General features: G+C 61.1%; 102 protein-coding genes and 1 riboswitch (2 of these 103 cut by a window edge). Of the genes, 45 read left to right on the top strand and 57 right to left on the bottom strand.

What is annotated here, in order from left to right; translation table 11 throughout:
• From purU to BFQ03_RS06330, 7 genes are all read right to left on the bottom strand, one after another.
• Positions 1–138, bottom strand: the start of a protein-coding gene (gene purU / locus BFQ03_RS06300) for a formyltetrahydrofolate deformylase (RefSeq protein ID WP_029296961.1). 720 nt of this gene lie to the left of the window's left edge; only the first 138 of its 858 coding nucleotides appear in the window; it begins with the start codon at positions 136–138; its stop codon lies beyond the left edge, outside the window.
• A 142-nt stretch (positions 139–280) separates the two neighbouring features.
• Positions 281–913: a sarcosine oxidase subunit gamma gene (gene soxG, locus BFQ03_RS06305; protein ID WP_065942700.1), complete on the bottom strand. Its 633-nt coding sequence runs from the start codon at positions 911–913 to the stop codon at positions 281–283.
• Positions 914–1036: 123 nt separating this feature from the next.
• Positions 1037–4054 carry a sarcosine oxidase subunit alpha gene (locus BFQ03_RS06310; protein ID WP_065942701.1) on the bottom strand — a complete coding sequence of 1006 codons (3018 nt, stop codon included), beginning with the start codon at positions 4052–4054 and terminating at the stop codon, positions 1037–1039.
• Positions 4051–4353 (bottom strand): sarcosine oxidase subunit delta, encoded by a 303-nt coding sequence (locus BFQ03_RS06315; RefSeq protein WP_010207083.1) that lies wholly within the window; start codon positions 4351–4353, stop codon positions 4051–4053. Before BFQ03_RS06315 ends, BFQ03_RS06310 begins: the two co-directional genes overlap by 4 nt.
• A 15-nt stretch (positions 4354–4368) precedes the next feature.
• A complete protein-coding gene (locus tag BFQ03_RS06320; RefSeq protein ID WP_032858636.1) occupies positions 4369–5619 on the bottom strand; it encodes a sarcosine oxidase subunit beta in 1251 nt (416 codons plus the stop codon).
• A gap of 22 nt (positions 5620–5641) precedes the next feature.
• A complete protein-coding gene (locus BFQ03_RS06325) occupies positions 5642–6895 on the bottom strand; it encodes a serine hydroxymethyltransferase (protein ID WP_029296971.1) in 1254 nt (417 codons plus the stop codon).
• Positions 6896–7154: 259 nt separating this feature from the next.
• Positions 7155–7883 carry a TraX family protein gene (locus BFQ03_RS06330; RefSeq protein ID WP_032858638.1) on the bottom strand — a complete coding sequence of 243 codons (729 nt, stop codon included), beginning with the start codon at positions 7881–7883 and terminating at the stop codon, positions 7155–7157.
• Between the two features lie 90 nt (positions 7884–7973).
• Here BFQ03_RS06330 and BFQ03_RS06335 point away from each other — a divergent pair, with 90 nt between their 5' ends.
• Entirely contained in the window at positions 7974–9014 is a 1041-nt protein-coding gene (locus BFQ03_RS06335) for a threonine aldolase family protein (RefSeq protein WP_032858640.1), read from the top strand.
• A 56-nt stretch (positions 9015–9070) separates the two neighbouring features.
• Here BFQ03_RS06335 and BFQ03_RS06340 read toward each other — a convergent pair whose 3' ends face one another.
• Positions 9071–10885, bottom strand: coding sequence for a flavin monoamine oxidase family protein (locus tag BFQ03_RS06340; RefSeq protein WP_065942702.1), 1815 nt, complete (start codon positions 10883–10885; stop codon positions 9071–9073).
• A gap of 264 nt (positions 10886–11149) precedes the next feature.
• On the opposite strand from BFQ03_RS06340, the gene BFQ03_RS06345 reads away from it, so the two are divergent.
• From BFQ03_RS06345 to BFQ03_RS06355, 3 genes are all read left to right on the top strand, one after another.
• Positions 11150–12595: a purine-cytosine permease family protein gene (locus tag BFQ03_RS06345; RefSeq protein ID WP_065942703.1), complete on the top strand. Its 1446-nt coding sequence runs from the start codon at positions 11150–11152 to the stop codon at positions 12593–12595.
• Complete coding sequence (locus tag BFQ03_RS06350; RefSeq protein ID WP_065942704.1) at positions 12592–13407, top strand: nitrilase-related carbon-nitrogen hydrolase; 816 nt, start codon at positions 12592–12594, stop codon at positions 13405–13407. The genes BFQ03_RS06345 and BFQ03_RS06350 overlap by 4 nt, the downstream gene beginning before the upstream one ends.
• Positions 13408–13593: 186 nt before the next feature.
• Complete coding sequence (locus BFQ03_RS06355; protein WP_032858644.1) at positions 13594–13794, top strand: hypothetical protein; 201 nt, start codon at positions 13594–13596, stop codon at positions 13792–13794.
• A 50-nt stretch (positions 13795–13844) separates the two neighbouring features.
• On the opposite strand, the gene gbcB is transcribed toward BFQ03_RS06355, so the two are convergent.
• Positions 13845–14945, bottom strand: a complete 1101-nt coding sequence (gbcB, locus tag BFQ03_RS06360) for a glycine-betaine demethylase subunit GbcB (RefSeq protein WP_065942705.1) — start codon at positions 14943–14945, stop codon at positions 13845–13847.
• A gap of 281 nt (positions 14946–15226) precedes the next feature.
• On the opposite strand from gbcB, the gene gbcA reads away from it, so the two are divergent.
• Positions 15227–16522: a glycine-betaine demethylase subunit GbcA gene (gene gbcA / locus BFQ03_RS06365; protein ID WP_065942706.1), complete on the top strand. Its 1296-nt coding sequence runs from the start codon at positions 15227–15229 to the stop codon at positions 16520–16522.
• 893 nt (positions 16523–17415) lie between these two features.
• Here gbcA and BFQ03_RS06370 read toward each other — a convergent pair.
• The 9 genes from BFQ03_RS06370 to BFQ03_RS06410 all read right to left on the bottom strand — a co-directional run bounded on the left by BFQ03_RS06370 (position 17416) and on the right by BFQ03_RS06410 (position 27450).
• Positions 17416–17781: a hypothetical protein gene (locus BFQ03_RS06370; RefSeq protein ID WP_032858650.1), complete on the bottom strand. Its 366-nt coding sequence runs from the start codon at positions 17779–17781 to the stop codon at positions 17416–17418.
• Positions 17778–18758, bottom strand: a complete 981-nt coding sequence (locus tag BFQ03_RS06375) for a hypothetical protein (RefSeq protein WP_065942707.1) — start codon at positions 18756–18758, stop codon at positions 17778–17780. The genes BFQ03_RS06370 and BFQ03_RS06375 overlap by 4 nt, the downstream gene beginning before the upstream one ends.
• 269 nt (positions 18759–19027) lie before the next feature.
• On the bottom strand, positions 19028–19594 hold the full coding sequence (locus BFQ03_RS06380) for a GNAT family N-acetyltransferase (RefSeq protein WP_065942708.1): 567 nt from the start codon (positions 19592–19594) through the stop codon (positions 19028–19030).
• A 97-nt stretch (positions 19595–19691) separates the two neighbouring features.
• Entirely contained in the window at positions 19692–20462 is a 771-nt protein-coding gene (locus BFQ03_RS06385; RefSeq protein ID WP_032858654.1) for an electron transfer flavoprotein subunit beta, read from the bottom strand.
• 15 nt (positions 20463–20477) lie between these two features.
• A complete protein-coding gene (locus BFQ03_RS06390; RefSeq protein ID WP_065942709.1) occupies positions 20478–21698 on the bottom strand; it encodes an electron transfer flavoprotein subunit alpha in 1221 nt (406 codons plus the stop codon).
• Positions 21698–23641, bottom strand: coding sequence for a dimethylglycine demethylation protein DgcB (gene dgcB, locus BFQ03_RS06395; RefSeq protein WP_065942710.1), 1944 nt, complete (start codon positions 23639–23641; stop codon positions 21698–21700). The genes BFQ03_RS06390 and dgcB overlap by 1 nt, the downstream gene beginning before the upstream one ends.
• 155 nt (positions 23642–23796) lie before the next feature.
• Positions 23797–25857, bottom strand: a complete 2061-nt coding sequence (gene dgcA / locus BFQ03_RS06400) for a dimethylglycine demethylation protein DgcA (RefSeq protein ID WP_032858658.1) — start codon at positions 25855–25857, stop codon at positions 23797–23799.
• 15 nt (positions 25858–25872) lie between these two features.
• Positions 25873–26403, bottom strand: a complete 531-nt coding sequence (locus tag BFQ03_RS06405; protein ID WP_065942711.1) for a DUF5943 domain-containing protein — start codon at positions 26401–26403, stop codon at positions 25873–25875.
• Between the two features lie 69 nt (positions 26404–26472).
• A complete protein-coding gene (locus BFQ03_RS06410; RefSeq protein ID WP_032858660.1) occupies positions 26473–27450 on the bottom strand; it encodes a dipeptidase in 978 nt (325 codons plus the stop codon).
• A 220-nt stretch (positions 27451–27670) separates the two neighbouring features.
• Between BFQ03_RS06410 and BFQ03_RS06415 the strand changes: the two genes are divergently transcribed.
• Together BFQ03_RS06415 and BFQ03_RS06420 are read left to right on the top strand one after the other, a co-directional pair.
• The gene (locus BFQ03_RS06415; RefSeq protein WP_032858661.1) at positions 27671–28072 is read left to right on the top strand and encodes a lysozyme inhibitor LprI family protein; all 402 of its coding nucleotides are present in this window, start codon (positions 27671–27673) and stop codon (positions 28070–28072) included.
• 42 nt (positions 28073–28114) lie between these two features.
• On the top strand, positions 28115–28522 hold the full coding sequence (locus tag BFQ03_RS06420) for a DUF3010 family protein (protein WP_032858663.1): 408 nt from the start codon (positions 28115–28117) through the stop codon (positions 28520–28522).
• Positions 28523–28670: 148 nt separating this feature from the next.
• Here the strand turns inward: BFQ03_RS06420 and BFQ03_RS06425 are convergent, their stop codons facing one another.
• Positions 28671–29615, bottom strand: coding sequence for a GlxA family transcriptional regulator (locus tag BFQ03_RS06425; protein WP_032858664.1), 945 nt, complete (start codon positions 29613–29615; stop codon positions 28671–28673).
• A 194-nt stretch (positions 29616–29809) separates the two neighbouring features.
• On the opposite strand from BFQ03_RS06425, the gene choX reads away from it, so the two are divergent.
• The 5 genes from choX to BFQ03_RS06450 all read left to right on the top strand — a co-directional run bounded on the left by choX (position 29810) and on the right by BFQ03_RS06450 (position 33975).
• On the top strand, positions 29810–30748 hold the full coding sequence (gene choX, locus BFQ03_RS06430) for a choline ABC transporter substrate-binding protein (protein ID WP_065942712.1): 939 nt from the start codon (positions 29810–29812) through the stop codon (positions 30746–30748).
• A gap of 73 nt (positions 30749–30821) precedes the next feature.
• Positions 30822–31709: a 3-dehydrocarnitine:acetyl-CoA trimethylamine transferase CdhC gene (locus tag BFQ03_RS06435; protein WP_065942713.1), complete on the top strand. Its 888-nt coding sequence runs from the start codon at positions 30822–30824 to the stop codon at positions 31707–31709.
• 75 nt (positions 31710–31784) lie between these two features.
• Entirely contained in the window at positions 31785–32750 is a 966-nt protein-coding gene (locus tag BFQ03_RS06440) for an L-carnitine dehydrogenase (RefSeq protein WP_032858670.1), read from the top strand.
• 117 nt (positions 32751–32867) lie between these two features.
• Entirely contained in the window at positions 32868–33341 is a 474-nt protein-coding gene (locus tag BFQ03_RS06445) for a thioesterase family protein (RefSeq protein ID WP_065942714.1), read from the top strand.
• Positions 33342–33711: 370 nt separating this feature from the next.
• Positions 33712–33975: a hypothetical protein gene (locus BFQ03_RS06450; protein WP_029300669.1), complete on the top strand. Its 264-nt coding sequence runs from the start codon at positions 33712–33714 to the stop codon at positions 33973–33975.
• A 96-nt stretch (positions 33976–34071) separates the two neighbouring features.
• Here BFQ03_RS06450 and BFQ03_RS06455 read toward each other — a convergent pair whose 3' ends face one another.
• The gene (locus tag BFQ03_RS06455; protein ID WP_032858674.1) at positions 34072–35175 is read right to left on the bottom strand and encodes a choline metabolism transcriptional regulator GbdR; all 1104 of its coding nucleotides are present in this window, start codon (positions 35173–35175) and stop codon (positions 34072–34074) included.
• A 506-nt stretch (positions 35176–35681) separates the two neighbouring features.
• Positions 35682–37058 carry an L-serine ammonia-lyase gene (locus BFQ03_RS06460; protein ID WP_032858676.1) on the bottom strand — a complete coding sequence of 459 codons (1377 nt, stop codon included), beginning with the start codon at positions 37056–37058 and terminating at the stop codon, positions 35682–35684.
• A 416-nt stretch (positions 37059–37474) separates the two neighbouring features.
• Here BFQ03_RS06460 and BFQ03_RS06465 point away from each other — a divergent pair, with 416 nt between their 5' ends.
• The 3 genes from BFQ03_RS06465 to choV all read left to right on the top strand — a co-directional run bounded on the left by BFQ03_RS06465 (position 37475) and on the right by choV (position 40510).
• Positions 37475–38422 (top strand): choline ABC transporter substrate-binding protein, encoded by a 948-nt coding sequence (locus tag BFQ03_RS06465; RefSeq protein WP_032858678.1) that lies wholly within the window; start codon positions 37475–37477, stop codon positions 38420–38422.
• Between the two features lie 67 nt (positions 38423–38489).
• Entirely contained in the window at positions 38490–39335 is an 846-nt protein-coding gene (gene choW, locus BFQ03_RS06470) for a choline ABC transporter permease subunit (protein ID WP_032858679.1), read from the top strand.
• Positions 39332–40510, top strand: coding sequence for a choline ABC transporter ATP-binding protein (gene choV, locus BFQ03_RS06475; protein ID WP_032858680.1), 1179 nt, complete (start codon positions 39332–39334; stop codon positions 40508–40510). Before choW ends, choV begins: the two co-directional genes overlap by 4 nt.
• A gap of 96 nt (positions 40511–40606) precedes the next feature.
• On the opposite strand, the gene BFQ03_RS06480 is transcribed toward choV, so the two are convergent.
• Entirely contained in the window at positions 40607–42544 is a 1938-nt protein-coding gene (locus BFQ03_RS06480; RefSeq protein WP_239695223.1) for a BCCT family transporter, read from the bottom strand.
• A 378-nt stretch (positions 42545–42922) separates the two neighbouring features.
• On the opposite strand from BFQ03_RS06480, the gene betI reads away from it, so the two are divergent.
• The 11 genes from betI to yccS all read left to right on the top strand — a co-directional run bounded on the left by betI (position 42923) and on the right by yccS (position 58479).
• Positions 42923–43516, top strand: coding sequence for a transcriptional regulator BetI (betI, locus tag BFQ03_RS06485; protein ID WP_032858683.1), 594 nt, complete (start codon positions 42923–42925; stop codon positions 43514–43516).
• Positions 43517–43609: 93 nt separating this feature from the next.
• The gene (betB, locus tag BFQ03_RS06490; RefSeq protein WP_032858685.1) at positions 43610–45082 is read left to right on the top strand and encodes a betaine-aldehyde dehydrogenase; all 1473 of its coding nucleotides are present in this window, start codon (positions 43610–43612) and stop codon (positions 45080–45082) included.
• 154 nt (positions 45083–45236) lie between these two features.
• Complete coding sequence (gene betA / locus BFQ03_RS06495) at positions 45237–46934, top strand: choline dehydrogenase (protein ID WP_032858687.1); 1698 nt, start codon at positions 45237–45239, stop codon at positions 46932–46934.
• A gap of 218 nt (positions 46935–47152) precedes the next feature.
• Entirely contained in the window at positions 47153–47848 is a 696-nt protein-coding gene (locus BFQ03_RS06500) for an RraA family protein (protein WP_032858688.1), read from the top strand.
• Between the two features lie 146 nt (positions 47849–47994).
• Entirely contained in the window at positions 47995–49437 is a 1443-nt protein-coding gene (locus BFQ03_RS06505; RefSeq protein WP_065942716.1) for a TldD/PmbA family protein, read from the top strand.
• On the top strand, positions 49437–50753 hold the full coding sequence (locus BFQ03_RS06510; RefSeq protein ID WP_065942717.1) for a TldD/PmbA family protein: 1317 nt from the start codon (positions 49437–49439) through the stop codon (positions 50751–50753). Before BFQ03_RS06505 ends, BFQ03_RS06510 begins: the two co-directional genes overlap by 1 nt.
• Before the next feature lie 259 nt (positions 50754–51012).
• Positions 51013–51903, top strand: a complete 891-nt coding sequence (locus tag BFQ03_RS06515) for an alpha/beta fold hydrolase (RefSeq protein ID WP_065942718.1) — start codon at positions 51013–51015, stop codon at positions 51901–51903.
• Positions 51904–51938: 35 nt separating this feature from the next.
• A complete protein-coding gene (mdtD, locus tag BFQ03_RS06520; RefSeq protein ID WP_065942719.1) occupies positions 51939–53366 on the top strand; it encodes a multidrug transporter subunit MdtD in 1428 nt (475 codons plus the stop codon).
• Between the two features lie 131 nt (positions 53367–53497).
• Positions 53498–54835, top strand: a complete 1338-nt coding sequence (gene dbpA, locus BFQ03_RS06525) for an ATP-dependent RNA helicase DbpA (protein WP_229689197.1) — start codon at positions 53498–53500, stop codon at positions 54833–54835.
• 160 nt (positions 54836–54995) lie between these two features.
• Positions 54996–56174 (top strand): BaiN/RdsA family NAD(P)/FAD-dependent oxidoreductase, encoded by a 1179-nt coding sequence (locus BFQ03_RS06530; protein WP_065942720.1) that lies wholly within the window; start codon positions 54996–54998, stop codon positions 56172–56174.
• 121 nt (positions 56175–56295) lie between these two features.
• Positions 56296–58479 carry a YccS family putative transporter gene (gene yccS, locus BFQ03_RS06535; RefSeq protein ID WP_065942721.1) on the top strand — a complete coding sequence of 728 codons (2184 nt, stop codon included), beginning with the start codon at positions 56296–56298 and terminating at the stop codon, positions 58477–58479.
• 87 nt (positions 58480–58566) lie between these two features.
• Here yccS and BFQ03_RS06540 read toward each other — a convergent pair whose 3' ends face one another.
• Positions 58567–59304, bottom strand: coding sequence for a substrate-binding periplasmic protein (locus BFQ03_RS06540; RefSeq protein ID WP_032858703.1), 738 nt, complete (start codon positions 59302–59304; stop codon positions 58567–58569).
• Between the two features lie 256 nt (positions 59305–59560).
• Here BFQ03_RS06540 and BFQ03_RS06550 point away from each other — a divergent pair, with 256 nt between their 5' ends.
• Entirely contained in the window at positions 59561–60013 is a 453-nt protein-coding gene (locus tag BFQ03_RS06550; protein WP_065942722.1) for a GNAT family N-acetyltransferase, read from the top strand.
• Between the two features lie 51 nt (positions 60014–60064).
• Here the strand turns inward: BFQ03_RS06550 and BFQ03_RS06555 are convergent, their stop codons facing one another.
• Genes BFQ03_RS06555 through BFQ03_RS06565 form a run of 3 tightly spaced genes read right to left on the bottom strand, consistent with a single transcriptional unit; the run spans position 60065 to position 63042 of the window.
• Positions 60065–60361 carry a winged helix-turn-helix domain-containing protein gene (locus BFQ03_RS06555; protein ID WP_032858709.1) on the bottom strand — a complete coding sequence of 99 codons (297 nt, stop codon included), beginning with the start codon at positions 60359–60361 and terminating at the stop codon, positions 60065–60067.
• A 17-nt stretch (positions 60362–60378) separates the two neighbouring features.
• Positions 60379–60879, bottom strand: coding sequence for a M48 metallopeptidase family protein (locus BFQ03_RS06560; protein ID WP_032858710.1), 501 nt, complete (start codon positions 60877–60879; stop codon positions 60379–60381).
• 42 nt (positions 60880–60921) lie between these two features.
• Positions 60922–63042, bottom strand: a complete 2121-nt coding sequence (locus BFQ03_RS06565) for a putative bifunctional diguanylate cyclase/phosphodiesterase (RefSeq protein WP_065942723.1) — start codon at positions 63040–63042, stop codon at positions 60922–60924.
• Between the two features lie 319 nt (positions 63043–63361).
• Here BFQ03_RS06565 and BFQ03_RS06570 point away from each other — a divergent pair, with 319 nt between their 5' ends.
• Together BFQ03_RS06570 and alr are read left to right on the top strand one after the other, a co-directional pair.
• Entirely contained in the window at positions 63362–64027 is a 666-nt protein-coding gene (locus BFQ03_RS06570) for a polysaccharide lyase family 7 protein (RefSeq protein WP_032858712.1), read from the top strand.
• A gap of 130 nt (positions 64028–64157) precedes the next feature.
• Complete coding sequence (alr, locus tag BFQ03_RS06575; protein ID WP_065942724.1) at positions 64158–65387, top strand: alanine racemase; 1230 nt, start codon at positions 64158–64160, stop codon at positions 65385–65387.
• Between the two features lie 181 nt (positions 65388–65568).
• Here the strand turns inward: alr and fba are convergent, their stop codons facing one another.
• The 6 genes from fba to tkt all read right to left on the bottom strand — a co-directional run bounded on the left by fba (position 65569) and on the right by tkt (position 71922).
• Entirely contained in the window at positions 65569–66633 is a 1065-nt protein-coding gene (gene fba / locus BFQ03_RS06580) for a class II fructose-bisphosphate aldolase (RefSeq protein ID WP_029297347.1), read from the bottom strand.
• Between the two features lie 265 nt (positions 66634–66898).
• Positions 66899–67234 (bottom strand): MliC family protein, encoded by a 336-nt coding sequence (locus tag BFQ03_RS06585; RefSeq protein WP_032858715.1) that lies wholly within the window; start codon positions 67232–67234, stop codon positions 66899–66901.
• 60 nt (positions 67235–67294) lie between these two features.
• A complete protein-coding gene (locus BFQ03_RS06590) occupies positions 67295–67516 on the bottom strand; it encodes a hypothetical protein (protein ID WP_032858717.1) in 222 nt (73 codons plus the stop codon).
• A 29-nt stretch (positions 67517–67545) separates the two neighbouring features.
• Positions 67546–68709, bottom strand: a complete 1164-nt coding sequence (locus BFQ03_RS06595) for a phosphoglycerate kinase (RefSeq protein ID WP_029297354.1) — start codon at positions 68707–68709, stop codon at positions 67546–67548.
• 17 nt (positions 68710–68726) lie between these two features.
• Entirely contained in the window at positions 68727–69782 is a 1056-nt protein-coding gene (epd, locus tag BFQ03_RS06600; protein ID WP_032858718.1) for an erythrose-4-phosphate dehydrogenase, read from the bottom strand.
• A 142-nt stretch (positions 69783–69924) separates the two neighbouring features.
• On the bottom strand, positions 69925–71922 hold the full coding sequence (tkt, locus tag BFQ03_RS06605) for a transketolase (protein ID WP_065942725.1): 1998 nt from the start codon (positions 71920–71922) through the stop codon (positions 69925–69927).
• 258 nt (positions 71923–72180) lie between these two features.
• Between tkt and BFQ03_RS06610 the strand changes: the two genes are divergently transcribed.
• The 5 genes from BFQ03_RS06610 to BFQ03_RS06630 all read left to right on the top strand — a co-directional run bounded on the left by BFQ03_RS06610 (position 72181) and on the right by BFQ03_RS06630 (position 77208).
• The gene (locus BFQ03_RS06610) at positions 72181–73176 is read left to right on the top strand and encodes an ArsR/SmtB family transcription factor (protein WP_032858722.1); all 996 of its coding nucleotides are present in this window, start codon (positions 72181–72183) and stop codon (positions 73174–73176) included.
• Positions 73177–73195: 19 nt separating this feature from the next.
• Positions 73196–74386, top strand: coding sequence for a methionine adenosyltransferase (gene metK / locus BFQ03_RS06615; RefSeq protein WP_029297363.1), 1191 nt, complete (start codon positions 73196–73198; stop codon positions 74384–74386).
• A 220-nt stretch (positions 74387–74606) separates the two neighbouring features.
• Positions 74607–74954, top strand: coding sequence for a DUF1090 family protein (locus BFQ03_RS06620; RefSeq protein ID WP_032858724.1), 348 nt, complete (start codon positions 74607–74609; stop codon positions 74952–74954).
• Positions 74955–75048: 94 nt separating this feature from the next.
• Complete coding sequence (ligB, locus tag BFQ03_RS06625) at positions 75049–76731, top strand: NAD-dependent DNA ligase LigB (protein WP_065942726.1); 1683 nt, start codon at positions 75049–75051, stop codon at positions 76729–76731.
• An 81-nt stretch (positions 76732–76812) separates the two neighbouring features.
• Positions 76813–77208, top strand: coding sequence for a DUF1090 domain-containing protein (locus BFQ03_RS06630; RefSeq protein ID WP_032858726.1), 396 nt, complete (start codon positions 76813–76815; stop codon positions 77206–77208).
• Positions 77209–77238: 30 nt separating this feature from the next.
• On the opposite strand, the gene BFQ03_RS06635 is transcribed toward BFQ03_RS06630, so the two are convergent.
• A complete protein-coding gene (locus tag BFQ03_RS06635; protein ID WP_065942727.1) occupies positions 77239–77688 on the bottom strand; it encodes a c-type cytochrome in 450 nt (149 codons plus the stop codon).
• A 127-nt stretch (positions 77689–77815) separates the two neighbouring features.
• Here BFQ03_RS06635 and BFQ03_RS06640 point away from each other — a divergent pair, with 127 nt between their 5' ends.
• Positions 77816–79003, top strand: a complete 1188-nt coding sequence (locus BFQ03_RS06640) for a murein transglycosylase A (RefSeq protein ID WP_032858730.1) — start codon at positions 77816–77818, stop codon at positions 79001–79003.
• A gap of 54 nt (positions 79004–79057) precedes the next feature.
• Here the strand turns inward: BFQ03_RS06640 and BFQ03_RS06645 are convergent, their stop codons facing one another.
• The 4 genes from BFQ03_RS06645 to BFQ03_RS06660 form a co-directional block, all read right to left on the bottom strand.
• On the bottom strand, positions 79058–79444 hold the full coding sequence (locus BFQ03_RS06645; RefSeq protein WP_032858731.1) for an MAPEG family protein: 387 nt from the start codon (positions 79442–79444) through the stop codon (positions 79058–79060).
• A gap of 31 nt (positions 79445–79475) precedes the next feature.
• On the bottom strand, positions 79476–80309 hold the full coding sequence (locus BFQ03_RS06650) for an EamA family transporter (RefSeq protein WP_029297377.1): 834 nt from the start codon (positions 80307–80309) through the stop codon (positions 79476–79478).
• Positions 80310–80392: 83 nt separating this feature from the next.
• The gene (locus BFQ03_RS06655) at positions 80393–81280 is read right to left on the bottom strand and encodes a formate/nitrite transporter family protein (RefSeq protein ID WP_032858734.1); all 888 of its coding nucleotides are present in this window, start codon (positions 81278–81280) and stop codon (positions 80393–80395) included.
• A gap of 85 nt (positions 81281–81365) precedes the next feature.
• Entirely contained in the window at positions 81366–81764 is a 399-nt protein-coding gene (locus BFQ03_RS06660; protein ID WP_029297383.1) for an acyl-CoA thioesterase, read from the bottom strand.
• Between the two features lie 198 nt (positions 81765–81962).
• A riboswitch (S-adenosyl-L-homocysteine riboswitch) is annotated at positions 81963–82070 on the top strand.
• A 21-nt stretch (positions 82071–82091) separates the two neighbouring features.
• Here BFQ03_RS06660 and ahcY point away from each other — a divergent pair.
• The 4 genes from ahcY (at position 82092) to BFQ03_RS06680 (ending at position 87559) form a co-directional block, all read left to right on the top strand.
• On the top strand, positions 82092–83501 hold the full coding sequence (ahcY, locus tag BFQ03_RS06665) for an adenosylhomocysteinase (protein ID WP_032858735.1): 1410 nt from the start codon (positions 82092–82094) through the stop codon (positions 83499–83501).
• A gap of 178 nt (positions 83502–83679) precedes the next feature.
• On the top strand, positions 83680–84525 hold the full coding sequence (gene metF, locus BFQ03_RS06670; protein WP_032858737.1) for a methylenetetrahydrofolate reductase [NAD(P)H]: 846 nt from the start codon (positions 83680–83682) through the stop codon (positions 84523–84525).
• Positions 84526–84652: 127 nt separating this feature from the next.
• Positions 84653–85456, top strand: a complete 804-nt coding sequence (locus BFQ03_RS06675; protein ID WP_032858739.1) for a substrate-binding periplasmic protein — start codon at positions 84653–84655, stop codon at positions 85454–85456.
• Positions 85457–85678: 222 nt separating this feature from the next.
• Positions 85679–87559: an RNA helicase RhlE2 gene (locus BFQ03_RS06680; protein WP_032858740.1), complete on the top strand. Its 1881-nt coding sequence runs from the start codon at positions 85679–85681 to the stop codon at positions 87557–87559.
• Between the two features lie 174 nt (positions 87560–87733).
• Here the strand turns inward: BFQ03_RS06680 and BFQ03_RS06685 are convergent, their stop codons facing one another.
• Both BFQ03_RS06685 and BFQ03_RS06690 read right to left on the bottom strand, forming a co-directional pair.
• The gene (locus BFQ03_RS06685; RefSeq protein ID WP_065942728.1) at positions 87734–88333 is read right to left on the bottom strand and encodes a YceI family protein; all 600 of its coding nucleotides are present in this window, start codon (positions 88331–88333) and stop codon (positions 87734–87736) included.
• Between the two features lie 32 nt (positions 88334–88365).
• Positions 88366–88917: a cytochrome b gene (locus BFQ03_RS06690; RefSeq protein ID WP_032858744.1), complete on the bottom strand. Its 552-nt coding sequence runs from the start codon at positions 88915–88917 to the stop codon at positions 88366–88368.
• A gap of 274 nt (positions 88918–89191) precedes the next feature.
• On the opposite strand from BFQ03_RS06690, the gene BFQ03_RS06695 reads away from it, so the two are divergent.
• Positions 89192–90598: an adenosylmethionine--8-amino-7-oxononanoate transaminase gene (locus BFQ03_RS06695; RefSeq protein ID WP_032858746.1), complete on the top strand. Its 1407-nt coding sequence runs from the start codon at positions 89192–89194 to the stop codon at positions 90596–90598.
• Between the two features lie 164 nt (positions 90599–90762).
• A complete protein-coding gene (locus BFQ03_RS06700) occupies positions 90763–91482 on the top strand; it encodes a 16S rRNA (uracil(1498)-N(3))-methyltransferase (protein ID WP_032858748.1) in 720 nt (239 codons plus the stop codon).
• A 129-nt stretch (positions 91483–91611) separates the two neighbouring features.
• On the opposite strand, the gene BFQ03_RS06705 is transcribed toward BFQ03_RS06700, so the two are convergent.
• Genes BFQ03_RS06705 through BFQ03_RS06715 form a run of 3 tightly spaced genes read right to left on the bottom strand, consistent with a single transcriptional unit; the run spans position 91612 to position 94143 of the window.
• On the bottom strand, positions 91612–92514 hold the full coding sequence (locus BFQ03_RS06705; RefSeq protein ID WP_032858750.1) for a transporter substrate-binding domain-containing protein: 903 nt from the start codon (positions 92512–92514) through the stop codon (positions 91612–91614).
• A gap of 24 nt (positions 92515–92538) precedes the next feature.
• Positions 92539–92892: a RidA family protein gene (locus BFQ03_RS06710; protein WP_032858752.1), complete on the bottom strand. Its 354-nt coding sequence runs from the start codon at positions 92890–92892 to the stop codon at positions 92539–92541.
• A 9-nt stretch (positions 92893–92901) separates the two neighbouring features.
• Positions 92902–94143: a D-amino acid dehydrogenase gene (locus tag BFQ03_RS06715; RefSeq protein WP_065942729.1), complete on the bottom strand. Its 1242-nt coding sequence runs from the start codon at positions 94141–94143 to the stop codon at positions 92902–92904.
• 106 nt (positions 94144–94249) lie between these two features.
• Here BFQ03_RS06715 and BFQ03_RS06720 point away from each other — a divergent pair, with 106 nt between their 5' ends.
• A complete protein-coding gene (locus tag BFQ03_RS06720; protein WP_032858756.1) occupies positions 94250–95152 on the top strand; it encodes a LysR family transcriptional regulator in 903 nt (300 codons plus the stop codon).
• A gap of 59 nt (positions 95153–95211) precedes the next feature.
• Here the strand turns inward: BFQ03_RS06720 and BFQ03_RS06725 are convergent, their stop codons facing one another.
• Positions 95212–95829: a PAQR family membrane homeostasis protein TrhA gene (locus tag BFQ03_RS06725; RefSeq protein ID WP_065942730.1), complete on the bottom strand. Its 618-nt coding sequence runs from the start codon at positions 95827–95829 to the stop codon at positions 95212–95214.
• Positions 95830–95961: 132 nt separating this feature from the next.
• Between BFQ03_RS06725 and BFQ03_RS06730 the strand changes: the two genes are divergently transcribed.
• Entirely contained in the window at positions 95962–96882 is a 921-nt protein-coding gene (locus BFQ03_RS06730) for a LysR family transcriptional regulator (protein ID WP_065942731.1), read from the top strand.
• 112 nt (positions 96883–96994) lie between these two features.
• Here BFQ03_RS06730 and madM read toward each other — a convergent pair whose 3' ends face one another.
• The 11 genes from madM to BFQ03_RS06785 form a co-directional block, all read right to left on the bottom strand.
• The gene (gene madM / locus BFQ03_RS06735; RefSeq protein ID WP_065942732.1) at positions 96995–97759 is read right to left on the bottom strand and encodes a malonate transporter subunit MadM; all 765 of its coding nucleotides are present in this window, start codon (positions 97757–97759) and stop codon (positions 96995–96997) included.
• 5 nt (positions 97760–97764) lie between these two features.
• The gene (madL, locus tag BFQ03_RS06740) at positions 97765–98157 is read right to left on the bottom strand and encodes a malonate transporter subunit MadL (protein WP_032858764.1); all 393 of its coding nucleotides are present in this window, start codon (positions 98155–98157) and stop codon (positions 97765–97767) included.
• Between the two features lie 66 nt (positions 98158–98223).
• Positions 98224–99129, bottom strand: coding sequence for a malonate decarboxylase subunit epsilon (gene mdcH / locus BFQ03_RS06745; RefSeq protein WP_065942733.1), 906 nt, complete (start codon positions 99127–99129; stop codon positions 98224–98226).
• Positions 99126–99722 (bottom strand): malonate decarboxylase holo-ACP synthase, encoded by a 597-nt coding sequence (locus BFQ03_RS06750; RefSeq protein ID WP_065942734.1) that lies wholly within the window; start codon positions 99720–99722, stop codon positions 99126–99128. Before BFQ03_RS06750 ends, mdcH begins: the two co-directional genes overlap by 4 nt.
• A complete protein-coding gene (gene mdcE, locus BFQ03_RS06755; RefSeq protein WP_032858769.1) occupies positions 99716–100495 on the bottom strand; it encodes a biotin-independent malonate decarboxylase subunit gamma in 780 nt (259 codons plus the stop codon). Before mdcE ends, BFQ03_RS06750 begins: the two co-directional genes overlap by 7 nt.
• Entirely contained in the window at positions 100492–101334 is an 843-nt protein-coding gene (locus tag BFQ03_RS06760; protein WP_065942735.1) for a biotin-independent malonate decarboxylase subunit beta, read from the bottom strand. Before BFQ03_RS06760 ends, mdcE begins: the two co-directional genes overlap by 4 nt.
• Positions 101327–101626, bottom strand: a complete 300-nt coding sequence (locus BFQ03_RS06765) for a malonate decarboxylase subunit delta (protein ID WP_065942736.1) — start codon at positions 101624–101626, stop codon at positions 101327–101329. The genes BFQ03_RS06760 and BFQ03_RS06765 overlap by 8 nt, the downstream gene beginning before the upstream one ends.
• Complete coding sequence (locus BFQ03_RS06770) at positions 101626–102483, bottom strand: triphosphoribosyl-dephospho-CoA synthase (protein ID WP_032858773.1); 858 nt, start codon at positions 102481–102483, stop codon at positions 101626–101628. Before BFQ03_RS06770 ends, BFQ03_RS06765 begins: the two co-directional genes overlap by 1 nt.
• On the bottom strand, positions 102484–104154 hold the full coding sequence (mdcA, locus tag BFQ03_RS06775; protein ID WP_065942737.1) for a malonate decarboxylase subunit alpha: 1671 nt from the start codon (positions 104152–104154) through the stop codon (positions 102484–102486). It lies immediately after the preceding gene.
• Positions 104155–104357: 203 nt separating this feature from the next.
• On the bottom strand, positions 104358–104999 hold the full coding sequence (locus tag BFQ03_RS06780; protein ID WP_139115652.1) for a hypothetical protein: 642 nt from the start codon (positions 104997–104999) through the stop codon (positions 104358–104360).
• A gap of 196 nt (positions 105000–105195) precedes the next feature.
• A complete protein-coding gene (locus tag BFQ03_RS06785) occupies positions 105196–105447 on the bottom strand; it encodes a DUF6124 family protein (RefSeq protein WP_065942763.1) in 252 nt (83 codons plus the stop codon).
• Between the two features lie 485 nt (positions 105448–105932).
• Here BFQ03_RS06785 and BFQ03_RS28885 point away from each other — a divergent pair, with 485 nt between their 5' ends.
• A complete protein-coding gene (locus BFQ03_RS28885; protein ID WP_083204802.1) occupies positions 105933–106211 on the top strand; it encodes a type II toxin-antitoxin system RelE/ParE family toxin in 279 nt (92 codons plus the stop codon).
• Between the two features lie 14 nt (positions 106212–106225).
• Positions 106226–106513 (top strand): HigA family addiction module antitoxin, encoded by a 288-nt coding sequence (locus BFQ03_RS06795; RefSeq protein ID WP_065942740.1) that lies wholly within the window; start codon positions 106226–106228, stop codon positions 106511–106513.
• A 33-nt stretch (positions 106514–106546) separates the two neighbouring features.
• Here the strand turns inward: BFQ03_RS06795 and BFQ03_RS06800 are convergent, their stop codons facing one another.
• From BFQ03_RS06800 to BFQ03_RS06810, 3 genes are all read right to left on the bottom strand, one after another.
• Positions 106547–107002, bottom strand: a complete 456-nt coding sequence (locus tag BFQ03_RS06800) for a chemotaxis protein CheW (RefSeq protein ID WP_032858780.1) — start codon at positions 107000–107002, stop codon at positions 106547–106549.
• Positions 106995–112850: an Hpt domain-containing protein gene (locus BFQ03_RS06805; protein WP_065942741.1), complete on the bottom strand. Its 5856-nt coding sequence runs from the start codon at positions 112848–112850 to the stop codon at positions 106995–106997. The genes BFQ03_RS06800 and BFQ03_RS06805 overlap by 8 nt, the downstream gene beginning before the upstream one ends.
• A gap of 158 nt (positions 112851–113008) precedes the next feature.
• Positions 113009–115049: the 3' portion of a methyl-accepting chemotaxis protein gene (locus tag BFQ03_RS06810; protein WP_065942742.1), read on the bottom strand. 11 nt of this gene lie beyond the right edge of the window; the window shows 2041 of its 2052 coding nt (coding positions 12–2052); the start codon falls outside the window, past its right edge — the gene reads right to left on this strand; it ends in the stop codon at positions 113009–113011.

Below are 115049 nucleotides of genomic sequence, written 5' to 3' on the forward strand. Positions count from 1 at the left end.
CGAGAGGCGGTCATCGAACGAATGGTGCTCGGTGACGTAGCAGCCTTGCTCGAACAGATAGCGGGTGACCGCGTCCACCGTGCCGAGCACGCTGGGGCAATCGGCGGTCAAAATCCATGTATCAGGTGCGCGGCTCATTACAGTTAACTCCTCATACAGCGATGCGGCTTACTGTAGGAGCGAGCTTGCTCGCGAAAAATCCAAGGGCGCCGCGTTCATTCAGGATGCGTGCGTTATCGTTGACGTTTTTCGCGAGCAAGCTCGCTCCTACAGGGTCATATCAGGCTTGGACGTTCAGGCCATATTCGGCCGCCGCATCCTGCAACCACAACCACCAGTAATCCGAGAAGCTGCGACGGATCAGCAGTTCCCAGGTGTCTTCGCCAGTATGACGAATCACCAGTTGCGACTTGGCGAACACCGTGCCCACGGCCTTGCCCACCGGGAAGTTGTCGGGATGCACGTCGTAGCTGGTGGATTTCATCAGCACATCGCGCACGTTCGGGCCGCTGAGCTCGAGGATCTGCTGGCCGCCACTGACGTTGACGACCTGGATATGCAACTCACCCAGGGCCGTGCGCAGGCTTTGCTCGGCGGTGAATTCTTCGCCGCTTGGCACGATCAACAGCCACTCATCCGGGCCGAGCCATTGCAGGCTGGTTTCACCCTTGACGATCACCGTCAGGGCGCCGGGCAACTCGATGCCCAAGGCCTTGTGTACGCCGGCGGCAAACGCGGCGTCATGGCCATCGCCACGGATGGTCAGGTGACCGAGCAGTTTCTTTTCACGCACGGTCACGCCGGCGTTCTTGCGACCCTTGCCCACCTGGCTGGCGAGGTCGGCATGGTGCAGCGACGACTCGGCCTTGGCCCTGGTGGTGGGGCGTTGTTGGTAAACATTGGCTGCGGTCATAAAGCACCTTTCTTGAATTCTGTGGTGGATCTACTGGCGCCTTCGCGAGCAAGCCCGCTCCCACATTTGGAATGCATTCCCCTGTGGGAGCGCGTTTGCTCGCGAAGGCCGCGACTCGGTCTGTCAGATGTTCTGCCGCTCGCCTTTAGGGTCGAAAAACACCGAAGACACAATCTCGGCCTCGATCACGCTGCCATCGGCCTGGGGCGAGAACACCCGCTCACCCATACGCTTCAAGCCGCCCTTGACCACCGCCATCGCAAATGAATAGCCGAGGGAGTTGTGGGCATAACTTGAGGTGACGTGACCGACCATCTTCATCGGGATCGTCTGCTTGGGATCGAACACCAACTGCGCGCCTTCCGGCAGCCACACCTTCGGATCAATCGGCTTCAAGCCCACCAGTTGCTTGCGCTCTTCGCGCACGCAGTCTTCACGGTTCATCCCACGCCAGCCGATCCACGAGAACGGTTTGGTACGGCCTACGCACCAGCCCATGTTCAGGTCGTCCGGGGTCATCGAGCCGTCGGTATCTTGCCCTACGATGATGAAGCCCTTCTCGGCCCGCAGCACGTGCATGGTCTCGGTGCCATACGGGGTCAGGTTGTACTGTTTGCCGGCCTCGACGATCTGCTCCAGCACGCCCATGGCGTAGTCGGCCTGCACGTTGACTTCATACGACAGCTCGCCGGTGAACGAGATGCGGAACACCCGCGCCGGCACACCGCCGACCAAGCCTTCTTTCCAGGTCATGAACGGGAAACCGTCCTTGTCCAGGTCGATATCAGTGACTTCGGCCAGCAGCTTGCGGCTGTTGGGACCGGACAGGGTCATGGTCGCCCAGTGGTCGGTGACCGAAGTGAAGTACACCTTGAGGTCCGGCCATTCGGTCTGCTGGTAGATTTCCAGCCACTGCAACACACGCGCCGCGCCGCCAGTGGTGGTGGTCATCAGGAAGTGGTTGTCAGCAAGGCAGGCGGTCACGCCGTCGTCGAAGACCATGCCGTCTTCCTTGCACATCAGGCCGTAGCGTGCCTTGCCCACGTCGAGCTTGGTCCAGGCGTTGCTGTAGATACGGTTGAGAAACTCGCGGGCATCCGGGCCCTGGATGTCGATCTTGCCGAGGGTGGACGCATCCAGCAGGCCCACGCTGTCGCGCACGGCCAGGCATTCGCGTTTGACCGCGGCATGCAGGTCTTCACCGTTGCGCGGGAAATACCAAGGGCGTTTCCACTGGCCGACATCTTCAAACTCGGCGCCGTTCTTCACGTGCCAGGCTTGCAGCGCGGTGTAGCGCACCGGCTCGAAGATATGCCCACAGTGCCGGCCCGCGACCGCGCCGAAGGTGACCGGCGTGTAGTTGGGACGGAACATGGTGGTGCCCATCTGCGGGATGGTCACGTTCAGCGAACGGGCGGCAATCGCCAGGCCGTTGACGTTGCCCAGCTTGCCCTGGTCGGTGCCGAAGCCCAGTGCGGTGTAACGCTTGACGTGTTCCACCGACTCGAAGCCTTCGCGGGTGGCCAGTTCGATGGCGGCGGCGGTGACGTCGTTCTGCAGGTCGACAAATTGCTTCGGCGCCCGTGCAGTGGCTTTCTCGTGGGGCACCTGGAACAGCGCCAGGGTTGGCTCTTCCAGACGCGTCAGGGCTTTTGGCAAGGTGCCTTCCACCGGGGCAAACCCGGCTTCGCTGGCCGCGCGTACGCCGCCTTCAAAACCATCGGCCAGGGAGTCACCCAGGCCGTAGACACCGTTGATGCCCCCCACGCACACACGTTTTTGCGGCGCTTCGCCGGGGACGAAACCGAGGATATCTTCACGCCAGGTCGGCTTGCCGCCCAGGTGCGAAGCCAGGTGCACCACCGGGCTGTAGCCGCCTGAACTGGCCACCAGGTCACAGTCCAGCCACTCGCCGGGGCTGGTGACTTTATGGGCTTTCACATCAATGGCCGCCACGCGGGCAGCGGTCACATGCTTGCTGCCACGGGTCTCGATCACCGCACTGCCGGTGAGGATGCGAATGCCTTTGGCGCGAGCCTCTTCAACCAGCGCGCCGCGTGGGTTGTGACGCGCATCGGCCACGGCGACCACTGAGAGGCCCGCATCGAACCAGTCCAGCGCAACACGGTAAGCGTGGTCGTTGTTGGTCGACAGCAGCAACTTCTTGCCCGGTGCGACGCCATAACGACGCACATAGGTGGAGACCGCGCCAGCCAGCATATTGCCCGGCACATCGTTGTTGCCGTACACCAGCGGCCGCTCGCAAGCACCGGTCGCCAGCACCACGCGCTTGGCGCGAACACGGTGCATGCGCTGGCGCACCTGGCCAATCGGCGCACGATCGCCGAGGTGGTCGGTAAGGCGCTCATGAATGGTCAGGAAATTATGGTCGTGGTAGCCGTTGACGGTGGCGCGCGGCAACAGCAGCACACCCGGCAGCGCTTGCAGCTCGGCGATCACACTGGCGACCCACTCCACCGCTGGCTTGCCGTCCAGGCTTTCACGGGAGTCGAGCAAGGTGCCGCCGAACTCTTCCTGTTCATCGGCGATAATCACCCGTGCGCCGCTGCGCGCAGCGGCCAATGCCGCAGCCAGACCCGCAGGGCCAGCACCGACGATCAGCACATCGCAGTGATGGTTCATGTTGTCGTAGGTGTCCGGATCGTTCTCGGTCGGCGAGCGACCCAGGCCTGCGGCCTTGCGGATGTACTTCTCGTAGGTCATCCAGAACGATTGCGGGTACATGAAGGTTTTGTAGTAGAAGCCCGGCGGCATCAGCTTGCCGCCGACCTTGCCGAGGATGCCCATCATGTCGTTGTTCACGCTCGGCCAGCCGTTGGTGCTGGTAGCGACCAAACCTTGATACAGCGCCTGTTGCGTGGCGCGTACGTTGGGAATCTGCGTGGCTTCGGTGGCACCAATCTGCAGCACCGCGTTCGGCTCTTCGGCGCCGGCGGCAAAGATGCCGCGCGGGCGCGAGTACTTGAAGCTGCGGCCGATGATGTCAACACCGTTGGCCAGCAGGGCTGCGGCCAGGGTATCGCCTTCAAAGCCCTTGTAGCTCTGGCCGTTGAAGGTGAAGGTCAGGGCTTTATTACGGTCGATCCGGCCACCGTTGGACAGGCGATTGATCTGGCTCATACCTTCTCTCCAGAGGCCTTGGCGGTGAATTGCGGCTTCTCGCCGATCTTGTAGGTTTCAAGAATTTCGTAGGTCAGAGTGTCGCGGGTGGCGTTGAAGTACTGACGGCAACCGGCGGCATGGATCCACAGTTCGTGATGCAGCCCACGGGGGTTATCGCGAAAGAACATGTAGTCGCCCCACTCTTCATCGGTGCAGGCATTGGGGTCCAGCGGGCGCGGGATATGCGCTTGGCCGGAGGCGTGGAATTCCTCTTCGGAGCGCAGTTCGCCACAGTGAGGACAGAAGATATGCAACATAGGGAATTTCTCCTGTTAGTGGGCGACGGCCGCAGCGCCGTGTTCGTCGATCAGCGCACCGTTGTGGAAACGGTCGATGGAGAAAGGTGCCGCCAACGGGTGCATTTCACCCTTGGCCAGGCTCGCGGCAAATACGTTGCCTGAGCCGGGGGTGGCCTTGAAGCCACCAGTGCCCCAACCGCAGTTGAAAAACATGTTCGGGACCGGGGTCTTGGAGATGATCGGGCACGCGTCCGGCGTGGTGTCGACGATGCCGCCCCACTGGCGGTTCATGCGCACCCGCGACAGCACCGGGAACATCTCGACGATGGCCTGGATGGTGTGTTCGATCACCGGGTACGAACCACGCTGGCCGTAGCCGTTGTAGCCGTCGATACCGGCGCCGATCACCAGGTCGCCCTTGTCGGACTGGCTGATATAACCGTGTACGGCGTTGGACATGATCACGCTGTCGATAATCGGCTTGATCGGCTCCGACACCAACGCTTGCAGCGGGTGGGATTCGATCGGCAGGCGAAAACCGGCGAGCGAAGCCATATGCCCGGAGTTACCGGCCGTGACCACACCGACGCGCTTGGCACCGATAAAGCCTTTGTTGGTTTCCACGCCGATGCACACGCCGTTTTCCTTACGGAAACCGATGACTTCGGTCTGCTGGATCAGGTCCACGCCCAAGGCGTCGGCGGCGCGGGCAAAACCCCAGGCCACGGCATCGTGACGGGCCACGCCGCCGCGCCGTTGCACGGTGGCGCCGAGTACCGGATATCGAGTGTTTTTTGAGCAGTCGAGGTAAGGGATTTCGTCCTCGACCTGCTTGGCGTTGAGCAGCTCACCGTCCACACCGTTGAGGCGGTTGGCACTGACACGACGCTCGGAATCACGGATGTCCTGCAAGGTGTGGCACAGGTTGTAGACGCCGCGCTGGGAGAACATCACGTTGTAGTTCAAGTCCTGGGACAGGCCTTCCCACAACTTCATCGCATGTTCATAAAGGTGGGCCGACTCGTCCCACAGGTAGTTGGACCGCACGATGGTGGTGTTGCGCGCGGTGTTACCGCCGCCCAGCCAGCCTTTCTCGACCACGGCCACATTGGTGATGCCGTGTTCCTTGGCCAAGTAGTAGGCCGTCGCCAGACCATGCCCGCCGCCGCCGACGATGACCACGTCGTAGACCTTTTTCGGGGTCGGCGTGCGCCACATCTTCTGCCAGTTTTCGTGATGGCTGAGGGAGTGCTTGAAGAGGCCGAAGCCCGAGTAGCGTTGCATAGTCATTACTCCAAAACCGCGCTCAGCGATAAACCGGGAAATCAGCGCACAGGGCAGACACGTGCTTGGCCACGTTGGCCTCGACATCGGCATCGCCGAGGTTGTCGAGGATGTCGCAGATCCAGCCGGCCAACTCGACGCACTGCGCCACTTTGAAACCGCGCGTGGTCACCGCCGGGGTACCGATACGCAGGCCCGAGGTCACGAACGGCGACTGCGGGTCGTTGGGCACCGCGTTCTTGTTGACGGTGATGTGGGCGCGACCGAGGGCTGCGTCTGCGTCCTTGCCGGTGAGGCCCTGGCGGATCAGGCTGACCAGGAACAGGTGGTTATCGGTGCCGCCGGACACCACATCGTAGCCACGCTTGATAAACACGCTGGCCATGGCCTGGGCGTTGTCGATCACCTGCTGTTGATAAGCCTTGAAGCCTGGCTCCATCGCCTCCTTGAAGCACACAGCCTTGCCCGCGATCACGTGCATCAGCGGGCCGCCCTGTGCGCCCGGGAACACGGCGGAGTTGAGTTTTTTCTCAATCTCTTCGTTGGATTTGGCCAGGATCAAACCGCCACGTGGACCGCGCAAGGTTTTGTGCGTGGTGGTGGTAACCACATCAGCGTAAGGCAGCGGGTTCGGGTACAGGCCGGCGGCAACCAAGCCTGCGACGTGAGCCATGTCGACGAACAGCAGCGCACCCACTTTGTCTGCGATCTGGCGGAAGCGCGGGAAATCCAGGGTCTTGGAGTAGGCAGAAAAACCGGCCACGACCATTTTTGGCTTGTGCTCGACGGCCAGGCGCTCGACTTCGTCGTAGTCGATCAGCCCGGTGTCGGTGTTGATGCCGTACTGCACCGCGTTGTACAGCTTGCCCGAGGACGACACCTTGGCGCCGTGGGTCAGGTGACCGCCGTGGGCCAGGCTCATGCCGAGGATGGTGTCGCCGGCATTGATCAGCGCCAGGTACACCGCGCTGTTGGCGGACGAGCCGGAGTGCGGTTGCACGTTGGCATAATCGGCGCCGAACAGCTGCTTGGCGCGCTCGATGGCCAGGGCCTCGACTTTATCCACATGCTCGCAGCCACCGTAGTAGCGCTTGCCTGGATAGCCTTCGGCGTATTTGTTGGTCAGGCCGCTGCCCTGGGCCTGCATTACGCGCTTGCTGGTGTAGTTCTCCGACGCGATCAGCTCGATATGATCTTCCTGACGCTGCTCCTCGGCATTCATGGCCGCCAGCAGTGCGTCGTCATATCCCTGGATCTGGTCTTGTTTGCTGAACATCGCGTCTCTCCCAGCCTTTCGTATTGTTGAGGCCCGTGCAGGGCCCTTTGATGCGATGGTAGGGCCGGCGCAAACAGACCAAATGCCTGCGCACGCCACGCAAAGGTGCGTTTACGACATGGCCTGGGCAAATGCTAACTGGAGGCCGACAAACTGTAGGAGCGAGCTTGCTCGCGAAAAACCTGAGGGCGCTGCGTTCAATCTGGCCGACCGCGTTATCGTTGACGTTTTTCGCGAGCAAGCTCGTTCCTACAGGGGGTTAGGCGATGATCTGACGGAGGAGTAATAGCAGGAGAAAATGCAAGGGATAGAGGATGTAGGCCCAGCGGCGCATGGCCGCAGGCGAGGCATTTTTGGCATGTCGCAACAAGACCAATCCGGCCAATGGCGCAATCAGGCACATCGCCAATCCCGACAGCGCCACACCGTTGCCGCTATCCAACAAAACCTGCCACTGATTGGCAGCCACACACACCAACCCCGGCACCACGCTGAAATACCAGGGGCGACTGAACACCAGCAGCATCGCCAACGGCAGCAATACACCAAAAAAACCGAACATCAGGCTCGACGAAAATACCGCCGCCAATAACAAGGCGATCAGCGCCAATCCACGATCAAAAAGCGCCTTCTGCAGCCATCCCCGGGCAACCAGCAAACCCAGTGCCAGGGTTGGCAGCACATTCAATGTATCGGCATCCTCGATAAACATCCGATACGGCACCTCGCTGATCGCACTGAACAGCAGCAACCAACCCAGGTAACGCCATTGAAAGGTCGCAGGTCCATCCTTGACCCGGTGCAGGTTCGCCGCAATCGCCAGGCAAAACCACGGGAACGCCAGGCGCCCCGGTACGTAAAGGCCATCGAGGTTCAAGCCGACATAACGCAAGTGATCGAGCACCATGCACAGCAGGGCCAGCCATTTGAGCAGATCGAGGGCGCCATCGCGCACGCGTCCTACAGGAATCGTTTCAGTACCGTGCATAATTCCCCAGAGACTTTGCATTAACAGTGCGTGCGCCCGCCGGATATTCTTGGTTAAAGTGCGCACCAACATCGACCACAGGAACGGGCCATGACCGACAAGAGCCAACAATTCGCCAGCGACAACTATTCCGGTATCTGCCCGGAAGCCTGGGCCGCCATGGAACTCGCCAACCAGGGCCATCAACGCGCCTATGGCGACGATGAATGGACCCACCGTGCCGCCGACGGTTTCCGCAAACTGTTTGAAACCGACTGCGAAGTGTTCTTCGCCTTCAACGGCACCGCCGCCAACTCACTGGCCCTGTCGTCCTTGTGCCAGAGCTACCATAGCGTGATTTGCTCGGAAACCGCCCACGTCGAGACCGACGAATGTGGCGCACCGGAGTTTTTCTCCAACGGCTCCAAGCTGCTCACCGCCCGCACCGAGAATGGCAAGCTGACCCCGGAGTCGATCCGCGAGATCGCGCTCAAGCGCCAGGATATCCACTACCCCAAGCCCCGCGTCGTGACCCTGACCCAGGCCACCGAAGTGGGCAGCGTGTACACCCCGGATGAAATCCGCGCCATCAGCGCCACCTGCAAGGAACTGGGGCTGAACCTGCACATGGACGGCGCACGCTTTTCCAACGCCTGCGCCTTCCTCGGCTGCTCACCCGCGGACCTGACCTGGAAAGCCGGCGTGGACGTGTTGTGCTTTGGCGGCACCAAGAACGGCATGGCGGTGGGCGAAGCCATCCTGTTCTTCAACCATAAGCTGGCCGAAGACTTCGACTACCGCTGCAAACAGGCCGGTCAACTGGCGTCGAAGATGCGATTCCTTTCCGCGCCGTGGGTCGGCCTGCTGGAAAACGATGCCTGGCTCAAGCATGCGCGTCACGCCAACCACTGCGCGCAGTTGCTCAGCAGCCTGGTGGCGGACATTCCCGGTGTGGAGTTGATGTTCCCGGTGCAGGCCAACGGCGTGTTCCTGCAACTGTCAGAGCCGGCCATTGCCGCGCTGACAGCCAAGGGCTGGCGCTTCTACACCTTTATCGGCAAGGGCGGCGCGCGCTTCATGTGTGCGTGGGATACCGAGGAAGAGCGCGTACGTGAACTCGCGGCGGATATTCGCGAAGTGATGGGCGCCTGATCTCAGACTTGTCGGCGATGGCGCCCTCAAGACCGCCACCGCCGGCAAGCCGATTTCTACAACTGGAGGGGTTGCAAGGCATCCCACTGGTCAATAGGCCCGGGATTGTTTTCGAACGCCCCACCGCCAAATGTCACCGCCAGTTTGTTCACCGCATTCAAGGCTGTGGTCACAGCGCCCTCGGCCCAGCCACCGGTCCAGGAGATGTCATCTCCCGACAGAATGAAACCGTCCGGCTCGCCCTCCTTCACACCGCTCATGAACTGGGAAAACAGCAGTCGCTGATACTCATACTGCCCCGGCAGGTTCATCTTGAAGGCACACAGGTAAAACGGCTCGTCTTCCCAGTTGATCTCGACAAAGGGGTCAACCATGCCGAACTCGGCGGCCAGGTTCAGTTGCGTGTTGGCGTACACGGTATCCAGCAAGGTTGTGCACAACTGGACATGGGACGGCAACGGCGCGCTACGGTCTCCCAGAAACTTCAGACTGTCATCGTTCCAGGTATATGAAAGAAACATCCCGCTGCCCTTGTTCACCCCGTTACCTGGGCCGTAGTCCAACAGGTATGTGCCACGGGTCAGGCGATCCGACAAGGTCACGCTCATCTTGTAGCGACCACCCTCGAGATCACTCCAAAACGGCCGGCGGGTGGTGGCGAAGATTTTCGCCGACTGCATGTAGTGGGTATACATGACCGCCTCCCAGGTAGCCTGGGGCAGCAAATTGTTCATTGAGGTAAAACGTTCCTTGCCATCCATATAGCGGAACTTGTCGAGTATCCGCACGTGTGGCGTATAGACCACACTTTTAAAGTTGCGCAGGGTGTCGCTGTCCAACTTGTTGTCATGCAGGTACACATCGAACGTGCCATTTTTCAGGCGAATGATCTGCCGGACCTCCTGGTTGAGAGGATCGGCGATTTCCCGACGCGTCAGACTCTCCACAGTCGTGTCCGCCGGCCAATGGACCAGAGCGTCGCCGAACGAAGCCGGCGTGCCGCTCCATAAGCGCTGGGGCAGTTCGCTGGAGCCGTCGTACATCAAGGTATGGTTGGTATCCAGGCCGGTATAAAGCACCCGCAGCACTTCCAGGAAACAGTTTGGATAGTCCGTGTTCCAGCCGCCAGTGCCGAAGCCGATCTGGCCAAACAGGTCGATGTCTTCACGGCTCCACTTGGCCTGTTCGACCATGGCGGCATAGAAACTGAGGCCATCCCATCCCGCCCTCAGGATCGTGTTCCAGATGGCCTTGATTTCGTCCTGATTCACCTGCCCCTCACTCATCGCAGCTTCCATGTCAGCGAAACGGATCGGGTCCTGCGCCAGAAAATCGTCGAAGAACATGTCCTCGATTCTTCTGTATTTATCCGGGAGATTATCGCGCTCGTAATAAGTCTGCTCATTCTTATAGTCGACAACGGTACTGGGCGCAGCAGGTGAACCAGGGTTGGGAAAGTCCGCCGAATTGGTGCTCATCCCAACCTTATCAAAGTAGTGCATCAACGCCTTGCCGGATTTGGGAAAGCGCATGGCTCCCAACTCACAAATCACCCGGTTCTGGGGGTCGTTGCGATCACCTACCACGTGGGAGTAGAGCCGCCCACCGATACGGCCAGAGGCCTCTACCACAATCGGATGCAGGCCCATGCGCATGGCCTCATAGGCAGCAACCAACCCGGATACGCCGGCACCGACAATCAGCACCTGGGCCCCCAGTTGCTCCTCGGGGACGCGACCCAGAGGCTGCTTAAGCATGGCCGCCCGCAATAAATACCAGGCGTAATGAAAAGGGAAATCAGGAATCAGCGCCGTAACGTTGTTGTTCAGCAGCCGTTGGGCACCTTGGGAACGGGAGGGAATTGCAGACATGATTGCTTCCTTGCAGGTTGGTTGGGTGATTGTCCACCCTCTACTACAAGGCTAAAGGTGACTGCGACGGGACTGAGGATCAGCCTAGAAGATCTTCTAGGCTGCAGTTATATCGCTTTGCAATAAGACTGCGGGGCTCCATCGCCATTAACGAAAACCCATTACTTACGAAAAGTCTGAAGTGATTATTTATAGATCACGATTCAATTGGCTCATCAGTTATCCGATGCTGCGGCACTCACTATAAAAACAAGCCGTGAATCTATGACCACCCTATCTGACAAGACGGCTCCTCCCGTCACACCCGGCCTGAAAATCGAGACCCGTTCCATTGACTATGTGCCGCGCAACGAACGGCACGGCAAAGTCTGGCACCAAGGTCCCTTTTGGTTCACCGGCAATTTCGTCCTCACCACCATGGTCACCGGGTTCACCGGTGCTGCGCTGGGCTTGGGCCTGGTCTATGCAATCCTGGCGATTGTCATCGGCGTGGGCCTGGGCACTTTCGCCATGGCCTTCCACGCCAACCAGGGCCCGCGCATGGGCTTGCCGCAGATGATCCAGTCGCGGGCCCAGTTCGGCCTGCGCGGGGCGATCGTGCCGTTCATTGCCGTGATCTTTGTGTACATCGGCTTCAACGTGTTCAACGTGATCCTCGCCACCGATGCCATCAACACGGTCCTGCCGGGGAGCCGGGCGCCGTGGTATGCGCTGATGATCATCCTTGCGGTGGTGATTGCGGTGATCGGCCATGACTTGCTGCACACCGTGCAACGTTGGCTGACCTACGTGATGATCAGCGTGTTCGCGGTGCTGACCGTCGCCGCCTTGATGAGCCTGTCAGCCGATGCGGCGGTGGCCGAGGCGCATTTCTCCTGGTCAGCGTTCCTGATCCAGCTCAGCGCCGCCGCCGGTTATCAGATCAGCTACGCCGTCTATGTCTCGGATTACTCGCGCTATCTGCCTCACCAAACCCCGTCGCGCCGGGTGATTTTCTGGACATACCTGGGCGCTGCCGGCTCGGCCCTGTGGCTGATGTCCCTGGGCGCGTTCCTGGCCTCGGCCCTGCCTTCGCCCGATGCCATCGGCAGCGTGCGCACCGTGGGCAACCAAGTGATTCCCGGCTTCGGCACCTTTACCGTGCTGATCGCGGTGCCAGCGCTGGTTGGCATCATGGCAGTCAACTGCTATGGCGCGATGCTGACCGGTATCAGTGCCATCGACGGCTTCGTGAAGATCCAGCCGCGCCTCAAGAGCCGTGTCATCGGCATCGGCCTGGTAGCGGTGATCATTTTCCTGATTGCCTTGAGCATTCCTGACAGCTACCTGGCCAGTTTCAACACGTTTGTGCTGCTGATGCTGTACTTCCTGGTGCCGTGGACCGCCGTCAACCTCGCGGACTTCTACCTGGTGCGCAAAGGCCAATACGCCATCAGCGACATCTTCAACCCCGCCGGCATCTATGGCCAATGGGGCAAGGCAGGCATGGTTGCGTACTGCCTGGGCCTGGTGTCGATGATCCCGTTCATGTCGCTGAGTTTCTATGAAGGGCCGGCCGCCGTGGCGCTGGGCGGGGCTGACATCGCGTTCGTGATTGGCCTGGGCGTTTCCGCGGCCATCTATTGCATGATGAGCCGCAACCTTGACCGTGATGCCGAACGCCGTGCCATTGTCGCCAGCGAGGCCATGCTGGAAGGTAATAATCCATGAATACCCTACGTGTCGTCTGTCACCAACTCGCACCGCGCATCGCCGATGTGGAACACAACCGCGCACTCAGTGCCGAGGCTATTCGCGGTGCGGCGGCGCTGGGCGCGCAGGTGGTGGTGTTGCCGGAGTTGATGCAAAGCGGCTACGTGTTCAATGACCGCCAGGAAGCCCTGGCGGTCTCCGAGGATCTGGATGGCCCGACACTCACCCTGTGGAAAGCCCTCGCGAGCGAGCTGGGCATCATTGTCGTGGCCGGGTTTTGTGAGCGGCTGGATGCTGGCCGCCTAGCCAACAGTGCAGCGCTGATTGAACCCGACGCCAGGCTGACGGTGTACCGCAAGGCGCATTTGTGGGGTCGCGAAAAATTGATCTTCACCCCCGGCAACGAGCCCCCACCGCTGGTCGAAACCGCTGTCGGACGCATCGCCATGATGATCTGCTACGACCTGGAATTGCCCGAGTGGGTACGCCTGGCGGCACTGGCCGGGGCCGACCTGCTCTGCGCTCCCGTGAACTGGCCGGACGGCCCGCGCCCAGCTGACGAGAGGCCGGCAGAAATAGTCCGGGTCCAGGCCAATGCCGCAGTCAACCGCATGTTCATCGCCGCTTGCGACCGTCATGGCGAAGAGCGGGGCGTCAACTGGGTGGGGGGATCCGTGATTGTCGACGCCGATGGCTACCCCTTGGCCGGTGCAGTCTCACATCAGAAAGAACAGCGCCTGGTGGCTGACCTGCCGCTGGCCCAGGCCAGGGACAAATTCATCAGCGAGCACAACCACGTACATCAAGACCGTCGGCCGGTTTTGTACTGAACCCTGCGCTGCATACTGGCGAATTGCCGAGACTGTTTTTTGATATTTCTGACAGCTACCAACCCGTTTTTCATGGACTAGGATCTTGGAACCCGCAAGGAAAAGGCCGCTGCAGAGGCCGCCTTTTGGGCCAGACTGCCTGCCGAACAATCGGCCGGAAACGGAAATCCAGCAGAGGGCTACACCATGGAAAATCAAAACTTCGGCAACATCCTGCAAAATGACACTCAACTATCAACCACCCTTGTCGGCTGGGATGACTTCAGGAAACTGGCGCAAGTCGGTGACATCATCCAGGAACCTGGCAGGACGTTGAGAATCACTGAAAAAGTCTTCGAACCGACAGCTTCTGGCGAGCAATTCACGATCCACATCTACGCACGTTAATCCTACCGCCTGATCGTTCCCACCTTCGCGGGGGAACGATCAGCGGGGGATTAGAACTCGATGCGCACATCCCCCTTGGGCACGCTGCAGCACGACAGGATGTAACCCTCGGCTTCGTCTTCCTCGGTGATGCCGCCGTTGTGCTCCATTTCCACTTCGCCGCCCAGCTTCATGACCTTGCAGGTCCCGCAAATCCCCATACCGCAGGCCTTGGGGATCAGCAGGCCGAGCTTGGCCGCCGCCGCATGGACTGTTTCGCCCGGCGCCACACGGATGCTTTTCCCAGACGCAATGAACTCCACCTGGTGCAGGTCCGCCAGGTCAACTTCCGGCGCGTCCGCTGCTTGTTCGGCTTGCTCCACCGCGTCGGCACGGGCTTCCGGCGGCGTGGCGCCGAAAGACTCCTCGTGATAACGCGCCATGTCGAAACCGGCCACTTCCAGCAAGCGCTTGACCGCATTCATGTAGGGCGTGGGGCCGCAGCAGAACACTTCGCGCTCAAGAAAATCCGGCACCATCAGTTCCAGCATCTTGTGGTTCAGGTACCCGCGATACCCGGCCCAGGGTTCACCCAGACCGTGCTTCTCGCAGATCAGGTGCAGGCTGAAGTTGTCGATCCGCGAGGCCATGTGTTCCAGCTCACGGTGGTAGATGATGTCTTTGGGCGAGCGCGCGCTGTGGATAAACGTCATATCGACATTCGCGTTGGTGTCATAGAACCAACGGGCCATGGACATCACCGGCGTGATCCCCACGCCACCGCTCAGGTACAACACCTTCGGGCTCGGGAAGTCGATGGCATTGAACAACCCCACCGGGCCGTGTACCGCCAGCTCTTGCCCCTCATGCAGGGTGTCGTGCAGCCAGTTGGAAACCCGTCCGCCCGGTACGCGCTTGATCGTCACCGAAAAGCTGTAGGGCACCGACGGCGAACTGGAAATGGTGTAGGAGCGCATGATCGGCTGACCTTCGATTTCCAACTCCAGGGTGACGAACTGCCCCGGCTTGAAAAAGAACAGGATCGGCTGGTCAGCCATAAAGCAGAAGGTGCGCACGTCCCAGGTTTCCTGGATGACTTTGACGCAACGGACAATGTGTCGACCATTGGCCCAGGTCTGGGTGGTGACAGGATTCAGGAAGCTGTTGGACATGCTGTTCTCCACGGCCGTAGTTCGGCTTGATGCTGGCGATTCTGCGTAAGGCCGCTACCTGCCATTTACCTATCTGCGACATTCGCATACTTATCGCGACCAGCCCCCATACCACTGGGGTTGCGCGTCGGGAACAGAGTGGGCCATGTCGTTAATGGATAAGGTTGCGGGCAGCGCCGGGCCCACACTCGCAGCCAACAACGACGCTTTCTTTACGCCTTGCTGCAAACCTGATTAGCCACTTATCGCGGCCACACAGAATGGCCTTGAGGACACACACGATGGACGTCACCGCAACCCTGAGCTTGGGCGATCCGCTGGAACCCGCACGCAAGGCCACCGCACAAATGCTGCAAGAACGCGAGCGCACGTTCTCGCTGCCGCAGCCGTTTTACTCTGACCAGCGACTGTTCGATATCGACATGCAGGAGATCTTCCAGAAGGAATGGTTGATCGCCGGCATGACTTGCGAAATCCCCACCAAGGGCAACTACCTGACCCTGCAGATCGGCAAAAACCCGATCATCGTGATTCGTGGTGCCGAAGGCGTGGTGCATGCCTTTCACAACGTCTGCCGCCATCGCGGTTCGCGCTTGTGCACCAGCGACAAGGGCAAGGTCGCCAAGCTGGTTTGCCACTACCACCAGTGGACCTACGAACTCGACGGGCGCCTGCTGTTCGCCGGCACCGAGATGGGCACCGACTTCGACATGAAGCAATACGGCCTCAAGCCAGTGAACGTGAAGACCTCCGGCGGCTACATCTTTATCAGCCTGGCCGAGAACCCGCCGGCCATCGATGACTTTCTGTCGACGCTGAACCACTACATGGAACCCTACGACATGGAAAACACCAAGGTGGCGATCCAGACCACCTTGTTCGAAAAAGCCAACTGGAAACTGGTGCTGGAAAACAACCGCGAGTGCTACCACTGCAACGCCTCGCACCCCGAGTTGCTGAAAACCCTGCTGGAATGGGACGACGTCACCGACCCTCGGGCCGACCAGGCCTTCAAGGACCACGTCGCTGCCTCTGCTGCCGCCTGGGACGCCGAAAAAATCCCTTACGCCCACGCCAGCTTCGGCCTGCGTAACCGCATCGTGCGCATGCCGCTGCTCAAGGGCACCGTCTCCATGACCCTGGATGGCAAACAGGGCTGCAAAAAATTGATGGGCCGGATCCAGAACCCGGACCTGGGCTCGATGCGCATCCTGCACCTGCCCCACTCGTGGAACCACTGCATGGGCGATCACATCATCGTCTTCACGGTGTGGCCGATCAGCGCCCAGGAAACCATGGTCACCACCAAGTGGCTGGTACACAAGGACGCCGTGGAAGGTGTGGACTACGACGTCGAGCGCATGCGCCAGGTGTGGGACGCGACCAATGACCAGGACCGTCGCCTGGCCGAAGAGAACCAGCGTGGGATCAACTCCACCGCTTACCAGCCAGGGCCGTATTCCAAGACCTATGAATTTGGCGTGGTGAACTTTGTGGACTGGTACAGCGAACGCATGCTCAACAACCTGGGAGCGGCACCGGCGCCATACCTCAAGGGCGTTGCCGCACACGAGTAACTGACCCACCGAGCATCAAACTGTGGGAGCGCCAGTCAGTTAAGCCTTTTTGTAGGAGCGAGGGGGACGCCTAGTTCTTGCTCGCGAAGAACTTGAGAGCGCCGCGTTTACCTAGCAAACACGCGTTATCGTTGACGTCCTTCGCGAGCAAGCTCGCTCCTACAGAAAGCAGAATCCGTTTAACTGACTGGCATTAGGGCTTGCCCGCTCCCACAGTTTGGCTCTCCACTTGGTCAGAAATTGATCATCGCGCCGCCAGCCCGCTGTTACCCTGCCCTCCAGCCATCGCCCAACAACTTATCCACAAACCCACCCACAGCAATTGTGGGCAACTGCTCTCTCCCCTCGAAATAAAACCAAGAAAATCCGTGACTTATTCAAATAAGCGGGTTTCACCCTATATTGATCATATTTCAACCATAAGCGTACAGGCCACGTTTTACATGGCCTACAGCAGAACGCAAACACCTTATCCACAGAAGCGCCAACAGACTTTGGGGGCAACTTTGGCCTATCTGTGGAAAACCATCTGAAACCGAGCAAAATCGAGGCTTTGCGCGAAGATTCAAGCTGAAATGGCAATATTGATCATATTTCAACCAGACCACTACAAGCCTTTATCTATAAGGCCTGTAGCGGGTAGCGAACATCTTATCCACAGAAGCACCAACAGACTTTGGGGGCAACTCTGGGTCGGAGTTTTTCCTTATCCACAGAAAAAGCCCAGTAAAAACCGTCGCTTAGGTTGGTTGTTTTTCGTACAGAGGGCTGTAGGGCTTGATTCTATTGGGATGTGGACAGCCGCGAACAGGTTATCCACAGGTGGGTTAACAGGGATTGTGGGTAAGCCGATTCGACTATATGAACCTTCCTCCTTGAGGCGGCCGACACTTTTATAGTTCATAGGCTCCGCCCAACCACGCTATGACCAGAATGGCTAGCGTGAACAGGGTGAATAGTAAAGGGGCGACCATCCAGAGTTTTAGATTCCCAGGTACGCTCTTCACTTCTTCAGGAAGAACAAGTTTTCGCCAATAGAACATCTGAGGCATCAATAACACAGCAGCTATCGCCATTAACCGGACAGGAGCGCCTTTAAAGTGTTGGTTGCGAAGCATGTTCTTGGTGTCATTAATAAAGATGCTTTTTTCAAAATAGCTCTCTGCAATTTCAAGCTTTGTATGTGCTAGATACACATCCAAAGGCATTACTAGCAGCATGCAGATGGCTGCGATTATTCCAGTAACTTCTAGGATCATTCGGGACCTCGTGACGCTTCATACAGTCGCGTACCTGAAAACTCTCCAACACTTGTTCCCAAAGCACCCGCAGCCAAACCTCCAGATGCGCCATCAACAATGGCACAGACTAGTGCTCCAGCACCTCCCGTGGGAATACCAAAAACAACTGCACACGCTATCACTCCTGCTAGGGCTCCTGCTTTACCTCCACCGTATGCACCAGCAACCCCAAACACGAGCTTCCCACCCTCCACATACTTCGCCTGCGTACACTCCTCCTCACGCCCCAACGAACACGCCTCCCTAACGCCCAGCGCACTCACCCCAACATCCAACGCCAAGCCAATATAAGTACCTTTTTTCAACAACTCCGAAGCCCTGGCTACCCGCTTAACGGTTTGCTCATACCCGCGAATTTCTCCCTGATGCAAATAGCTTTTACTGGAGATCCCTAACATCCTTTTGATCGAGCCTGCATTTTTGAGCCCGGAGCCAAAACGGGCCATTCCCCGGAGTTGGTTGTCGAGACGAATGAACAAGGCTCTACGCTTTACCAAGAACTCATCCTTTGCGCCCAAAGTGCCCTTGCTCAAGTACTGCTTATGTAAGCCGTCGATATCCTTCAGGGTATTTTCGATACCCTCCAAATGCTTGCTCCAGGCACTGCTGGCACTGCCGATTCCAATGGAGGCATCGGCCATGATGCTTTTCAATTGATCGTAGTTTTCGATCAAGAATTGATCAGCCGCGGAGTGAGCCAAAAGCGCACGTTTTACATTTTCTGCCGACTGCATCAACTGCGCCTCTTCAGCCGTGCAGGAGGCTGTACGTCTGTCCTCGATAATCACCAGTTGCCCAGGTAATACCACGGTGTTGCGGATATGTGGGTTGAGGGTGTCGAACTTGGTATGGATATGAGGATCAAGCGACAAGCTTAGTTTGAGCAATGAATAGGGTTGTGGTCGTTCGTTGATAAATGCATAAGGTCCCTGCATTGCCTGCACCTCCCCGGACTGTAGCGTCCGACTATAAGTAGGCACCACAGCAGGTGTAAGACGAGGAAGGGGCTGTTATGACGGATTCAGAAGTGGACTACGCAGGTTGGAAATCCGGCTGACAACGCTTGCAGTCTGCGCCCGATCACATCCAATAAATCACAGCCGTCGCGCAAGGGAGTGACGCAAGGCTGGGGGCAACTCTGGATCGGGCGTCTCCCTTATCCACAGATGGGTCAACAAGGATTGTGGGTAACCGCAATCAAAGATTACGGATACTGCATCAAATAGGCTTCACCGGTCACAGCCAGCATCGGGTGTGGGGTTATCTGACAACTGCCGACAATACGAAAACCATGGCGCGTGTAAAACCTCAGGGCCCCCGTATTGGCCGCATAGTCAATCAGACTCAAGCCAATAAGCCCCAGGCGGTCGGCCCGCTCTCGGGCATGGGCAAGAAATTGCACGCCCAGGCCTTGGTTACGCCAACCTTCGTACAGCGCCAGGCTGGAAATATATAAGGTATCGGGGATTTCCAGGTCCGCGTAGGGCGCAAGGACGGGATCGGTAACCGGCTCTGCATCCGGGTCATGGCGCATGACATAGCTGTGCATCATGCCCACCACCGCGCCTTCCGATTCGGCGATCAGGCAATTCTCATAGGAGAAATCCACCCCCGAACGTGCATAACGACGGGTACCAACGTCCACAAGGTCCTGGCCCGGCTCTGCCAGTTGGCTCCAGATGTAAGCGGCAGCGCCCTCCGAAGAAATCAGAAACAGGCGGGCAATATCACGTGCATCGGCAGGTAGTGCCGGACGAAACAGGATGGGCATAGGGCTGATTCCTTTAGTTGAAAGTTCTTTGTTTAGTCGCCCTCCATGGTGCCGGCAAATTCACCGGCAATCGCATGTATGAGTGATTATTTCGGCCCTATCGAACCACGCCTTCCTCAATCAGCAATTTGAGAATCGCGTCCGCACCCGCCTCAGGACCGATGCCCTTGAGCACCTGCCCACCGCCGCCACTGGCCTTGGCCGTCGCAGCCTTCATGCGGTCGGCGCCGCTCTTGGCCTTGATCACCTTGAGACGTTTGGGTCGAGGCTTGGCCGGTTGCAGCACGGCGCCGGTGAATAACTCATCGTCCACCACCTGCACGTCATGCTCCTGTAGGAGGCCGCGCTGGGCCGGGCCATAGGCGCTTTGCCGAGGCTTGGGCCCGGCGTTATCCACCGTGGCCAGGAACGGCAGGCGCACCTTCAGGCGCCGCCGCTGCCCACGCGGCAAGGCTTGCAGCACATGGGCCACACCGCTGTCGATGGACTCTACCTGGGCCAGCCCGACAATCAGTGGCCAGCCCAATTGCTCGGCTAACAGGAAGGGCAACATGCCCGAGCCTTCGCCGGTTTCCGCCTGGCTGCCGGTAAGCACCACCTGGGCGCCAGCGTCCCGTAGATAGTCGCCGAGTACCGGCAAGGCATCCGCGCCGGCCGGTTGCTCCAGCACATGCAACTGCGCAAGCCCCATGCCCAGGTAGGCGCGCAGGGTCGGTTCGGCGATGTCGCCGGCATGCAGCACTTGCAGGTTATCCCCAGCCAGTTGCAGCCCCAGCTCGACGGCACGCGCATCCTGCTCGGCGCGGCGTGGCCGGCCGGAGGTCGGGTGGGCGCCGATGGATACCAGGCTGATTACATGGGTCGTCATGGCCATATCCTTTGCTTATGCCGCATCGCGCTTGGCGCCGTTGCGGTGGGCCTGGACCGCAGCGATCAAGGCCCGGAGAATTTCAGCGCTGTCACCGATCACCGACAAGTCGGCACGCTTGATCATGTCGCAACCCGGGTCCAGGTTGATTGCCACCACCTTGTCGCAGGCCCCGATGCCTTGCAGGTGCTGGATCGCCCCGGAGATCCCCACGGCCACATACACCCGTGCGGTGACCCAAATACCACTGGCGCCGACCTGGCGATCACGGGCCATGAAGCCATCGTCCACGGCCACCCGCGACGCACCTTCGGTAGCCCCCAGGGCGGCAGCGGTCTGGTGGAACAGGTCCCAATCCTTGACCCCGTTGCCGCCGGAGAAAATAAACTCGGCCTCGGCCATGGGAATCGCACCGGGATCCACCGCCACCGCGCCCAAATCCTCGATACGCGGCAAGCTGCGCGCCAGGGTTGTGGATAACTCCACTGGCAATACTTCGTGTCGCGTATCGCTGACCGGATCGGCACACTCCACCGCCGCCAGGATCAGCCTTGGCAGCGCTCGCGCCAGGTCTTCCCGGCCCGCACCGGCACGGCCGATGCACTCGTTGCCCTTGATCTGCCACACCCGGGTTGCCGGGCGTTCCTTGAGGCTCGCCGCAAAACGCCGTCCCAGCTCACCGCCACCGTTGCGGCTGTCGGGCAGCAGCCAATGACGCGGGTTGAACTGGTTATCCACAGCCCGCAGGCCATGGACCCGTTGCTCCGGTGAATAACCGTCAAACTCGTGGCCGTCCAGCACCAACAGGCGGTCCACGCCGGCGGTGTCGAACGCGCTTTCCTTATGCTCGCCAAACACCACCGCCAGCACTGCACCGTCGCTGCCGGCGAGTTGCCGCGCCAGGCCCAGCAAGTCGCGGTCGTGGCTGCTCAGGCGGCCGCCGACCATATCCGGCACCACGTTGATGTAGAACGCCGGGGCTGGCACCTGGTGCAGCGGCAACTGTACTTGCACGGCTGCCGTGCGCTTGGTGGCGCCACCCTGCTGGGCGCCGCTGCGGTCGATACGCTTGATGCCGTTGGGGCCGATAAAACCAATGCCGTGCACATTCTTGCGGAGGATGCCGTTAGGCCCCATCCAACTGTGCTGCTCCGGTTGCATCGCCGCATGCAGCGGGTGCAGGCGGTTGCGGGCGATCCATTCGGCCCGTGGGTCGCGGCGGATAATGTCGCTCATCAGTGCACCTCCGCAGGTTCACGCGAATTCGGGGTCTTGGCCGGTGCAGGCTCTTCGAGCAAGGCATCCGCCACCAACTCGGCAATGTCTTTGATCAGTGGGCGTGGCTCGACCACCCCTTCGAGCATCGCCGTGCACTGTGGACAACCGACGGCCACCAGTTCGGCGCCGGTCTCGCGGATGTCTTCCATGCGCATGTCGGGAATGCGCTGCTTGCCAGGAATATCGGTGATCGGCGCGCCGCCCCCGCCGCCACAGCAACGGGAGCGAAAGCCCGAACGCTGCATCTCCTTGACCTCGATCCCCAACGCCCGCAGCACTTGGCGCGGTGCCTCGTACTCGCCGTTGTAACGGCCCAGGTAGCACGGGTCGTGATAGGTCACGCTGTTGCCTTTGTGCTGACCCAGGTTCAGCGCGCCAGCGTCGATCAGTTCGGCCATGTAGGTGCTGTGGTGCTGCACCCGGTAATTGCCGTCGAAGGCGCCATATTCGTTTTTCAGCACGTGGAAACTGTGAGGGTCACAGGTCACGATGCGCTTGAAACTGTACTTGGCCAGGGTCTGGATATTGCGTGCGGCCAACAGTTGAAAGGTGGCCTCATCGCCCAGGCGCCGGGCCACGTCGCCACTGTCGCGCTCCTCCAGGCCCAGCACAGCGAAGTCGACCTTGGCCGCCTTCAGCACTTTGACGAAGGCGCGCAAGGTCCGCTGGTTACGCATGTCGAAGGCACCGTCACCGACCCAGAACAGTACGTCGGTGGTGTGCTTATCGCCGAGCAACGGCAGGTTCAAATCCGCCGCCCAGTTCATCCGCCCGCCCGGGGCAAATCCACCGGGGTTGTCGGTGGCGATCAAGTTCTCCAGGACTTCGGCACCCTTGTTCGGCGTCGCGCCTTTTTCCAGGGTCAAGTGGCGGCGCATATCGACGATGGCGTCCACGTGCTCGATCATCATCGGGCACTCTTCGACGCAGGCGCGGCAGGTGGTGCAGGACCACAAGGTCTCGGCGTCCACCAGGCCGTTGACGATCGGTTGATGGGGGTTGCCACTGTGCTCGCCAATGGCCTTGCCCGGATACGGGCTGCCAGCGAACTTGGCATCGGTGCCACCGGCCAGGCCGACCACCATGTCCTGGATCAGCTTTTTCGGGTTCAACGGCTGGCCGGCAGCGAAGGCCGGGCACGCGGCTTCGCACTTGCCGCACTGCACGCAAGCGTCGAAACCAAGCAACTGGTTCCAGGTGAAATCCTTGGGTTTTTCCACGCCCAATGGCGCGCTTTTGTCGCTCAGGTCCAGCGGCTTGAGGCCCGTGGAACGGCCACCGCCAAAACGTTCGGCGCGACGGTGCCAGGCCAGGTGCAGGGCACCGGCAAACGCGTGCTTCATCGGCCCGCCCCAGGTCATGCCGAAGAACATCTCCGACACGCCCCACAGCACGCCCACACCGAGCAGCGCAGCCAGCAGCCAGCCCCCGAAGTCGGCGGGCAGGATCCCGGCCACCGGCAAAGTCACCAGGAAGAAACTGACCGAGAACGCCATCAGGCTTTTCGGCAGGCGCATCCACGGGCCTTTCGACAGGCGCGCGGGTGGGTTGCGTCGACGCAGATAGACGAAAGTGGCGCCGACAAACATCAATACCGAGGCCAGCAGCAAGGCGTAGCCGAGGATGCGATTCTGCAGGCCGAAACCGTGCACCAGAATCGCCAGCAACGCCGACAACACAAAGCCCAGCGCGGTAGCAACGTGGGTGTTGGCGATGTATTTGTCACGGGCGACCACGTGGTGCAGGTCGACCATGTAGCGTTTGGGCATGGCCAATAGGCCGCCCAGCAGGTCGACCTTGGCGGCACGGCCACGGCGCCACATGTTCACCCGACGCAAAGCGCCGAGGACAGCGAGGCCCAGGGCTGCAAACAGGAGAATCGGAAGAAGGGTGTTCAACATGGTGAAGCTCCCACAGACCACACAGCTCTAATGTGGGAGCGGGCTTGCTCGCGAAGGCGGTGCATCAGCCACCGGATGTATCGACTGACACACCGCTTTCGCGAGCAAGCCCGCTCCCACATTTTTGACCGAGTCCACATTGGTTCGGTGTTGGGTCAGAAATCCTTGCACAAACGCAGGGCGTCATAGATCGCGGCGTGGGTATTGCGCTGCGCCACACAGTCGCCGATGCGGAACAGCAAATACCCCTCCCCCGGTTCGCTCAGGCATGGCTGCGGCTTGATCGCGAACAGCGCCTCGACGTCCATCTGCCCCTTGTTGCGCGCCCCTTGCTTGAGGGCGTAATAGATCTCTTCATCCGGGCGCACGCCGTTTTCCACCACCACCTGGTCCACCACCCGCTCTTCCTTGGCCCCGGTGTATTCGTTCTCCAGCACTGCGATCAGCTTGTCGCCCTCGCGGTAGACCTTCTCCAGCATCATGTCGCCGGTCATGATCACTTCCTTGGGGTACATGCTGCGGTAGTAGGTGGGGAACGACGTACCGCCGATAGCCACGCCAGGCTTGATGTCGTCGGTGACGATCTCGACCTGGCAGCCCTTGTCGGCCAGAAAGTCGGCCACTGACATGCCGGTGAATTCACAGATGGTGTCGTACACCAGCACGTTCTTGCCCGGCGCCACCTTGCCGTCGAGCACATCCCAACTGCTGACCACCAGGCCTTCGGCTGCGCCCCAGTGTTCGTTCTGTTCGAGGAACGGATGCCCGCCCACCGCCAGTACCACCACATCAGGGCGTAGGTCGAGGATGGTCGCGGCATCCGCCGCCACGCCCAGGCGCAGGTCGACGTTGAGCCGTGCCAGTTCCAGCTGGAACCAGCGGGTGATACCGGCGATCTGGTCGCGCTGCGGTGCCTTGGACGCGGTGGTGATCTGCCCACCGATAAAGTCTTTTTTCTCGAACAGGGTCACATCGTGGCCACGTTCTGCAGCGACCCGAGCGGCCTCCATCCCGGCCGGGCCGGCACCGACCACGACCACTTTGCGTTTGGGCCCGGTGGATTTCTCGATGATGTGCGGCACACCCATGTATTCCCGGGAGGTCGCAGCGTTCTGGATGCACAGCACGTCCAGGCCCTGGTACTGGCGGTCGATGCAATAGTTGGCGCCGACGCACTGCTTGATCTGGTCGATCTGGCCCATCTTGATCTTGGCGATCAGGTGCGGGTCGGCCATGTGCGCGCGGGTCATGCCGACCATGTCCACGTAGCCGCCTTCGAGGATGCGCGTGGCCTGGTTCGGGTCCTTGATGTTCTGCGCGTGCAGCACCGGGGACTTGACCACTTCCTTGATGCCGGCCGCCAGGTGCAGGAACGGCTCCGGCGGGTAACTCATGTTCGGGATCACGTTGGCCAAGGTGTTGTGGGTGTCACATCCCGAGCCGACCACCCCGATAAAATCGAGCATGCCGGTGTCGTCGTAGTACTTGGCGATCTGTTTCATGTCCTCGTGGGACAAGCCGTCCGGATGGAACTCATCCCCGCACAAACGGATGCCCACGCAAAAATCCGGGCCGACTTCGGCGCGCACAGCCTTGAGCACTTCCAGGCCGAAACGCATGCGGTTTTCGAAACTGCCGCCCCACTCATCAGTACGTTTGTTGACCCGCGGGCTCCAGAACTGGTCGATCATGTGCTGGTGCACCGCCGATAGCTCCACGCCGTCCAGGCCACCGGCCTTGGCCCGGCCTGCGGCGCTGGCGTAGTTGCCGATCACGCGCCAGATTTCTTCCGGCTCGATGGTCTTGCACGTAGCGCGGTGTACCGGCTCACGTACGCCGGAGGGCGACATTAGGGTCGGCCAGTTGAAGCCGTCCCAGCGCGAGCGACGGCCCATGTGGGTAATCTGGATCATGATCTTGGCGCCATGCTTGTGCATCGCGTCAGCCAGGTTCTGGAAGTGCGGGATGATGCGGTCGGTGGACAGGTTCACCGAACTCCACCATTCCTGCGGGCTGTCGATCGCCACCACGGAGGAGCCGCCACAGATTGCCAGGCCAATGCCGCCCTTGGCTTTCTCTTCGTAATACCTGATGTAGCGCTCGGTAGTCATCCCGCCGTCGGTGGCATACACCTCGGCGTGGGCGGTACTGAGCACACGGTTGCGGATGGTCAGTTTGCCGATCTGGATCGGCGCAAACATTGCTTCGAAAGCCATGGCACGGTCCTCGGCTTACAACGGCTTGACGGTGAACAGGCCATCATCGTGGCCCTCTTCGGAGCCTCCGTAGACTTGTTCGGCGACAGTGCGGATGTTGCTGCCGCGCGCTTGCAGAATCTGGTCCATGGCGCCGGCAAACCAGCCGGTGAACATGTAGTCGACCTTGCGCCCGACCTTGCCGTACACGTAGACAAATGCCGAGTGTTCGAGCTTGACGCTGGCGGTGCCTTTATCCAGGTCGATGTCCTGGATCTTGAACAGGCCCCAGCCGCGCTGCGACAGGCGCTTCATGTAGTGTTCGAACACCGCGACGCCTTGCAGGCCGTGGCATTCGGCTTCTTTTTCACACCAGTGCCAGGCGGATTTGTAGCCAGCCTTATAGAGGATCTCGGCGTAGGCATCAGCACCCAGCACTTCTTCGATGCCCATGTGGTTGTTGACGAAGAAATGGCGCGGCACGTACAGCATCGGCAAGGCGTCGGAAGTCCAGACACCGGTTTCGCTGTCGACTTCAATAGGCAATTGCGGGGCGATCTTGGCCATGGAAACTCAACTCCAGAAAATTCTTGGTAATGCCCCGGCGCGAATGGCCGGGGGAGAAAAAACAGTGGCTTATTCGCCCCAGACGTCTTTCAACACGTTGACCCAGTTCTCGCCCATGATCTTGCGCACCACGCGCTCGCTGTGGCCGCGCTTGAGCAGGGTCTCGGTCAGGTTGGGGAACTCGCCCACGGTGCGAATGCCCAGCGGGTTGATGATCTTGCCGAAGCTGGTCAGGCGGCGGGCGTAGCCCTTGTCATGGGTCAGCATTTCGAAGAAATCCTGGCCATGGCCCTGGGTGAAGTCGGTGCCGATGCCGATGGCGTCTTCGCCGACGATGTTCATGGTGTATTCAATGGCTTCGGCGTAATCGTCGATGGTCGAATCGATACCTTTGGCCAGGAACGGCGCAAACATGGTCACGCCGACAAACCCACCGTGGTCGGCAATGAACTTGAGTTCTGCATCGGACTTGTTGCGCGGGTGCTCTTTCAGGCCGGACGGCAGGCAGTGGGAGTAGCACACCGGTTTTTTCGATTCGAGGATGACTTCTTCGCTGGTCTTGGAGCCGACGTGAGACAGGTCGCACATGATGCCGACGCGGTTCATCTCGCCGACGATCTCGCGTCCGAAGCCCGACAGGCCGCCGTCACGCTCATAGCAGCCGGTGCCCACCAGGTTCTGGGTGTTGTAGCACATCTGCACCACGCCGACGCCGAGCTGCTTGAAGATCTCGACGTAGCCGAGTTGGTCTTCAAACGCGTGGGCATTCTGGAAGCCGAAGATGATGCCGGTCTTGCCCTGCTCCTTGGCGCGGCGGATATCGGCAGTGGTTTTCACCGGGATCACCAGGTCGCTGTTCTCGCGGATCAGGGTCTGGCTGGCCACGATATTATTGATCGTGGCCTGGAAGCCTTCCCACACCGACACTGTGCAGTTGGCGGCCGTCAGGCCACCCTTGCGCATGTCCTCGAACAGGTCGCGGTTCCACTTGGCAATGATCAGCCCATCGATAACGATGCTGTCGGCGTGTAGTTCGGCTGGGCTCATCAGGCGTCCCCTTATTGGCGATACATGCGCCGAATCGTCTGCCGGCGCTTTGGGGCCAGCATATGCCCAGGGGCCGGTGGAGCCGGGTGCAAAAACGACAGGGGAATTGCCGAAAGCGTCAATCCACGACAAAGGGTGCTAAGACGTGTCTGTCCTGCATCTGTTCTTTGGCCTACGCTTGAGCCAGAATTCGACCCATCCACCGATATGAGAAGGCGCAATGAAACCGATTTTCCTGGCTTTGGCACTCCTCGCCACCGGCGTCCACGCAGCCGAAGACACCGACAGCACCCCGTGTGATGGCATCGAAAACGACAAACAGACCCTGGAATGCGCCTCCTACAACAAAACCACTGCCCAAGAGCTGCTCAAGGATAACTACCAGGGCCTGCTGGAACGCATGGGGTCTACCTATGCCAGCGATAAGGCACAGTTGGCGGACATCACCGCTCGTCTGAAGGATGCCCAGCAGAAGTGGGAAAAACTGCGGGATGCCGATTGCGCGGTGGACACCTTCCCGGCCGTGACCGGCACCAAGGCCTACGCCATTGCGCAGAATGACTGCCTGGCACGGATGAGTGATGAGCGGTCGGAGTTTTTGGAGTCGATTGGCCAGGAATAAGCGACAATCGCGCGCATCCTTTCCTCTGAACCAAGGCCACCCATGACTCTCTGCGGCATCGAAATCAAAGGCAGCGAAGCGATCATCGCCGTTGCCGCCCCGGACCTGACCCACGTCACCATGGCCACCAAGAAAATCGCCCTTGAGGACGATGACGAGGCCGCCAACGTCAAAGCCTTCGCCAGCCAAGTGGCCGCGTTTGTGCGCGATAACGGCATCACCCGCATCGCGATCAAGAAGCGCAGCAAGAAAGGCGAATTCGCCGGCGGCCCGACCACCTTCAAGATCGAAGGCGTGTTGCAGTTGCTGGACGGCGTTGAGGTGACGCTGCTATCGCCGCAAACCATCAATGCGCAGCACAAGAAGCACAACTTCGAACTGCCGGCGACGCTGAACAAATACCAGCATGAGGCGTTTAAAACCGCGTGCTCGGCCTTGGTAAAAAAATAAGCCACCCCACACATCCAATGTGGGAGCGGGCTTGCTCGCGAATGCGGTGTATCAGTCAACATCTTAATTGACTGACCCACCGCATTCGCGAGCAAGTCGAACCGTCGCACCGCCGCTCCCACATTTGGTTGGCGTGTGCCCAATAGGCTTACACCACCTCCCGTCGCCGATCCTCCCGCGGGCACTTGGCAAACCGCCCCCGGTAGCTTCGGGTGAAATACGACGGTGACTCAAACCCGCAGGCAATGCTCACCTCCAGCACGCTCATGCCGCTCTGGCGCAGCAGTTGCCGGGCCTTTTCCAGGCGCAGGCCGAGGTAGAAGGTGCTCGGTGTTTCGTTCAGATGCAGGCGGAACAGGCGCTCCAGCTGGCGCCGTGTGACCTTGATCATCTCCGCCAGCGCCAGGGTGCTCAGGGGCGGTTCGGTATGTAGCTCCATCTCGCCAATCACTTGCACCAACTTCTGGTTATTGATGCCGTAGCGCGTGGCAATCTGCATGCGCTGGTGGTCTTTGCGCGGGCGGATACGGCCCAGTACGAACTGCTCCGAAACCTGAATCGCCAGCTCCGGGCCATGGGCCTGGCTGATCAGGTCGAGCATCAGGTCGATGGAGGCGGTGCCGCCGGCGCAGGTGATGCGCCGGCGGTCGATTTCGAACAGCTCCTGGGTCACGGCCAGTGCGGGATAGGACTCCTTGAAGGCATCAATGGCTTCCCAGTGCAGGGTCAGGCGGTAGCCATCGAGCAGACCGGCCTGGGCCAGGACGAAGCTGCCGGTGTCGATGGCGCCGAGGGTCACACCGTCATGATCGAGGCGGCGCAGCCAGTGCTCCAGGGCTGGCGTGACGAACTCCAGCGGCTCGAAGCCGGCCACCACCAGCAACGTCGCGCCTTTTTTCAGTGGTGCAAGCCCCTCGTCAGCGTTCACCGACATGCCATTGCTCGCCAACACCGCGCCGCCATCGGCACTCAATACGTGCCAGCGATACAGCTCGCCGCGAAAACGGTTGGCCACGCGCAGCGGTTCAATCGCCGAGATAAAACCGATGGCGGAAAAGCCGGGCATCAGCAAAAAATAAAAGTCCTGGGACATACAAGCGCTCTCGTCAGGCGGGCAGCGTGTGTTGTGTGATACGCCAGTTCAATCACCCATTCAAGAGTACGGGTCGCTACAGTGCAAGAGCAGGTCGCCGCCGTGCGTTTTGCCGGGTATCAAGGTGAGTAACTTGGCGACACGGCGCACAAAGACGCCGGAACCCACAATAACGACCTGCCGAGGGATCCATCATGAACCGACTGATCAGCCGCTGTGTGCTCGCACTCAGCGCCGTCTTGAGCACCAGCCTGTGGGCCGCCGAAGCCGCCTCCTGTAAAAACGTGCGCATGGGCGTGGTGAACTGGACCGACGTGATCGCCACCAGCACCATGACCCAGGTGCTGCTCGACGGCCTCGGCTACACCACCAAGCAAACCAGCGCTTCCCAGCAAATCATCTTCGCCGGCATTCGTGACCAGCGCCTGGACCTGTTCCTCGGCTACTGGAACCCGCTGATGACCCAGACCATCACGCCTTTCGTCGACGCAGGGCAAGTGAAAGTCCTCGACGCGCCCAGCCTCAAGGACGCGCGCGCCACCCTCGCCGTGCCGACCTACCTCGCAGACAAAGGCCTGAAAACCTTTGCCGACATTGCCAGGTTCCAGAAAGAGCTGGGCGGCAAGATCTACGGCATAGAACCCGGCTCGGGCGCCAATATCCAGATCAAGGCGATGATCGCCAAGAACCAGTTCGGCCTGGGCAAGTTCCAACTGGTGGAGTCCAGCGAGGCCGGCATGCTCGCCGCCGTAGACCGCGCCGTGCGTCGCAAGGAGGCCGTGGTGTTCTTTGGCTGGGCGCCGCACCCGATGAACGTTAACGTCGCGATGACCTATCTGTCCGGCAGCGAAGGTGCGCTGGGGCCCAATGAAGGCATGGCCACGGTCTGGACCGTCACCGCGCCGACCTACGCCGAGCAATGCCCGAACGTGCACAAGCTGCTGACCAACCTGACCTTCACCGCCGCCGACGAGAGCCGCATGATGCAGCCGCTGCTGGATCACAAGGACGCATTCGAATCGGCCAAACAATGGCTCAAGGATCACCCCCAGGACCAGCAGCGCTGGCTGGAAGGCGTGACCACCTTCGATGGCAAGCCGGCGGCCGCCAATCTGCAATTGACCCGCAAGTAATTTTTCCTGAATTCCGTTTCGCGGCCATCAACGGCCGCGAACGGCACCCTCACGCCTGTAAGGAACCCGCCCCATGAACCACGACGTCATCATCACCTGCGCACTCACCGGTGCTGGCGACACGAGCGCCAGAAGCCCACACGTGCCGGTCACTCCAAAACAGATCGCCGCTGCGGCGGTGGAGGCTGCCAAAGCCGGCGCCACCGTAGTCCACTGCCATGTGCGCGACCCGCACACCGGCAAATTCAGCCGCGACGTAGCGCTGTACCGTGAAGTGATGGAGCGCATCCGCGAGGCGGATATCGACATCATCGTCAACCTCACCGCCGGCATGGGCGGCGACCTGGAAATCGGTGGCGGCGAGCATCCCATGGAGTTCGGCCCCAACACCGACCTGGTCGGCCCGTTGACCCGCCTGGCCCACGTCGAAGAACTGCTGCCGGAAATCTGCACCCTGGACTGCGGCACCCTGAACTTCGGCGATGGCGACACTATTTACGTGTCTACCCCGGCCCAACTGCGTGCGGGCGCCAAGCGTATCCAGGAGCTGGGGGTGAAGGCCGAGTTGGAGATTTTCGACACCGGCCACCTGTGGTTCGCCAAGCAGATGATCAAGGAAGGGCTACTCGACAACCCGTTGTTCCAACTGTGCCTGGGCATCCCCTGGGGCGCACCGGCCGACACCACCACCATGAAAGCCATGGTCGACAACCTGCCTGCTGATGCGGTGTGGGCCGGGTTTGGCATTGGCCGCATGCAAATGCCGATGGCGGCACAAGCGGTGCTGCTGGGCGGCAATGTGCGGGTCGGGCTGGAAGACAATCTGTGGTTGGACAAAGGCGTGCTGGCGACCAATGGGCAACTGGTGGAACGCGCCGGGGAAATCCTCAGCCGCCTGGGGGCGCGGATTCTGACCCCTGCTGAAGGCCGCACAAAAATGGGCCTGACCAAACGCAGCTAATCCCCCTGCCGAAACCGGCTCCCACAATGAGCCTCTTTAGCACTGGAAATTACCGAACTTCTTTAGGACGCCACCATGAGCTTTATCACCGAAATAAAAACCTTCGCCGCCTTGGGCAGTGGTGTCATCGGCAGTGGCTGGGTGTCCCGTGCCCTCGCCCACGGCCTGGATGTGGTGGCATGGGACCCAGCGCCCGGCGCCGAAGCCGCGTTGCGCAAACGCGTCGCCAACGCCTGGGGCGCCCTGGAGAAACAAGGCCTGGCCCCCGGCGCCTCCCAGGAGCGCCTGCGCTTTGTCGCGACCATCGAAGAATGCGTGAAAGACGCCGACTTCATCCAGGAAAGCGCCCCGGAACGCCTGGAGCTGAAACTTGAACTGCACAGCAAGATCAGCGCGGCCGCCAAGCCCAATGCGCTGATCGGCTCCAGCACCTCGGGCCTGTTGCCCAGCGAGTTCTACGAAAGCGCCACCCACCCGCAACGCTGCGTGGTCGGCCACCCGTTCAACCCGGTGTACTTGCTACCGCTGGTGGAAGTGGTCGGCGGCCGGCATACCGCACCCGAGGCCATCCAGGCGGCGATAAAAGTGTACGAATCCCTCGGCATGCGCCCCTTGCATGTGCGCAAGGAAGTCCCCGGTTTTATCGCCGACCGTTTGCTTGAAGCCCTGTGGCGCGAGGCGCTGCACCTGGTCAACGACGGTGTGGCGACCACCGGCGAGATCGACGATGCGATCCGCTTTGGCGCCGGCTTGCGCTGGTCGTTCATGGGCACGTTCCTGACCTACACCCTGGCCGGCGGCGATGCTGGCATGCGGCACTTCATGGCGCAGTTCGGCCCGGCACTGCAATTGCCGTGGACCTACCTGCCGGCGCCGGAACTGACGGACAAACTGATTGATGACGTGGTCGATGGCACCCGCGAGCAGTTGGGCAGCCATAGCATTTCGGCGCTGGAGCGCTATCGTGATGATTGTTTGCTGGCGGTGCTGGAAGCGGTGAAGACCACCAAGGCCAAACATGGCATGAGCTTCACCGAATAACGGCTGTTGATTTCTGTGGGAGCTGGCTTGCCTGCGATGACGGTGGTGAATCCAAAATCGCCATCGCAGGCAAGCCAGCTCCTACAGTTGACCGAGTACGGATCAGGGATTTATCAAATGCCAACGCTGACCACCTACACCACCAAAATCATCCCCGACTGGGTCGATTACAACGGCCACCTGCGCGATGCGTTCTACCTGCTGATCTTCAGCTACGCCACCGATGCGTTGATGGACACTCTGTGCCTGGACAGCGACAACCGCGAAGCCAGCGGCCATTCGCTGTTCACCCTGGAACTGCACCTGAACTACCTGCACGAAGTGAAACTGGGCGCCGACGTTGAAGTGCATACCCAACTGATCGCCCATGACAGCAAACGCCTGCACCTCTATCACAGCCTGCATCTGGTCGGCGAAGCACGGGAACTGGCGGGCAATGAACAGATGCTGCTGCATGTCGACCTGGCCGGGCCACGGTCAGCACCGTTCAGCGCGGCGGTTGCACAGCGGTTGGCGGTTATCAGTGCTGAACAAGCCGACCTGCCCCGGCCCGCCCTGCTCGGTCGCGTCATCGGCCTGCCCCAACGCTAACCCTGTAGGAGCGAGCTCGCTCGCGAAAATCGTTAACGAAGACGCGGGGCACCAGGAAGAACGCGACGCCCTTGAGTTTTTCGCGAGCAAGCTCGCTCCTACAGAACGGCAAAAACAGCCATAAAAAAGCCCCGATCAAGCCGTGACAAGATCGAGGCAGAGTGCTTTGTGTGAGCGTGCGTCCCGAGGGTGACCAAACCTTCAATCCGCTTGCTTGAAACCAGTGTGCCCGCAACGCTTGCCGGTAACTGGCCCGAAAGCGACATGCTCATAGTCGTTCCTGCCATTGTGGCATTCAGGTCTTGCCGACCCGTTGATGGCCCACCAGAATCGAACCTGATCGAAGTCTCCCCTAACCAGGATGAACATCATGATGCACGCCGATTTGATTGATCAGGATGACCTGCTGAGCCAACTGCGCTCGCTGGGTTTCGAGGTGTCCAGCGGTGCCACCGCCGAGCAGGCCTGTGAGTGCGCGGTACGCGGTTTGAGTGAGGCGCGGGCCAAGGCACTCAAGGGCATGGTCGAGCAGATGTACACAGGCAGCGCGACAATTCTGCCGGCGGTACGCCAGGCGATTGATAAGCAGTTGTTGCCGGCCCTGGTGCAGTTCAAACAGAACTCAGGCGCCTGATACACCGCATTCACGAGCAAGCCCGCGCCCACATTTTGATGTGTGAATACCTTCAAATGTGGGAGCGGGCTTGCTCGCGAATACAGGCGACTCGATCTACAGCCTTACACTGGCAAACGTCGACTCATTGCGCGCCTGGCTCAACGCCGACATCGGCCCGGCCAACGGTGACAACACCAACGCCTGCGGAATCGGCATCATCGCCACTTGCTGGGTGGTATTGGAGCCTACGCGCTCATCCCGTGGCGGAATGCCGAAGTATTCGCGGTAGCACTTGGAGAAGTGCGGCGTGGACACAAACCCGCACACCGACGCCACTTCGATGATCGACATCGGCGTCTGCTTGAGCAACTGCCGTGCGCGAATCAGGCGCAGCTTGAGGTAGTAGCGCGACGGCGAGCAGTGCAGGTATTTCTGGAACAGCCGCTCCAACTGGCGCCGCGAGACGGCGACGTACACCGCCAGCTCATCGAGGTCGATCGGCTCTTCCAGGTTGGCTTCCATCAGCGCGACGATTTCCTGCAGCTTCGGCTGGTTGGTGCCGAGCATGTGCTTGAGCGGCACGCGCTGGTGATCCTGTTCGTTGCGGATGCGCTCGTACACGAACATCTCGGAGATTGCCGCCGACAGTTCACGACCGTGGTCGCGACTGATCAGGTGCAGCATCATATCCAGCGGTGCGGTGCCGCCCGAACTGGTGAAGCGGTTGCGGTCGAGGGTGAACAGGCGCGTGCTCATCGACACCCGCGGGAAGGCTTCCTGCATCGATGCCAGGCATTCCCAGTGCACGCTGCAATCAAACCCGTCGAGCAGGCCGGCGCAAGCCAGGGCCCAACTGCCGGTACACACCGCGCCAAGACGGCGGGACTGGCGCGCCTGGCTTTGCAGCCACGACACATGCTCGCGGGTCACAGTGCGCTGGATACCCACGCCACCGCAGACAATCACAACGTCCAGGGCCGGGGCTTTGTGCATGGAGCAATCGGGGGTGATTTGCAGGCCATCGCTGGCCCAAACCTGATTGCCGTCGACGCTCAAGGTGCTCCAGCGATACAGCTCGCGACCGGACAACTGGTTGGCCATGCGCAGCGGTTCGACTGCGGACGCCAGGGAAATCAGCGTGAAATTGTCCAGCAGCAAAAAGCCGATGGATTGAGGCGCACGGTTCTGGGGTTGAGCCCCGGAGTTGAACGACGTCATCGCGGTATCTCCTCACACAAAGCGGGTGATGGCCTCAGGCGAGGCTCTTGTTATTGCACTCTTCGTCCATCAGGAGAGAGGCTTTGAATTGATAGAGCAATTGCCATGCCTAAAGTTGAATAGGCATTCAATAACTCCTGAAAACGACCTATTGAGGTGTCTATACAAGCCCACGCCCGGCGTGAGGATATGACTCGGAAAAATCCTACGCCCATGCTCTGTGAGCAGATCGGTAGCACTTGTGGGAAGGCGCTTTCAGGGCGTAGGAAACGTGTGTCACCGCACGCACGGGTGACGGGTGGCAGGCAGGGATATCGTTTGGCAGCTACTTATCTGTTTGCGACGCGCTAAAAGGTGGCGCTTTTGGTTGGGGTGTTCACTTTATGAGCAGCGGTGACCTGTCTACCGTCATCGCGAGCAGGCTTGCTCCCACATTTTGATCTGTGAATACATTCAAATGTGGGAGCGGGCTTGCTCGCGAATACAGGCAACTCGGTATCACTGACTCAACACTCCACAGCACTCACCGCCAACCCACCCCGCGATGTCTCCTTGTACTTGTCATGCATATCCGCCCCGGTATCACGCATGGTGCGGATCACCCGGTCCAGGGAAATAAAGTGCTGGCCATCGCCACGCAAGGCCATCTGCGCCGCATTGATCGCCTTGACCGCCGCTATCGCGTTGCGCTCGATGCAGGGCACTTGCACCAGGCCGCCCACCGGGTCGCAGGTCAGGCCCAGGTTGTGTTCCAGGCCGATTTCTGCGGCGTTGCACACCTGCTCCGGGCTGGCACCCAGAATCTCTGCCAGCCCCGCAGCCGCCATGGCGCAGGCCGAACCAACTTCGCCCTGGCATCCGACTTCGGCGCCGGAGATCGAGGCGTTCTTTTTACACAGGATCCCGATTGCCGCCGCGCCGAGGAAGTAGTCCACCACATTGGCCTCGGTGACGACCTCACTGAACTTCATGAAGTAATGCAGCACCGCCGGGATGATCCCCGCCGCGCCGTTGGTCGGTGCCGTGACCATGCGCCCACCGGCGGCGTTTTCTTCGTTGACGGCCAGGGCGAACAGGTTGACCCATTCCATGGCGCTCAAGGTCGAGCCGATCACATTCGGCTTGCCCAACTCCTGCAGGCTGCGATGCAACTTGGCGGCCCGTCGCCGCACATTCAAGCCGCCGGGCAGGATGCCCTCGTGCTTGAGGCCCTGTTCGACGCAATCCTGCATGGCACGCCAGAGCTTCATCAGGCCACTGCGGATTTCTTCTTCCGGGCGCCAGACCTTTTCGTTGGCCAGCATCAGGTCGGCGACGCGCAGGTTGTGAGTCTTGCATAACTGCAACAACTCCACCGCGCTGGAAAAATCATAAGGCAGCTCGGTGCGATCCATATCCGCAACGCCACTGCGGGCCTGGGCCTCATCCACCACAAAACCGCCACCCACCGAATAGTAGGTATCGCGGTGCAACTCGGTCTGGGCGCCGTACACCACCAGGGTCATGGCATTGGGGTGGAACGGCAGGTTTTCGTCGATCAGGCGCATGTCCCGCGACCACAGAAAGGGAACAGGCAAACGGTTGTCCAGCAACAACGTACTGGTCTCACGCAGGGTCTCGATACGCAGGCCGATCTGCGACGGATCGATTGCATCCGGCCACTCGCCCATCAATCCCATGATGACTGCGTTGTCGCTGCCATGGCCGATGCCGGTGGCGGACAACGAGCCATACAGCTGGACTTCGACCCGTTGCACTTGCTCCAGCAGGCCACGCTCACGCAGGCCTTGAACGAACAGCGCGGCAGCCCGCATGGGGCCCACGGTATGGGAACTGGACGGCCCGATGCCGATTTTGAACAGGTCGAAAACGCTGATAGCCATTGCCGCGAAACTCCTCGATGAGCACAGGCCAGGCGCGATACAGCTGCTACGCTCAAGTCGCCCAGATGGCGGCATCATCAAGCTTTTATAGCGCCGTCCGGCGTCTCACACCGACGCACCCATGCTCAACAGCGTCGTCCTCGTGCAATGGGGCGCAATCGCCGTTTTTTGCGGCGCAGATCGAGAAAAAGTGCAGTTTTGCCCGTGGAAAAACCTGTAAGCGACGTCACCGACACTGGATACGACCATCCCTGTACTGGATACGACCCACCCTGTAGGCGTCAGATTTTCACTGGTACATGATCAGTCTCGACTCGTTTGCAAGGCATCGAGGCTGCGCATCGCTCGCACGCCCCAACTGCAACACTTATAAGCGCGGTCAAGCACCGCCGGAAAAACACCAGGAGTCCAAACCCATGAAAGGTTCCCCCCCGTTGTTGTTGGCCGCCATGCTGAGTCTTCCCCTTGCGGCCCACGCTGCTGACCCTGAGCAGTGCAGTACCGTCAACTTCTCCGATGTCGGCTGGACCGATATCACCGTCACCACCGCCACCACCAGCGAAATCCTCAAGGGCTTGGGCTACAAGCCGCGGACCACGATGATTTCCGTACCCGTGACCTACAAGTCCCTGGCCGACGGCAAGAACATGGACATCTTCCTCGGCAACTGGATGCCGACCATGGAAAACGACATCAAGCAGTACCGTGATGCCGGCACCGTGGAAACCGTGCGCGCCAACCTGGAAAACGCCAAGTACACCCTGGCAGTGCCACAAGCGCTGTACGACAAGGGCCTGAAAGACTTCGCCGATATCGCCAAGTTCAAGGATGAGCTGGGTGGCAAGATCTACGGCATCGAGCCTGGCAACGACGGCAACCGCACCATCCAGAGCGTGATCGACAAGAATCAGTTCGGCTTGAAAGACGCAGGCTTCAAGGTGGTCGAGTCCAGTGAAGCCGGGATGCTCTCGCAAGTGGAACGTGCTACCAAACGTGGGCAGGCCATTGTGTTCCTGGGCTGGGAACCACACCCGATGAACACCCGCTTCAAGATGAAATACCTGACCGGAGGTGACGATTCATTCGGCCCCAACTACGGCCAGGCCACCATCTACACCAACACCCGCAAGGGCTACTCCGAGGAATGCAGCAACGTGGGCCAGTTGCTGAAAAACCTGGTGTTCACCCTGGACATGGAAAGCACCCTGATGGGTAACGTCCTCGACGACAAGATGAAACCCGACGCCGCCGCCAAGGCCTGGCTGAAGAAGAACCCGCAAGTGCTCGACACCTGGCTCGCCGGAGTCACCACCCTTGATGGCAAACCAGGACTTGCCGCCGTAAAAGCCTATCTCGACAAGTAATCGCTGACCCCGGGCCGGCGTGCCGGCCCGGGATGTTTTCCCTTTTCGCATGTGGACATTCACTACCATGCTGACTGAACAGAAAATCCCACTAGGCCAGTACATCGCTGCCTTCGTCGAATGGTTGACGCAGAACGGCGCCGATTACTTCGACGCGATCGCATCGACACTGGAAACGATGATCCACGGCGTGACGTTCGCGCTGACCTGGTTCAATCCGCTGGCATTGATCGGTCTGATTGCGCTGCTTGCTCACTACATTCAACGTAAATGGGGCCTGACGGTGTTTGTCATCGCCTCCTTCCTGCTGATCCTCAACCTGGGGTACTGGCAGGAAACCATGGAGACCCTGGCCCAGGTGCTGTTCGCCACCCTGGTCTGCGTGGTCATCGGCGTGCCGCTGGGCATTGTTGCCGCGCACAAGCCGATGTTCTATACGATGATGCGCCCGGTACTCGATCTGATGCAGACCGTGCCGACCTTCGTCTACCTCATCCCGACCCTGACCCTCTTCGGGCTGGGTGTGGTGCCCGGCCTGATCTCCACGGTGGTGTTCGCGATTGCCGCGCCGATCCGCCTGACCTACCTGGGCATCCGCGATGTACCCCAAGAACTGATGGACGCCGGTAAGGCCTTTGGCTGCTCCCGGCGCCAGTTGCTCTCGCGCATCGAACTGCCCCACGCCATGCCGAGCATCGCTGCCGGCATTACCCAATGCATCATGCTGTCGTTGTCGATGGTGGTGATCGCAGCCCTGGTGGGCGCCGACGGCCTCGGTAAACCTGTGGTCAACGCGCTGAACACCGCCGACATTGCCCTGGGCTTTGAAGCGGGCCTGGCGATTGTGCTGCTGGCCATCATGCTCGACCGTATCTGCAAACAACCCGACGCCAAAGTAGGGGGTGATGCATGAGCATTATCCGATTCGACAATGTCGATGTGATCTTCTCCAAAGACCCACGCGAAGCCCTCAAGCTGCTGGATGAGGGGATGCACCGCAACGAAATCCTGAAAAAGACCGGGCAGATTGTCGGCGTGGAAAAAGCCAGCCTGGATATCGAGAAAGGCGAGATCTGCGTGCTGATGGGTTTGTCGGGCTCCGGCAAGTCGAGCCTGTTGCGCTGTATCAACGGCCTTAACACCGTGAGCCGTGGCCAGTTGTTTGTGGAGCATGAAGGTCGCCAGATCGACATCGCGTCATGCACGCCGGCCGAGCTGAAAATGATGCGCACCAAGCGTATCGCCATGGTGTTCCAGAAGTTCGCCCTGATGCCCTGGCTGACCGTGCGTGAAAACATCAGCTTTGGCCTGGAGATGCAGGGTCGTCCTGAAAAGGAGCGGCGCAAACTGGTGGACGAAAAACTGGAGCTGGTGGGCCTGACCCAATGGCGCAACAAGAAGCCCGACGAGCTGTCTGGCGGCATGCAACAGCGCGTCGGCCTGGCCCGCGCACTGGCGATGGACGCCGACATCCTGCTGATGGACGAACCGTTCTCGGCCCTCGACCCGCTGATCCGCCAAGGCCTGCAGGATGAACTGCTGGAGCTGCAACGCAAGCTGAGCAAGACCATCGTGTTCGTCAGCCACGACCTCGACGAGGCACTCAAGCTGGGCAGCCGGATTGCGATCATGAAAGACGGCAAGATCATCCAGTACAGCGTGCCGGAAGAAATCGTGCTGAACCCGGCGGATGACTATGTGCGCACCTTCGTCGCCCATACCAACCCACTGAACGTGCTTTGCGGCCGCAGCCTGATGCGCACGCTGGACAACTGCAAGCGGGTCAATGGTTCGGTGTGCCTGGACCCGGGCGGCGACTCGTGGCTGGACCTGGCCGAAGGCAACACCATCCAGGGCGCACGGCAAAATGGCGCGGTGATGAACCTGCAGAACTGGGCGCCGGGGCAAGCCGTGGAAGACCTGGGGCGGTTGCCGACCTTGGTGGATTCGAATATCGGCATGCGTGATGCGTTGCAGATTCGCTACCAGACCGGCAACAAGCTGGTGCTGCACGACAACAACAAGGTGGTGGGGATTCTGGGGGATAGCGAGCTGTACCATGCCCTGCTGGGCAAGAACCTGGGCTAATAAGGCTTTTTGTAGGAGCGAGCTTGCTCGCTCCTACATTTGACCGCGTTGCCAAGTTTGAACAGGCGGTGTCAGTGACGACACCGCCGGCTTTTATCAGCTATAGACACGGCCAAGGAGCTGCCGATGGCTTTCAAACTGATCGAGCACATCCCGGGTGATCTGTTCCTGGGTGAAGCCCATCAGGTCGTATTCCTGACCGCCGTTGTGCAGGTAAACCTCGGCACGGTAGTAGCGCGCACGCTCCTTCTGCGCCTCGATCGACTCGCTCGGCGCCGCCAGGTAGCCATCCAGGCTCACCTCGTAGACAAACGGGTTGCCTTCCATCTCGATCCGCACGCCGATGCAGCGCTTGGATTTACCCAACAGCGTCTGCACATCCAGCCCTTGGGCACGCAATGCCACGGCCGCTTCTTCCAGCGCCGGGGTGACTTTCTTGTCCATGAAGCGCTGCACCACAGCCTGGCTCGGTTGCAGGTCCTGGGCAGTCAGGCGCTCGCTGAAACCGCGACGGCCACGTTCGGCCAATTGCGCCTGCTCCTGTTCGATGGCCACGTCCTGGCGCATAGCCTTGTGCAAACCGAACATAAAGAAGATCAGCACCACCGAGAACGGCAAGCCCGCCAGCACCACCATGGTTTGCATGGCTTCGAAGTTACCGGCAAACAGCAGGCCGATGGTCACCAGGGTGATCACCGCCGACCAGAAGATCCGCAGCCAGTGCGGCGCATCCTCATCCACATTGCCGCCCTTGCACGACAGGTTGGCCATCATCACCGCACCAGAATCCGCCGGTGTCAGGAACAGCACAAAGCCGACAAAGATCGACACGCCGATCACCACTTTCGACGCCGGGTAGTATTCGAGCAACTGGTAGATCGCCATGGAGGGTTGCTCCAGCGCGGTCTTGCCCAGCTCCACGGCCCCATGGTTGAGCACCAGGTCCAGGGCCGAGTTGCCGAAGATCGACAGCCACGCCAGGGTAAAGCCCAGCGGGATCAGCAGTACGCCCGCCACCAGCTCACGTACGGTACGGCCACGGGAAATACGCGCGATGAACATGCCCACGAATGGTGCCCAGGAAATCCACCAGGCCCAGTAGAACAGGGTCCACAGGCCCATCCAGCGCTCGGACTTCTCGCCATCGCCTTCGTACACGTACAGGTCGAAGGTCTTGAGCACCAGGCCGTTCATGTAGTCGCCGATGTTCTGCACAAAGCCGTTGAGCAGGTGCAGGGTCGGGCCAAACAGCAGCACGAAAATCAGCAGGCCGCTGAACAACACAATGTTGAGGTTGGACAGGCGGCGAATGCCGTTCTCCACACCCGACACGGCAGCGATGGTCGCAACGGTGCTCATCACGATAATCACGATCAGCAGGTTGGTGTTGCTGTGCTCCATGCCGAACAGGTTTTCCAACCCGGACGACACTTGCATCGAGCCAATCCCCAGGTTCGTCACCAGGCCCAGCAGGGTCACGAACATGCCGAAGCCATCCACCGCGTGACCGGCCGCGCCTTTGACCCAACGCTCGCCCATCAATGGGTACAGCGCCGAACGCAAGGCCAGCGGCTGGTTATGCCGGTAGGCGAAGTACGCCACGGCCAGGCCGACCAGCGCATAGATCGCCCAGCCATGCAGGCCCCAATGCAGGAAGGTCAACTGCAACGCCTGGCGCGCGGCCATCTGGGTGGCAGCGGCGCCTTCAGGCGGGTTGAAGTAGTGGTCCAACGGCTCGGACGCGCCGAAGTACAGCAACGAAATGCCGATGCCCGAAGAGAACAACATGCCGGCCCAGGCGCCGTAACTGAAGTCCGGGGTATCGGCCTTGCTGCCCAGCTTCAATTTGCCGTAGGAGGAAAACGCCAGGCCCACCACGAATACCAGGTAGGCGGCGATGACCACCATGTAGTACCAGCCAAAGCTTTTCGAGAGCCAGGTCTGGGCGATTCCCAGCATTCTGCCGGCCTCTTGCGGGGCGATGATCAGAATGGCAGTCAACAACAGGATCAACGCGGTGGAGGTGTAGAACACCCAACCGTTGACCCGCACCTTTTCCGGTGGGGTCTTTATAAGAGAGGCAGAACTCATGGCACAGAGGCTCCGGGCAGTGCGAGAGAGGACACAAGGCAGCGCTTGACCCGCGCCATCGATTTTTCGGCAGTCGACGGACGGGTGTTATAAAGACATCCCGAAAATCCTCGAACCCCAGCGACGCGCTGTCATGGGCTGTTTCAAGGGTTTTTGTGGATGTCAGATGCGTCTGCCTACACGTAGGAAATACCTGTAGGCAGCGACCATTTGTCGCAGATCTTATTCTTTGTTGATTGAACGTTCAATCAAAACAAAATAGACTGGCCCTCAACCCGACGAACGTTTACGCCCGTCGGCAGGCCTAAGGAGAGGTGCTACATGCCCAAGGTCGGTATGCAACCCATACGCCGCCAGCAGTTGATCGAAGCCACATTGACGGCCATCGATCAGGTAGGGATGGGAGATGCCAGCATTGCGCTGATCGCCCGTCTGGCCGGAGTCTCGAACGGCATCATCAGTCACTATTTTCAGGACAAGAATGGCCTGATCGCCGCAACGATGCGGTACCTGATGAATGTGCTGATCGAGAACGTCCACGAACGCCGGCAGGCATTGAAGGAAGACAGCCCCCGGGCGCACCTTCAAGTGATTATTGGCGGCAACTTCGACGCCAGCCAGGTCAACGGCCCGGCAATGAAAACCTGGCTGGCCTTCTGGGCTACCAGCATGCACCACCCGTCTTTGCACAGGTTGCAGCGGATCAACGATCACCGCCTGTATTCCAACCTGTGCTGCCAGTTCCGCCGTGTGCTGCCGCTGGAAGATGCACGCAGCGCAGCCCGAGGCCTGGCGGCCCTGATCGACGGTTTGTGGTTGCGCGGCGCCCTGTCGGGAGACGCTTTCGACACGGAGCAGGCGCAACGGATCGCTTACGAATACATGGACTTCCAATTGGCCAAGCAGGTGAGTTAGAGCACACATAAACGCTCAACCCCTGAACGGCTACTGAGTGGGCTGCGCCCCTCAGTGGTTAACGCCAACCACTTATGCACTTGCGAGGACTTTATGGCCCGTTTCGAACTGCAAAAACTCTACATTGACGGCGGCTACAGCGACGCTGGCAGCGATGCCACCTTCGAAGCCATCAACCCGGCTAACGGTGAAGTTCTCGCCAACGTGCAACGCGCCACTTTCGAAGACGTCGAACGTGCCGTGGTCAGCGCCGAAAAGGGCCAGAAAATCTGGGCCGCGATGACCGCCATGGAGCGTTCGCGCATCCTGCGTCGCGCCGTGGAAATCCTGCGCGAGCGCAACGACGAACTGGCTGCCCTGGAAACCCTGGACACCGGTAAAGCCTTCTCCGAAACCAAGTACGTCGACATCGTTACCGGCGCCGACGTGCTGGAATACTACGCCGGCCTGGTGCCTGCCATCGAAGGCGAGCAGATCCCGCTGCGCACCACCTCATTCGTCTACACCCGCCGCGAGCCGCTGGGCGTGGTCGCCGGTATCGGTGCGTGGAACTACCCGATCCAGATCGCCTTGTGGAAATCCGCCCCGGCCCTGGCCGCTGGCAACGCGATGATCTTCAAGCCAAGCGAAGTGACGTCGCTGACCACCCTGAAACTGGCCGAGATCTACACCGAAGCCGGTGTTCCGGACGGTGTGTTCAACGTCCTGACCGGCAGCGGCCGTGAAGTCGGCACCTGGCTGACCGAGCACCCGCGCATCGAAAAAATCTCCTTCACCGGCGGCACCGACACCGGCAAGAAGGTCATGGCCAGCGCTTCGAGCTCCTCGCTCAAAGACGTAACCATGGAACTGGGCGGCAAATCCCCACTGATCATTTTCGACGACGCCGACCTCGATCGCGCCGCCGACACCGCGATGATGGCCAACTTCTACAGCTCCGGCCAGGTCTGCACCAACGGCACTCGCGTGTTTATTCCAAAGCACCTGCAAGCCGCCTTTGAAGCCAAGATCGTCGAACGTGTTGCGCGCATCCGCGTCGGCAACCCGCAAGACGAAAACACCAACTTCGGCCCGCTGGTCAGCTTCGCCCACATGGAAAGCGTGCTGGGCTATATCGCCAAAGGTAAAGAAGAAGGCGCACGCCTGCTGTGCGGCGGCGACCGCCTGACCGCTGGCGACTTCGCCAAGGGTGCATTCGTTGCACCGACGGTGTTCACTGACTGCACCGATGAGATGACCATCGTGCGTGAAGAAATCTTCGGCCCAGTGATGAGCATCCTCACCTACGAGACTGAAGAAGAAGTGATCCGTCGCGCCAACGACACCGACTTCGGCCTGGCTGCAGGCTTGGTGACCAAGGACTTGAACCGTGCCCACCGCGTGATTCATCAGCTCGAAGCGGGTATCTGCTGGATCAACGCCTGGGGCGAGTCCGACGCCAAGATGCCGGTTGGCGGCTACAAGCAGTCGGGTGTTGGCCGTGAGAACGGGATCAGCTCGCTGAACAACTTCACCCGCATCAAATCGGTACAGGTTGAGCTGGGCGACTACGCCTCGGTGTTCTAAATCCGAGTGATGTGCTGCTCGCGAGGCCGCCGCCTTCGCGAGCAAGCCCGCTCCCACATTTGATTTGTGTACGCCTTCAAATGTAGGAGGGGGCTTGCTCCCGATGAGTGCGAAGCACTCGCCTCATCTGACCATCTCCAAAGAGGGTGCATTTATGTCCCAAGAATACGACTACATCATTGTGGGTGCCGGCTCCGCCGGTAACACCCTGGCGACCCGTCTGACCGAAGACGAAGGCGTCACCGTCCTGCTGCTGGAAGCCGGCGGCCCGGACTACCGTCTCGATTTCCGTACCCAGATGCCTGCCGCCCTGGCGTTCCCGCTGCAAGGCCGCCGCTACAACTGGGCCTACGAAACCGATCCAGAGCCACACATGGATGGGCGCCGCATGGAATGTGGTCGCGGCAAGGGCCTGGGTGGCTCGTCGCTGATCAACGGCATGTGCTACATCCGTGGCAACGCCATGGACTACGACGGCTGGGCGAAACTGCCAGGCCTGGAAAACTGGAGCTATCTGGACTGCCTGCCGTATTTCCGCAAGGCCGAAACCCGCGACATCGGCCCTAACGATTACCACGGTGGCGAAGGCCCGGTCAGCGTGACCACGCCAAAAGCCGGCAACAACCCGCTGTTCCACGCCATGGTTGAAGCCGGCGTGCAAGCTGGCTACCCGCGTACCGAAGACTTGAACGGCTACCAGCAAGAAGGCTTCGGCCCGATGGACCGTACCGTCACGCCGAACGGCCGGCGCGCCAGTACCGCCCGTGGCTACCTGGATACCGCCAAGAAGCGCTCGACCCTGACCATCGTCACCCATGCCCTGACCGACAAAGTGTTGTTCGAAGGCAAGCGTGCAGTCGGCGTGCGTTACCTGATCGGTGCCGCCGAAGAACGTGTTGAGGCCCGTGCGCGCAAGGAAGTGCTGGTGTGCAGCGGCGCCATCGCGTCGCCGCAACTGCTGCAACGCTCCGGTGTAGGCCCGGCCAAACTATTGGAAAGCCTCGACATCCCGGTGGTCCACGACCTGCCAGGCGTCGGCGAAAACCTGCAGGACCACCTGGAACTGTATCTGCAATACGCGTGCACCCAACCGGTCTCGTTGTACCCGTCGCTGCTCTGGTACAACCAGCCGGCGATTGGTGCCGAGTGGCTGTTCAACGGCACCGGCATCGGCGCCAGCAACCAGTTCGAAGCGGGCGGTTTTATCCGTACCCGTGAAGAGTTCGAATGGCCGAACATCCAGTACCACTTCCTGCCGGTAGCGATTAACTACAACGGCAGCAACGGTGTGAAAGAGCACGGCTTCCAGGCGCACATGGGCTCCATGCGTTCGCCGAGCCGTGGTCGCATCCAGCTGAAGTCGAAGAACCCACGGGACTACCCGAGCATCCTCTTCAACTACATGGCCACCGAGCAGGACTGGCAGGAGTTCCGTGATGGCATCCGCCTGACCCGTGAAATCATGCAGCAGCCGGCACTGGACCAGTACCGTGGCCGCGAAATCAGCCCGGGCATCGAGGTGCAAACCGACGAGCAACTGGACACGTTCATCCGCGAGCATGCCGAAACCGCGTTCCACCCGTCCTGCTCGTGCAAGATGGGCACCGACGAGATGGCCGTGGTCGATGGCGAAGGTCGCGTGCATGGCATGCAGGGCCTGCGAGTGGTCGATGCATCGATCATGCCGATCATCACCACCGGTAACCTCAACGCGCCAACGATCATGATCGCCGAGAAAATCGCCGACAAGATCCGTGGCCGCCAGTTGCCGCGCAGCACTGCGGACTACTACGTGGCCGGCGATGCGCCTGTGCGTGGCAAGCCGTTGCGTGAAGTGGGTCCTACCCTGTAAGAGCGAGCTTGCTCGCGAAAAACCTCAGAACACCGCGGGGCACCCGATGCCCCGCGTTATCGTTAGCGACATTCGCGAGCAAGCTCGCTCCTACAAAACCCTTCCTACACCGCCTCACCCTTGATCCCACCCCCCGCGCCGGCCTAATCTAGTCCCTCGCGCAAACGTTTCACCTCCCTACCGACACGCCGGCTTCTGCCTGGCCACGAGGCTTTCTCATGTTTGATGTCGTTTCTTCGAGCAAATGGCCTACCGGCTTCCTGATCAATCCAAACGTTGAACCGCTGGACCCGAAATGGCTGAAGGAATTCAGCAAGATTCCGGCCGCTGCAGTCAGCGACTGCCTGGGCCGTAACGTCGGCGGCCTGGGTCTCAAGGCGTTCCACGGCAATGCGCCGATGCTCGGCAGCGCGCTGACCGTGCGTGTGCGCCCCGGTGACAACCTGATGATCCTCAAGGCCATGCAAATGGCCCGCCCGGGCGATGTGCTGGTGATCGACGGCAGCGCCGACCTGACCCGCGCCGTGTTCGGCGGCATCATGCGCGCCATGGCCCTCAAGGCCGGCATTGTCGGTGTGGTGATCAACGGCGCCCTGCGCGACCTCGACGAATGGCAGACCGGCGAACTGCCGGCCTACGCCATCGGCGGCGTGCACCGTGGCCCGAGTACGGACGGCGGCGGTGAGATCAACGTGCCGATCTCTTGCGCAGGCATGCTGGTCGCGCCTGGCGACTTGATGATCGGCGATGGCGACGGCGTGGTTGCCGCATCCCGTAGCGAACTGCCGGAACTGCTGGTGCGCTGCCACGACCTGCTGGCGCGCGAGCAGGCTACACTGGCGGCTATCGAAGCCGGCACCCTGGACCCTGATCGTTTTGACGCGATCCTGCGCGCCAAGGGTTGCCCGGTCTAACCCTGTAGGAGCGAGCTTGCTCGCGAAAAACCCAAGAGCGCGGCATTTATCCAGAATGCCCGCGCCATCGTTCGCGACCTTCGCGAGCAAGCTCGCTCCTACAGTGATGAGGGCCTCCGGCCACCGCTGCCCACAAGGAAGGCTCCATGTTCGAAAAACACCCGCAACTCAAAAAACATTTCGCCGCCCTGCGCACCCACGCCGAGTTCTTCTCGCTGCGTTACGTGCGCGAGTCTGGCCAGTACCTGTCGGTGCGCAAGAACGTCGCCGAGCCGCCGCACCTGAGTCGCGACGAAGGTGCCATGCTCACCGTGCGCCTCAACGGTGTCGAGGCCTACGCCGCCACCCACGACATTTCCCTGCCCGGCCTGCAAGCCGCCCTTGAGCGCGCGGAGCAACAAGCCCGGCGGATCAAACCCCACGCGCTGCTCGACCTGCGCGACCAGCCGGTGTCCAGCGACATCGCCGATTACCTGTCGCCAAACCTCGACCAACCTTTTGCGTCCCTGAGCGACTGCTACCAATTGCTCGGTGCCGAGTCGGCCGCCGTGCCCAAGGACGAGCGCCTGGTGAACTGGGAAGTCAGCCTGGGCACCACCCTGGTCGAGCAGATCTACCTCAACAGTGCCGGTGCCGAGTTGCGCCAGGCCCAGCGTTTTGTGTTCCCCGGCGTCAATGTCACGGCCTACGACGGCAACGACAGCCAGACCCGCACCCTGGGTGGCACCAACTTTGGCCAGCAAGGCGGTGCGGACGTGATCAGCCGTTTCGGCCTGGTCGGCGCCGCGCCACGGATTGCCGATCAGGCGCTGCAACTATTGCTGGCGCCCAATACCCCCACCGGCCCGCGCGACCTGCTGCTGATGCCCGACCAGATGATCCTGCAGATCCACGAGTCCATCGGCCACCCGCTGGAGCTGGACCGGATCCTCGGTGACGAGCGCAATTACGCCGGCACCAGCTTCGTCAAGGCCAGCGACTTCGGCCACCTGCAATACGGCTCAAACCTGCTGAACGTGACCTTCGACCCGGACATTCCCGAGCAACTGGCCAGCTATGGCCATGACGATGACGGCACCGCCGCCAGCAAGCAGTTCCTGATCCGTGAAGGCCTGCTGCTCAAACCATTGGGCGGTGCGTTGTCGCAATACCGTGCGGGCATGGGCGGCGTTGCCAACAGTCGCGCCTGCAGTTGGAACCGCGCGCCGATCGACCGTATGGCCAACCTCAATATCGAGGCTGGCGACCAGAGCCTGGCGCAACTGATCGGCGGCATCGAGCACGGTATCTTGATGTCGACCAACCGTTCCTGGTCCATCGACGATGCGCGCAACAAATTCCAGTTCGGCTGCGAATGGGGCCAGTTGATCGAAAATGGCGAACTCAAGGGCGTGGTGAAAAACCCCAACTACCGGGCGATTTCCGCGCAGTTCTGGCGCAAGCTCAGTGCCGTGGGCGATGCCAGTACTTTCCAGGTGCTGGGTACGCCGAACTGCGGCAAGGGCGAGCCCAACCAGGTGATCCGCGTTGGCCATGCGTCGCCGGCGTGTGTGTTCAGTGATGTGGATGTGTTTGGGGGAGATGCCTGATGCAGGCTTTCAAGGATCTGGTGGAGTGGCTCAAGCAGGCCATCACCGACGGGGAACAGTTTCATCTGGGCTATGCGGCGGAGTCTTCCGAGTTCGTGCGCTTGAACCATGCCCGGGTGCGGCAGGCCGGGCAGGTGCAACAAGCCAGCGTGAACCTCAAGCTGATTCATGACGGGCGCCACGCCGACCTCGGTATCACCCTGGCCGGGGCGCCGGAGCTGGATCGCCAGCGCCTGGCCGAGGGCCTGCAACAACTGCGTGAAACCTTGCCATTGCTGCCGCAGGATCCTTATCTGCTGCTCAACCACAACGCCTGGAAAAGCCAGAATGAACAGGCCCGGCCACTGCCGGACCTGGATCAGGTCCTGGCCGAAATCAGCCAGGCCGCCCAAGGTGTGGACCTGGTGGGCTTCTATGCCGCCGGGCCGATCAGCCGTGGATTCGCCAGTTCGTCCGGGGCTTTTGGCTGGCATCAGGCCAATAGTTTCAACTTCGATTTCAGCCTGTTCCATGCCAATGGCGAAGCGGTAAAAGCCAGCTACGCCGGGGATGCCTGGGACAGCGCGGCGTTTGCCCAGCGCTTCCAGCAAGCCCGTGAGCAGCTTGAGTATCTGGGCCGGCCATTGCACACCTTGGCGCCCGGCCAATACCGCGCCTACCTGGCACCAGCAGCCCTGGAAGAAATTGTCAGCATGCTCGCCTGGGGTGGTTTCTCCGCCCAGGCCATCGCCAGCAAAGGCAGCCCGTTGCAGCGTTTGTATGCCGGTGATCAGGCCCTGAACCCACTGGTGAGCATGGCGGAACAGGTCAGCGCATCGTTGAGCCCGGCATTCTCGCGCGACGGCTACCCGCGCAGCGATGTGACCCTGATCAGCGCCGGCCACGCCGAAGGGCGCCTGGTCAACTCGCGCAGCGCTGCCGAATATGGCTTGAGCACCAACGGTGCCGATGGCGACGAGTCCCCCAGTGCCTTTGAAATGGCTGCAGGCGACCTGGCCCAGGCCGATATCCTCAAGCAATTGGGCACCGGCCTGTATATCAGCAACCTGTGGTACCTGAACTACTCCGACCAGCCGGCGGCGCGCCTGACCGGCATGACCCGCTTCGCCACGTTCTGGGTAGAGGACGGTGAGATCAAGGCGCCGGTCAGCACCATGCGCTTTGATGACAGCGTGTACCACCTGCTGGGTTCGCAGTTGGAAGCGCTGACCGCCGAGCGCGAGTTGCTGCTGTCGGCCAGTACCTATAGCGAGCGCAGTACCTCGTCCAACTTGTTGCCGGGCGCGCTGGTAAAACGGTTGACCCTGACGTTGTAGGTGCCGGATGTTCTCCGACGCGCGCGCTCGATCAGAATGCCCGCGTTATCGTTCGCGATTTTCGCGAGCAAGCTCGCTCCTACAGGGGAACGCCCTGTGTGTTGATGAACCTTCCTTTACAACAGCCCGCTGGTTGCGGGGCTGTTGTCGCCTGCCGAAAACCTCGATATAAACGTTAGTGGCATCCCGCCACTCTTAACCTATTTGTTCGCAAATGATGCATGACCTCGCCCGGGATAGGGCGAGCCGGAGCGTTGACATGTACCAAGGAAGTTTTGTCATTGATAAGTTGTTCAAGCACTACAACGTTCACGTAGAGCAACTGGGCAACGACCCACAACGCAAGACCGTGCTGCTGGTCAACGGCGCGCTGTCCACCACCCGCTCATTCGCTCGCACCAGCAAATGCCTGGCCGAGCATTTCAATGTGTTGATGTTCGATCTGCCGTTCTCTGGCTATTCACGCCCCCACAACACCGACCTGGACCTGGTGACCAAGGACGACGAAGTCGAAATCCTGCGGGCGCTGGTGGAGCGCTTTGAGGTCAACCATCTGGTGTCGGCCTCCTGGGGCGGCATCTCGACCCTGCTGACCCTGGCACGCAACCCGCCCTCCATCGAAAGTTCGGTAGTGATGGCCCTGGCGCCCAATCTCAACCAGGCGATGCTCGAATACGTGGAGCGCGTGCGGGTGCTGATCGAGGCCGATGACAAGTCCGCCGTCGGCCACCTGCTTAACGAAACCGTCGGCAAGTTCCTCTCCAGCCGGCTCAAGCGCAATAACCATCGGCACCTGTCGACCATGGCCACCACCGAGTACCGCCAGGCGCGCTTTCATATTCATCAGGTGCTGGCGCTGGGCGATGGCAACTACCTGCCGCAATTGCGCCAGATCGAAAGCCCGGTGCACTTTCTCAACGGCACGCTGGACGAATATACGCCGGCCGATGAAGCCCAACTGTTCAAGCAATATGTGGGGCGCAGCAGCTTTGCCACGGCCGAGCACACCGGCCATCTGCTCGACCTGGAGTCCCGCGAGGCGGCGTTTGCAGTGCATCGGGCGCTGATTGATTTCCTGGTGGGCAAAGATGTAGCAGTGTCAGATATAGACGAACCGCCAGTGGGAAAACCGCTTATTGATGGCGCATAATCGGCAACACATAGCCTGCTAATAAAAGGGTTCTCATGCCGAATCGTGTCGTGCTCGATGTCAAGACCGCCCGCTGGTTGCCCTGGGTGGTAGCGATTGCCTTCTTCATGCAGTCACTCGATGGGACGATTCTCAACACGGCATTGCCCGCCATGGCCGAGGACCTGGCGGAGAACCCTTTGCGCATGCAAGGCGTGATCATCGCCTACATGCTTACCGTGGCCTTGCTGATCCCGGCCTCGGGCTGGATCGCCGACCGTTTCGGCACCAAGAAAATTTTCTTCGGCGCGATCATGCTGTTCAGCATCGGTTCGCTGCTGTGCGCCCTGTCCAGCAGCCTGAGCATGCTGATCGGCGCGCGGGTGATCCAGGGCCTGGGCGGCGCGCTAATGTTACCGGTGGGAAGGCTGGTGGTGCTGCGCGCCTACCCGCGTTCGGAGCTGGTACGGATCATGGGCTTCATCACCATTCCCGGCCTGCTCGGCCCTTTGCTCGGCCCGACCATGGGCGGCTGGATGGTGCAGTACCTGACCTGGCACTGGATCTTTTTGATCAACCTGCCGGTGGGCATGATCGGCTGCTACGCCGTGTGGAAATTCATCCCCGACCTGCGTGGCAGTGAGCGCACACGCTTCGACAGCCTGGGCTTTTTGCTGTTTGGCGCGGCGATGGTGCTGATCACTATCGCCATGGAAGGCTTGGGCGAGTTGCACCTGCCACACTTGCGCGTGATGTTGCTGCTGTTCGGCGGCATGGCGTGCCTGGCGGCCTACTGGCTGCGCGCCGGGCATATCGAAAATCCGCTGTTCTCGCCGGTGCTGTTCAAGACCCGGACCTTTGCCGTGGGCATTCTCGGCAACCTGTTCGCGCGCCTGGGCAGCGGTGCCTTGCCGTTCCTCGTGCCGTTGTTGCTGCAAGTCGCCTTGGGGTACTCGCCATCCCAGGCCGGCATGAGCATGCTGCCCCTGGCGGCGGCAGCCATGGTCGCCAAGTCGGTTGCCCGGCCGCTGATCGAACGCCTGGGTTATCGCATCGTGCTGACCGGTAACACGTTGGCGCTGGGCCTGATGCTGGCGAGCATGGGCCTGGTCAGCGAACAGACGCCCTACCCGCTGCTACTGGCGATGCTCGCAGTGCTGGGGGCGATCAACTCCCTGCAATTTACCGCGATGAACACCGTGACCCTGATCGACCTCGACGACGCCCAGGCCAGCAGCGGCAACAGCTTACTGTCGGTGGTGGCGCAACTGGCCCTGAGCCTGGGGGTGGCCTGCGCCGGTGCCCTGCTGGGCGGGTTCACCGCCGAAGCCGGCAACGATGGGGTCAGTACCGTGCTCGGGGCGTTTCAGTTGACCTTCCTCACCGTGGGTATCATGGCGATGCTGGCGGCGGCGATCTTCCTGCAATTGTCGCCAAAAGACGGCAAACGGGTGGTCAGCCGCGAGCACGACATCGAGCATTAAGCGGCGTCTCGTCTAGAACTTGCAGGGAAATTCCCACGAGGCTGGTACACTGCGCGACATTTTGTTTTTGCAGAGCCAGTCCCGTGACCACCATCGCCACCGCTTTTAATACTTTGCCGCTCTCCGCCGCCATGCTGGCTAACCTCGACTCGCTGGGTTATGTCGAGATGACGCAGATCCAGGCGCAAAGCTTGCCGGTGATCCTCAAGGGGCTGGACCTGATCGCCCAGGCCAAGACCGGCAGCGGCAAGACCGCGGCCTTCGGCATCGGCCTGTTGAACCCCATCAACCCGCGCTACTTCGGTTGCCAGGCCCTGGTGATGTGCCCGACCCGTGAGCTGGCGGACCAGGTGGCCAAGGAAATCCGCCGCCTGGCCCGTGCCGAAGACAATATCAAGGTGCTGACCCTGTGCGGTGGCGTGTCCCTCGGCCCGCAGATCGCCTCCCTGGAACACGGCGCGCACATCATCGTCGGCACCCCGGGCCGCATCCAGCAACACCTGCGCAAGGGTTCGCTGGTGCTGGACGGCCTGAACACGCTGATCCTCGACGAAGCCGACCGCATGCTCGACATGGGCTTCTACGACGCCATCGAAGACATCATCAGCAAGACCCCGGCCCGTCGCCAGACCCTGCTGTTCTCGGCCACCTACCCGGTGAGCATCAAGCAACTGGCCTCCAAATTCATGCGCGCGCCGCAGCAGGTCAAGGCCGAAGCGTTCCACTCCGACGAGCAGATCGAGCAGCGGTTCTACGAAATCTCCCCGGACGAGCGCATGGACGCGGTGACCAAAGTGCTGTCGCACTTCCGTCCGGCCTCCTGCGTAGCCTTCTGCTTTACCAAGCAGCAAGTACAGGAAACCGTGGATCACCTGACCTCCAAGGGCATTTCTGCGGTCGGCCTGCATGGCGACCTGGAGCAGCGTGACCGTGACCAGGTACTGGCGATGTTCGCCAACCGCAGCACATCGGTGCTGGTTGCCACCGACGTCGCCGCCCGCGGCCTGGACATTGATGCACTGGACATGGTGATCAACGTCGAACTGGCCCGCGACTCGGAAATCCACATTCACCGCGTCGGCCGTACAGGGCGTGCCGGTGAGACCGGGATCGCCGTCAGCCTGGTAGCACCGTCCGAAGCGCACCGCGCCCAGGCCATCGAGCTGCTGCAAAAGGCCCCGCTGAACTGGGACCAACTGAGCAACCTCAAATCCCAGGGCGGCGCGCCGTTGCTGCCGGTGATGAGCACGTTGTGCATTGCCGCCGGCCGTAAAGACAAGGTTCGCCCCGGCGATATCCTGGGTGCACTGACCGGCGAAGCCGGGATCCCGGGCGCCCAGGTGGGCAAGATCGCGATCTTTGACTTCCAGGCCTATGTGGCCGTGGAGCGTGGCGTCGCCAAGCAGGCGCTGCAGCGTTTGAACGATGGCAAGATCAAGGGCCGTTCGTTGCGTGTGCGCATCCTGTAAAGCTCTTCGATTCAATGGAGATCCAATGTGGGAGCGGGCTTGCTCGCGAATGCGGTGTACCAGTCGCCAGATGGGTTGGCTGACAGTGCGCATTCGCGAGCAAGCCCGCTCCCACATTTTTGACTGTATTCCAAAATAGATTTTGTGTGAGGACACCGTTTTGCGCTCGACCGAAGTTGTGATCATTGGCGCTGGCGCCGCAGGCTTGATGTGTGCGCTGACTGCCGCCGGGCGTGGGCGCAAGGTGATGCTGATCGACCATGCGAACAAGGCCGGCAAGAAGATCCTGATGTCGGGCGGTGGCCGCTGCAATTTCACCAACATGTACACCGAGCCTGCCAACTTCCTGTCGCACAACGCGCACTTCTGCAAATCCGCCCTGGCCCGCTATACCCAATGGGATTTCATCGGGCTGGTGGCCAAGCACGGCGTGCCGTACCACGAGAAAAAACTCGGCCAGTTGTTCTGCGATAACAAATCCAGCGACATCCTCGGCATGCTGCTCGACGAGTGCATCCAGACCGGCGTGAGCCTGCACCTGGACACCTCGATCCAGGAGATCGCCAGGCTCGACAGCGGCTACCAGTTGCAGACCACACTGGGCGAGTTGCGCTGTGAATCCCTGGTGATCGCCACCGGCGGGCTGTCGATTCCGACACTGGGCGCCACCGGCTTTGGTTACCAGGTGGCCAAGCAGTTCGGCCATGAACTGCTGCCGACCCGCGCGGGCCTGGTGCCGTTTACCATCACCGATCAGCTCAAGGACTTGTGCGGCGAGTTGTCCGGCACCTCGGTCGATTGCCTGGTGAGCTGCAACGACCAGAGCTTTCGCGAGAACATTCTGTTTACCCATCGCGGCCTGAGCGGGCCGGCGATTTTGCAGATTTCTTCTTACTGGGAACCCGGCGACACCGTTGAGATCAACCTGTTGCCCGACCACGATGCCCACGCCTGGCTGCAACAGCAGCAGGCCGAACGCCCCAACAGCGAGCTCAAGACCCTACTCGGCGAGATCTTCACCAAGAAGATGGCCAACCTGTTGGCCGAGACGTGGTTTGTGTCCAAGCCGATGAAGCAGTACACCCACGCCGAGCTGGCAGATATTGCCAGCAAGCTGGGCAGTTGGCAGTTGGTCCCGGCCGGTACCGAAGGCTACCGCACCGCCGAAGTCACCCTGGGCGGGGTGGACACGCGAGAAGTGTCGTCCAAGACCATGGAATCACTGAAAAGCCCTGGCCTGTACTTTATCGGCGAAGTGCTGGACGTGACCGGGCACCTGGGCGGGTTCAACTTCCAATGGGCCTGGGCGTCGGGCTATGCGGCAGCGCAATACGCCTGATATCCACAGTTGGATTGCGGTGTGCCTGGGATATTTTTGCTTATGAATGTGATCGCCACGCTTGCCCTGACGTCATTACTGGCTCAATTTAGCGGCATCGTCCCGGAAGACCCCAGACTTCATGTCCTCGACCTCGTTCAAGCAGTCAATGCGGCGCCTTTGGGCACTGGATAAGTTCAGTTACAGCGTACGGGTGTTTATCGCCCTCACCGGCAGCATGGCGTTGTGCTGGTATCAGGATGAGATGTCGCTGCTGATCCCGCTGTTCCTGGGGATTATCGCCAGCGCCCTGGCCGAGACCGATGACAGCTGGCAAGGCCGCCTCAACGCCCTGGCGGTGACGCTGGTATGTTTCAGCGTGGCAGCACTCTCAGTGGAGTTGCTGTTTCCCTACCCGTGGATCTTTGCCATCGCCATCGCCCTGGCGAGTTTCTGCCTGACCATGCTCGGCGCCCTGGGCGAGCGCTATGGGGCGATCGCCTCGGCCACCTTGATTCTGTCGGTCTACACCATGATCGGTGTGGACCAGCGCGGCGGCGCCGTCACCGATTTCTGGCATGAACCCTTGCTGCTGGTGGCCGGTGCCGCCTGGTATGGCGTGCTGTCGGTGCTGTGGCAGGCGCTGTTTTCCAACCAGCCGGTGCAGCAGAGCCTGGCCCGGCTGTTTCGCGAGCTGGGGCGTTACCTCAAGCTCAAGTCTTCGCTGTTCGAACCTATTCGCCAGTTGGACGTGGAAGCACGGCGCCTGGAACTGGCCCAGCAAAATGGCCGGGTGGTGGCGGCGCTCAATGCGGCCAAGGAAATCATCCTGCACCGCGTCGGTAACGGCCGGCCGGGCTCCAAGGTCAGCCGCTATCTCAAGCTGTACTTCCTGGCCCAGGACATCCATGAACGCGCCAGTTCCTCCCACTACCCCTACAACGCCCTGGCTGAAGCCTTCTTCCACAGCGATGTGCTGTTCCGTTGCCAGCGCCTGCTGCGCCAGCAAGGCAAAGCCTGCCAGACCCTCGCCGAGTCGATCCAGTTGCGCCAGCCGTTTGTCTACGACGCCAGCTTCGCCGAGGCCCTGGGCGACCTGAATGCGTCCCTGGAACACCTGCGCATCCAGAGCAACCCGGCCTGGCGCGGCCTGTTGCGTTCGCTGCGCGCGCTGGCGGCCAACCTGTCGACCCTTGACCGCCTGCTCAGTGATGCCAGCAACCCCGACAGCCTGGCCGATGCCACCGACAGCAGCCTGCTGGACCGTTCACCGCGCAACCTCAAGGAAATGTGGACGCGCCTGCGCACCCAGTTGACGCCGACGTCGTTGCTGTTCCGCCACGCCCTGCGCCTGCCCCTGGCACTGAGTGTCGGCTACGGCATGGTGCATTTGATCCACCCGTCACAGGGCTATTGGATCATCCTCACCACGCTGTTCGTCTGCCAGCCCAACTATGGCGCCACGCGACGCAAGCTCGGCCAGCGGATCGTCGGCACGGCCATCGGCCTGACGGTGGCCTGGGCGCTGTTCGATCTGTTCCCCAGCCCTCTGGTGCAATCGATGTTCGCCATCGCTGCGGGGCTGGTGTTCTTTATCAACCGCACCACCCGCTACACCCTGGCGACCGCTGCCATTACCCTGATGGTGCTGTTCTGCTTCAACCAGGTGGGCGATGGCTACGGGCTATTCCTGCCGCGCCTGTTCGATACCTTGCTTGGCAGCCTGATCGCCGGGCTGGCGGTGTTCCTGTTCCTGCCGGACTGGCAAGGCCGGCGCCTGAACAAAGTGCTGGCCAACACCCTGACCTGCAACAGCATCTACCTGCGCCAGATCATGCAGCAATATGCCGCCGGCAAGAGCGACGACCTGGCCTACCGCCTGGCCCGGCGCAATGCGCACAACGCCGATGCGGCGCTGTCCACCACCCTGGCCAATATGCTGATGGAGCCGGGGCATTTCCGTAAGGAGGCCGACGTGGGCTTCCGCTTCCTGGTGTTGTCCCACACCTTGCTCAGCTACCTGTCGGGGTTGGGTGCGCACCGCGACACCCAACTGCCGGCAGACGTGCGTGAACACCTGATCGAAGGCGCGGGCAAAACCCTCGCTACCAGCATCGACGAAATCGCCACGGGGCTGGCGAACAAACAGCCGATTGCGGTGCAGAGCGATGCCGAGGAGGCGTTGGCTGTAGAACTGGAGCAGATGCCGGATGAGATCGATGAGGCGCAGCGTCTGGTGCAGACGCAGTTGGCGTTGATTTGCCGGCAGTTGGGGCCGTTGCGCACATTGGCCGCACATTTGATCAAGGAAACCAGTGCGGCTTAGGGCCCTATCGCAGGCAAGCCAGCTCCTACCTTTGAAATGCATTCCAATGTGGGAGCTGGCTTGCCTGCGATGAGGCCCTAAAGAACACTACATCCCGTGTTGCTTAAGAAGGCGCGCATAACTGCCATCCGCCTTCATCTTGCTGATCTCCCGATCAAACCCGGCAACAATCTGCTCATGCTTGGGATTTTTCAGGCTGACCAGAATGTGCAGACTGTTTTCACTCAACGGCTTGGGCAAAAACTCCACCGCATTACGCACCCTGGAGGACTCCCGCGCCAGGTTGTAGCGGGCGACATATTCATCCTCGACCGTCAGCCGCACCCGCTGGGCCGCCAGCATGCGCACGGCCATGGCGAAGTTATGCACCGGGACCTTTTGCAGTTTTGGATCAGCATCGAAATCCGCCGAATAGGCGTAGCCGCGCACTACGGCGATGGGATAGTCATGCAGTTGCTGCAAGTTCTGGTACTCAATGGGATCGTCACGACGCTTGATAAAACGCACGCGATTAAGCAGGTACTCAGCGGAAAACTGCCCCAACTGCGTACGCGCCTCGTCGTACCAGGCATTGACCAGTACGTCATAACGCCCGTCCCCCACCCCCATCAAGGCCCGCGCCCATGGCACTTGTTCAAAATCACTGGCATAGCCGGCACGCGCCAGGGCGGTGCTGACGATATCGGTGGCCAGGCCACCATTGATCAGGGTCGCATCGGTAAACGGCGGCCATGCATCCCCCACCAGGCGCAAACGTTCCGCCACCACCGTAGGGGCCAGCAACAGCAACACGATCAAAGCAACGGCACGAGACAATCGCAGCATGCTTAATGTCCTTGCACAGCGGGCAGTTCCTTGCGGGCGATGACGCCTGGCGGGAGTATGTCCAGGTTCTGACTGTAGCCTATCGCTCGCGCAGTACAGCAGATTACACAAAGAACCCAGCCGCGAAAGCACTCAATGATGGCAAATTGACGTCACTCACAAAAAAGGTCGTTTTCAGGGTGTTTGTGTCGCCGCCCGAGACAGTCGCCGGTCATGGCATTACTATCCAAGTCAGGTCTTTATGCGAGATGGAACGATGACAGTCGATTGGGTTTGCAAGCACCACAATGATCTGGGCAAGGAACAGCTCTACGCCATTTTACGCCTGCGGGCGGAGGTTTTTGTGGTGGAGCAGAAATGCGTCTACCAGGACATCGACGGCCAGGATCTGGAGGGCGACACCCACCACCTGATGGGCTGGCAGGATGACCAACTGGTTGCTTACCTGCGCCTGCTCGACCCGGAGCTGCATGGCGGTGACGTGGTTATCGGCCGCGTGCTCGTGGCCGGGGTTGCACGGGGCACCGGCCTGGGCCACCAGATGCTGGAGGAAACCCTCAAGCAGATCGACGATAACTGGCCGCAGACGCCGATCTTTCTCTCAGCCCAGGCGCATTTGCAGGGGTACTACACAAGATACGGGTTCAAGGTCGAGGGTGAGGTCTATCTTGAGGACGACATTCCACATATTGGTATGCGGCGCGCCTGAGGGCCCCATCGCGGGCTTGCTCGCGATGGCGTCAGACCTGCCCGCCCAATTTCAGGGATAGCCCAACACCTGCTTGACCTGTACCAGGTTGCGCTCGATCCAGCCCCGGTCAATGGCCCCCCAGTCGCGAATCCGATAGCGCCCGGCATGATTGCGGGCGCCGTCTTCCTGCTCGAATTCACAGACGATATCCAGGTCCGCCAACGCCGCAATGGTGTCCTGGGCCGTGCGCCGGGGCATGCCAGTGGCCTCGGTCAGCGCCGGGACGCTGCTGGCCAGTTGGCTGTCGATCAGATACGCCACATACAGACGGCGGTAGAAGCTGCTTTTGGTCTTGCTCACATCCATGATCAGTCGCCTTGTGATTAGGACTTGCCCTGCAAGTCCCGATAGGTCAGGTACACCCGCAGGTCAAACTCCACCTGGTGGTAGCCGGGCAGCATGTATTCGCAGAGTTTGTAGAAGGCCTTGTTGTGGTCCGATTCCTTGAAGTGCGCCAGTTCGTGGACGACGATCATTTTCAGGAACTCGGGCGCCGCCTCCTTGAACAACGCGGCGATGCGGATCTCTTTCTTGGACTTGAGGTTGCCACCCTGCACCCGGGAGATGGTGGTGTGCAGGCCCAGGGCGCGGTGGGTCAGGTCCAGGCGGTTGTCGAACAGCACCTTGTCGATGGCCGGCGCGTTGCGCAGGTGTTCCTGCTTCAAGGCCAGGGCGTAGCTGTACAGCGCCTTGTCGCTTTGCACCGCATGGCGCTCGGGGTAACGCTGGTTCAAGTAGTGACCCAACTGATCCTTGGCGATCAATTGGCGCACTTGCTCTTGCAGGGCGGCGGGATAGGCCTGGAGGTATTTCAGCGCAGTCATGGGTTCGAACGGCAGGGGCTTGAGGCCGTCAGTGTAGCGAATTCAGCAAGGGCCTGCGCGTAGCGCAAACGGCTGCGGCCACTGGGAAATATCCTCGGCCATCAGCGGCAGGGCAACCAAAGGCCCCTGAATGAACTGGCAACCATTGGCCTGCAGCCAGTGGCATTGCTCAAGGGTTTCCACCCCTTCGGCAATCACCAGCAACCCGAAGTGCCCGCACAGCTCGATAATACTGCGGGCCAGCGCCGCCTCCCGTGGCGAGTCGAGCACGCGGGTGACCAGGCCGGGATCGAGCTTGAGCGTATCGAACTCCAGGTCGCGCAAATGCGCCAGGGAGCAGGTGCCCGAGCCGAAGTCATCCAGGGCTATGCGCACCCCCAGGCGCCGCAGCTGCTTGAGCTGCTTGGTGGATTCTTCAATGTTGTGCATCAGGCTTTCTTCAGCAATTTCCACTTCCAGTTGCCGCCCGTGCACCCCATGTCGTTCCAGTGCCTGCTGCAACTGAGTCACCAGGTTGGGCATATTGAACTGGCTGCTGCTCAGGCTCACGCTCAGCACCCAGTCGTCGTTCATGACCTGCGCCCAGGCCTGGCGTTGCTGCGCCACTTGCAGATAGATCCAACTGCTGAGCTGACTGATCAGGCGTGCCTCTTCCAGCAAGGGCAGGAACAGTCCCGGCGGTACATCGCCGACACTCGGGTGCTGCCAACGCAACAAGGCCTCGACACCGCGCAAGTGCCCGTCCACCAGGGACACTTGGGGCTGGTACACCAACGTGACCTGCTTCTTGGCGATGGCCTCGCGCACACTGCTTTCAAGCATCAGGCGCGAGCGGGCACGGCCGTTCATTTCCTGATCGTAATAGCGATATTGCTGACGCCCCGCCCGCTTGGCTTCGTACATGGCGATATCGGCGGCACGCAGCAGGCCGCTCAGGTCGCGGCCACAATCGGGGAAGGTGGCAATGCCGATACTGACCCCCAGCATCACCTCCAGGCCGTCTACTTGCTGGCAGATCGACACCCGCTCGATCAACTGCTCAGCGAGCTTCGCGGCCTGTTCCGGGTATTCCAATTCCAGCAATGCGACGAACTCATCGCCCCCCAGGCGGCCGAGAATGTCACAGCTGCGCAGGCACAGTTCCAATTGCTCAGAGACCCAGCGCAGCACTCGGTCGCCGGCATCGTGCCCCACCGAATCATTGACCCGCTTGAAGCCGTCCAGGTCCATGTACAGCAACACCGTGGCATGCTCGCTGCGCTCGTTGCGCAACAGGGCCGTCTCTACGGCCTGGTAGAAGCCACGGCGATTGAGCAAGCCGGTGAGCGGGTCGGTGACCGCCTGGAACTCCAGCTGCTGATGCAGGTGCCGCACTTGCGACATGTCCTGCACGGTCACCACCATGGCCTTCTGCTCCTGGGGCAACGGTGCACAGGACATCGCCACCGGCAGTTGCTGCCCGGGGGCGGTACGCAGGATCGCATCATGCAGGCGCCAGGTTTCGCCACGGCGGTAACCGGCGTACAGCTCGCTGCCAAACCAGTCAGGCATATGGGGCTTCTGCAAAAAGCCAAGGAACGCCTGGCCTTGCAACTCGTCCACCGTGGCATTGAGTAGCCGTGAAATGGCCGGGTTGGCGTAGCTGATCACCCCGTCTTCGGCCACCACCAGGATGCCCTCGGCGGCGTTGTCGAGTACCGAGGCATTAAAGGCCCGGGCCAGTTCCAGGTCATGACTCAAACGCTGCAAGGCGCGCCGATTGCGCTGATGCTCCAGCAAGGCCTGGACCTTGGGCTTGAGGATATGCGGGTCGAACGGTTTGAACAGGTAGTCGATGGCGCCGCTGGCATAGCCTTCAAGCACGGCGGCGGGCGATTGTTCATTGGCACTCAAGAAAATAATCGGCGTCATGCGGGTGCGCTGGCTGCCGCGCATCAACCGCGCCACTTCGAAGCCGTCCATGCCCGGCATCCTGACATCTAGCAGTACCAGGTCGACGTCACGTTCGAGCAGTAACCCCAGGGCTTCCTCGCCGGAGGCCGCCGTCACCACCAGCCAGTCCTCGCGCTGCAGGAGCGCGCGCATGCTGATCAGGTTTTCCGGGTAGTCATCGACCACCAGGAGCACTGAACAGCCATCGGACGGGGTTGGAGCGCATTCCATGCTGCATCTCTTCCTTGAGGATTCATTCCGGTCATTTTTGAGACAAAACCGGACAAACAATGTGGAGTCACTCTAGCCCTGGATCCTCTAAAGCAGAAGGCGCGACAGCGCCATCATTGCGCCAAAGACCACACAACCGACTAACGGTCAGCACCTGCAGCCCACGTATTACGGGAAACATGGCTTTTTGACAGTCCATTGACGCCAATAAACCGACCTAAAATTATTAACAAACGATGACCAGCCGCTTATAAATAACGCGCTAATCCGCGGGCCAAGGCCTTTTGACCCCCTCTTTCGTACAGTAAAGGCGCACTCAATGATTGATCTGTCCACCTGGAACCTGAGCATTCCTGTCGGCTCCCCACCAGCCACCATCGACACCCCTAGACTGCTCAGTGGTTTCAACGGCAAATACTTCCAGGCCGAAGGCAGCAGCGTGCAATTCTGGACCCCTGTTACCGGCACCCGTACCGAAAACGCCATCTACCCGCGCAGCGAACTGCGTGAAACCTATGCCGATGGCCGGCTGCGCAACTGGACCTACCCCGAAGCCGACAACTACCTGCGCGCCACCCTGGCAATCAACCAGGTGCCGTCCTCGGGCAAGATCGTGATCGGTCAGATTCACGCCTACGACAGCCAGAAACCGCTGATCAAGGTCGAATACCAGTTCAAGGAAAAAACCCAGACCGGCAACATCGTCGCCAAGGTGCGCATGCGCCCGGATGACAGCAAGGGCCGGGTGATTATCGTGGCCGAGAATGTGCCGCTGGAGAAAAACTTCACCTACGTCATCCACCTGAACAAGGCTGGCCTGCTGAGCGTCGAAGCGGCCAGCGGGCAATGGAACGAACGCATCGGTGCCGCCTGGGGCAAAAAGCCGCTGTACTTCAAGGCGGGGGTGTATGTGCAAGACAACAGTGGCGACAGCCAGGAAGGCGGCAAAGTGACATTTGCCAGGCTGGATATCGATCACAACTGACAGTCTGATCATTCCCACGACGCTTTAGGACAGAACCGCGACCCAGGGTCTCGACTTTCTTGTAGGACAATTCGAGTATGGCGCCGCACAGGCGTAATGCTGCCCTATAAGAAAGTCATGGAGACTCACAATGCCCTTCACTCGCACCCTACTCGCCCTGTCCATGGGCATGGTCATGCTGCAAAACCCGGCCTTCGCCGCCCCGCCGTTGTCGATGACCGACGGCGTGGCCCAGGTCAACATCCAGGACAGCAACGCCTGGGTAGAGATCAGCAAAGCCGCTTTCGAACACAACATCCGCACCCTGCAAGCCAGCCTCGCCGACAAGTCGAAAATCTGCGCCGTACTCAAGGCCGACGCCTACGGCCACGGCATCGGTCTGCTGATGCCATCGGTGATCAAGCTGGGCGTGCCTTGCGTGGGCGTGGCCAGCAACGAAGAAGCACGCGTGGTACGTGAAAGCGGCTTCAAGGGCCAACTGATCCGCGTACGCACCGCCGCACTGAGCGAGCTGGAAGCCGCGCTGCCGTACAACATGGAAGAGCTGGTGGGCAACCTCGACTTCGCCGTGCGCGCCAGCCTGATCGCCGAGCATCATGGCCGCCCGCTAGTGGTGCACCTGGGCCTGAACTCCAGCGGCATGAGCCGTAACGGCGTGGAAATGACCACCGCCCAGGGCCGGCGCGATGCCGTGGCCATCACCAAAGTGCCGAACCTGGAAGTGAAGGCAATCATGACCCACTTCGCCGTCGAAGACGCCGCTGACGTACGCGCCGGCCTCAAGGCGTTCAACGAACAGGCCAACTGGCTGATCAACGTCGCCCAACTGGACCGCAGCAAAATCACCCTGCACGCCGCCAACTCCTTCGCCACCCTGGAAGTGCCCGAGTCGCGCCTGGACATGGTGCGCCCCGGTGGCCTGTTGTTCGGTGACACCGTGCCGTCGTTTACCGAATACAAGCGCGTGATGCAGTTCAAGTCCCACGTGGCCTCGGTCAACAGCTACCCCAAGGGCAACACCGTCGGCTATGACCGCACCTACACCCTGGCACGGGATTCGAAACTGGCCAACATCACCGTGGGTTATTCCGATGGTTATCGTCGAGCGTTCACCAACAAAGGCATCGTGCTGATCAACGGGCACCGAGTGCCGGTGGTGGGCAAGGTGTCGATGAACACCTTGATGGTCGACGTCACCGACGTGCCGACCGTGAAGAGCGGCGATGAAGTGGTGTTGTTTGGCAAGCAGGGGAATGTGCAGACGAGCCAGGCCGAGGTTGAGGATATCAATGGGGCGTTGTTGGCTGACCTTTACACCGTGTGGGGCAACTCGAACCCTAAAGTGCTGGTTGATCAATAAGCACCGCAAATCAAAGGTGGGGGCGGGCTTGCTCGCGATTGCGGTGTGTCAGTCAGCATATGTATTGCCTGAACCACCGCTATCGCGAGCAAGCCCGCTCCCACACTGATTTGTAGGTGGCCTCAAATACCGGCCATAAAAAAAACCCGCATCGCTGCGGGTTTTTTATGAGCGCCTGGGCTTAGTTCACCTTGGCGTTCAACTCACCTTTCAAATACCGCTGGTACATCGCTTCCAACGACACCGGCTTGATCTTCGAGGCATTGCCGGCAGTGCCGAACGCTTCGTAACGTGCGATACACACATCACGCATCGCCGTCACTGTGGCGCCGAAGAATTTGCGCGGGTCGAACTCGCTCGGGTTGGTGGCCATCAGGCGACGCATTGCACCGGTGGAGGCCAGGCGCAGGTCGGTGTCGATGTTGACCTTGCGCACGCCGTGCTTGATGCCTTCGACGATTTCTTCAACCGGGACGCCGTAGGTTTCTTTGATGTCGCCGCCGTACTGGTTGATGATCGCCAGCCACTCTTGCGGTACCGAGGAAGATCCGTGCATCACCAGGTGGGTGTTGGGGATGCGCTTGTGGATTTCCTTGATGCGGTCGATGGCCAGCACGTCGCCAGTAGGTGGCTTGGTGAACTTGTAGGCGCCGTGGCTGGTGCCGATGGCGATGGCCAGGGCATCGACCTGGGTGCGCTTGACGAAGTCAGCGGCTTCTTCCGGGTCGGTCAGCATCTGGCTGTGATCCAGCACGCCTTCGGCGCCGATGCCGTCTTCTTCACCGGCCATGCCGGTTTCCAACGAACCCAGGCAGCCCAGTTCGCCTTCTACCGAAACACCGCAGGCGTGAGCCAGGGCCACGGTTTGTTGAGTGACGCGCACGTTGTAGTCGTAGTCGGTCGGGGTCTTGCCGTCTTCGCCCAGGGAGCCGTCCATCATCACCGAGCTGAAGCCCAGTTGGATGGAGCGCTGGCACACGTCAGGGCTGGTGCCGTGGTCCTGGTGCATGCACACCGGGATGTGCGGGAATTCTTCGATCGCAGCCAGGATCAGGTGACGCAGGAACGGTGCACCAGCGTATTTGCGGGCACCAGCCGAAGCCTGGACGATCACTGGGGAGTCGGTCTTGTCAGCGGCTTCCATGATGGCGCGCATCTGCTCAAGGTTGTTGACGTTAAAGGCTGGAACGCCGTAGCCGAACTCGGCTGCGTGGTCCAGCATTTGACGCATGCTGATAAGTGCCATTGTGTCTCTCTCCCGGTCGAGGGTCGTTAATCGTGCAAGCCTGCCGTAGCGGCGGCTGCTATTCAAGTTATTGCAGATCAAGGGGTTGGGCCTTGGCCTGCTGAATCGTTATTGCTACTGGGCCTGACCCAAATTCCAATCTGGAACCGAATCATGTGGGAGCTGGCTTGCCTGCGATCGCGGTGTACCAGACACCGAATTCGCCAACTGACCCACCGCTTGCGCGGGCAAGCCCGCTCCTACATGAGATCTTCAGTGTTCTGTATTACTGGGCCTTGCAGCCCCGGCCGATCAAATCGTCAGTGGCGACCCAGTAAACCAGGCCTTCCTCACCTTTTGTGTGAAACGCCAACTGGTCATTGCTATACAGCGTGCCGGAAGCCGCCACGTCTTGCTTGAGGCGATACACCTGGTCGGAGCCGCCAAGGCGTACATCCACCTGGCTGCGATCCGCGCCGATAAACCGCCAGTTCACCTGGGCCTGGCTGTCGCACACCCAAGTGGTCCATGTCTCTGGCTGTGGCTCTGCCTTGTTGAACATGTTCAGGTTGGCACAACCGGCCAATAGAGCCAGTGCTGCCAGGGCGATAACGCCTTTCATTGCCAATCCTCGAACGGCGGCCAGGGGCCGCCACTGCTGTCGGTTAGTGAATCAGACCCATCAAGGGCAACCCTGTTCCTTACCTTTGGGCGGGGAGTCGTACTTCTCCAGCCTGTCAGGCCCTATGCGCTTGTTGATCACCGGCATGGTCTCGGCCTGCCAGTCGGACTGGTAGCAACCCTTGTCCGGCGCAGCACCTTGAGTCTCGGGCGCCGCCTTGGGCGCACTGCCGCAGCCGGCCAACAGGCCTGCGGCAATCACCAGCGCGAATGGCTTGATCATGGGAATGCTCCTTTTCCAGACCCTGGGTCTCAGCCCTTGGCTCGACTTTCCAGCACTTCAACGGCTGGCAGGACCTTGCCTTCGACAAACTCAAGGAACGCGCCACCACCGGTAGAAATGTAGGAGATCTGCTCAGCTACGCCATATTTATCGATGGCCGCCAGGGTGTCGCCACCGCCGGCAATCGAGAATGCCGAGCTTTCGGCAATCGCCTTGGCCAGCACTTTGGTGCCATTGCCGAACTGGTCGAACTCAAACACACCAACCGGGCCGTTCCACAGAATGGTCTGGGAGGCTTTCAGCAGTTCAGCGAAGTTCGCGGCAGTTTGCGGGCCGATATCCAGGATCATGTCGTCAGCCGCCACGTCTGCGATCAGCTTGACGGTGGCTTCGGCGCTTTCGGCGAATTCCTTGGCCACTACCACGTCCACTGGCAGTGGCACGCTGACCTTGGCCGCGATGGCACGGGCGGTGTCCAGCAGGTCCGGCTCGTACAGGGACTTGCCTACCGGATGGCCAGCAGCGGCCAGGAAGGTGTTGGCAATGCCGCCGCCAACGATCAGTTGGTTGCAGATCTGGCTCAGGCTGTTGAGCACGTCCAGCTTGGTCGACACCTTGGAGCCGGCCACGATGGCGGCCATTGGTTGGGCCGGTGCGCCCAGGGCCTTGCCCAGTGCGTCCAACTCGGCAGCCAGCAACGGGCCAGCAGCGGCCACTTTGGCGAACTTGGCCACGCCATGGGTCGAACCCTCGGCGCGGTGAGCGGTGCCGAAAGCGTCCATCACAAACACGTCGCACAACGCCGCATATTGCTGGGCCAGTTCGTCGCTGTTCTTTTTCTCGCCCTTGTTGAAGCGCACGTTCTCGAACAACACGATGTCGCCGGCCTTAACCTCGACGCCGCCCAGGTAATCAGCCACCAAAGGCACTTCGCGGCCCAGGGCCTTGCTCAGGTAGTCGGCTACAGGCTTGAGGCTGTTTTCGGCAGAGAACTCACCTTCGGTCGGACGACCCAGGTGGGAGCAGACCATCACGGCCGCGCCTTTTTCCAGGGCCAGCTTGATGGTCGGCAGCGAGGCCAGGATTCGCGCATCGCTGGTGACAACACCGTCCTTGACTGGGACGTTGAGGTCTTCGCGGATCAGTACGCGCTTACCTTGCAGATCGAGGTCGGTCATCTTCAACACGGTCATGGGTCGCAGTTCCTGAATTACTGTTGAGGTTGTTTAGTGGCGATGTGCAGATAGTGCTCTGCTACGTCGAGCATGCGGTTGGCAAAGCCCCATTCGTTGTCGAACCAGGCCAGGATATTCACCAGCCTGGGGCCGGAAACGCGGGTCTGGCTGGCATCGACAATCGCCGAATGCGGGTCATGGTTGAAATCACAACTGGCGTGCGGCAGTTCGGTGTAGGCCAACAGCCCCTTGAGCGGGCCGCTGGTAGCGGCCTCGCGCAGGATCCGGTTGACCTCGCCAGCGTCGGTATCACTGACGGTCTGCATCGTGATATCCAGGCACGACACGTTCACCGTCGGCACGCGCACTGCTTTGGCCTGGATTCGCCCGGCAAGTTCCGGCAGCAGGCGTTCAATACCCCGCGCCAGGCCGGTGGACACCGGGATCACGGACTGGAATGCCGAACGGGTGCGGCGCAGGTCTTCATGGTGGTAGGCGTCGATCACCGGCTGGTCGTTCATCGCCGAGTGAATGGTGGTGATCGACACATATTCCAGGCCAATCGCCTGGTCCAGCAGGCGCAACAACGGCACACCGCAGTTGGTGGTGCAGGAGGCGTTGGACACCAGCAACTCGTCACCACTCAGGCAGTCCTGGTTGACGCCGTAGACGATGGTGGCGTCAACATCCGCCTCACTGGCCATCGGCTGGGAAAACAGCACGCGCGGGGCGCCGGCATCGAGGAAACGCTGGCCATCGGCACGGGTGTGATAGACACCGGAGCATTCCAGCACCAGATCGATGCCCAGTGCTTTCCAGTCGATGCCTTCGGGGGTAGCACTGCGCAAGACCTTCACGCAGCTGCCATTGATATGCAGACAATCGCCGTCGACCCGCACTTCGCCGGGGAACCGGCCGTGGGTGGAGTCAAAGCGTGTCAGGTATTCGATGCTGGCCATATCAGCCAGATCGTTGATCGCAACAATTTCAAACCCGGCCGCCGCCCCTCGCTCGAACAGAGCACGCAAGACGCAACGACCAATGCGGCCGTAGCCGTTGAGTGCAACTTTGTAGGGACGCGGTTGAGGCATGGGGTTCTCGATTACCTGGGGTGATGCGGTGAATGTACCGCCGCCTTCGCGAGCAAGCCCGCTCCCACAGTTGAAATGCATTCCAAATGTGGGAGCGGGCTTGCTCGCGAAGGCGTCAGTACAACCACCCCACTCTACAGCCTTAGTCTTCCAGCAGCTCTTCAGCCTGACCCAGGATGTTTTCCAGGGTAAAACCGAACTCTTCGAACAACGCTGGCGCCGGCGCCGACTCACCGTAGGTGGTCATGCCGATCACACGGCCTTCCAGGCCCACGTACTTGTACCAGTAGTCGGCGTGAGCCGCTTCGATGGCGATACGCGCGCTGACCTGCAACGGCAGGACCGATTGCTTGTAGTCGGCGTCCTGGGCTTCGAACACGCTGGTGCACGGCATGGACACAACGCGCACGTTACGGCCTTGGGCAGTCAGTTTGTCGTAGGCCTGAACGGTCAGGCCCACTTCGGAACCGGTGGAGATCAGGATCAGCTCCGGCTCGCCGATGCAGTCCTTGAGCACGTAGCCGCCACGGCTGATGTCGGCGATCTGCGCGTCGGTACGCACCTGATGCTGCAGGTTCTGACGGGAGAAGATCAGCGCCGAAGGGCCATCCTTGCGCTCGATGGCGTGCTTCCAGGCCACGGCCGATTCGACCGCGTCCGATGGGCGCCAGCAATCCAGGTTCGGCGTGGTACGCAGGCTGGTCAGTTGCTCAACCGGCTGGTGCGTCGGGCCGTCTTCGCCCAGACCGATGGAGTCGTGGGTGTAGACATGGATCACACGCTTCTTCATCAGCGCAGCCATACGCACGGCATTGCGCGCATATTCCATGAACATCAGGAAGGTCGCGCCGTAAGGCACCAGGCCGCCGTGCAGGGCAACGCCGTTCATGATGGCGCTCATGCCGAACTCGCGCACGCCGTAGTACATGTAGTTGCCGCTGGCGTCTTCAGCCGAGACACCCTTGCAACCTTTCCACAGGGTCAGGTTGGAACCGGCCAGGTCAGCCGAACCGCCGAGGATCTCAGGCAGCAGCGGGCCAAAGGCGTTCAGGGCGTTCTGGCTGGCTTTACGGCTGGCGATGGTCTCGCCCTTGGCCGCGACTTCGGCGATGTAGGCCGAGGCTTTTTCCGAGAAGTCGGCAGGCAGGTCACCGGCCAGGCGGCGTACCAGTTCGTTGGCAAGCTGTGGGAACTCGGCGGAGTAGGCAGCAAAACGCTGGTCCCACTCGGCTTCGGCCGCGCGGCCGGCTTCCTTGGCGTCCCACTCGGCGTAGATATCAGCCGGGATTTCGAACGGGCCATGGTTCCACTTCAGCGCTTCGCGGGTCAGGGCGATTTCCGCGTCACCCAGTGGGGCACCGTGGCAGTCTTCCTTGCCTTGCTTGTTCGGCGAACCGAAGCCGATGGTGGTCTTGCAGCAGATCAGGGTCGGCTGCTCGCTCTTACCCGCGGTGTCGATGGCGGTCTTGATCTCTTCCGGATCGTGGCCGTCGACGTTGCGGATTACCTGCCAGTTGTAGGCTTCGAAACGCTTTGGCGTGTCGTCGGTGAACCAGCCTTCGACTTCGCCGTCGATGGAGATGCCGTTGTCATCGTAGAAGGCAATCAGCTTGCCCAGGCCCAGGGTGCCGGCCAGGGAAGCGACTTCGTGGGAAATGCCTTCCATCATGCAGCCATCACCCAGGAACACGTAGGTGTGGTGGTCGACAACGTTGTGGCCAGGACGGTTGAACTGCGCGCCCAGGACTTTTTCTGCCAGCGCGAAGCCAACAGCGTTGGCCAGGCCCTGGCCCAGGGGACCGGTGGTGGTCTCAACGCCTGGGGTGTAGCCGAATTCCGGGTGGCCCGGGGTGCGGCTGTGCAGCTGACGGAAGCTCTTGAGGTCGTCGATGGTGACGTCATAGCCCGTCAGGTGCAGCAACGAATAGATCAACATCGAGCCATGGCCGTTGGACAGCACGAAGCGGTCACGGTCGGCGAACGATGGATTGCTCGGGTTGTGTTTCAGGTAGTCACGCCAAAGTACCTCGGCGATATCCGCCATGCCCATCGGGGCACCGGGATGGCCGCTGTTGGCTTTTTGCACGGCATCCATGCTGAGGGCACGAATGGCGTTGGCACGCTCACGACGGCTGGGCATCGCTGATCTCCTGGGGTTTGTAAAAGAAACGGAAAAAAGGATCGGCATTTTCCCTCAGCCAAGGCCTCAGGGGCAATGACAGATACCGACTTATGTAGGTTTTTCCTGTGGTTTGGACTGCATTGACGGCAAGAACACTTCCCGCCGTTCGTCTAAAGGTTATAGCGCCTGCTTATAACCACCGATTATCGACCAATATCAAAACTTTTTGATATTGGCCTTGCGAGGATTTCACCTCATCACTAGACTGCTGGCCTTATGAACTTACCTGCGCCTTCCATTCGCCCCGACGACTGCGATGAGCTGGCGGCCCTGTGCAAGGCCGGCGGTGATCCGCTGCGCCTGAATGTACTGCGCGCCCTGGCCAACGACTCGTTTGGCGTGCTGGAACTGGCGCGGATCTTTGCCATTGGCCAATCCGGCATGAGCCACCACTTGAAAGTGCTGGCCCAGGCCGATCTGGTGGCTACGCGCCGTGAAGGCAATGCGATTTTTTATCGCCGCGCCCTGCCCCACACCGAGTTGCTGGGTGGCAAGCTGCATGCTGCGCTGCTGGAAGAGGTGGATAACCTGGCCCTGCCGGCTGACGTGCAGTCGCGCATCGCCCAGGTCCACGGGCAACGCGCCGCTGCCAGCCAGGATTTTTTCTCACGGGTGGCGGACAAGTTTCGCGCCCAGCAGGACCTGATTGCCGGGTTGGCGCAATACCGCGAAAGCGTGTTGGCGCTGCTCGACAAACTGGGCTTCGACGCAGGCGCCACGGCGCTGGAAGTCGGCCCGGGCGACGGTGGGTTCCTGCCGGAGCTGGCATGTCGCTTTCACCAAGTCACGGCGCTGGACAACAGCCCGGCCATGCTGGAACTGGCACGCCAGCTCTGCGAGCGCGAACACTTGGGCAACGTCAGCCTGCGACTGGCCGATGCCTTGGATGATGTAGGGCTGCAAGCCGATTGCGTGGTGCTGAACATGGTCCTGCACCATTTCGCTGCCCCGGCCGATGCCCTCAAGCAAATGGCCGGTTTGCTGCAACCGGGCGGCAGTCTGTTGGTCACCGATTTATGCAGCCACAACCAGAGTTGGGCCAGGGAGGCCTGCGGTGATCTATGGTTGGGGTTTGAACAGGACGATCTGGCCCGTTGGGCCACCGCTGCGGGACTCGTTCCCGGGGAAAGCCTCTATGTAGGCTTACGTAATGGTTTCCAGATTCAGGTCCGCCACTTTCAGCGGCCATCTGGCGACACTCACCATCGGTAAATATCAGGAAAACATCGAGATGAGCGAATATTCCCTTTTCACCTCCGAGTCCGTGTCTGAAGGGCATCCGGACAAAATCGCCGACCAGATTTCTGATGCGGTGCTGGACGCCATCATTGCTGAAGACAAGTTCGCCCGCGTGGCGTGCGAGACGCTGGTGAAAACGGGCGTAGCAATCATCGCCGGTGAAGTCACCACCTCGGCCTGGGTCGACCTGGAGCAGATCGTCCGTGACGTGATTACCGATATCGGCTACACCAGCTCCGACGTCGGCTTCGACGGCGCGACCTGCGGCGTGATGAACATCATCGGCAAGCAGTCGCCTGACATCAACCAGGGTGTCGACCGTGCCAAGCCGGAAGATCAGGGCGCTGGCGACCAGGGCCTGATGTTCGGCTACGCCAGCAACGAAACCGACGTGCTGATGCCGGCGCCGATCACCTTCTCCCACCAACTGGTCAAGCGCCAGGCCGAAGCCCGCAAGTCCGGCCTGCTGCCCTGGCTGCGCCCGGACGCCAAGTCCCAAGTGACCTGCCGTTACGAAGGCGGCAAAGTGGTGGGTATCGACGCCGTGGTGCTGTCGACCCAGCACAACCCGGAAGTCTCCTACAAAGACCTGCGCGAAGGCGTGATGGAGCTGATCGTCAAGCACGTGCTGCCTGCCGAACTGCTGACCAAGGACACCCAGTTCCACATCAACCCGACCGGCCAGTTCATCATTGGTGGCCCAGTGGGCGACTGCGGTCTGACCGGGCGCAAGATCATCGTCGACAGCTACGGCGGCATGGCCCGTCACGGCGGCGGCGCATTCTCCGGCAAGGATCCCTCCAAGGTTGACCGCTCGGCGGCCTACGCGGGTCGTTATGTGGCCAAGAACATCGTCGCGGCCGGCCTGGCCGAGCGTTGCGAAATTCAGGTTTCCTACGCCATTGGTGTGGCCCAGCCTACGTCGATCTCGCTGAATACCTTCGGTACCGGCAAGATCAGCGACGACAAGATCGTCAAGCTGGTGCGTGAGATCTTCGACCTGCGTCCGTACGCAATCACCACCATGCTCGACCTGCTGCACCCGATGTACCAGGAAACCGCGGCCTACGGCCACTTCGGCCGCACCCCTGAACAGAAGACTGTCGGCGACGACACCTTCACCACGTTCACCTGGGAGAAAACCGACCGCGCTGACGACCTGCGGACCGCCGCCGGCCTGTAATCGCTGCACGCAACACCCAAAGCCCTGCCCGGTTCGCCCGGCAGGGCTTTTTATTGCCTTAATTGTAGGAGCGAGCTCACATTAATTGGATCCAACCCTTGCAGGCCAAATGATGGCCCACTAGAATCCGCCCCCTCCCGAGCCCTTAACCACATTGGATACTGCACTGCGCCTGCTCGGGATTGCCAAGTGCGCAGGCAATCGAACATTGAGGTTTTTCATGCGTATTGCCACTTTCGCCCCTGCCGCCATTCTGCTCAGCCTGTTCGTCCTGCCAGCACACGCTGCTGACCTGAGCGGCCTGACCGGCGCCCTGACCTCCCAACTGGGCGGCGCGTCCGGCAACTGCGAAAAACAGAGCCAGGAACTGCAAGCCAAGGTCGATGCCGCCAAAGCCAATGGCGAAGACCTGAAAGTGAAGGCCATGCAGGCCGCACTGGATCAGGTAAACAAAGGTTGCAAAAAAGTCGGCGAGTCCCAAGGCAAGCTTGACGAAGCCTCGCAAAAGCAGCAGGCCAAGGCTGATAGCAACGACACCGTGAAAGCCCTGGGCGGTCTGTTCAAGTAAGCAGAAACACCCGGTAAAAAGCCTCGCGCCTGCGGGCTTTTTTATGGGCGTTTGCTTGCTTTAGGCTGGGCGCCCCTTCAGAGCAAGGATGCTCATGATGACGCCACGCCTGCTGACCTACCTGCTGTTGATGCTCTTCCCTATCGTCACTTGGGCGCAGGGCTGCCCGGACTGGCCAGCCGACAAGGCCAAAGACGAAATAAACACCCTGCAACGGCAAATCGGCCTGTGGGACGACAGCTACCACCGGCTCGGCCAATCCCTGATCAGCGACGAACTCTACGACCAGGCCCGCATGCGCCTGGAGCAATGGCGGGGTTGCTTTGCACAGGTGCCGTCACCTGCCGACAACCCCTTGTCCAGTTCGCGGGGCACCATCGCCCATCCCGTCCCGCACACCGGTCTTGAAAAACTGCTCAACGACCGCGCCGTGGAAGACTGGATCCGTACACGCAGCGACCTGTGGATACAACCCAAGATCGATGGCGTGGCCGTTACCCTGGTCTATCGTGCGGGCCGCCTGACTCAGGTCATCAGCCGCGGTGATGGCCTGCTGGGCCAGGACTGGACCGCCTCGGCCCGCAGGATTCCCGGTATCGTGCAACGGCTGCCCGAGGCCATCGACCTGCTCTTGCAGGGTGAACTGTATTGGCGCCTCGACGCACACATACAAGGGGAGACGGGCGGCATGAATGCCCGCAGCAAAATCTCCGGGCTGATGAACCGCCAACAACTCAGTGACGCCGACGCCGCCGGTATCGGCTTGTTTGTCTGGGCCTGGCCGCAAGGGCCGGCAGACCTCAAGCAGCAACTGGATAACCTCGCGCGCTGGGGGTTTATCGACAGCCAGCGCTACAGCCAGCCCATCGAGAACTTCGAACAAGCCCGGCACTGGCGCGCCTTCTGGCATGGTCAGCCATTGCCATTCGCCACCGATGGCGTAGTGCTGCACCAAAGCCAGCGCGCCCCGGCACAGCGCTGGCAGCCGAGCACACCGTACTGGGCCGTCGCCTGGAAATATCCGGCCGTCAAAGCCTTGGCCCATGTGCGCCAGGTCCGCTTCAAGATTGGCCGCACCGGCCGTATCACACCGATCCTGGAACTCGACCCGGTGTTGCTTGATGACCGACAGATCAAGCGCGTCAGTGTCGGCTCCCTGAAGCGCTGGCAGGCACTGGATATCCGCCCTGGAGACCAGGTATCCATCAGCCTTGCTGGCCAGGTGATCCCAAGGCTCGACCAGGTCATCCTGCGCAGCCACCCCCGTGTTGATGTCACGGTACCTGTCGCGAGCGATTTCCATCACCTGAGCTGCTGGCAACTGGCCCCAGGCTGCGAAGAACAGTTACTCGCCCGCTTGACCTGGCTCAGTGGCAAGCAGGGCCTGGACCTGCCACACATTGGCCGCGAGACCTGGAGCAACTTGATCCAGGCCGGCCAAATCAGTGGTTTAGTGGATTGGTTGAACCTTGATGAGACAGAGCTTGCTACCATTGACGGATTCGGCGACCGCAGCAGTGCGCGCCTACAGGCCAGCTTGCGCACTGCGCGCCAGCGACCGTTTGCTCAATGGTTGAAGGCCCTGGGTGTACCACCTAGCGCACGCAATAACCTGGCAGGCGACTGGCAGGCCCTGGCCGCCCGAGACGCGCAAGCGTGGCAGGCCGAAGCGGGAATCGGTCCGGGACGTGCAGCACAATTGAGTGCCTTTTTTCACGACCCTCAGGTGCTGGCCATGAGTGAAACGCTACGGGCTGCCGGGATCGACGGCTTTTAGTCCCGGGCCAACTACATTAACCGGTGCCAGCAGAAATCATCCTGCCCACCTGACAACGATCTTGTTTATTTTGGAGTTTCCATGAAGTTTCTTGCACCGCTTGCCCTGTTGACCATCACCAGCGTCCTGAGCACGCCATTGCTGGCTGCCGAGACAGCCCCGCAACTGACCGGTTGCGCCGCCAAGCGCCAGGCCATCAGCCTGCAAATCGAACAGGCCAAGGCCCACGGCAACAGTGAGCAACAAGCCGGCCTGGAAAAGGCCTTGAGCGAAGTCACCGCCCACTGCACCGACGCCTCCCTGAAAAAGGAACGCGAAAACAAGGTGCTGGATGCCAAGCACGAAGTCAGCCGCCGTCAGGCCGACCTCGACAAGGCCATGAAAAAGGGCGACTCCGAGAAGATCAACAAGCGTAAGGATAAGCTCGCCGAGTCGCGCAAAGAGTTGCAGGAAGCCCTCGACGATCTGGACAAGTAAGACGCATACAGCCTTCTTGGCCGATCCGTCTCAATGGTCGCGAAACTGCTTATGACAGGCGCTGCAGGCATCTTCGACTTTCTGCACGGCCGGCCCCAGGTTACTGGCCTTGTAAGGCTGCACCTGGCTGGCGATCACCAATTCACCGGTGGCCTCCTCAAGGTTGCGCGCCAGTTCCTGGAACTGGGCCTGTTTCTGCCATACATCGTCCTTGGCACTGGTGTGATCTTCTTCGCGCACCGTTGGAAAGTGCTTCCACGGCTCATGGGACAGGGCGTCAAGCTTGACGGCGCCCTCGGCAAATTTCGCCCCGTCGAACGGGATACGGCCACGCAGCATGCCACCCAGGTCTTCGCCGGTCTTGAGCATCTGCTTGAAGATAGCCTTGCGCTGGCCCAACGGCGAATTTGGGTCAACACCACCGCAGGCGGTCAGCGTCAGGCAGGCCAGCAATACAACAGTCAGTTTTTTAAAAGTCATGGTGGCTCTGGGTCACGGGAAACGGCGGCCAGTATCCTCGCCCCGCCCGCAAAGACCAATAGCCCTATTAATAATATGGATGCTTGCGCCGCGACCGGCTCGGGCAATCGCCTTGGAAATTACTTGCATGAATAACCTCGTCACCCCCTGGAGCCGCCGACTGGTGTGGGCTCTGCCAATGATCGCGCTGCTCGCCGGATGCGACGGCGGCAACACTCCGGCCCCCAAGCCTGCGCCCGAAAAACCTCACGCCGTGGCGACCTATGTCAGCGCTACCTGGGAAGCCCTGCCCGTGGTTTCGGACAGCGACCTGCAAGCCGGTTTCGAGTCCTGGCGCAGTGCCTGCCAACGCCTGAAGAACGATCCGGTATGGGGCACCACCTGCGCTGCAGCGGCCAATGTGCCGGGCAATGCCGGCGACATCCGCGGCTTCCTCAAGCAACAGTTGGACGTCTACGGCCTGCGCTCGGCGGACAATACGCCCAATGGCCTGATCACTGGCTACTACGAACCGGTCTATCCAGGCAGCCTCACCGAAACTAAAACCGCCCATGTCCCCGTGTTTGGGGTGCCGGACGACCTGATCATCGTCAACCTGGAAAGCATCTACCCGGAACTCAAGGGCAAACGCCTGCGTGGGCGCCTGGAAGGCCGGGTACTCAAGCCTTATGACGATGCTGGCACCATCAACCAGCAAGGCTCCAGCGCCAAGCCGATTGCCTGGCTGACCCACCCGATGGACCTGCAATTCCTGCAAATCCAGGGTTCTGGCCGCATCCAGCTGGCTGATGGTCGCCAATTGCGCGTGGGCTACGCCGACCAGAACGGTTTCCCCTATCGCCCTATCGGCCGCTGGCTGGTGGAGCAAGGCGAGCTGAAGAAAGAAGAAGTCAGCATGGGCGCAATCAGTGCCTGGGCCAAGGCGCACCCGGAACGCATCCCCGAGTTGCTGGCGAGCAACCCCAGCTACGTCTTTTTCAGCACCCGGCCCGACAGCAATGAAGGCCCGCGTGGCTCGCTGAACGTGCCGCTGACCGCAGGCTACAGCGTGGCGGTGGACCGCAAGGTCATCCCGCTGGGCAGCCTGTTGTGGCTGTCGACAACCCGGCCCGACGGCTCGCCGGTGGTACGACCGGTAGCGGCCCAGGACACGGGGGGTGCAATTGTCGGTGAGGTACGTGCGGACCTGTTCTGGGGCACGGGTGATGCCGCAGGCGAACTGGCCGGGAATATGAAGCAACAGGGCCAGATCTGGATGCTGTGGCCCAAGGGCGCAGCGCTACCCAAAGTGCCGGACGCCCCGACAGGAAGCTGAGGATCGAATGTGGGAGCGAGCAAGCCCGCTCCCACACTGGATCTGCGGTGGACCTTACATCGAGACGAAGAAGAAGCTCGCAATCAACGCCATGCCCACGAACCACACCAGCGAGCGCAAGATCGCCCAGTCCGCCAGGTAGCAGATGATGAAAAGCAGGCGGCTGGTGATAAACAGCACCGCCAGTACGTTGATGGTCACCAGTTCCGCATTGCCTGCCATGTGGGCAATGATCACCGCGGCGGCAAACGCCGGGGTCACTTCAAAGCTGTTGAGCTGCGCGCTATGGGCACGCTTGGCAAAGCCTTCCAGGGTTTCCAGGAAGGCCCGGGGGTCATGGTTCTGCCGGGGCCCGAATTTGCCGCCACTGAATTTGGCCACGCCAGTACACAGGTACGGCAGAAAAATTGCGATCAACACACACCAGAAAGCGACAGTCATCACTCATTCCTTTTTTAGTTTTATCCGCTGGTTAGAGTTTCATCACGAGCATGCCGATCAACACCAACCCACAGGCTAAGAGCCGGGAGCGGCCGAAAGGTTCTTTCAGGTAACGCATGCCGAACAACACCACCAGGATCACGCTGACTTCCCGCAGCGCGGCGGCCTCGGCAATCGAGCCCAACTGCATGGCCCAAAGCACCAGAGCGTAGCTCAACAACACGCACAATCCCACGCTCAGCCCCAATCGCCACTGGGTTCGCCAGAACAGGCTGAACGCGGCACGTTTGCGCACCATGGCCAACAGCGGAAAGGGCCAGGCGCTGAGCAGTGTCAGCCAGACCAGGTAATCCAACGGGTGCGACCAGCGCCGCAGCGCCTGCCCGTCGAGAAAGGTATAGCAGCCGATGCACAGGCCGATCAGCGCCACCACCGGCAACATCGACCAGGGCAACCGATCCCCACCACCGCCCTGCCACAACAGGCACAGCATGCCGAACGGGATCAGCAGGATGCCGACAATCTGCTGGGTACTGAGCACTTCCCCGGCAAACACCAGGGTCAGCGCCAGCACCACCAGCGGTGATAAACCACGCATCAACGGGTACACCAGCCCCAGGTCACCGACGCGATAGGCCTGGATCAACAGGTAACGGTAGAGCAACTCGAACAAGGCCGAAGCGATGATCCACGGCCAGATTTCCAGGGGCGGCAGCGACACAAACCCCACCGCCAGCAGAACAAACAACAGCGCAACACTGTCCATGCAGGCGATCACCAACAGGCGTTCGCCGCTGAATTTGATCAAGGTGTTCCACGTCGCATGCAACAACGCCGCTACCAGGACAAGGGCTGTTGCAAGCAATGGAACCTCCTATAAGTGATTCGTGATGTGTCAGCCCATATTTATACCAAATACCGCGCTGGCGCACCCTCTACACCCTGGCGTCACTGATCCTTGTCGATCGGCTGCGGATGCCTGGGATCCGCAGCCTTTTTGCCCGGCAAGCTGCTTTCGCTGCGAATCTGCGCATGGCTGATCAGCGCGAAGATAAAACTGCCACCGATGATATTGCCGGCCAGGGTCGGGCCGGCGAATACCAGCCAGAAGTCCTTCCACGGCAGCTCGCCGGCAAATACCAGGTAGGACACCTCCGCCGAGCCGACCACAATGTGGGTAAAGTCGCCCAGCGCCATCAGGTAGGTGATCAGGATAATGATCCACATCTTGGCGCTTTCCATGGACGGGATCATCCACACCATGGTGGCGATCATCCAACCGGAGACGATGCCTTTGGCGAACATCTGGCCGGTGTCGTTCTCCATGACCTTGCGCCCGATGTCGAGAAAGGCCAGGTCGGTCTTGGCATCAAAAATCGGCAAGTGCAACATCACATAGGCCACCAGCAAGGTGCCGCAGAGGTTGCCCACCAGCACCACCGTCCACAACCGCAACAAGCGCCCGGCATTGCCCAGAGTCGGTTTGCTCATCACCGGCAGCACGGCGGTCAGGGTGTTTTCGGTGAACAGTTGCTGGCGCGCGAGAATCACCGCGAGAAAGCCTGCGCAGTAGCCAAGGCTGGCAATCACCTTGAAGCCCTCGCCGTCCGGCAGACGTGAGTTGAGCAACCCCATGGCCATCAAGGACAGGCCCATGGTCAAGCCGGCCGCCAGCGCCGACCACCACAACGCCGCTACGCTGCGCTCCAGCTCCTGGTCGCCCTGGGTGCGAATGATTTCATGCAGCACCGCCGCCCTGGGTGGCTGGTTCTTGTCCACGTCCTGCTGCTCTTCCTGCGACAGGTTGGGGGTCTTGCCGTCTTTTTGCGTGGCCATGGGCGTACCTGAACGAGGGGGCGATTTCAGGTACGACCAGTGCGCCCTCAAGAGCGTTCAATGACCACCGCTACACGGCGGATCGTTACTCGCTGTCGTCCTGAAACTGATCCTTCACGTACTTGATCTCGGTACGACCATGGGGCGCCGGCAGGCCGTCCTCGCCGAGGTTGACGAAGACCATTTTTTCCACGGTCAGGATGCTCTTGCGCGTGATCTTGTTGCGCACTTCACAGGTCAAGGTGATGGAGGTGCGGCCAAACTCGGTAGCGGTGATGCCCAGCTCGATGATGTCGCCCTGGCGCGAAGCGCTGACAAAGTTGATCTCGGAGATGTACTTGGTCACCACCCGCTGGTTGCCCAGCTGGACAATCGCATAGATCGCCGCTTCTTCGTCGATCCAGCGCAACAGGCTGCCACCGAACAGGGTGCCGTTGGGGTTGAGGTCTTCGGGTTTTACCCATTTGCGGGTGTGGAAGTTCATGTTCACTCCAAAGCGTCTTGCGAAATGATGGGCAACATCATGGCAGAGCGTCGGCCCAAGCTCTATGAGGCATTGCCTATCAGTGTCATGAGCGATCTTCATGGCGCCGACAGAAAGGCTTGGGAAGTCGGGCGCAGGCGGCTATAATCGCCACCGTTTCAAAACGGTCATCTGCGATTGATACCGTTCTCCCGCCACCTGTCCGAGGGGCGCTGCAGCAGGCCCCGGCCTGTCAGGCTCGGATGGGGCGTTGCCCAGCCGGGTTGTCCTGGTTGGATACTAAACGCACAACGGCGCCCATTCGCACACTACGAATGGAGGCTCTTCATGAGCGCTGTCAACACGCCTGCAGGTTTTACCGACTACAAAGTCGCCGACATGTCCCTCGCTGCCTGGGGCCGTCGCGAAACCTTTATCGCCGAATCCGAAATGCCAGCCCTGATGGGCCTGCGTCGCAAGTACGCCGCTGAACAGCCGCTCAAGGGCGCGAAGATTCTCGGCTGCATCCACATGACCATCCAGACTGCCGTGCTGATCGAAACCCTGGTTGCCCTGGGTGCCGAAGTGCGTTGGTCGTCCTGCAACATCTTCTCGACTCAAGACCAGGCCGCGGCGGCTATCGCTGCTGCCGGCATCCCGGTCTTCGCCTGGAAAGGCGAGACCGAAGAAGAGTACGAGTGGTGCCTGGAGCAAACCATCCTGAAAGATGGCGCGCCTTGGGATGCCAACATGATCCTCGACGACGGCGGCGACCTGACCGAGCTGCTGCACAAGAAATACCCGGCCATCCTGGACCGCGTCCACGGCGTGACCGAAGAAACCACCACCGGCGTACACCGTCTGCTGGACATGCTGGCCAAGGGCGAGCTGAAAATCCCGGCCATCAACGTCAACGACTCGGTGACCAAGAGCAAGAACGACAACAAGTACGGCTGCCGTCACAGCCTCAACGATGCGATCAAGCGCGGCACCGACCACCTGCTGTCGGGCAAGCAAGCCCTGGTGATCGGCTACGGTGACGTGGGCAAGGGTTCGTCCCAGTCCCTGCGTCAGGAAGGCATGATCGTCAAGGTTTCCGAAGTTGACCCGATCTGCGCCATGCAAGCCTGCATGGACGGTTTCGAAGTGGTTTCGCCGTTCATCGACGGCCAGAACGACGGCACCGAAGCCAGCATCGACAAGGCCCTGCTGGGCAAGATCGACCTGATCGTGACCACCACCGGTAACGTGAATGTGTGCGATGCCAACATGCTCAAGGCCCTGAAAAAGCGCGCCGTGGTATGCAACATCGGTCACTTCGACAACGAAATCGACACCGCTTTCATGCGCAAGAACTGGGCATGGGAAGAAGTGAAGCCTCAGGTGCACAAGGTTCACCGTACCGGTGCCGGTGATTTCGACCCGCAGAACGACGACTACCTGATCCTGCTGGCCGAAGGCCGCCTGGTGAACCTGGGCAACGCCACGGGCCACCCAAGCCGCATCATGGATGGCTCGTTCGCCAACCAGGTACTGGCGCAGATCTTCCTGTTCGGCCAGAAATACGCCGACCTGTCGCCCGCCCAGAAAGCCGAGCGCCTGACCGTGGAAGTACTGCCGAAGAAACTCGACGAAGAAGTGGCCCTGGAAATGGTCCGCGGCTTCGGCGGCGTCGTGACTCAACTGACCAAGACCCAGGCCGACTACATCGGCGTGACGGTTGAAGGTCCGTTCAAGCCGCACGCCTACCGCTACTGATCGGCCCTGCTGGCGCCGGCTCTTCTGTGGGAGCCGGGCTTGCCCGCGATGCAGGCACCTCGGTATTTGAGCAATACCGTGGTGACACTATCGCAGGCAAGCCAGCTCCCACAGAAAGCCCGGCACCCGCTTCGATTGTGTATGCCTTCCAGGCCTTCGAGTTTCCAAGGGTATTACCATGTCCCAAGACCGTCGCTACAGCTTCGAGTTCTTCCCGACCAAGACCGATGCTGGGCATGAAAAACTAATGGCGACTGCTAAGCAGTTGGCCAGCTACAACCCCGATTTTTTCTCCTGCACCTACGGCGCAGGCGGCTCGACCCGCGATCGCACGATCAACACCGTGCTGCAGCTGGAAAGCGAAGTCAAAGTGCCTGCCGCTCCGCACCTGTCGTGCGTGGGCGACAGCAAGGACGACCTGCGCGGCCTGCTGACCCAATACAAGGCCGCCGGCATCAAGCGCATTGTCGCCCTGCGCGGTGATCTGCCGTCCGGCATGGGTATCGCCAGCGGCGAGCTGCGTTACGCCAACGACCTGGTGAGCTTCATTCGGGAAGAGACCGGTGACCACTTCCACATCGAAGTGGCCGCTTACCCGGAAATGCATCCTCAGGCCCGCAACTTCGAAGACGATCTCCACAACTTCGTACGCAAAGCCAATGCCGGCGCCAACAGTGCGATCACCCAGTACTTCTTCAACGCCGACAGCTACTTCTACTTCGTCGAGCGCGTGCAGGCCCTGGGCGTGAATATCCCGATCGTGCCGGGCATCATGCCGATCACCAACTACAGCAAGCTGGCGCGCTTCTCTGACGCTTGCGGTGCAGAAATCCCGCGTTGGGTGCGCAAGCAACTGGAAGCTTATGGCGATGACGTCAAAAGCATCCAGGCCTTCGGCGAGCAGGTCATCAGTGAAATGTGCGAGACCCTGCTGCAAGGTGGCGCACCCGGGCTGCACTTCTACACCCTGAACCAGGCTGACCCGAGCCTGGCGATCTGGAACAACCTCAAGCTGCCACGCTGAGGCTGCCCTGTGTACTGCCGGCCCGGAATCCTTGCGGGTCGGCAGCACAATAAAAGTTCAGGTTTGCTGCCTGAAGATCCCCGATCCAGAGCTTCTCTTTAACCTGAGACAGTCGTAACCTCAGGGTATGCCCGTCATTCTCCAGTTGTTGACCGCCGTTCTTTTTACTTGCCTGAGCCTGACCGCCCACGGCGAGAAATTGCGCATTGTCACCGAACCCTGGGCGCCTTACGTCTACGAAGAAAACGGCCAGATGCGCGGGCTCGACTACGAGACCACGGTCATCGTGTTCCAGCGCCTGGGGATCGAGGTGCAATGGCAGTTCCTGCCCTGGAAGCGTTGCCTGGCCATGCTCGACCAGGGCCTGGCCGATGGCGCGCTGGATATCTTTCACAGCCATGAGCGGGACGCAGCGCTGCTTTACCCCAGCGAACCGCTGTCCCAGGTTGAGTTTGTGATGTTCTACGCCAATCAGCGCCCACATCCGTTCCAGACCCTGGATGACCTCAAGGGGCTGACCATCGGCACCTCGCCGGGCTACCTGTATGGCCGCGAATTCAGCGAGTCCTCGGGATTCACCCGTGAGCCGGCCCCCAGCCATGAAGCCAACTTCGGTAAATTGGCCCGTGGTCGGATTGACCTGGTGATCACCGACCGCCGGGTCGGCCAACATGTGCTCAAGGCGTTGGGCCTGGAAAACCAGGTTACCCAGGCGCCGCCGGTGATCAGCAGCCAGAAGCAATTCCTCGCCGTACGCCGTGGCGCAGGCATGGACTTGCTGGTCCAGCGCTTTGCCGCCGAACTCAAGCGCTTCAAGCAAGAGCCCGCCTACGCGGCCTTGAGCGCAAAATATGCCGGTTCACACGCACAAATAGCTCCGTCAGCACGGCTGGACGACACCGTTGAGCAGCAGGAAAGCAGCGCGCAGTGATTGCTCTGTTATACTCCGGCCTTTCCGCCAGGCTTACGCCCGGCCGCTGAGGTCTTGAAAAAGGCACCCAACCCCGCTACAGCGCAGCTTTTCAGCCCGCGCGAGCCGGTGGAGTGCCCGCCAGACGCAGCAGGACCGGACGGGATTGCGCTCCCCTAAGCGCCATTCGCGCCCGGCAAGATTATCCCTTTGGGCCAAGCCCTAACTAAAACAGGATTACTCATGTCCTTTGCTTCCCTCGGTCTCTCCGAGGCTTTAGTCCGCGCCATCGAGGCAGCGGGCTATACCGAGCCTACTCCGGTGCAACAGCGGGCCATTCCCGCCGTGTTGCAAGGTCGCGACCTGATGGTCGCGGCACAGACAGGTACTGGTAAAACCGGTGGCTTCGCCCTCCCGATTCTGGAGCGGTTGTTCCCCAACGGTCACCCGGACAAATCCCAGCGTCACGGCCCGCGCCAACCGCGCGTACTGGTCCTGACCCCCACCCGCGAACTCGCAGCCCAAGTGCATGACAGCTTCAAGCTGTATGCCCGCGACCTGAAGTTCGTCAGCGCCTGCATCTTCGGCGGCGTCGGCATGAACCCACAGGTCCAGGCCATGTCCCGTGGTGTTGACGTGCTGGTCGCCTGCCCTGGTCGTTTGCTCGACCTGTGCGGCCAAGGCAGCGTCGATCTGTCCCACGTGGAAATCCTCGTGCTGGACGAAGCCGACCGCATGCTCGACATGGGCTTTGTCCATGACGTGAAGAAAGTCCTCGCACGCCTGCCGGCCAAGCGTCAGAACCTGCTGTTCTCGGCAACGTTCTCCAATGACATCACCGCCCTGGCCGGCAAGCTGCTGCACAACCCCGAGCGCATCGAAGTCACGCCGCCCAACACCACGGTCGAGCGTATCGAGCAACGGGTGTTCCGCCTGCCAGCCAGCCACAAGCGCTCGCTGTTGGCCCACCTGATCACCGCTGGCGCCTGGGAACAGGTCCTGGTGTTCACCCGTACCAAGCACGGCGCCAACCGCCTGGCCGAGTACCTGGACAAGCACGGCCTGACCGCCGTCGCCATCCACGGCAACAAGAGCCAGAACGCGCGGACCAAGGCCCTGGCCGACTTCAAGGCTGGCTCCGTACGCATCCTGGTTGCCACCGATATCGCCGCCCGCGGCCTGGATATCGACCAACTGCCACACGTGGTCAACTTCGAGCTGCCAAACGTCGATGAAGACTACGTGCACCGTATCGGCCGTACTGGCCGTGCCGGTCGTTCGGGCGAGGCCATTTCCCTGGTCGCGCCGGATGAAGAAAAACTGCTGAAAAGCATCGAGCGCATGACCAAGCAGAAAATCGCCGACGGCGACCTGATGGGCTTCGATTCCAGCACCGTGGAAGCCGAAAAACCGGAAGTGCGCGAGCGTCCGGACGTGCGTAACCCACGCAACCCACGCGGTCCAAAGGGCGATGGCCCGAACGGCGGCGGTGGTGGCGGTGGTCGTCGCGACAAAGGCAAGGACAAGGGCGGCAAGGAAAAAGCGCCAACCAACGGCCGTGGCGAACGCCCAGCCCGTGAGCAGAAGCCCCGCGAAGGTACCCCGGCCCGCGAACAGCGCCAGCCGAGCCAGCCGCCACGTGCTGCCGCTGACCGCGCACCGGACGAGTTCCTCGACGACGATGTGGATAACTTTGGTAACCGCGTTGACTACGTGCCCCAGGCCAAGCCGGCCCAGGGCCGTGGTCGTCGTCCAGGTGCCCCGGCACCGGGTGCTGGCGCCGGTACTCCGCGCACCGGTGCTCAGCCACAGGGTCGCCAGAATGGTCCGCGCAACAACAGCGGTGGCACCACCGGTACGCCACCTGCCAAGCGCAGTGGTCCGCGTAACGGCGCACCGCGTGATGGCCAGGCCCGTCGCGAAGAGTCGCGCAACCGTCGCCCGGCTCGTGATGAGCAGCCGCGCTTGTCAGAGCCGGCTGTGCAGAACCCGCGCGGCGGCCCTGCACCGAAGATCATTCACAAAGAATCGAAAAGTGATCGGATCCTGACACCTGAACAGTTGGATCAACTGCCAGGCCGTCCTCGTGGTGAAAAACCTGCGTTGCTGACTCGCAACCGCTAGGTTGTCAAAAGCATAAAAAACGCCCCGTATCTTGCGATACGGGGCGTTTTTTTATGCCTTCAAACTGTAGGAGCGAGCTTGCTCGCGAAGATCGTCAACGATGACGCAGGCGTCCTGAACGCTCGCGGCGCTCATACGCTCTTCGCGAGCAAGCTCGCTCCTACAGACGAAGGATTACTTCGCTTTTACACCTTCAAAGGTGATGTACAACTCAACTTTGTCGGACTGTGGACCAACGTCCATGCCGTCTTTATGGAACTCTTTGCGGCTGATGCTGGTGGTGCCTTCAAAGCCGGCACGGTAGCCGCCCCATGGATCCTTGCCTTCACCCAGGAAAGTAGCCTTGACCACGATCGGCTTGGTAACGCCGTGGAAAGTCAGGTCACCGGTCACATCGGCGGTCAGCTTGCCATCAGCATTCTTACCGGTTGGCTTGACGCTGGTGGAGACAAACTTGGCGTCAGGGAATTTGCCCGACTCCAGGAAGTCCTTGCTGGTCACGTGCTTGTCACGTTCGGCGTGGTTGGTGAAGATGCTGGCAGTGCGCACATTCACTTCGATCTTGGCATCTTCAGGCTTGGCCGCATCGAAGCTGAACTTGCCGTCCAGATCCTTGAAGGTACCGGTGATGAAGCTGTAGCCCAAGTGGCTGACCTTGACGTCGACGAAGGCGTGCTGGCCTTCCTTGTCGATCACGTAGTCAGCGGCCATCACCGAACCTGCAGACAGCAGAGCAGAACCGATTGCCAGAGCGGCGAGAGTCTTTTTCAACATGCTTTCTATTCCTTGTGAGTCGAGGTTGAACATCAGGCTTTGCGCCCCAGCATACGCACCAGGGTCGCATCACGATCAATAAAGTGGTGTTTCAAGGCCGCCACGCCATGCAGGCCGGCAAACACCACCAGTACCCAGGCCAGGTACAAATGCACCAGGCCAGCTACGTCTGCCTGGTCCGGTAGACCGGAAACCACGGCAGGAATTTCAAACAAACCAAACACCGGGATCCCGACACCGTCTGCGGTGGAAATCAGGTAGCCAGCAATCATCACGGCAAACAGCCCGAGATACAGGAACGCATGGCCAAATGCCGCGCCGATCCGCGTCATGCGGCTATAACTGGCCAACGCTGGCGGCGGCGGGCTGAGCAGACGCCAGACAATACGCACCAACATGACGGCAAACAGCGTGAGGCCAATGCTCTTGTGCAAATCCGGTGCGTCTTTACGCCAGGCGCTGTAATAGTCGAGACCGACCATCCACAGGCCCAACGCGAACAAACCAAACACCACCAGCGCCACGCTCCAGTGAATAACAATGCTGACCCAGCCGTAGCGGGTCGATGAGTTTCGTAGCTGCATTACCCAAATCCCGTAAGAACTGTGCCCAAGACTAGCGATTTATCTATCGATATAAAGCGGAAAATTTTGCTTCGAAAGATCGATTAATCCGATCTTGAGCCTATGAACACTAAATTAACCAGGGATTAAGGACTATTCAGCAGAAACGTGACAGACCGTCCTGCATTTACTGCCAATTCACCGTTCATGGGTTGTGACACAGCCCGCCATTGCATAGGCTTGCGCGATTGTTTTGCCTGCGCAGGCCGTGGCAGCGCTTCGAGGAGACTAAAAGATGGGCTTGAATAACCAGTGGATGCAGCGCGACCTTGCGGTGCTGTGGCATCCCTGCACCCAGATGAAAGACCACCAGCAACTGCCGCTGGTGCCGATCAAGCGCGGTGAAGGCGTATGGCTGGAAGACTTCGAAGGCAAACGCTACCTCGATGCCGTCAGTTCCTGGTGGGTCAACGTATTCGGCCACGCCAACCCGCGCATCAACCAGCGCATCAAGGATCAGGTGGACCAACTGGAGCACGTGATCCTCGCCGGTTTCAGCCACCAGCCGGTGATCGAACTGTCCGAGCGCCTGGTGAAGATCACACCCGAAGGCCTGACCCGGTGTTTCTACGCCGACAATGGCTCGTCGTGCATCGAAGTCGCGCTGAAGATGAGCTTTCACTATTGGCTCAACCGCGGCCAGCCGAACAAAAAGCGCTTCGTCACCCTGACTAACAGCTACCACGGCGAAACCATCGCCGCGATGTCGGTAGGCGATGTGCCATTGTTCACCGAGACCTACAAGGCCTTGCTGCTGGACACCATCAAGGTGCCCAGCCCGGACTGCTACCTGCGCCCCGAAGGCATGAGCTGGGAAGAACACTCGCGCAACCTGTTCCAGGCCATGGAACAGACCCTGGCGGACAACCACGACAGCGTCGCCGCCGTGATCGTCGAACCGCTGATCCAGGGCGCCGGTGGCATGCGCATGTACCACCCGGTGTACCTCAAGCTGCTGCGCGAGGCCTGCGACCGGTATGGCGTACACCTGATCCACGACGAAATCGCCGTGGGCTTTGGCCGTACCGGCAGCATGTTCGCCTGCGAACAGGCGGGCATCCGTCCGGACTTCCTGTGCCTGTCCAAGGCCCTGACTGGCGGCTACCTGCCACTGGCGGCCGTGGTCACCACCGAAGATGTGTACAGCGCCTTCTACGACGACTACCCGACCCTGCGCGCCTTCCTCCATTCCCACAGCTATACCGGCAACCCGCTGGCATGTGCGGCGGCCCTGGCGACCCTGGATATCTTCGAAGAAGACAACGTCATCGAGAACAACCAGGCCCTGGCCCAACGCATGGCCACGGCCACCGCGCACCTGGTGGACCACCCCCATGTGTCAGAAGTGCGCCAGACCGGCATGGTGCTGGCCATCGAGATGGTGCAGGACAAGGCCACCAAGACCGCCTACCCGTGGCAGGAACGGCGCGGCCTGAAAGTATTCGAACACGCCCTGGAACGCGGGGCCTTGCTGCGTCCCCTGGGTAGCGTGGTGTATTTCCTGCCGCCGTACGTGATTACCCCGGAGCAGATCGACTTCCTGGCCGAAGTGGCGACTGAAGGCATTGATATCGCCACCAACAGCAAAGTCAGCGTGGCAGTCCCGAAAGACTTTCACCCTGGCTTTCGCGACCCCGGCTAACCCTCCCCTGTAGGAGCCGGCTTGCCGGCGAAAAACGTGAGGACGCCGCGTTCATCCGGGCAACCCTCGTCATCGTTGACCTCCATCGCCGGCAAGCCGGCTCCTACAGGAAAAGCGTCGCTCCCGCCGTATAGCAACACACACATTATTTGCAGAGAACACCCATGAGACTGTCGCGCTTTTTCACCGATACCCCGCTGAGCCTTGGCGACCACGAGTTGCCCGAAGCCCAGGCGCATTACATCAGCCGCGTGCTGCGCATGAACGAAGGCGATGCCGTGCAACTGTTCGACGGCTCTGGCCAGGAGTTTCGCGGTAGCCTGCTGGAAGTCGGGAAAAAACGCGTGACCGTGCAACTGACCGAAGCCTTCGCCGGCCAGGTCGAATCGCCGCTGCACATTCACCTGGGCCAGGGGCTGTCCCGTGGCGAGCGTATGGACTGGGCGATCCAGAAAGCCACCGAGCTTGGGGTCAACGCCATCACGCCGATCTTCAGCGAACGCTGCGAAGTGCGCCTCAAGGACGAACGTGCCGACAAACGCCTGCTGCACTGGCGCCAGGTCGCAATCAGCGCCTGCGAGCAATGCGGCCGCTCGACAGTGCCGGTGATTCACCCACCGCTGTTGCTGGCCGACTGGCTGAAACAGGTCGAGGCCGATTTGAAGCTGGTGCTGCACCCGGTGGCCGAACCGCTGGTGAGCCATGCCAAGCCGTCGAGCCTGGCGTTCTTGATCGGGCCGGAGGGTGGCTTGACCGATGGCGAAGTAGAAACCGCACAACACGCAGGTTTCCACGCCGCACGACTGGGCCCGCGGGTGTTGCGCACCGAGACTGCACCGGTAGTCGCGCTATCCGTTGCTCAACAACTCTGGGGCGACTTCTAACCCTGCATATAAACCCAATCAAAAATGTGGGAGCGGGCTTGCTCGCGATAGCGTTTTATCAGTCTGCGGATGTATTGACTGACACACCGCTTTCGCGAGCAAGCCCGCTCCCACATGGGGATTGAGTGTTTACTCCACCGGATCACTCACCGGCTTGGCAATGATCGCCTTCAGCTCGCTGGTCATCGGGAACTCCAGGTTCAAGCCCTTCGGCGGAATCGGCTGTTCAAACCAGCGCTGGTAAATCCCATTGATTTCCCCCGAGCTGTACAGCTCGCCCAGGGTCTCGTTGACCACCGCCAGAAACTGCGGGTCGTCCTTGCGCACCATGCAGCTGTAGATTTCCCGCGACTGCTCCTCGCCTACCACCACCCATTTGTGCGGGTCCTTGGCCTTGGCACGCTCGCCGTAGAGCAAAGCGTCATCCATATAGAACGCCACGGCGCGGCCCGATTGCAGCATCTGGAACGCTTCACCATGGTCCTTGGCGCTGATTACCGACATATCCAACTTGTGCTCGTGGTTGTAGCTCTTGAGGAACCGTTCGTTGGTGGTACCGGCGGTGGTCACCACATTCTTGCCACGCAGGTCGGCGAAGCGCTGGATACCGCTGTCGTTGGCGGTGAGCAACTGGCCCTTCACGTAGATAAAGCCATAGGAAAACGCCACCTGCTTCTGCCGCTCGGCCGTGACCCCGGTGGAGCCGCACTCAAGGTCCACGGTGCCGTTGATCACCAACGGAATGCGGGTCTGGGAGGTGACCAGGTTGTACTTCACGTTGAGCTGGGGCACGCCAGTCTTCTGCTGGATGCGCTCGACGATCTTGCTCGCCAGGTCCACCGAGTAACCCATGGGTTTGCCGGTGTGGTCACCGACATAGGAAAACGGCACCGACGCATCACGGTAGCCCAGGGTGATGCTCTTGGCATTGGCGACCTTGGCCAGGGTGCCCGTCAGCGGCGCTTCATTGGCCTGGGCCTGGGCCGTCAACAGCAGCCCCAGTGCAGTGCCGATCAACGTGATTTTGTGCATTGTTATTCTCCGTTGGTTTTCTTGTTATGGACGACGTACAGCAATGACGCTGATTTCCACCAGCACGCTCGGGCGTGCCAGTTCCGCCTGCAGGGTGGTGCGGGTCGGTGCCTGGCCGGGCGTGAGCCAGGCGGACCAGACATCGTTCATCGGCGCAAAGCCATCCTGGATGTTCTTCAGGTAAATGGTTGCGTTGAGCAGATGATCCTTGTCGCTGCCAGCCTCGGCCAGTAGCGCATCAATCTTGGCGAGCACCTCTCGGGTCTGGGTGGTGACGTCCTGGCCTTCGTCCGGCACCTGGCCGGAGAGAAATACCAGGCCCTGGAAGGTCACGGCGCCCGACAGGCGACTGTTGCTGTTGATCCGGGTGATGGTCATTGCTATGTCCTAAGCGGCGCGGGGCGCAAGGCCCTGCATATCAATGGAAGGTCTGTGCTGGCCGATCAGTTCCGCCAACACCTGGCCGCTGCCACAAGCCAGGGTGAAACCCAGGGCGCCGTGACCGAGGTTGAGCCACAGGTTGCGGTACACACTGGCGCCGATCAGCGGCACGCCGCTGGGGGTGGCCGGGCGCATGCCGGCCCACTCGATGGCTTGGCTGTAATCGCCGGCCAGGGGGAAGGTCTCACTGGCCTGGCGCTTGATCAGGGCCAGGCGCTTGGGCTCAAGGCCCGTATCAAAACCGACGATGTCGACCATTGCCGCCACCCGCAACTGCTCGCCGATACGTGCATACACGATCTTGCGGTCATAGTCGGTGATGCTGATCCTTGGCGCTGCATGCTGCTCGCCAATCGGCACGCTCAAGCTGTAGCCCTTGAGCGGGTACAACGGCAATGCGATGCCCGGCAAGGCCAGTTCGGGGCTGCGCACCCCCGCTGCCAGCACCAGGTGCTCCACCGGCATCACCTCGTCGCCCAACTCAATCGCCTGCACCGTGCCGTTGGCATGGCGAATACCGGAGACCTTGCGGCCCAGCAAAAACCGGCAGCGGCCCGACGCTTCCAGGCGCGCGGCTAATTGTTGGCAAAAGGCATGGCAGTCCGCCACTTCTTCATTGGGCGTGTAGATGCCACCGACAAAATCCTGGGCGCCCAGGGTCGGCTCCAGCCGTGTGCAATCGGCGGCGGACAACACCTGCTGTTGCAGGCGGTCCATGACTTTGCCCCGGGCATGCTCGAAGGTGTGATGGCTGCGAAACGTCACCAGCTTGCCGTTGCGCTGCCAGTCGAAGCCGTCCAGCCCATCCTCTTCGCGCCATTGCTGCAAGATGCCCTGGCTCAAGGTGGCCAGGCGCAGCAAGTGGCTGGCATTGCGCTTGTTCACCGAAGCCCGGCAGGCACCGAGGAACGAGGCCATCCAGCGCCATTGCGCCGGGTCCAGGCGGGGCCGCAGCTTCAACGGCGAGTCACCGCGCAGCATCCAGCCAATCGCTTGCAATGGCACGCCTTTGTCCGCCAGCGGCGCGACGTAGCGATAGGACAGTTGGCCGCCATTGGCAAAACTGGTCTCGCTGCCCAGGCTGTCGCGGGCCTCGACCACCGTCACGTCCATGCCGGCGCGCACCAGGGCATAGGCGCTCGCCAGACCGATGACCCCACCGCCAATGATGCAAACCTGCTGAGCCATGTGCGTTCTCGATGCTTGTTATGAGCGTCCAAGACTAGGGGCAGGTGACAGGCGCCGGACAATGAATAAAGATGGACCACCTATAAACAAAGGTTATGGACTCGTCATGCGCTTGCGTCATATCGAAATCTTCCAGGCCATCCGCCAGACCGGCTCCGTCAGCGCCGCCGCGCAGTTGCTGCACGTCTCGCAACCGGCGGTGACCAAAGTGCTGCAACACGCCGAACTGCAACTGGGCTTCCCGCTGTTCCTGCGCATACGCGGCAAACTGCAGCCCACCCCGGAAGCCCTGGCCCTGGAGCGCGAAGTCGATAAGGTCAGCGAAAGCCTGCAAGGCGTGCGGCGCCTGGCCCAGAACCTGCGGCGCGCGCCCGGCCAAAGCCTGCGCATCGGCGCCACACCGGCCCTGGCCTTGTCATTGTTGCCACCGGCGATTGGCGAGTGGACCCAACGCTACCCGGACATTGCCTGCGAACTGTCCAGCGCCCACAGCCGCGAACTGGTGCAAAACCTGTTGATGCGCGAGATGGATGTGGCGCTGACGCTCAAGTCCCCAGACCATCCAGGGCTCAAGGCCCAGGCCTTGGCCCATGGCGTGTTGGTCGCGCTGGCGCCACGGGGTTACTGGGCACAGGCTGAACTGGGCAAGCCCTTGCCCTTGATGGCCCTGGCGGGCGCACCGTTGATTGGCCTGTCCAGCGCCGACCCGCTGTCGGCGCGACTCGATAGTTACCTGGAGGCCGTCGAACCGCCGCCGCGCGTGCGCATTTCAGTCCAGACCTACTCCCTGGCCCGGGCCATGGTGGAGTCCGGCGCCGGCCTGGCCGTGATCGACCCCTTCACCGCGCTGGGCGCTTCCACCGACAGCACCTGCATCCGTCCCCTGGCCCCGCCGCTGCCCATCACCCTGTACGCCCTGACCCGCGCGGATGAACCGCCGCCGCATATGTTGGCCAGCCTGTTGGAGATCTTTGGCAGCCGTGCCCAGGAGCAGCTAGACCGCCTCTAAAACACCGCAGAACCCTGTAGGAGCCAGCGCCCACACAAAAACCAGCTCCATATGGTCTGTCAGAGCACATAGCCCATGATCGCCACAAAGTGCAGCAGGCTGCCGCCAATCACGAACAAATGCCAGATCCCATGGGAGTGCCGCAGCCGATGCTCCAGGGCAAAAAAGATAATCCCCACCGTGTACAGCACCCCACCCGACGCCAGCCAGATAAAACCGTCCGTACCCAACGCGGCAATCAACGGTTTGACCGCCACCAGCACGATCCAGCCCATCACCGCATAGATCACAATCGACAAAATGCGCGCCTCGGAGCGCGGCTTGATCTCCTGCAGGATCCCGATCACCGCCAGCCCCCAGACAATCCCGAACAACGTCCAACCCCATGGCCCGTTCAGGGTCACCAGGCAAAACGGGGTGTAGCTGCCGGCGATCAGCAGGTAGATCGAAAAGTGATCGACCTTCTGCATGATTTCTTTTTTGCGCCCGCGCACGCTGTGATACACCGTCGAGGCGCTGTACAGCACCAGCAGGGTAAAACCATAGATCGCCACACTGACGATCTTCCACGGGCTGCCGTCCATGCTCGCCACCACCAGCATCCACACCGCGCCGATAAAGGCCGCCACGGCGCCGAGCAAATGACTCCAGGCGTTGAATCGTTCTCCGTGATACATGTGTCGCCAACCTCCAAAACTGCTGCATCGACCCCGTAAGGCTCAGGCCTGACAGGCCAGAGTGCAAGACCGTTATGACGGTTGCGGCGCTTTAAGGGCACAATCGAACGCATTCGAATAAGAGTCATCGCCATGCAGATCGATGAAGAGTTCACCCTCAAGAAACTGGAAATCTTCCTGGCCTTCATGCGCACCGGCAACCTGGCCCGCGCCGCCGCCGAGTTGCAGACCAGCAATGTCAGCGTGCACCGGGCCATCCACTCCCTGGAAAACGCCCTGCGCTGCCCGTTGTTCAAGCACGAAGGCCGCAACCTCACCCCGCTGGAAAGCGCCTACGTGCTCGAAGAACGCGCACAGAAGCTGGTACAAGACGTGGTCGATAGCGTGCGCCTGACCCGCGAAGCCGCTGGTTTCTCCGCCGAACGTTTCAAGCTCGGCGCCCTGTATTCGCTGACGGTCAAGACCGTGCCGCAACTGATCATGGGCCTGAAAATCCGCCGCAGCGAGCTCAATATCGACCTGATCCTGGGCTCCAACGTCGACCTGATGTACAAGCTCAAGAACATGGAAGTCGACGCGATCCTGATCTCCCTCGACGACCAGGTGATGGAGCCAGACTGCGCGCAGATCCAGCTGTTTTCCGATGACATCTTCCTCGCTACCCCCGCCGACTCGCCCCTGGACCGCGAACAGGAAATCGACCTGGCCCAGGTGCGCGACGCCACCTTCATCACCCTGACCCAAGGCTTCGCCACTCACCAGGATGGCGCACGGGTGTTCAAACAGGCGGGTTTCGAGCCGAAGGTGGCGATGCAGGTCAACGACATCTTCACCTTGCTGAGCATGGTCAGCTCGGGGGTGGGATATGCATTGCTGCCGGGAAGGATTGCGGCGGTGTATGAGAACCGGGTGAAGCTGATTCCATTGCAGGCGCGCTACCGGCTGCAGCAGCACATTGGCGTGGTGTTCTTGAAGGCCAAGGAGCGCGATCCGAATTTGCTGGCGTTGTTGGCGGAATGTCGGATGTATGCCAATCGGCAGGTGGCCGTCTGAAAGACCGCCATCGCAGGCAAGCCAGCTCCCACATTTGAATGTGTTCACAAATCAAAATGTGGGAGCTGGCTTGCCTGCGATGAGGCCCGATCATTCAATCGAGATTAGCGAATCAGCCCACCAACCCCCGCATCAGCAAAAACAGCAACGAAGGCCCCAGCAAACACCCCAGCGCCGTATAAAACGCCGCCGTCAGGCAACCATAAGGCACCAGCTTCGGATCGGTCGCCGCCAACCCGCCCGCGACGCCGCTGGAAGTGCCCATCAGGCCGCCGAAGATCACCGCACTGCGCGGGCTGTTCAGGCCAATCAGCGGCGCCACGAACGGGGTCATCACCATCACCAAAATGGCCTTGATCAACCCCGCCGCAATGGACAGCGCCATCACCTCGGAACTGGCGCCAATCGCCGCCCCGGTCACCGGCCCGACGATATAGGTCACGGCGCCAGCACCGATGGTGGTCAGGCTCACTGCATCGGTATAACCAAAGGCCATGGCCACACCGACGCCCGCGATAAACGATGAGCCGACCCCGACAAACAGCGCCAGCACCCCCACATATCCCGCGCGCTTGAGCTCATCGACACTCACCCCAAACGCCGTGGCGACGATGGCGAAGTCCCGCAGCATCGCCCCGCCCAGCAGACCGATGCCCGACAGCAGCGGGATATCCACCACGCCCTTGGACCCGCCGGTAAACGCACCCCCCACATAGGACAGAACCAGGCCCAGCAGGATCGCGATAGCCGACCCATGCAGGCGGCCTTTGGTGAAGGTATCGCTGATCCAGTAGGACACCCACATGGTCAGGCCGATCACCGCAAAACCACTGATCAGGCCGTAGCCGGTGATGACTTTCATCAAGGATTCGTACATCGCGCTCACCCTGCCGACTTGGTGGTGACGACCGCATCCGGCTCACGGTTGCCGATGCGGACCAACACCGGTACCAGGGCAAATGCCACCACCACCGCGCAGGTGCCGGCGAGGATTGCCATGGGGCCACCGCTGATCGCGCCATAGACATTTTGCTGGGCCGCCATGGCCACCACAATCGGGATATACACCGCCGCCCAGAAGCTCACGCCCTGCTCCGACTTGCCAGTAAACAGGCCACGCTTGCCCAGGTAACTGCCCAGGCCGATCAGCAGCAACATCGCGATCCCCACCCCACCGACGTTGGCCGGAATGCCCATCCATTTGCCCAACAGCTCGCCGATAAACAGGCCCGCCAGGGTACACAGCGCCAGAAACGCCACACCGTAGATAATCATGCTGGTTGTCCTCTTGATGCTTGATCGAAATTGTTGTTTTTGTGCTTCGAAAGCCAAGGTCATGCTTTATCGGTGGCGGCGGCCCTCCTGTTCCAGCAGGGCCTGCAAGGTGTCCAAGCGGGCACCGTCGAAGGCAATCACGGTGCCTTGTTCAAATACCCGCCGCGCAAGGCCGGTGAGTACCGCGCCGGGAGGCAGTTCGATTTGCAGGCGCACGCCGCGCTCATAGGCGCTTTGCACAGTGCCGCGCCAATCGACGATGCGGCACATGTTGAAGGCCAGGTCATCGCGCAGTTGTTCAACATCACGGATTGGCCGCGCACGGGTGCTGCTCAGGTAGGTGATGGCCGGCGCCTTGAGCGTGATCTTGGCGAAGGCTTCGGCCAGTGTTTGCGCAGGCACCTCCAGCAGCGCGCAATGGGACGGCACGCTGACGGCCAGCCGCTTGGCCACGCCCTGGCCTTTGATACGGTCGGCGACCTTCTGCATGGCCGCATCACTGCCGGCGATCACGCTCTGGTTGTCGGCGTTGATATTGGCCAGGTACACCGGTGAATCAGGGCTATGGATCTCGGCCAGCACGCTTTCGACGGTGGATAACTCCAGGCCGATCAGCGCGGTCATGCCGTAACCCTGTGGATAAGCCTGCTGCATCAGTTCACCGCGCAGGCTGACCAGCCTGAGTGCATCGGCAAACGCCAGGGCGCCGGCGATCACGGCCGCCGGGTAAGCGCCGATGGACAGGCCCGCCACGTAGTCCGGCGTGTGTTGCAACTGACGGGCATGAGCCACGCCGGCGATCAGCAGGCACAGTTGCACTGCGCGGGTACTGGCCAGGGCCTGCGCCGAATCGAGCTGGCGCACATCGTGCGCCAAGGCATCGCTGGCTTCGTCGAGGACGCTGGCGGGTAATTGTTGGAGCATGCCCGGGCGCTGGGCGCCCTGCCCCGGGAATACCAAAAGACTGCTCATGCCACCGCCTGCCATGGATCGACGACCAGGTGCGCGCCGCTGGCATTTTTCAACAGAACCCGCTGCGATGGGCCGGCCCATTCCCGCAAGGCCACCGCGCCATACGGCGTTTGCAGTTGCAGATCCACGGCACACGGCGCCGTGTCCAGAATCGCCAGCAGATCTTCGGCATCGCCCCGCCCAAGACGCTCGGGGGTGCGCAGCAGTAAATCCAGATCACTCTGGGCATGCAGCGCTTCAATACCCGTAGCCAACTCGAAACCCGCACTGCCAGTGACGCCCCAGATCTCCTTCGCCAGCACCGTCCGCAGTTGCGCGAGTGCCCGCAGCGCCGGCAGATTGCGGGGCGAGATCACGTCGCACAGTGCCTCGGGCACCACCCGCCGCCGCACTGCCGCAAGCGGCATCACGGCGGCAAAGCGCTGCTCACGCAAACGCCCGCGCACACCCACCGCCACATGGCCCGGTTCAGCCTGCGCCCGGCGTACCACCACCGGGTGTCCCGCGCCGATCACGTCCAGCACCCAGGCCGGTGCGTCAGCAGGCAAATGCCCCGGGGTCATGCCCCAAAGCAAGTCGTGAGCGTTCACCATTGCTCCCGCAGCAGCTCGCGTACATGGCTGGACGCCGCACGGTTGACGGCGCCCAGGCGCCCCCGCAAATCCCGCACGCCGCTGTTCTGTATGTCCTTGATCGCCTGCACCAGGCAATCGCTGACCCGCGCCAGGTCGTCGGCAGTCGGTTGTTCAATCTGGCTGACGGTCAGAGTCTCCCACAACAAACCAAGGCTGGCGTAGCTGTCGATGTCGTAGGCCATGGGCGGCACGCTGGCGGCCAGGGCTTCCAGTTCTTCGACGCTGCGCAAGGTCACCCGCGCCGCCGAGGCCTTGCCCATGGCGTGCACCATCACCCCAGGATCGCGCAGGGCAATCAGGCGATTGGCTTGGTAGCCATGGGCAAGAAACGCACCGGACATAGCCTTGCCCACCAGCAATGCGATCACCGGATGCCCGGCCAGACGGGCGCGGGCGTAACTGTCTGCTGCGCCAGCCAAGGCTTGATGAATGCCCAGCGCTTCTTCGCGACGGCCATAGGCCTGGCTCGGCACATCAACGATGGCAATGATCGGCCGTTGATCGCCGCTGGCGATGGCTTCATCCACCGCCTTGGCCAAGCCCCAGCCTTCCAGCAAACCCACCTCACCCTGGCGTGCGCGGGGGAAGCGGTTGGCGGCATCCGGCACCACCGCGATAAACCGTACGGCCTGCTCGCCGAGCACGCCATCCGCCACTTTCAACGACGCCGGCAAACCCGCCACCGGCGCTGCGCCAGCGCTCAATGCATTGAACCACTGCAAACCTCTCATGAGCGTTCTCCCTGATACAGGTCACGAACCGTGGCCGGCTCAATCTGCGGTGCGGCGTCCAGTTCAGCCAGGCGCGCCAGGTAATAGTCGGCCTGGCGACTGCGTTGAGTGGCCGGCAAACCTTGCTGCAACAGTTCACTGATCTGCTGGCGGATCTGCGCCACGTCGTCCGCCACATAGCGGTCGGCCAGGCCGCTGTTGAAGCGCTGCTCGCCGCCGGTCAGGCTCCAGATAAAGGGCCGGTCGCGGGAGTCGTACTCTTCAAGGCCGGCTTCCTGCTCGATCACCTGCGGGCCGTTCAGGCCCAGGCGGGCTTCGCGGGTCACCAGCAGGTAGCTGCACAGGCCGGCGGCGATGGACATGCCGCCAAAACAACCGACACTCCCAGCCACCACGCCGATCACCGGCTGGTACTGGCGCAGGTCGACAATCGCGGCGTGAATATCGGCAATCGCCGCCAGCCCAAGGTTGGCTTCCTGCAAGCGCACGCCGCCGGTTTCCAGCAGCAGCACGGCGCGTGTGGGAACGCCGTTGCGGTTGTCCTCGGCGGCCAGCTCCAGGGCGCCGGCGATTTTCGCGCCGCCCACTTCACCGAGGCTGCCGCCCTGGAAGTTGCCTTCGATGGCGGCGATCACCACGGGTAAACCGTCGAGGGTGCCCTTGGCGATCACCACCCCATCGTCGGCTTGCGGGACCACGCCCTGGCGACTCAGCCAAGGCGACATTACGCGTTGGAACGGGTCGATCAGTTCCCGGTAGCTGCCGGCATCCAGCAACGCCTTGGCCCGCTGACGCGCGCCGAGTTCGACGAAGCTGTGTTTGTTGAGCAAGTCAGTCATGGCCCAGCTCCTCGAAACCTTGTTCCAGGCGCAAACGCACCACGCCTGGGGTAGCGCCGAAGTCGTGGATCTGAATGTTCAAGGCTGGTGGCGTCTGTTCCTGGAAGATCCTCTGGAACAGGTGGTGCCAACGCTGCTCGGCGCCATTGACCGAGGTTTGTACCTGGATCAACAGGGTGCCCGCAGTGCCCGGTTCCAACAGCACTTCAAGGTCGCCGGAACCGACGCAACCCACCAGCGCACGGCCTTTGGGCGGCTGCCCGGCAGGGAATTCAAAAGATAGGGTTTCCATCAAAACGCTCCGTCGCAAGACTCGATGCGGTCGATAAACAGGCAGGCGGCCAACAGGTCGGCGGCGCCACCGGGGGAAGCATTCAGGGCCAGTAGCTGTTGGTCCAGTTCGTTGAGCCGGCGACGCCCGCCCAGGCTGGCGCTGCCGCCTGCATCGAGCACGGCCTGGGCGCCCTGCTGCATGGCTTGCAGGCCTTCGGTGCCGGCACGGTAGAGCACGCAGGTGTCGGCCAGTTGGGTCATGATCGCCAGCAGCGCATCGAGCCGAGCGTTCTGCTCGCCCTGTTGTTGCACGCGGCTTGCGTGCAGTTGCGGCAGGCCGCGTTGCAGCACCGCAGGGAAGCCCAATTGCGCTTCTTCCCGGGCGCCGCGCACGCCGTAGCGTTGGGCGACTTGTACGCCATGGCTCAACGGTTGCGGCGCATAGCGGTCATTGAGCAGGGCCAGGCGCGCGGCGCGCAGGCTCAGGGCGCTGGCGTTGCGGGACGTGGGGTCCAACGCGACGGCAGCCACCAGCAGGCCGAGGGCCCAGATCGCGCCACGATGGGTGTTCACGCCTTGTGTGGTGGTGAGCATCGCTTGCTCACCTTCGCGCCCGATACGACCGAGGGCTTCGCGCAGCGGCAAGCCGATTTCACCCAGCTCAATCGCCGCCTCGGCCATTTCCTTGAACGCCGGCCACAAGGACAGCGCCGAGGCATGCATCAAGCCCAGGTGCAGATCGTTGTGGGCGCCGTTGCCGCGCCGATCCACCAATGCCGGTTTGGGCGACAAGTCGGCTTCGTCGATCAGCGCGTCGACCGCCAGGTCCGCCAGTTGTTCGGCCAGGGTCAGTGTGTGCAGTTTGAGTGCGTGCATTTACCAGCTCCTGAACTTGGCGGGCGGGTTGTACAGGCCGCCGGACCAGTCCACCAGGTCGGCCACGCTTTTGGCCGCCAGCAGTTCGCGGGTGGCGTCGGTGCGGCGGATGCCGAGGTCTTCGGGCAAGGCAATCAAGCCTTCGCGGCGCATGCGCGCAGTGTCCTTGGGGTTATGGCGCAAGCCGATGGCCGTGACTCCGGCGACGGCGGCGATCATCGCCTGGCGCTCTTCCAGGGAGCGCGCCTTGTACAGGTAGGCGATGCCTTCTTCGGTGAGCAGGTGGGTCACGTCGTCGCCGTAAATCATGATCGGCGCCAGCGGCATGCCGCTTTTGCGCGCCACTTCCACCGCGTCGAGGGTTTCGACGAAGGTGGGTTTGCCGCCCTCCTGGAAGGTCTCGACCATTTGCACGACGAGTTTTTTGCCGCGCTCCAGCAGGGCTTCGGGGGCATCGCCGTGGCGCATGTCGAGCCAGGCCGGGGTGCCGTGGCGGCGCCCGCGCGGGTCGTGGCCCATATTCGGCGCACCACCAAACCCGGCCAGGCGACCACGGGTCACGGTGGAGGAATGCCCATCGCCATCGACCTGCAAGGTGGCGCCGATAAACAGATCCACCGCGTATTGGCCGGCCAGTTGGCAGAACATCCGGTTGGAGCGCAGCGAGCCGTCGCGACCGGTGAAGAACACATCCGGCCGCGCGGCGATGTAGTGTTCCATGCCCAGTTCGGTGCCGAAGCAATGCACGCTCTCGACCCAGCCGCTTTCGATGGCGGGGATCAGCGTCGGGTGCGGGTTGAGGGTCCAGTTGCGGCAGATCTTGCCTTTGAGGCCCAGGGATTCGCCGTAGGTCGGCAGGATCAATTCAATCGCCGCGGTGTTGAAGCCGATGCCGTGGTTCAGCGACTGAACGTTGTGTTTCTCATAGATGCCACGGATCGCCATCATCGCCATCAACACATGCACCGGCTTGATGTGGCGCGGGTCGCGGGTGAACAGCGGTTCGATGTAGAACGGCTTGTCGGCCACCACCACAAAATCCACCCAGCTCGCCGGAATGTCCACCCGGGGCAAGTCGCTGACGTCATCCACCAACTGGTTGACCTGGACGATGACGATGCCATCGCTGAAGGCCGCCGGCTCGATCAGCGCCGGGGTGTCTTCGGTGCTGGGGCCGGTGTAGATGTTGCCGGCGCGGTCGGCCATGAAGCCGGCAGACAGCACCACGTTGGGGATCAGGTCCACCACCAGCCGTGCATAGAGTTCGATGTAGGTGTGAATCGCACCGACTTCCAGCAGACCGTCTTCGAGCAACTGGCCGATGCGCAGGGATTGGGTGCCGGCGAACGAAAAGTCGAGCTTGCGCGCGATGCCCTTTTCAAACAGGTCCAGGTGCTCGGAGCGCCCGACGCTGGGCATGATCATGTGCAAGTCATGGAGCACGGCCGGGTCGGCCTTGGCCAGGGAGCGCGAGAGAAAGTCGGCCTGCTTCTGGTTGTTGCCTTCCAGCACCACCCGGTCGCCGGGCAGGATCAGGGCTTCAAGGGCCTCGACAATGCGCTCGGTGGGCAACACCACGCCATCAGCCAGGGAGGCCACCCGCGCCAGGCGCCGCTGTTTCTCATCGCGTCGCCGCGTCCAGCGCGAGTCGGGGGTTATTGTTGTTGTCATGATCGCTCCACGGGTTCGCTGTCGTGGGGCTCACCATAGGAGTGAATGAGGGGGGGTATCAATCAAGCTCGGCGGCGAACCGTTACGGCTGGAGTAACGATCCCCCCTGTAGGAGCGAGCTTGCTCGCGAAAACCGTCAACGATAATGCAGCGCTATCAGGTAACGCGCGGCGCCTATGCGTCCTTCGCGAGCAAGCTCGCTCCTACAGCCATTCCATACGCTGGCGCCACACCGTCCAGCCCATGGCTGCGCCCGCGACGAGATGGAACCCCAACACCGCCGCCAGGCTCCAGCTCACCAGCCCCCAAACCGCCTGCACATACACCGGCAGCAGAAACAGCAACAGCGCAAACAACAAACCCACGCCCCACTGCTCCCACTTCATTAACCGGCGCAGGCGGGAGACGATCGCGCAACCCAACGCCGCCCCCAGGAACACCAGCAACAAGCCCGACACCGCATGCCCCGTCACCACAGGCCAACCGAAGAACCACAAGAGCAGGCAGAGCACAGACAAGGCGAGTGAGCACATGAGGATAAACACGTACAGGTATTCAAAGCCCCTCAGGCCCCAGCCGCGGATGAAATTGCGGGTCTGTTCAATTTCGGCCTTGTTCGGCCCTTTCGAGATAGCGACTGCAAGCAGGCCCGAGCCCAGGCCGCCCAGGGTCATGACTACAAAATTGGTCACGACCCCTTTGATTTCTTTACCCGTGGCGCTGAGCGTCAGCAGCTCCAGGTGCCGCAGAATCAACACTGCGCCTACGGACGTGATCCCAAACCCTACGAGCTTGCCGCGCCTGGTTGGGCATTTCATCGTCACGCTGGCGGTGATCACCAGCACCACAAACCACATGATTAAAGCGAAGGTAAACGGGTTGAGGTTATACAGCCGGGCAAATACGTCGAATAGCCACATTGTGTTGTTGCTTCCACCGAAAGACTCCTTGGGTTATCGGCGGGTTTACGTGGGGCTTTACCCGAGCAGGCATCAGTCCCAAAAAGGGAACGAACGGTCCTTTTCTGGGACTGATCAAGTTTTACGCAGCGGCCGCAGGCGATATTTGCTCCAACGCACGCTCGACCAGCAGTTGGCCCAGTTCGGTCATTTGTTGGATCGCCAGCAGTACGCCGCGCTGGGCGCCGTTCAACTCAAAGGCCAGACCGCAGGTCAGGGCGTTGAGGGACGCGAGGGTTTCGCTGGCGTTGACCAGCAGGGTTTCGGTGTTCTGGTGCGGGTTGACGGTGAAGAGATTGGATGAGGTAGGCGGGTTGGGGGTGGGTTTGATCATGGTGAACATCTCCGATATGTGAAGGAGACTGACACCGCTTGCTTGCACGCAAATCGGGTGGCAGCTGTGCGCAGGTGTGCAAGACCGGGCATATCGGACCCCGGCAGACCCGAAGATCTCCCACGCACAGCCGCCATAACAAACACAGCAGGTATAAAAAACGCCCGTTGAATGGCTATGGGCGTTGGTGCGCCGATATGTAACCGGACTTGCACGTCCGTGTCACCGTTTTTTGCGATGACCGACGAAGCCTAGGCGCGAAGGCTACGAGCGACAAGTTCATGGGCGGCGCGAAAACGTGCGGGAAAAATCTGAGGGCTGCATCCCCACCAATCATTCCTACAAACTTTTAGGGTTGTTGCTCGGATGTCGCCTCACTAGCCTTTTGGATTTGAATCATCCCACCAGCAGAGCATCATGAATCTGACCCCAAAACCCGATACAAGGCCATTGCAGAGCGTGATGTATCACATCACAATCCGTCCATGATCGTCAGTTGGAAACACAAGGGACTCCAGACTTTTTATGAAACAGGATCAACCAAAGGCATCAACGCGGGTCACGCGAAACGCTTGCGTCGTGTGCTGCTGATTCTGGATAGCGCAGAACACCCGGGCGAATTGAATCTCCCAGGATGGCGCTTTCATCGGCTCAAAGGCGATCTGCTCGACTACTGTTCCGTCAGTATCAGCGGCAACTGGCGCATCATTTTTCGTATGCTGGATGATCACGTCGAACTGGTTGATTACCTTGACTACCATTGAACAGGGGCACGCACATGGGTATGCACAACCCACCACATCCCGGCGAAATCCTGCTTGAGGATGTGATGCCCAGCTTGGGCATCACCATTACCGAAATGGCCCGGCGGCTCGGCTTTGCCAGGGAAACATTCTCCAGGATCCTGCATGGTCACGCGCCAGTCAGCCCAGACCTTGCCGTGAGGCTGGAACGGGCAGGCATCAGCAAAGCGCGGTTATGGTTGTCGATGCAAAGTGCCTACGATCTTTGGCAAGCGGAACACCGTGAACAACCGCTCATTGAGCGTTTTGCGCAGATTGAGTAAGGGCTGGCGCCAAGCGCAAGCCCGCTTCCACATTCAGGCCAACCCAGCCTCGACCAGCAGCGCCTCCAGCCCCATCAAGTCCGGCACTTTCGCCACATGCTCGCCAACCTGTACCGCCGCCAATTCCAGGGGCGATAGAGGCACGTCCACATAGCTCAACTGGCTGTCGAGCTTGTACGAGCGGGGAATGCCCTGGATCACCAGCGCGATAAATTTCAACGTCGCCCGTCCACCCAAGGCGTTGAGGACCACGATCCGGGCGCGTTCGCTGACCACGCTGGCACCGCCACACGCTGCCTCGAAGCTGATCAAGGGCAATTGCTGGTCGCGCCAGGTCACTTGCCGCAAGTACCACGGCGGTGCGTCGCTGGCCGGTTCGCCGCGCTGGAAATCGATCAGCTCGGCCACGGCTACGTTGGGTAGCAGCAGGTGGCGGTCGGCCAAGGGCAGGAGCAGGCCGGTGAGTTGACTGGTGCGGTGATCAAGCATGTTTCGGGCTCCAGTAGGCGATGCTTTCGAGCAGCACCGACTCTTGATACGGCTTGCCAAGGTAGTCGTTGACGCCAATGGCCATGGCCCGGTCGCGATGTTTCTGGCCAGTGCGCGAGGTGATCATGATGATCGGCAGGCGCTTGAGCCGTGGGTCGTTGCGTACCTGGATCGCCACTTCAAAGCCGTCCATGCGCGGCATCTCGATATCCAGCAACATCAGGTCGGGGGTGTGTTCCTCCAGAACGGCGATGGCGTCGATACCGTCCTTGGCGGTCAGCACACTCATGCCGTGGCGCTCCAACAGGCGGCTGGTGACTTTGCGCACAGTGACCGAGTCGTCCACCACCAGCACGAGCAACCGCCGTTTTTTCTGCGGCTCGTTGACCGTCAGCGGACTCTCCATTGCCTGGGCCGGCAACGCCGGTGCCAGGGCGCGTATATGCGCCAGCAGGTCGATGATCAACACCACCCGGCCGTCGCCGAGGATGGTCGCCCCGGACAGCCCCTGCACTGCCGCAAACTGCGGGCCCAGGCCCTTGACCACGATTTCCCGGGTACCGGCCATGTCGTCCACCTGCACCGCGATGTGCCGCTCGTTGCATTGCATCAACAGCACCGGCAACGGCTGGCCTTGCCCCAGCAGCTTGGGCCGGGCGACGGTGTGCAGCAACTCGCCCAGGTAATACAACTCGTAGCGCTGGCCCGCGTATTCATACACAGGTGGATCCAGTTGGTAGTGCCCTTCCAGCTCATTGGGCAACACCCGAACCAGGCCCTGGATGGTGTTCAACGGGATCGCGTACTGGTCCTCCGCACACTGCACCATCAACGCCCGGTTGACCGACACGGTAAACGGCAGGCGAATGCGAAAGTGCACGCCCAGGCCGGGTGTGGAGTCAATGAACATGCTGCCGCCCAGTTGGCGCACTTCTTCGTGCACCACGTCCATGCCCACACCACGCCCGGAAATCTGGGTGATTTTTTCGGCAGTGGAAAACCCCGGCTGCAAGATGAACTGCAACACGTCGCGGTCGCTGATCTCCATCTCCGGGTCCAGCAGGCCACGCTTGATCGCCTTGCGCCGCACCGCATCCAGCGGCACGCCGGCGCCGTCGTCGCGCATGTCGAAGATGATATCGCCGCCTTCGTGGCTCAGGTCCAGGGTGATCCGACCTTTCTCCGGCTTGCCCGCCAACAGCCGCGCATCCCGCGACTCCAGGCCGTGGTCGACGGCGTTGCGCAGCATATGTTCCAGGGGCGCTGCCATGCGTTCCAGCACGTTGCGGTCCATCTCGCCTTCGGCATTGCCGACCACGAATTCCACATCCTTGCCCAGCTCGCCGGCCACTTGCCGCACGATGCGCTTGAGGCGCGGCAACATGCGCTCGAACGGCACCATGCGCGTGCGCATCAGGCCTTCTTGCAACTCGGTGTTGATGCGCGCCTGTTGCTGCAACAGGTTCTGCGCATCCTGGTTTCGCTGGTCGAGGGTTTCCTTGAGGTCCAGCAGGTCCGAAGCCGACTCGGACAACGCACGGGACAGTTGTTGCAACTGCGAATGGCGATCCATTTCCAGCGGGTCGAATTCTTCGTAGCCCAGGCGCTCGGCTTCGGCATGCTGGCGGCTGAGGATCCGCCCCTGGGTCTCGGTATCGAGGCGGCGCAGTTGGTCGCGCATGCGCTCGATGGTGGTTTGCACCTCGGCAAGGGCGGTGCGTGCATCGTTGACCTGCTGCTCGATACGCCCACGGAAAATCGAAGTTTCACCGGCGAGGTTAACCAGGTCATCCAGCAGTTCGGCAGAGATTTTCACCATGTCCGCGCCCGGCTCACTGGCAGCCGGCGCCTCGGGTTTGGCGGCGGGCATCGCGACCGGAGCAGCCTGGGCTTCGACAGGTTGGACCAGGCTTTTGATCCGCTCGATCAGACGTTCTACCGAGCCAACCGGCAACCCCGCCGCCACCGCCTCGACCATCTGTGCCAGGCGGTCGTGGCAGCCTTGCAGCAACGCAAACAGCTCAGCGGTAGGCGCCAGCAAGCCGGCCGACAAGCCTTCGTAGAGAAACTCCAACTCATGGGCCAGGTCGCCGATGGGGCCGATCTCGACCATGCGTGCGCCGCCCTTGAGGGTGTGCAGGTCGCGCAGCAGGGTCTCGACGTCCTGGCGATTCTGCGGCTCGGCCTGCCAGCGCAACAGCGCGGCGCCGGAGCTGTCGAGAATGTCGGCGGCTTCTTCAAGAAAGATGTCCAGCAGCTCGGGATCACTGCCGGCTACCTGCGCCTCGAGCGGTGTGGGAACCGCCACCGGCGCGGCGTTCTGGCGTACCTCGCGCAAACGGTTGATCAGGGCGCTGGAATCACTCAAGGGTTGCTGCTCTTGCAACTGCTCCAACTGCAACGCCAGGTGTTCATGGCTGTCCATCAACACTTGCGCCAATTCGCCGGAGTAGCTGTAGCGCCGGTCCACCAGGCCTTCGTAAAGGCTTTCCAGTTCCTGGGCCAGATCGCCCACCGGGCCGATTTCGGCCATGCGCGCGCCGCCCCGCAGGGTGTGCAGGTCGCGTTGCAGGGACGAGAGCGGCGCCACGCCGTCGGGCTCCAGTAACCAGCGCTTGAGGGATTGCCCGGCGCTGTCGAGGATATCCACGGCCTCTTCAAGGAAGATCTCGACGATCTCATCGTCCACCGCCCAGTCCTGTTGCAACTGGGTGGTGGCCGCGCCCAATTCGGCAATGCTCAGTGTACGACTGCCATCGCTTTTGATCAGCCCGGTGGCGCTCGGATCTAGCCCTTCATCGAGCAACTCGCGCAAGGCCTTCATGCGTGCCGGCGCCGGGCTGATTTCCTGGCCGGCGGCCAGTTGGTCGAGCATGTTGATCAGGGCTTCATGGGCCTGCTCGGCCTCATGGAAAAACCGCTCGCTGACCGCCAGGCTGCTCTCTTCCACTGCGCCGTACAGGTCGAGCAAGGCTTCACACAACTCGTCCATCGGGTGCAGGTCGGCCAGGTGCGCGCCCTCGCCCAGGGTGGTCAGTTCGTCCAGCAATGCGCTGAGTTCCTGGCGCTCGCCGGGGTGTTGCTGCCAGCGCCGCAGCAGGCTTTCGGCGTCCAGCAGGATATCCATGCCCTGGGCCAGGAAGTTGCTGATCAACTGCGGGTCGCGCTTGACCCGCAAGCCCGTGCTCGGGGCGTTGAGGAAGGCTTCGAGCTGGCTGTCGAGACGCGCCTGGGTGCGTTCGATCAAGGACTGCGCGCCTTCGATAGGCACCAGGGGATCACTGCCCAACTGGCGCAAGCCGCGCTGGAACAGGGCTTCACCCTCCAGCAACAGTTCGACTTCATCCAGGTCCAGCGCCAGGCGATGGGCCTTGTACTCACGGGTCAAGTGATCCAACGGCCGCGCCAGTTCGGCGATTGGCAAGACGCCCGCCATATAGGCACTGCCCTTGAGGGTATGCAGGGCGCGTTGCAACTCGTCGCTGACGTGCAGCGGCATCTGTTCGGTGGCCTGGTGCAAGAACCGATTGAGGCTGTCCAGGTGGCTTAGCGCTTCGTTGCGGAAAATCTCCAGCAGCAGCGGGTCGAGCGTGTTGTCGTCCGGCTCCACGGCAACCGGTAATGGCGCGCCATTGGCCAGGGCGTGGGCGCGTGCCGCAAGGTGGTCGGCATCGTCCCGCTGGCGCTGAGTGTCAGAGGCGAACTCGGCGATCAACTCGGGCAGCAGTAACACAACATCGTCCAATACCGCCTGGACTTCAGGGCCGGGCGCGACGACCCGTTCGATCACGCGGTTGAGCAGGTTTTCCACGGCCCAGGCCAACTCTGCCAACACCAACGCCCGCACCATGCGCCCGCTGCCTTTCAAGGTATGGAAGGCTCGGCGCATGTCGCTCAGGGCAGTCTTGTCGGCCAGGCTCGCAGCGCCCTGGGGGACCAGGCGCTGCAACACTTCCAGCACTTCTGCGGTTTCTTCCAGGAACACCTCACGCAGTTCGTCATCCACCGACTCTTCGTCGGCAGGCGGCGGCAACAGGCTGCCCGGGCGTTGCAGTGCCGGCGGGTTGAGGCGCGGGGTCGGGCTGGCGAGCGCCTGGGCCAGGGTCTGGGAGTCGACCGGCAACTCATCGGCCGGCACGGCCCGCTCCTGGCGCCAGGGCTGCTGCGCCTGTACGGGCGCGTAGCCGAGCGCCGCAAGCCCGTCGAAGGCGATATCCAGTACGCGCTCACCCGGCGCATCCGGGTCCTGCAGCATACGCTCCAGGTAGTGCTCAAGACTGGTGAGCACATCGGCAAAATGCTCAAGGTCCACCGCCGCTGGTGCAGTGGCGTGGACCATCAATTGCTCATCCACGTAGTCATTGAAACCACGCATCAGGCTCGCCGCACGGTGCAGCGGGATCATCGCCAGGGCGCCACGCACCTGGGTCAGCAGTTCGGGCAGGGACTCCAGGCGCTGCGTATCCCAGTGCGCTTCAAGGCAGTCGATCACCAGTTCCCGGGCCTGCTTGAGGCACTGGCATGATTCCTTGATCACCAACTGGTGGATCTGAGTCAGGTCGGTGGTGGGCAGGCGGCTGTCTTCACGGCTTTGCGGCTCGACGGTACCGACCATCCCGGCCAGCGTCGCTTCGACATACAACAACGCCCCGGCCACATCCATCAACACCGCATCGTTGGGTTCACGCTGCCCCTGGGCCAGGCCCTGGACCACCGCCAACTGGTCGATGATGACTTTGCGCGGCTGGCCAAACCCCAATACCGCGAGGGTGTCGGCAATCTGTCGCAAGGGCGCCAACAGGCTGTCCAGGCCCGAGAGGTGTTGGCGATCGCTGCGCACGAACAGGTCCAGGCGTTCCTTGACCCGCACCAGCTCTTCACACAACGCACCCAGTACCGAGCCCATGGCATTGCGGTCGGGTCCGGCCAGGCGCGCACGTTCGGCATCGACCACCGCGCTGTCGGGCAAGGCCTCATCCAGGCCATAGCGTTCCTTGAGGCTTTGCATGCGCGGGGTCGGCCGGGTGACTTTGGCGATATAGAACAGCAGGCTCTTGAGCAATTGGTCCGGCGCCGGGGTGTTGATCCCTTCGATGCCCTGGATTTGCAGGCGCTTGAGCACCTTGTCACAACTCTTGAACAGGCTGCGCAACGCCGGGCTATTGGCGATGACCCCGGTGAGCATGCCTTCGGTCAGCGCCGAGGTGACTTGCCACAACGCCAGCAACGGCGCGCCGTGACACAGCGCTTCCAGTTGGGCGAAGACCCGGGCCATGTCTTCCAGGTTGCTCGGGCCGTGGTCCTCACGCAGCAGCCCGGCCAAGCCCTGTTGCAGCATTTGCCGCCATTGCTGCAGTTGCTCGGCAAAATCCGCCGGCGCACGTTGGGCCAGTGCATCCTCGGGCAGCGGCGCGATCACCAGCAGTTGCGGGCTGAACAGGCTGGTTTCCGAGAGCAGGCTTTTGCCATGCACACTGCGCAGGTCGTTGAGCAGCGGCAACACCACCAGGGGCAGGTCGCGCCGGGCACTGTGGACACGGTCCAGGTACAACGGCAGTTGCCCGAGGGCCTGTTGCAGCAGGCGAATCCCTTCTTCGCGCTGGCTGACACGCCCGGCTTGCAGGGCCTGGGCCAGGTGCTCCATTTCTTCGGCGAGCAACGCCGCGCCGTAGAACTCGACCATTTGCAGGGCACCATGAACCTGGTGAATGCCCTCCAGGCACTGCGCGAGGGCCTCATCGCTGGCCTCGTCGGTGTAGGCGTCCAGCGCCGAACGGGCCTGCTTCAGGGTGTCGGCGATCTCGCCCTTGACCCATTCGAGGGCGACGTAGTCGTGCCGGTCAACCATAACGACTCCCGTCTGAATGGGTGAAACGTGAGAATCCATGTGGGAGCGGGCTTGCTCGCGAAAGCGCTGGGTCAGTCGGCACATCAGGTGACTGATACACCGCTTTCGCGAGCAAGCCCGCTCCCACATTTAGATTGCGGTGGTTTTGGGGGGGCATGTCATTCATCGGTCTTGCGCACGGGCGGCAAGGTGAAACCCGATACCGAGCGCCGCAGTTGGCTGGCCATTTTGGCCAGGTTGCCAATGCTGTCGGCGGTGGCCGTGGAGCCGGATGAGGTCTGGCTGGTGATCTGCTGGATCACGTTCATGGTCAGCGAGATCTGCCCTGCCGACGAGGTTTGCTGCTGCGCGGCGTTGGAAATGCTCTGGATCAAGGCAGCCAGGGTCTTGGACACGCCCTCGATTTCTTCCAGCGCCACCCCGGCGTCCTGGGCCAGCCGCGCACCACGAACCACTTCGGTGGTGGTCTGCTCCATGGAGATCACCGCTTCGTTGGTGTCGGTCTGGATCGCCCGCACCAGGCTCTCGATCTGCCGGGTCGCGGCTGACGAACGTTCGGCCAGGCGCTGCACTTCATCGGCCACTACCGCAAAGCCGCGCCCGGCATCACCGGCCATGCTTGCCTGGATCGCGGCGTTGAGGGCGAGGATGTTGGTCTGCTCGGCAATGTCGTCGATCAGGCTGACGATATCGCCAATCTCCTGGGACGACTCCCCCAGGCGCTTGATGCGCTTGGCGGTGTCCTGGATCTGTTCGCGGATGTTGTCCATGCCATGGATGGTGTTGTGCACCACCTCGTTGCCCTTGTTGGCGATTTCCACCGAGCGTTCGGCAACCGCCGAGGACTCGGCGGCATTGGCCGACACCTGGTCGATGGATTGGGCCATCTGGTTGATTGCCGTCGACGCCTCGGCGATCTGCTGGGCCTGATGCTCCGAGGCCTGGGCCAGGTGCATGGCCGTGGCCTGGGTCTCCTGCACGGCGCCGGCGACTTCACCGGCGGTGAGGTTGATGGTCGCCACCAGGTCGCGCAACTGGTCCACCGAGTAGTTGATGGAGTCGGCGATGGTGCCGGTAAAGTCTTCGGTCACCGAGGCGGTCACGGTGAGGTCGCCGTCAGCCAGGTCTTCGATTTCGTCCAGCAGGCGCATGATCGCGTTCTGGTTGCGTTCGTTTTTCTCGGCGGTTTCGCGTAACTGGCGATTGGTCTCGCGCACCATCACCAGGCCGATCAGGATGATCGAGGCCAACGCCAGCAAGCCCAGGACATAGCCACCGATGGTGTCGAGGGTGCGCCCGCCGGCGAGGTTTTCAAAGCCGATGGCCAGGTGCGAGGCTTCATCGAGCAGGGTTTGCGAGAGGCTGAAGATGTTGCTCGCCGAGGCGCGCACCTGGAACAGTTGCGGCGAGGTTTCGAGGATTTCATCCACGGAGCCGGAGACAAACTCGAACAGCTCGGCGATTTCCGCCAGGCGCGCGCGGGCGTCGGGGTCTTGTACTTCGCTGATTTTCAGGCCGGCGCTGCCCTGGAGCATGCCGGCCAGGACCTGGCCAAAGCGGTTGGCATCGCGGCCAAAGGCGTCGGCGGCCTTGACGGCAGTTTCGTCCCCCGCCAACACCGTATTGACCGCCCCCAGGATGCGCTCGGCCAACAGCGATTGGCGCTGGGCCACCGCCACCTGGCTGGCGGGCGCGCCGCGTTGCAGCAGGATTTCGACGACCTTTTCCGACTCTATCTGCAATTGCGGTACGGTTTCGGCCAGGGTCGCGGCCACTTGATGCAACGACAGCACCGTCTGCTCGCTGGCCAGGATCACGTCGGTGTTCTTCAGCAGGGCTTCCCAGTCGTGCTGCACGGCGCGCATTTCGCTGCGCACGGCGCTGGGCGCGGCAGGCAGGCCGGTGGCCGGGTCGCCTTTTTTCAGGTAGCCCCAGCGCTGGGCAAAATCATTGCGCGCCTCGCTCAACAGCTTGAACGCCGCGGCCTTGCCGGCCGCTGCTTCCGTGGCGTTCTTGGCTATGCGCTGGGACAGTACCCGCAGCTCGCCGGCATGGCCGATGTACTGCTTGTCATAGGTGGACTGGGTGTTGAGGTAGGCGAAGTTGGCGAACAGCAGCATGATGAAGATGATCAGCGCAATAAACAGCACGATGATCTGCGAACGGCTGCGCGAAGCTGGCTGCGGTTTGACGGGAGTG

This window comes from Pseudomonas sp. 25 R 14 (genome assembly GCF_900004755.1).
Taxonomy (GTDB): Bacteria; Pseudomonadota; Gammaproteobacteria; order Pseudomonadales; family Pseudomonadaceae; genus Aquipseudomonas; species Aquipseudomonas brenneri.

Excerpts from the sequence above, each read along its gene's own strand:
- soxG (WP_065942700.1), bottom strand. The coding sequence starts at position 913 with ATGACCGCAGCCAATGTTTACCAACAACGCCCCACCACCAGGGCCAAG.
- BFQ03_RS06310 (WP_065942701.1), bottom strand. The coding sequence starts at position 4,054 with ATGAGCCAGATCAATCGCCTGTCCAACGGTGGCCGGATCGACCGTAAT.
- BFQ03_RS06315 (WP_010207083.1), bottom strand. The coding sequence starts at position 4,353 with ATGTTGCATATCTTCTGTCCTCACTGTGGCGAACTGCGCTCCGAAGAG.
- BFQ03_RS06320 (WP_032858636.1), bottom strand. The coding sequence starts at position 5,619 with ATGCAACGCTACTCGGGCTTCGGCCTCTTCAAGCACTCCCTCAGCCAT.
- BFQ03_RS06325 (WP_029296971.1), bottom strand. The coding sequence starts at position 6,895 with ATGTTCAGCAAACAAGACCAGATCCAGGGATATGACGACGCACTGCTG.
- BFQ03_RS06330 (WP_032858638.1), bottom strand. The coding sequence starts at position 7,883 with ATGCACGGTACTGAAACGATTCCTGTAGGACGCGTGCGCGATGGCGCC.
- BFQ03_RS06335 (WP_032858640.1), top strand. The coding sequence starts at position 7,974 with ATGACCGACAAGAGCCAACAATTCGCCAGCGACAACTATTCCGGTATC.
- BFQ03_RS06340 (WP_065942702.1), bottom strand. The coding sequence starts at position 10,885 with ATGTCTGCAATTCCCTCCCGTTCCCAAGGTGCCCAACGGCTGCTGAAC.
- BFQ03_RS06345 (WP_065942703.1), top strand. The coding sequence starts at position 11,150 with ATGACCACCCTATCTGACAAGACGGCTCCTCCCGTCACACCCGGCCTG.
- BFQ03_RS06350 (WP_065942704.1), top strand. The coding sequence starts at position 12,592 with ATGAATACCCTACGTGTCGTCTGTCACCAACTCGCACCGCGCATCGCC.
- BFQ03_RS06355 (WP_032858644.1), top strand. The coding sequence starts at position 13,594 with ATGGAAAATCAAAACTTCGGCAACATCCTGCAAAATGACACTCAACTA.
- gbcB (WP_065942705.1), bottom strand. The coding sequence starts at position 14,945 with ATGTCCAACAGCTTCCTGAATCCTGTCACCACCCAGACCTGGGCCAAT.
- gbcA (WP_065942706.1), top strand. The coding sequence starts at position 15,227 with ATGGACGTCACCGCAACCCTGAGCTTGGGCGATCCGCTGGAACCCGCA.
- BFQ03_RS06370 (WP_032858650.1), bottom strand. The coding sequence starts at position 17,781 with ATGATCCTAGAAGTTACTGGAATAATCGCAGCCATCTGCATGCTGCTA.
- BFQ03_RS06375 (WP_065942707.1), bottom strand. The coding sequence starts at position 18,758 with ATGCAGGGACCTTATGCATTTATCAACGAACGACCACAACCCTATTCA.
- BFQ03_RS06380 (WP_065942708.1), bottom strand. The coding sequence starts at position 19,594 with ATGCCCATCCTGTTTCGTCCGGCACTACCTGCCGATGCACGTGATATT.
- BFQ03_RS06385 (WP_032858654.1), bottom strand. The coding sequence starts at position 20,462 with ATGACGACCCATGTAATCAGCCTGGTATCCATCGGCGCCCACCCGACC.
- BFQ03_RS06390 (WP_065942709.1), bottom strand. The coding sequence starts at position 21,698 with ATGAGCGACATTATCCGCCGCGACCCACGGGCCGAATGGATCGCCCGC.
- dgcB (WP_065942710.1), bottom strand. The coding sequence starts at position 23,641 with ATGTTGAACACCCTTCTTCCGATTCTCCTGTTTGCAGCCCTGGGCCTC.
- dgcA (WP_032858658.1), bottom strand. The coding sequence starts at position 25,857 with ATGGCTTTCGAAGCAATGTTTGCGCCGATCCAGATCGGCAAACTGACC.
- BFQ03_RS06405 (WP_065942711.1), bottom strand. The coding sequence starts at position 26,403 with ATGGCCAAGATCGCCCCGCAATTGCCTATTGAAGTCGACAGCGAAACC.
- BFQ03_RS06410 (WP_032858660.1), bottom strand. The coding sequence starts at position 27,450 with ATGAGCCCAGCCGAACTACACGCCGACAGCATCGTTATCGATGGGCTG.
- BFQ03_RS06415 (WP_032858661.1), top strand. The coding sequence starts at position 27,671 with ATGAAACCGATTTTCCTGGCTTTGGCACTCCTCGCCACCGGCGTCCAC.
- BFQ03_RS06420 (WP_032858663.1), top strand. The coding sequence starts at position 28,115 with ATGACTCTCTGCGGCATCGAAATCAAAGGCAGCGAAGCGATCATCGCC.
- BFQ03_RS06425 (WP_032858664.1), bottom strand. The coding sequence starts at position 29,615 with ATGTCCCAGGACTTTTATTTTTTGCTGATGCCCGGCTTTTCCGCCATC.
- choX (WP_065942712.1), top strand. The coding sequence starts at position 29,810 with ATGAACCGACTGATCAGCCGCTGTGTGCTCGCACTCAGCGCCGTCTTG.
- BFQ03_RS06435 (WP_065942713.1), top strand. The coding sequence starts at position 30,822 with ATGAACCACGACGTCATCATCACCTGCGCACTCACCGGTGCTGGCGAC.
- BFQ03_RS06440 (WP_032858670.1), top strand. The coding sequence starts at position 31,785 with ATGAGCTTTATCACCGAAATAAAAACCTTCGCCGCCTTGGGCAGTGGT.
- BFQ03_RS06445 (WP_065942714.1), top strand. The coding sequence starts at position 32,868 with ATGCCAACGCTGACCACCTACACCACCAAAATCATCCCCGACTGGGTC.
- BFQ03_RS06450 (WP_029300669.1), top strand. The coding sequence starts at position 33,712 with ATGATGCACGCCGATTTGATTGATCAGGATGACCTGCTGAGCCAACTG.
- BFQ03_RS06455 (WP_032858674.1), bottom strand. The coding sequence starts at position 35,175 with ATGACGTCGTTCAACTCCGGGGCTCAACCCCAGAACCGTGCGCCTCAA.
- BFQ03_RS06460 (WP_032858676.1), bottom strand. The coding sequence starts at position 37,058 with ATGGCTATCAGCGTTTTCGACCTGTTCAAAATCGGCATCGGGCCGTCC.
- BFQ03_RS06465 (WP_032858678.1), top strand. The coding sequence starts at position 37,475 with ATGAAAGGTTCCCCCCCGTTGTTGTTGGCCGCCATGCTGAGTCTTCCC.
- choW (WP_032858679.1), top strand. The coding sequence starts at position 38,490 with ATGCTGACTGAACAGAAAATCCCACTAGGCCAGTACATCGCTGCCTTC.
- choV (WP_032858680.1), top strand. The coding sequence starts at position 39,332 with ATGAGCATTATCCGATTCGACAATGTCGATGTGATCTTCTCCAAAGAC.
- betI (WP_032858683.1), top strand. The coding sequence starts at position 42,923 with ATGCCCAAGGTCGGTATGCAACCCATACGCCGCCAGCAGTTGATCGAA.
- betB (WP_032858685.1), top strand. The coding sequence starts at position 43,610 with ATGGCCCGTTTCGAACTGCAAAAACTCTACATTGACGGCGGCTACAGC.
- betA (WP_032858687.1), top strand. The coding sequence starts at position 45,237 with ATGTCCCAAGAATACGACTACATCATTGTGGGTGCCGGCTCCGCCGGT.
- BFQ03_RS06500 (WP_032858688.1), top strand. The coding sequence starts at position 47,153 with ATGTTTGATGTCGTTTCTTCGAGCAAATGGCCTACCGGCTTCCTGATC.
- BFQ03_RS06505 (WP_065942716.1), top strand. The coding sequence starts at position 47,995 with ATGTTCGAAAAACACCCGCAACTCAAAAAACATTTCGCCGCCCTGCGC.
- BFQ03_RS06510 (WP_065942717.1), top strand. The coding sequence starts at position 49,437 with ATGCAGGCTTTCAAGGATCTGGTGGAGTGGCTCAAGCAGGCCATCACC.
- BFQ03_RS06515 (WP_065942718.1), top strand. The coding sequence starts at position 51,013 with ATGTACCAAGGAAGTTTTGTCATTGATAAGTTGTTCAAGCACTACAAC.
- mdtD (WP_065942719.1), top strand. The coding sequence starts at position 51,939 with ATGCCGAATCGTGTCGTGCTCGATGTCAAGACCGCCCGCTGGTTGCCC.
- dbpA (WP_229689197.1), top strand. The coding sequence starts at position 53,498 with ATGCTGGCTAACCTCGACTCGCTGGGTTATGTCGAGATGACGCAGATC.
- yccS (WP_065942721.1), top strand. The coding sequence starts at position 56,296 with ATGTCCTCGACCTCGTTCAAGCAGTCAATGCGGCGCCTTTGGGCACTG.
- BFQ03_RS06540 (WP_032858703.1), bottom strand. The coding sequence starts at position 59,304 with ATGCTGCGATTGTCTCGTGCCGTTGCTTTGATCGTGTTGCTGTTGCTG.
- BFQ03_RS06550 (WP_065942722.1), top strand. The coding sequence starts at position 59,561 with ATGACAGTCGATTGGGTTTGCAAGCACCACAATGATCTGGGCAAGGAA.
- BFQ03_RS06555 (WP_032858709.1), bottom strand. The coding sequence starts at position 60,361 with ATGGATGTGAGCAAGACCAAAAGCAGCTTCTACCGCCGTCTGTATGTG.
- BFQ03_RS06560 (WP_032858710.1), bottom strand. The coding sequence starts at position 60,879 with ATGACTGCGCTGAAATACCTCCAGGCCTATCCCGCCGCCCTGCAAGAG.
- BFQ03_RS06565 (WP_065942723.1), bottom strand. The coding sequence starts at position 63,042 with ATGGAATGCGCTCCAACCCCGTCCGATGGCTGTTCAGTGCTCCTGGTG.
- BFQ03_RS06570 (WP_032858712.1), top strand. The coding sequence starts at position 63,362 with ATGATTGATCTGTCCACCTGGAACCTGAGCATTCCTGTCGGCTCCCCA.
- alr (WP_065942724.1), top strand. The coding sequence starts at position 64,158 with ATGCCCTTCACTCGCACCCTACTCGCCCTGTCCATGGGCATGGTCATG.
- fba (WP_029297347.1), bottom strand. The coding sequence starts at position 66,633 with ATGGCACTTATCAGCATGCGTCAAATGCTGGACCACGCAGCCGAGTTC.
- BFQ03_RS06585 (WP_032858715.1), bottom strand. The coding sequence starts at position 67,234 with ATGAAAGGCGTTATCGCCCTGGCAGCACTGGCTCTATTGGCCGGTTGT.
- BFQ03_RS06590 (WP_032858717.1), bottom strand. The coding sequence starts at position 67,516 with ATGATCAAGCCATTCGCGCTGGTGATTGCCGCAGGCCTGTTGGCCGGC.
- BFQ03_RS06595 (WP_029297354.1), bottom strand. The coding sequence starts at position 68,709 with ATGACCGTGTTGAAGATGACCGACCTCGATCTGCAAGGTAAGCGCGTA.
- epd (WP_032858718.1), bottom strand. The coding sequence starts at position 69,782 with ATGCCTCAACCGCGTCCCTACAAAGTTGCACTCAACGGCTACGGCCGC.
- tkt (WP_065942725.1), bottom strand. The coding sequence starts at position 71,922 with ATGCCCAGCCGTCGTGAGCGTGCCAACGCCATTCGTGCCCTCAGCATG.
- BFQ03_RS06610 (WP_032858722.1), top strand. The coding sequence starts at position 72,181 with ATGAACTTACCTGCGCCTTCCATTCGCCCCGACGACTGCGATGAGCTG.
- metK (WP_029297363.1), top strand. The coding sequence starts at position 73,196 with ATGAGCGAATATTCCCTTTTCACCTCCGAGTCCGTGTCTGAAGGGCAT.
- BFQ03_RS06620 (WP_032858724.1), top strand. The coding sequence starts at position 74,607 with ATGCGTATTGCCACTTTCGCCCCTGCCGCCATTCTGCTCAGCCTGTTC.
- ligB (WP_065942726.1), top strand. The coding sequence starts at position 75,049 with ATGATGACGCCACGCCTGCTGACCTACCTGCTGTTGATGCTCTTCCCT.
- BFQ03_RS06630 (WP_032858726.1), top strand. The coding sequence starts at position 76,813 with ATGAAGTTTCTTGCACCGCTTGCCCTGTTGACCATCACCAGCGTCCTG.
- BFQ03_RS06635 (WP_065942727.1), bottom strand. The coding sequence starts at position 77,688 with ATGACTTTTAAAAAACTGACTGTTGTATTGCTGGCCTGCCTGACGCTG.
- BFQ03_RS06640 (WP_032858730.1), top strand. The coding sequence starts at position 77,816 with ATGAATAACCTCGTCACCCCCTGGAGCCGCCGACTGGTGTGGGCTCTG.
- BFQ03_RS06645 (WP_032858731.1), bottom strand. The coding sequence starts at position 79,444 with ATGACTGTCGCTTTCTGGTGTGTGTTGATCGCAATTTTTCTGCCGTAC.
- BFQ03_RS06655 (WP_032858734.1), bottom strand. The coding sequence starts at position 81,280 with ATGGCCACGCAAAAAGACGGCAAGACCCCCAACCTGTCGCAGGAAGAG.
- BFQ03_RS06660 (WP_029297383.1), bottom strand. The coding sequence starts at position 81,764 with ATGAACTTCCACACCCGCAAATGGGTAAAACCCGAAGACCTCAACCCC.
- ahcY (WP_032858735.1), top strand. The coding sequence starts at position 82,092 with ATGAGCGCTGTCAACACGCCTGCAGGTTTTACCGACTACAAAGTCGCC.
- metF (WP_032858737.1), top strand. The coding sequence starts at position 83,680 with ATGTCCCAAGACCGTCGCTACAGCTTCGAGTTCTTCCCGACCAAGACC.
- BFQ03_RS06675 (WP_032858739.1), top strand. The coding sequence starts at position 84,653 with ATGCCCGTCATTCTCCAGTTGTTGACCGCCGTTCTTTTTACTTGCCTG.
- BFQ03_RS06680 (WP_032858740.1), top strand. The coding sequence starts at position 85,679 with ATGTCCTTTGCTTCCCTCGGTCTCTCCGAGGCTTTAGTCCGCGCCATC.
- BFQ03_RS06685 (WP_065942728.1), bottom strand. The coding sequence starts at position 88,333 with ATGTTGAAAAAGACTCTCGCCGCTCTGGCAATCGGTTCTGCTCTGCTG.
- BFQ03_RS06690 (WP_032858744.1), bottom strand. The coding sequence starts at position 88,917 with ATGCAGCTACGAAACTCATCGACCCGCTACGGCTGGGTCAGCATTGTT.
- BFQ03_RS06695 (WP_032858746.1), top strand. The coding sequence starts at position 89,192 with ATGGGCTTGAATAACCAGTGGATGCAGCGCGACCTTGCGGTGCTGTGG.
- BFQ03_RS06700 (WP_032858748.1), top strand. The coding sequence starts at position 90,763 with ATGAGACTGTCGCGCTTTTTCACCGATACCCCGCTGAGCCTTGGCGAC.
- BFQ03_RS06705 (WP_032858750.1), bottom strand. The coding sequence starts at position 92,514 with ATGCACAAAATCACGTTGATCGGCACTGCACTGGGGCTGCTGTTGACG.
- BFQ03_RS06710 (WP_032858752.1), bottom strand. The coding sequence starts at position 92,892 with ATGACCATCACCCGGATCAACAGCAACAGTCGCCTGTCGGGCGCCGTG.
- BFQ03_RS06715 (WP_065942729.1), bottom strand. The coding sequence starts at position 94,143 with ATGGCTCAGCAGGTTTGCATCATTGGCGGTGGGGTCATCGGTCTGGCG.
- BFQ03_RS06720 (WP_032858756.1), top strand. The coding sequence starts at position 94,250 with ATGCGCTTGCGTCATATCGAAATCTTCCAGGCCATCCGCCAGACCGGC.
- BFQ03_RS06725 (WP_065942730.1), bottom strand. The coding sequence starts at position 95,829 with ATGTATCACGGAGAACGATTCAACGCCTGGAGTCATTTGCTCGGCGCC.
- BFQ03_RS06730 (WP_065942731.1), top strand. The coding sequence starts at position 95,962 with ATGCAGATCGATGAAGAGTTCACCCTCAAGAAACTGGAAATCTTCCTG.
- madM (WP_065942732.1), bottom strand. The coding sequence starts at position 97,759 with ATGTACGAATCCTTGATGAAAGTCATCACCGGCTACGGCCTGATCAGT.
- madL (WP_032858764.1), bottom strand. The coding sequence starts at position 98,157 with ATGATTATCTACGGTGTGGCGTTTCTGGCGCTGTGTACCCTGGCGGGC.
- mdcH (WP_065942733.1), bottom strand. The coding sequence starts at position 99,129 with ATGAGCAGTCTTTTGGTATTCCCGGGGCAGGGCGCCCAGCGCCCGGGC.
- BFQ03_RS06750 (WP_065942734.1), bottom strand. The coding sequence starts at position 99,722 with ATGGTGAACGCTCACGACTTGCTTTGGGGCATGACCCCGGGGCATTTG.
- mdcE (WP_032858769.1), bottom strand. The coding sequence starts at position 100,495 with ATGAGAGGTTTGCAGTGGTTCAATGCATTGAGCGCTGGCGCAGCGCCG.
- BFQ03_RS06760 (WP_065942735.1), bottom strand. The coding sequence starts at position 101,334 with ATGACTGACTTGCTCAACAAACACAGCTTCGTCGAACTCGGCGCGCGT.
- BFQ03_RS06765 (WP_065942736.1), bottom strand. The coding sequence starts at position 101,626 with ATGGAAACCCTATCTTTTGAATTCCCTGCCGGGCAGCCGCCCAAAGGC.
- BFQ03_RS06770 (WP_032858773.1), bottom strand. The coding sequence starts at position 102,483 with ATGCACGCACTCAAACTGCACACACTGACCCTGGCCGAACAACTGGCG.
- mdcA (WP_065942737.1), bottom strand. The coding sequence starts at position 104,154 with ATGACAACAACAATAACCCCCGACTCGCGCTGGACGCGGCGACGCGAT.
- BFQ03_RS06785 (WP_065942763.1), bottom strand. The coding sequence starts at position 105,447 with ATGATCAAACCCACCCCCAACCCGCCTACCTCATCCAATCTCTTCACC.
- BFQ03_RS28885 (WP_083204802.1), top strand. The coding sequence starts at position 105,933 with ATGATCGTCAGTTGGAAACACAAGGGACTCCAGACTTTTTATGAAACA.
- BFQ03_RS06795 (WP_065942740.1), top strand. The coding sequence starts at position 106,226 with ATGGGTATGCACAACCCACCACATCCCGGCGAAATCCTGCTTGAGGAT.
- BFQ03_RS06800 (WP_032858780.1), bottom strand. The coding sequence starts at position 107,002 with ATGCTTGATCACCGCACCAGTCAACTCACCGGCCTGCTCCTGCCCTTG.
- BFQ03_RS06805 (WP_065942741.1), bottom strand. The coding sequence starts at position 112,850 with ATGGTTGACCGGCACGACTACGTCGCCCTCGAATGGGTCAAGGGCGAG.